The following is a 113,523-nucleotide window of genomic DNA, read 5'->3' as shown; positions in this document are numbered from 1 at the left end:
CGTGATGCGCATCTGCTGGTAGCCGACAAGCCGCACTTTCTCGCCGTGACACCGGGCGGCCGGCACCTGCACGAGACGCTGCTGGCCCGCCTGCGGCGGGACACCGGCCTGGCCGAGCTGCAGCCGCTGCACCGCATCGACCGCGAGACGGGCGGGGTGGTGCTGTTCAGCCTACGGCGCGAGGACCGCGATGCCTACCACGCGCTGTTCCGCGAGCGGGTGGTCGACAAGGAGTACGAGGCCATCGCCCCGCTGCGGGACGGGCTGGCGTTGCCGCTCGTGCGCGAGAGCCGCATCGTGCAGGGCACGCCCTTCTTCCGGCAGTGCGAGGCACAGGGAGAGCCCAATGCCAGCACGCGGCTGGCGCTGGTGGAAACGGCCGGGCCCTGGGGCCGCTACCGGCTCGCGCCCCGCACGGGCCAGCGCCACCAACTGCGCGTGCACATGGCGGCGCTGGGCATCCCGATCCGCGGCGACGCGTTCTACCCGGACGTGAAGCGCGGACCCGACGAGGACGACGACCACGGCCAGCCGCTGCAGTTGCTGGCGCGCGCCATTGCATTCACCGATCCGGTGACCGGGCAGCAGCGGCGGTTCGAGAGCCTGCGCACGCTGGGCCCAGTGGAGCAGGCGCCGGCCTGAGGCCGGCGCCACCACTCACGGCGTGCAGTACTGCGTCGCTGGCGCGGTCGGGGCTGACAGCCCTGCATCGCTGTAGGTCTGCACCGGGCGCACGGTGATCGTGCAATTGGCGCTGACGTCGAACTCGAACAGGTTCCAGTAGTCGGTCCCCTCGGTCTCGCCTGTCGCAGGCGGCGTGATCAGTTCCACCGCGCGGCCCGGGATGTTGAGCTCGACCCGAGCACCGGACTGGGTGAACGTGCCATTGCTGGAGTAGCGGTTGACCGAGTACTTGTAGGTGCCCACCATGAGCCGGGTGATCGTCACCACTTCGGGGCCGTAACTCGAGGTGTCGTCCACATCCAGGTTGGCGAACGGTGCAGCCACCAGCGAACCGTCGTTGCTGAAATACACCTCTTCACCGCTCGGCGTCATGAGGCGCGAATCCAGGTCGGTCGGCAGCGCGCCCCAGGTCAGCTTCATCGTGATGCCCGCACCGGCCTGGCTCAGCGTCAGGCAGTCGGTCCAGGCGATGTCGGCCGCGCTGGCCTCGTTGCGCACGGTGTTGGTCAGGCGCCCACCGGCCACAGCCGTGATGGCAGCCTGGCTGCTCACGCGCACCGGCAGGCTGAAGTTGCCGCTGGCGTCGGTGTAGGCGTAGCTGGTGCCCACGTAGTCGATGCCATCGCTGCCCACGTAGGCGTTGGCCACCACGCCGCCAACGGCGTCCCTCACGCAACCGCGCACGAACACGGTGTTGTAGACCTGGTCGGCGTTCCAGGTCGAGAAGTGGCTGACCGTGCCTTCGTAGTAAGCGCTGCTGCCCGCGCCAACCAGCGTGGCATTGCCCTCTTCCTGCCACAGGCCGGTGGCGGTGTTGTAGTAGTACAGCGGGATCGTCACGGGCGGATCGGCGCGGCGTGACACCGCCGGGATGCGGATGGTGGCGGTCTGGCCGCTACGCAGGTTCAGGGCTGCACCGGCGCTGTCGGTCAGCGTCACGTTGAGCGCGCCGAAGCTCTCGATCGGCAAGGTGTTGCCCCCAGCGGTCCCGGTACGGAAGTCGCCGGGCATCAGCTGCGGGTCCAGTGCCGAATTGATCGGCGTGAGCTGCACCGTGATGTTGCCAGTGGGCAGCGAGCCGTCGGCACGCTGCACGCCATTGGCCGGCAGCACGACCCGGGCCGTGCCCGAATCCACCGCGCCGCCCGTGGCCACGGCCACGCTGCCCGTCGTGGCGACCGGCAGCAGCCGCGCCTGCACATCGGTGCTCGCATCGCCCACGAGGTCGGCGATGCGGCCGTTCTCGGCATAGCCGGTGGCGGCGAACACCACCGCGGCGCGCGCGGCCGGCGCCAGGCCTGCCAGCGTGAAACTGCCATCGGCGGCCGTGGTTGCCGAGGCCGTGCCCACGCGCACCGTGGCACCGGCGACGGGCAGGCCCGTCGTTCCGTCCACGGCCTTGCCAGTGATGGTGGCCGTCGGGCCGGTCGGCACGCCAGGGTTGGTCGGTTCGGTGGGAGTGGTCGGCTCGGTCGGAGGCGTGGCGGGGTCGTCGCCGCCGCCGCCGCAAGCCGCCAGGCACAGCGAGACCATCAGTCCCACTCCCCATGCTCTGAGTTGTTTTTTGGAGTAGCGCATTGGAACCTTTCGAGATCAGAGAGACAGGATCCGGCGCGGGGGGCCTCCCGCCGCCGGCCATGTCGCTGGTGGAATCAGCCGCGGGGCATGTCTGCCGGCCACGGCCCGTTCTGCACTCCGGCCCGACACGGCCTTGCCTGATCCGACATGTTCTTGTGTGGCGCGGACGGTGATCGGAGCGCTACGAGTTTAAGAGCACAGAATGCGCCAAGCACCCTGCGCGGTGCGCCATGGAGCCGCTGCCACGCCGTTTTTCAGCCCAACTGATGACGCGCCCGTCACGCCGCGTTGCAGCGCTCACGCTTTGTCGCTGGTGGTTTCCCGGGACGAAATCTGGTACCTGAAGTCGTCCGGCGCATAGGGGTCGAAGCGCCCCTGTGCGTTCTCGGCCATCGGGTACATGAAGAAGCCGAGCGGCTCGCCGCGCGAGCCCGGCAGCGTCAGGTCGTGCGCGGTGTTGTAGGCCATCCAGTTGCCTTCCCAGCCGCCGAACAGCGCCTTGTCCACCGGTGCCACGACCGGGTTCTGCACGGTCTTGATCCACTCGGGCGTCTCCAGGCGCATGACCTTGGCGACGTCGGCCGGGTCCATCGCCACCCAGCCGTATCCGGCGAGGTAGACCTCGGCACGGCAGTGCTGCGCGCCCTTGAGGCTGGCCGGGTTGCCGCCCAGCTCCTTGTAGCCGAAGGCAGAGGGCGCCAGCCGCAGGCCGTAGACGTCGCGCGCGGGCACGCCGACGGCCCGGCACAGGCCCACGAAGAGCGCATTGAGGTCGGCGCACTTGCCCCCCAGGTCGCCGGTCTCCAGCAGGGTGGCGATGTCGCCTTCGCCGCAGCCACGCACCTTGGGCTCGCGGTAGGTGTTGGCCACGACCCAGTCGTAGATGGCGCGGGCCTTCTGCACATCGGTCCGGGCGCCCTGCGTGGCCTGCAGCGCCGTCTCGCGCACGATGCCGTCGGTGGGCAGCAGCGCCGTGGCGCGCGTGTAGAAGCGCAGCGTGTCTGCCGATTCGGTGGCGCCCGTGCGGCGCGACCAGTCGGTGGCGCGGTTCTGCGTGGCGACGCCACTGGTCACCTCGACGAAGGGCTGGGCCTGGCCGGGCGCGAACTCCACCGCCAGCATGCGGGCGCCTTCGCGGCCATCCTCGGCGACGCGGGCCACGCCGTTGCTGGCGAAGCTGTGGGTCAGCGTGCGCTGCCAGCCGGTGTCCAGCGAGGGCAGCGGGATCCAAACCTTGGTCGCGCCCTGCAGCGGCGTGAGGTCCACGCGCGTGGTGACGTCGAAGCGGCGCCAACCCTGGGGCTGCGGGTCGAAGCGGCGGCTTGCGTTCGGCGCTGCCTGGGCCCGTGCGATGGCGGGGACGGCGCTGGCGGCTGACAGCGCTGCACCATGGGCAAGGAACTGGCGGCGGCTGGATGGCATCGGTGGACTCTCCTGGGAAACGGGGGCGCGCATTATCGGGTGGGCGGCGCGAACAGGGCCTGTACCAGCCGTTCGGCCTCGGCGCCGGTCCAGTCGAGTTCGCCGCGCAGCCGCTGGCGCGCGCGGCCATCGGGTGCGATCAGCAGCGTGGAGGGAAACACCTTGACGGCGCAGGCCCGCGCGATCGCGCCGTCGCGGTCCAGCAGCACAGGCAGGCGCAGGCCCGTGCGCTGCACGAAACGTGCGACGGTGGCGGGCGCCTCCTTGAAGTTGAGCGCCAGCACCGCCAGCTGCTCCGCCCCGTACAGGTCGGCCAGCACCTGCAGCGTGGGCATCTCGGCGCGGCAGGGCTCGCACCAGCTGGCCCAGAAGTTCAGCAGCACGGCACGGCCGCGCAGATCGGCCAGCCGCCATGGCCGGCCCTGCAGGTCTGGCGCCTCGATGGCGGGCAGCGCCTGGCCCGCGGGCCAGTCCGTGACGGCGTGCTGGGCGTGGGAAGTGCCGGCCGCCAGCCACCCCACCGGTGCCAGCGACCGCAGCAGGGTGCGTCGGTCCATGGGACGGGATTGTCGGCCATGTCGCACTGCAGCATGGGGCGACGGCGCACAGGCAGCCGTGCGGATCGCTGGCGGGATCTTCGGGCAATTCGACCGCATTTCGCGCCATCCGCCACGGAAAATCCGGCGGTGCCGCACGAACAACGCAACTCGACCGCCGACCGCCTCCTGCCATGGCGCCGTACCACCCTGGCCCTGCTGGGCCTGGCATTGGCCGCCTGTTCCGGCACGGCGCCGCGCCTGGACGCGGACGGCCAGGCAGCGGCCTCCGCGGTCGCCATGGTGGCGGGCGCACCGATCACCTTCATGCACCAGGCGGCTCCGCAGTCCCAGGGGCCGGTCGTGGTGTTCCAAAGCGGCCTGGGCGATGACCACGCCAGCTGGGCGGCGGTGCTACGCCAGCTGCCGGCAGAACACGAGGCCGTGGTGCCGGACCGGCCGGGCTATGGCGCCAGCCCCGGGCGTGCCGGGGAGCGCAGCGCCTGCCGCATCGCCGAAGAGCAACACGCCCTGCTGCGCCAGGCCGGGCTGCGGCCGCCCTATGTGCTGGTCGGGCACTCGCTGGGCGGCCTGTACCAGTACGTCTATGCCCGCATGTACCCGCAGGATGTGGCCGGCCTGGTGCTGCTGGACCCCACGCATCCGCGTCTGCAGGCCACGCTGGAGCACGAGCAGCCCGCCGCCGCAGCGCTGCTGCAGCTGGCCCGCCAGACCGTGTTCAGCCCCGCCATGGCCCAGGAGTTCGACGCGCAGGCAGACTGCCTGCAGCAGGTGGAACTGCAGCCGCGGCTGAAGGCGCCCACGGTGCTGCTGGCCTCGACCGAAACGCCGCTCTACATGGGCGATGGCCTGCGCGGCATGCTGGAAGACCTGCGCCAGGACTGGCTGCGCCGCAGCGGCGCCACGCTGGCCCGCGTGCCGGGCAGCGGGCACCAGATCCAGCAGGACGCCCCGCAGGCCGTGGTGACCGCCATCGAGGCCGTGGCCGCATCCGCCCTCTGAGGCAGCGGGCGGCCTACCGGGGCCAGGCTCAGAGCCGTTCGGCCACCCAGCCCTGCACCGAAGCCAGCGCCTTGGCCAAGCCGCTGGCATCGGTGCCGCCGGCCATGGCCAGGTCGGGCTTGCCGCCGCCCTTGCCGCCGACCTGCTGGGCCACGAAGTTCACAAGCTCGCCGGCCTTGACCTTGCCCACACTGTCGGCCGTCACGCCGGCGGCCAGCTGCACCTTGGCGCCGTCAACCACGGCCAGCACGATGGCGCCGGTCTTGAGCTTGTCCTTGAGCTTGTCCATGGTGTCGCGCAAGGTCTTCACGTCGGCACCGTCCAGCCGCGCGGCCAGCACCTTGAGGCCCTTGACGTCGACGGCCTGGCCGACCAGCTCGTCGCCCTGGCTGGACGCCAGCTTGCCCTTGAGGGCGGAGACTTCCTTGTCGAGCGCGCGGATCTGCTCCAGCGTCTGGGCGATGCGGGTCTGCAGCTCGGCGACCGGCACCTTGAGGCTGGCGGCGGCCTGGTGCACGCTGGATTCGAGCTGCTGCAGGTAGGCCAGCGCGTTCTCGCCCGTGATGGCCTCGATGCGGCGGATGCCGGCCGCGACACCGCTCTCGGACACGATCTTGAACAGACCGATGTCGCCCGTGCGGCCCACGTGGGTGCCGCCGCACAGCTCGCGGCTGGTGCCGATGTCCAGCACGCGCACGCTGTCGCCGTACTTCTCGCCGAACAGCATCATGGCGCCCGTGGCCTTGGCGGCCTCGATGTCCATCACGCGGGCCAGCGTCTCGGCATTGGCCAGGATTTCGGCGTTCACGCGCTTCTCGATCTCGGTGACCTGGGCGTCGCTGATGGGCGCGTTGTGCGTGAAGTCGAAGCGCGTCTTGTCGGCATCGACCAGCGAGCCCTTCTGCTGCACATGGTCGCCCAGCACCTCGCGCAGCGCCTTGTGCATCAGGTGCGTGACGCTGTGGTTGCGCATGGTGGCCTGGCGGCGCGCCACGTCGACCTGGGCGCTGACCGCATCGCCGACCTTGAGCACGCCCTGCGTCAGCACGCCATGGTGGCCGAACACATCGGACTTGATCTTCTGCGTGTCCTCCACGCCGAACTGCACGCCTTCGGCCGCGAGGATGCCGCAATCGCCGACCTGGCCACCGCTTTCCGCATAGAAGGGCGTGGTGTCCAGCACCACGATGCCGCTCTGCCCTTCGGCCAGCTGCTGCACGGAGGTGCCCTCGTGGTACAGCGCGACCACCTTGGCCGGCGCGGCCAATTGCTCGTAGCCCGTGAACAGGTTGCCTTCGCCGCCGTATTCCAGCGCGCGGTCCATCTTGAACTTGCCTGCCGCGCGGCCCGCGGCCTTCTGCTTGTCCATCGCGGCCTGGAAGCCGGCCTCGTCCACCGTCACGCCACGCTCGCGCGCCACGTCGTTCGACAAATCCAGCGGGAAGCCGAAGGTGTCGTGCAGCTTGAAGGCCACCTCGCCGGGCAGCACCTTGGCGTCGCCGGCCAGGGCCGCATCGAGGATCTCCATGCCGTTTTCCAGCGTCTCGAAGAAGCGCTCTTCCTCGGCCTTGAGCACGTCGACGATGCGCTGCTCCGAGGCCTTGAGGTTGGGGTAGGCATCGCCCATCAGCGCCACGAGTTCGGGCACCAGCTTGTGGAAGAACGGCGTCTTCTTGCCGAGCTTGTAGCCGTGGCGGATGGCGCGGCGGATGATGCGGCGCTGCACGTAGCCGCGGCCTTCGTTGCTCGGAATCACGCCGTCGCTGACCAGGAAGGACGTGGCGCGCACGTGGTCGGCGATGACCTTGAGCGAGGGGTTGGCCAGGTCGTCGCAACCCGTGGCCTGGGCCGCGGCCTTGATCAGCCGGTCGAAGATGTCGATCTCGTAGTTGCTGTGCACGTGCTGCAGGATGGCGGCCAGGCGCTCCAGGCCCATGCCGGTGTCCACGCAGGGCGCCGGCAGCTTCACCAGGCTGCCGTCTTCCTGCATGTCGAATTGCATGAACACGTGGTTCCAGATCTCGATGAAGCGGTCGCCGTCTTCATCGGGGCTGCCCGGGGGGCCGCCGGGGATGTGCGCACCGTGGTCGTAGAAGATCTCCGAGCAGGGGCCGCAGGGGCCGGTGTCGGCCATCATCCAGAAGTTGTCGCTCTTGTACTTGCCGCCCTTGTTGTCGCCGATGCGCACGATGCGCTCTGCCGGCAGGCCGATCTCCTTGTGCCAGATGTCGTAGGCCTCGTCGTCGTCGATGTAGACGGTGGCCAGCAGCTTCTCGGGCGGCAGCTTGTAGACCTGCGTCAGCAGCTCCCAGCCCCACTTGAGCGAATCGCGCTTGAAGTAGTCGCCGAAGCTCCAGTTGCCCAGCATCTCGAAGAAGGTGTGGTGGCGCGCCGTGTAGCCCACGTTCTCCAGGTCGTTGTGCTTGCCGCCGGCACGCAGGCAGGCCTGCACCGAGGCCGCGCGCACGTAGTTGCGCTTGTCGCTGCCCAGGAACACGTCCTTGAACTGCACCATGCCGGAGTTGGTGAACATCAGCGTGGGATCGTTGCCCGGCACCAGCGGGCTGGACGCGACGACGGTGTGGCCCTTGGAGGCGAAGAAGTCCAGGAAGGACTTGCGGATGTCGGCGACCGACATGAGGGTGGAGGTACTTGTCATGGTTCTGGTGGATCAGCTCAGCAATTGGTAGCGCACGCCGGTGAAGCGGGCGAAGTCTCGGTCGAAAGTCAGCACCTCGGCCTGGTGTTCGATGGCCAGCGCGGCAATGTGGGCGTCGGTCGTCAGGTTGCCGGCGGTTCCGGCCGACAGCAGCAGCCGCCCGAAGATGCCGGCATGCCGCACGCCTGGCTGCAGCACGCGCGCGCGCGGATGGGCCAGCCAGTCGTCCACGACGCTCAGCGCGTCGGCGATGCCCAGCGGCGAAGGCAGGATGCCGCGCTTGGTCGACAGGCGCACGAAGCCGATCAGCACCACCCACGCAAGCGCCAGCCCGCGCGCATCGTCCAGCATCGTTTCCAGCGCCTGGCGTGCGCGCGCGTGGTGCAGGCTGTCCGCGTGCACAGCGTAGAGCAGCAGGTTGGTGTCAGGAAGGAGCATGCGGATCCTGGTGCCGGGCTTCGATGCGGCGCATCTTCGCCATCAGCTCTTCGTCTTCCAGCTCGGCCGCCAGCTGGTTGGCGCGCGTGAGGTCGACCAGCGGCACGCCAGTGCTGTAGGTGCGCTGCACGAACGGGGCGATCTCTTGCGCCGCAGGCAACTCGGCCGCCAGCGGGACGATCTTCGCCACCGGCTTGTTGTGCCGCGTGATGATGACCTCTTCGCCGGCCTCGGCGCGCGCCACGTATTCGCTCAGATGGGTCTTGGCTTCGAACAGTCCGATGGCAGCCATGAACGTCCTAGGTGGGATTTGGTTGAATCAACCAGATTTTAGCCGCGCGGGTCGGCTGCATCTCGTCCTCCTGCAGAGCCCATCAGAAGCTCTCCGTTTGCTCCTCTTGCACCTTGTCACCGCCACACCAGCCGCATGCACACCATGGAGCAGACGCTGGGCCACACATTCCGAGCCCGCCAATGTGAGGCTTGCAAAGGTTTCATTGAACAAAACTGGAGAAAACCCTAGATTCCTTTGAATCGACGAAAGCCTAGGATGCGCACCGCTCCTAGGCTTTCGTTCAATGAAATCTGAATCGGCCGTCCTGGCCCCATCCGAATCCCTCGAGGCGCCCTCCTCGGTCGCCAAGGCCTGCCGCATCCTGCGTGCGCTGGCCACGGGCGGCGCACTGCGCCTGACCGACATCGCCCAGGCCACGGGCCTGGACAAGGCCACCGTGCTGCGCCTGGCGGAGATGCTGGCGCGCGAAGGCTTCGTGCGGCGCGACGACGCCAGCAAGCTCTACCGTGGCGGCCCCGAATTGCAACGCGCCGGCGCTGCCGCGCTCGCCCAGTTCGACCCGCGCGCCATGGCCCGGCCGAGCTTGCTGCGCCTGGCCGGCGCGTTCGAGGACACGGCCATCCTCTCGGTGCCCAGCGGCACCGAATCGCTGTGCATCGACCTGGAACTGGGCCGCTACCCGATCCGCGCCAATTACCTGGAGGTCGGCAGCCGCCGCCTGCTCGGCGTGGGCGCCGGCAGCCTGGCGTTGCTGGCCTGGCTGCCGCCGCGCGAGCAGGAGGCCGCGCTCGACGTGGTCGCCGCCCAGCTGGCCCGCGACCGCCGCTACCCACGCATCACCCGCGCCCTGCTCGCCGAGCGCTGCGCCGAGGCCCGCGCACGCGGCTATGCCGTGCTGTTGGACGTGGTGGTCGAGCGCATGGGCGGCATCGCCGCGCCCATCCTCGGCGCCGACGGCCGGCCCGTGGCCGCGCTCAGCATCGCCGCGCTCAACGAACGCATCGGCGAGCGCGAGGCCGAACTCGCCGCCGGCCTGCAGCGCGAAGCCGCGCTGTGCCAAACCCTTCTCCAAGCCAAGACATGAACACTGCCCCCCTCGCCCACATCGCCGGCGTCGGCAACACCGCCTTCGGCCGCCTGGAGGGCCAGGGCCCGATCGAGCTCATGGCCCAGGCCGCCACCCAGGCCCTGGCCGACGCCCAGCTGCAACGCAGCGACATCGACGGCCTGCTGTGCGGCTACGCCACCACGCTGCCGCACCTGATGCTGTCCACGCTGTTTGCCGAGCGCTTCGGCCTCTCGGTGCAGTACGGCCACGGCATGGCGCTGGGTGGCGCCACGGGCGCGGCCATGCTCATGCTGGCGCGCGACCTGGTGCGCGTGGGCCGCTGCAAGCGCGTGCTGGTCGTGGCGGGCGAGAACCGGCTCACGGGCCAGGCGCGCGACAGCGCCATCCAGACCCTGGCCCAGGTGGGCGATGCCGAGATGGAGGTGCCCAACGGCGCTTCCGTGCCGGCCTACTACGCGTTGCTGGCCTCGCGCTACATGCATGCCACGGGCACCACGCAGGAGGACCTGGCCGAGTTCGCCGTGCTGATGCGTGCCAACGCGGCGCGCCACCCCGATGCGCACCTGCGTGCGCCCATCACGGCGGCCGACGTGGCCGCGTCCAAGCCCATCGCCACACCGCTGCGCCTCCTGGACTGCTGCCCGATCTCGGACGGCGCGATGGCGCTGGTGGTGTCCGCCGAGCCCGGCCCGGGCAGGCCCGTGGCCATCGTCGGCGCGGGCCAGGCCCACCAGCACCAGCACCTCTCGGCGATCGACGACGTGCTGGCCACCGGCGCTTCGGCCGCCGCCGGCCGCGCTTTCGCCGAGGCCGGCCTGTCGCATGCCGCCATCGACTGGCTGGGCATCTACGACTCCTTCACGATCACGCTGGCCATGCTGCTGGAGGAAACCGGCTTTGCGCCGCGTGGCCAGGCCGCGGCCCGCGTGCGCGACGGCACGTTCGCGCCCGGCGGCGCGCTGCCGCTCAACACGCACGGCGGCCTGCTCTCGTTCGGCCACTGCGGCGTGGCCGGCGGCATGGGCCACGCGGTCGAAGCCGTGCGCCAGATGCGCGGCCAGGCCGGCGCGCGCCAGCTCGCCAAGCCGCCCTCCCGCGCCTTCGTGCATGCCGATGGCGGCGTGCTGTCCTCGCACGTGAGCCTGATCCTCTCGGAGACATGAAATGAACAACCACCCCTTCACCGAAGGCCTGGCGCAGGGCCAGCTGCGCTACCAGTACTGCGAGGATTGCGGCGCGCCGCAGACCCTGTCGCGCCTGGCCTGCAGCGCCTGCGGCAGCGAACGGCTGGCCTGGCGCGATGCCAGCGGCCGCGGCACCGTGGTGGCCGCCAGCGTGGTCAGTCGCGCGCCGTCCGATGCGTTCCGCCCGCTGGTGCCCTACACGCTGGTGCTGGTCGAACTGGCCGAGGGCCCGCGCGTGGTCGGCCATGCGCTGCCCGGCACCGGCATCGGCGACCAGGTGCGCGCCGGCACCTTCGCGCACGAACGGCGCAGCCTGCTGCGCTTCGCGCCGGCCGCCTGACCGATCCGACAAAAGAGGAGACAAGCATGCAGAAGATCCGACGCCGCCTCGCCATGGCGCTGTGCGCGCTGGCCGGCTGCCTGGTGGGCGGCAGCGCCCTGCCACAGGCGGCCTACCCCGCCAAGCCCGTGAAGCTGGTCGTGCCCTACCCGCCCGGCGGGCCGACCGACATCGTCGCGCGCGTGATCGCCCAGCGCCTGCAGACGCAGACCGGCCAGCCCTTCGTGATCGAGAACCTGCCAGGGGCGGGCGGCAACACCGGCGCTGCCGCCGTGGCGCGCGCCGCGCCCGACGGCTACACGCTGCTGGTGGCCACCACCGCGCATGCGATCAACCCCTCGCTGTTCAAGAACCTGAGCTACCAGTTCGGCCGCGACTTTGCGCCGATCTCGCAGCTCACGAGCGGGCCGCTGGTGGTCGTCGTCAACCCTGCGCTGCCTGCAAAGAACATGGCCGAGCTGATCGCGCTGGCCAAGTCCAAGCCCGGCGAGCTCAACTTCGCCTCATCCGGCAACGGCCAGTCCACGCACCTGGCGGGCGAGCTGTTCAACGCCACCGCCGGCACGAAGATCCGCCATGTGCCCTACAAGGGCAGCGCGCCGGCCCTCACCGACACCATGGGCGGCCAAACCCAGCTGATGTTCGACACCATGCTGTCGGCCATGCCGCACGTGAAGGGCGGCAAGCTGCGCGCGCTGGCCGTCACCAGCGCCCAGCGCTCGCCGGCCGCGCCCGATCTGCCCACCGTGGCCGAGACCGTGCCCGGCTTCGAGGCCATCGCCTGGAACGGCCTGCTGGCGCCCGCCAACACGCCGCGCGAGATCATCGCCAAGCTCAGCGCCGAGCTGCGCACCGCCATGGAACAGCCCGAAGTGCGCGAGCGCTTCGAAGCCCAGGGTTTCGCCGCCGCCTGGAACACGCCCGACGCCTTCGCGGGCTTCATCCAGGCCGAGATCGACAAGTGGGCCAAGGTGGTCCAGGTGTCGGGTGCCACCATCGAATGAAACCCGCACGCCGCGGCCGAGCGCAGCGACGGCCTGAACCCGGGGCCGAGCGCAGCGATGGCCCGGAACGGCATTTCCCCTGTGCCCCTGCCGAGGAGCGCAGTGCCATGGGCTGCGCGGGGAACCTCGCGCTTCAACATCTGACTCATTGCGCTTGTTCGAGCGTAGTGAACGCAGTGAACGGTGCGAGTTGCGCAATGCAGCCCATGGCGCGAGCACCGCAGGTTGCCCGGAGCGCCAGCGCAGGGACAGGGGCACCGGGGTCGCCTTCTTTTGCTTACTTTTCTTGGCGAAGCAAGAAAAGTAAGTCCGGGTGTGAGGTGGATAGCCCCACCTCCGAACGCCGATCAGCAAGAGGTATCCATAGAACACACCACTTCAAATCAAGCACCAGGGACCGGGATATGCCCCCGGCAGTGCAGTCACTTTCTCTTGCTATCGCCCAAGAGAAAGTAACCAAAGAGAAGGCGACCCCGGCGCCCCCGTCCCTCCGCTGGCGCTCCGGGCAACCTGCGGTGCTCGCGGCCTGGGCGCATTGCACAACTCGCACCACTCACTGCGTTCGTTCAGCTCGGACAAGTGCAATGAGTCAGTTCACAAAGCGCGAGGTTCCCCGCGCCGCCCAGGCCACTGCGCTCCTCGGCGGGGGCACAGGGGTGGGAGCGGGGTCACACGCGGGCCATCGCTTCGCTCGGCCCAGGCAACTTGCTCACTTCCATCACCGCCATGATTGACTACGACACCCTCAAAAACTGGGTCTTCCCGCCCATCGAACACCGCTACACCGCCGACGACAGCATGCGCTACGCGCTCGCGCTGGGCCTGGGCGACGACCCGATGGACCCGCTGCAGCTGCAGTTCGTCAACGACACCAACCCCGGCCTGCCGCTCGCGCTGCCCACCATGGCCGTGGTGCTCGGCTTCCCCGGCTCCTGGATGCAGGACCCGGCCACCGGCATCGACTTCACCAAGATCGTGCACGGCGAGGAAGAGATCACGCTGCACGCACTGCTGCCGGCCGCCGGCGCCGTGCGCGCCGAGCACCGCGTCGTGTCCATCGTCGACAAGGGCGAAGGCCGCGGCGCCACCGTGACCTACGACAAGGCCCTTTACGACGCCGCCACCGGCCAATTGCTCGCCACCGTGCGCCACACCACCTTCGCGCGCGGCAACGGCGGCTTCTCGGCCAGCGACGGCAAGACCGACAGCGCCCCGCCCGCGCCGCCCAAGCCGCCCACCGGCACGCCCGACCAGGTGCTCGAGATCCGCACGCTGCCGCAGCAGGCCCTGCTGTACCGGCTCTGCGCCGACCGCAACCCGCTGCACTCGGACCCGGCCACGGCCCAGGCCGCCGGTTTTGCGCGGCCCATCCTGCATGGCCTGTGCACCTACGGCATCGCCGGCCGGACCCTGCTGACGGCCTGGGGCGGCGGCCGGCCCGAGACGCTCAAGACGCTGTTCGCGCGCTTCTCCTCGCCCGTGATGCCGGGCGAGACACTGCGCTTCGAGATGTACCGCGGCGCCGCTGCGGGCGAGGTCGCGTTCCGCACCATCGCCGTGGAACGCGGCGTGACCGTGCTCGACTGCGGCCGCGCCGTGCTGGCCAGCTGACACCACCACCAGGAGGAGATCCCCCATGTCCCACATCAACCGCCGCCAGCTCGTGCTGGCCACTGCCGCGCTCGGCACGCTGCCGGCCTTCGCACAGTCCGGCTACCCGAACCGCCCCGTCAAGTTCACCGTGCCCTTCCCGGCCGGCGGGCCGGTCGACGTGACGGCCCGCGCCATGGCGCAAAAGTTGGGCGAACTCTGGGGCCAACCGGGCGTTGTCGACAACCGCGCCGGTGCCGGTGGCATCGTGGGCGCGGAGATCGCCGCCAAGCAGCCGGCCGACGGCTACAACCTCTTCGTCTGCGCGATCCACCACTCGGTGCTGCCCGCGCTCAAGCCCGGCCTCAGCTACGACATCGAGAAGGACTTCGTGCCCGTGAGCTTCGGCGCGATGTTCCCCATCATCCTGGTCGCCCATCCCTCGCTGCCGGCCAAGAACGTCGCCGAACTCGTGGCCCTGGCCAAGAAGGAACCCGGAAAGATCGCCTTCAGTTCCTCGGGCAACGGCGGCGGCACGCACCTGGCTGGCGAGCTGTTCAACATGCAGGCCGGCGTGCAGCTGCAGCACATCCCCTACAAGGGCAGCGCGCCGGCCATGACCGACCTGCTGGGCGGCCAGGTGCAGCTCATGTTCGCCGACGCGCCGACCGCGCTGCCGCAGATCCGCGCGGGCAAGGTGCGCGCGCTGGGCGTGGCCAGCGCCCAGCGCTCGGCCCTACTGCCCGAACTGCCGACCATTGCGGAAGCCGGCGTGCCGGGCTACGAGGCGTACTCGTGGGCCGCGCTGGTCGCGCCCAAGGGCACGCCGCCCGACATCGTGGCCAAGATCAGCGCCGACCTGCAGAAGGTCATGACCCAGCCCGACGTGAAGCAACGCCTGTTCGACGCGGGTGCCGAGGCCATGCCCACCACGCCGGAGAAGCTCGCGCAGATGCTGCGCAGCGAGATCCAGAAGTGGGGCAAGGTCGTGAAGACCGCCAACATCAAGATGGACTGACATGAAGCCCCCACGCTTCCCCGCTTCGCGCGGTCCGCTGCCCCCCGAGGGGGCGCGTCAGAGGCTTCGGGCGGCCGGGCGCCACTGACATGGCGGCGCAACTGCTCCATGAGCGCCGCGGCCGCGTGCTGCTGCTGACCATCAGCCAGCCCGCGCTGCGCAACGCGCTGCACCCCAGCCTGTACCCCGAGGCCGCGCAGCACTTCCGCGATGCGGCCAAGGACGAGAGCCTGGGCGCCATCGTGCTGTGCGGCGACGGTGCGCACTTCTGCGGCGGCGGCGACCTGCGCCGCCTGCAGCAGCAGCGCACGCAAGCCGAGGCCGGCCAGCTGCAGATCCTCGACGCGCTGCATGACTGGGTGGAGGCGATGCGCGCCTGCCCCGTGCCCGTGATCGCTGCGGTCGAGGGCGCGGCCGCCGGCGGCGGCTTCTCCGTGGCGCTGGGCTGCGACCTCATCGTCGCGGCCGAGGATGCCCGCTTCGTGATGTCGTATGTGCGCATCGGCCTGTCGCCCGACGGCGGCGGCTCCGATGCGCTGGCCCGCGCGTTGCCGCCCCAGGCCGCGCTGGAGCTGCTGCTCGATGGCGACGTGGCGACGGCGCAGCGCCTGCACGCGCTGGGCCTGGTCAACCGCATCGCGCCGCCGGGCCAGGCCGTCGCCACAGCGCTGGCCTGGGCCGAGCGCTTGGCTGCCGGCCCGCGCGCGGCGCAGCAGCGCATCAAGCAACTCGTGCACGCCGCGCGCGGGCGTGGCCACCGCGCCCAGCTCGATGCCGAGCGCGACGCCTTCGTCGCCAGCCTGTACGGCCCCGAAGCCGGCGAGGGCATCGCGGCCTTTCTCGACAAACGCAAGCCGACCTACCACGCCCCATGACCGACTTCCTGACCGCCGCCCTCGCCCCGCAGTCCATCGCCGTCATCGGCGCGTCCGAGAACCCGCACAAGATCGGCGGCCGGCCCATCGCCTACATGCAGCGCATGGGCTACCGCGGCAAGCTCTACCCGATCAACCCCAGCCGGCGCGAGCTGCAGGGCCTGGCCTGCTATCCGTCGCTGGCCGATCTGCCCGAAGTGCCCGAGATGGCCATCGTCATCGTCGCCGGCGACCAGGCCATCGCGGCGGTGGAAGACTGCGCGGCGCGCGGCGTGCGCTGCGCCGTCGTGATCGCCTCGGGCTTCGGCGAGACCGGCCCCGCCGGCAAGGCGCAGCAGGACCACATGCGCGACGTGGCGCGCGCGGCCGGCATGCGCCTGGTGGGCCCCAACACGCAGGGCCTGGCCAACTTCGGCACGGGCGCCATCGCGAGTTTCTCCACGCTGTTCACCGAGATGCCGCCGGCCGACGGCCCCGTGGCCGTCGTCAGCCAGAGCGGCGGCATGGCGGCCATGGCCTACGGCCTGCTGCGCGAACGTGGCCTGGGTGTGCGCCATGTGCACGCCACCGGCAACGAGGCCGACGTGGGCGTGGCCGACCTGGCCTGGGCCGTGGCGCAGGATCCCGAGGTCAAGCTGCTGCTGCTGTACCTGGAGCACATCGCCAACCCGGCGCTGCTGGCCGCCACCGCAGCCCATGCGCGCGCACGCGGCCTGCCCATCGTGGCCGTGAAGGCCGGACGCACGGCGGGCGGCGCGCTGGCGGCGTCGTCGCACACCGGATCGCTGGCCAACGAAGACCGCGTGGTCGACGCCTTCCTGCGCCGCCATGGCATCTGGCGGGTGCGCGACCCGCATGCGCTGGCGCTCGCCGCACCCGGCTACCTGCAAGGCTGGCAGCCCGCTGGCCGCCGCCTGGTCATTGTCAGCAACTCGGGTGCCAGCTGCGTGATGGGGGCCGACGCGGCCGAGCAGCACGGCCTGCAGATCGCCACGCTGTCAGAGGCCACGCGGCGCGAACTCGCGGCGCGGCTGCCGGGCTTCGCGACCACCACCAACCCCATCGACATCACGGCGGCGCTGCTGTCCAACAGCGGCCTGTTCAGCGAGGTGCTGCCCGTTCTCGCGCAGGACGATGCGGCCGACATGGTGTTCATCCACATCCCGGTCTCTGGCGCGGGCTACGACGTGGAGCGCTTCGCGCGCGACACGGCCACGTTCGCGAAGGCCAGCGGCAAGCCGGTGGCCGTGGCGGCCTGGCAGGAGAGCGTGGCGGCCGTCTTCCGCGCCGCGGGCGTGGCGACCTATGCCAATGAACACGACGCGCTGGGCGCGCTGGCGCAGATCGCCGACCACATGGCGATGCTGCGCGAGCCACTGCCGCAGGCCGAGGCGCTGCCCATGCCCGCGCTGCCCGGCGCCAGCGGCCTGCTCAACGAAGCCGACAGCCTGGCGCTGCTGGCCGCCCAAGGCCTGCCCGTGGTGCAGCACCGCCTGTGCCGCACGGCCGATGCAGCGCGCGCAGCCTTTGCCGAACTCGGCGGCCCGGTCGCCGTGAAGGCGTGCTCGCGCGACGTGCCGCACAAGTCCGAACACGGCCTGGTCGCGCTGAACCTGAACGATGCCGACGCCGTGGCCACCACCTTCACGCAGCAATGGAACCAACTCGCCGCCATGGGCGCCGCGCAGGACGGCGTATTGGTCGCCACCATGCGCCGGGGCCGGCACGAGGCCATGGTCGGTGCGCACATCGACCCGCAATTCGGCCCGGTCGTGGCGGTGGGCGACGGCGGCAAGTACGTCGAGGCCATGCGCGACGTGGCACTGCTGGTGCCGCCGTTCGACCAGGCCGAGGTGGTGGCTGCGCTCGGCAAGCTGCGCATCGCGCCGCTGCTGGCCGGCACGCGCGGCGACCCGCCGCTGGACGTGCAGGCGCTGGCCGATGTCGCAGTGCAGGTGGGCCGGCTGATCGTCGCGGCGCAGGGCCGCATCGCCTCCATCGACCTCAACCCGGTGTTGCTCAGCGCCGCCGGCGAAGGCGCCACCATCGTCGACGCTCTCGTCGAATTGAAGGATTCCGAATGACCAAGACCATCCGCATCGGTTCCGGCTCGGCCTGGTGGGGCGACCGTGTCGAACCCGCGCAACTGAACGCCGAGCAGGGCCGGCTCGACTACCTGTGCTTCGAGACCATGGCCGAGGCCACGATCTCGGCCGCCCAGGTGCGTGCGCGCCGCGACCCGTCGTTCCCCGGCTACGACACCTACCTGGACGACCGCATGCGCGCCGTGCTGCCGGCCTGCATCGCGCAGGGCGTGCGCATCGTCTCCAACCAGGGCTGGATCAACCCGCGCGGCGCAGCGGCGCGCATCGCCGAACTGCTGCGCGGCATGGGCCACAAGGGCGTGAAGATCGCGGCCGTGGACGGCAGCCTCGTGACCGAGCGCATCGGCCAGCTGGCCGACACCGTGATGGAGACCGGCGTGCCGCTGTCCACGCTGGCCGACAGCATCATTTCGGCCGAGGTCTACCAGGGCGCCGAGCCCATCGCCGAGGCCCTGCGCGCCGGCGCGCAGATCGTGGTCACGGGCCGCGTGGCCGACCCCTCGGTGTTCATGGCGCCGATGATGGCCGAGTTCGGCTGGGACGCGCTCGACCACGCGCGCCTCGGTGCCGGCAACGGCATCGGGCATCTGCTCGAATGCGGCGCCCAGGTCACCGGCGGCTACTTCAGCGACCCCGGCTTCAAGGACGTGCCCGAGCCCTGGAACTTCGGCTTCCCGATCGCCGAGGTCTCGGCCGACGGCAGCGCCGTGATCGAGAAGGTGGCCGGCACGGGCGGCGCCATCGACCTGCGCACGGTCAAGGAGCAGCTGCTGTACGAGGTGCACGACCCGGCCAACTACATCACGCCCGATGTGGTGGTGGACTTCACCACCGCCCGGCTGGAGCAGATCGGCCCCGACCGCGTGCGCGTGAGTGGCATCGGCGGCAAGCCGCGCACGCCGACGCTCAAGGCCTCGGTCGGCTGCACCGAGGGCTTTATCGGCGAGGACATGTTCTTCTACGCCGGCCCCGGCGCGCTGCGCCGCGCGCAGCTGGCCAAGCGCATCCTGGAAGAGCGCTTTCGCATCGTCGGCCTGCAAGCCGAAGACCTGCGCATCGACTTCCTGGGCATGAACGCCGTGCACGGCAAGGCCACGCCCGCCGACTGGCCCGAGCCGTATGAGATCGCCGTGCGCGTGGCGGCCCGTACGCGCACGAAAGAGGAAGCGCTCAAGGTCGGCCGCGAGGTCGACGGCATGGCCGTCTCGGGCATCGCCCACACCGGCAAGCGCGTGCCGCACCAGGACCGCACACGCGAGGTGATCGGCGTGTGGTCCACGCTGGTGCCGCGCGAGGCGATCCAGCCCAGCATCCACTACCTGGAGAGTTGAGGTGAAAGCCCCCACCACGCCCAGCGGCCGAGCGAAGCGAAGGCCCGAGCCCCAGGCCGAGCGCAGCGATGGCCCGTGTGGGACTTCCCCCTGTGCCCCTGCCGAGGAGCGCAGTGCCATGGGCTGCGCGGGGAACCTCGCGCTTCGTGAACTGACTCATTGCGCTTGTCCGAGCGTAGTGAGCGGAGCGAACGGTGCGAGTTGCGCAATGCAGCCCATGGCGCGAGCACCGCAGGTTGCCCGGAGCGCCAGCGCAGGGACAGGGGCACCGGGGTCGCCTTCTCTTTGGTTACTTTCTCTTGGCGAAGCAAGAGAAAGTGACTGCGCTGCCGGGCGCACATCCCGGCTCCAGGTGCTTGCGCGAAAGCAGTCTGTTCTATGCACACCATCTGCCGATCAGAGTGAGGAGGCGGGGTATTCGCCCCCGCACGGCGACTCCCTTTTCTTGCTCCGCCAAGAAAAGGAAGCAAAAGAAGGCGGCCCCGGTGCCCACGTCCCTCCGCTAGCGCTCCGGGCAACCTGCGGTGCTCGCGGCCTGGGCGCATTGCACAACTCGCACCACTCACTGCGTTCGTTCAGCTCGGACAAGTGCAATGAGTCAGTTCACGAAGCGCGAGGTTCCCCGCGCCGCCCAGGCCACTGCGCTCCTCGGCGTGGGCACAGGGGTGGGAGCGGGGTCACATACGGGCCATCGCTTCGCTCGGCCGCGCCACCGTTTGCGCTGCGCGCAATACAACACCACGGGACCTCAACATGCAAGTGATGCTCCAACACCTCGCCCACTGCCGCTCCGGCGACAAGGGCAACACCGTCAACATCGCCGTGTTCGCCTACGAACCCGCGCTGTACCCGCTGCTCGTCGAGCAACTGACCGCCGACAAGCTCAAGGCCTTCTACCAGGGCGCCATCACCGGCGAGGTGCTGCGCTACCCGGTCGACGGCCTGCACGCCATCAACTTCGTGGCACATGGCGCGCTGGGCGGCGGCGTCTCGCGCAGCCTGGCGCTGGACCAGTACGGCAAGGCCATGTCGGCCGCGCTGCTGCGCTTTCCGATCGACGTGCCCGAGGCGCTGATGGACCAACTGCGCAACCACCCCGAGAGGAAGGCCGCATGAAGCGCCGCACCGCACTGCAAGGGCTGGCCGCCACGGCCGCCGTCACAGCACTGCCCGCCCTCGCCCAGGCCGGCTATCCCGACAAGCCCGTGCGCCTCGTCGTGCCCTACCCACCCGGTGGCACGACCGACCTGCTGGCCCGCCTGGTGGCCGCCGGCCTGGGCGAAAAACTGGGCCAGAACTTCACGGTCGACAACCGGGCCGGGGCCAGCGGCGCCATCGGCTCGCTGGCCGTGGCCAAGGCACCGGCGGATGGCTACACACTGGTGATGGCCACGATCAGTTCGCACGGCATCAACAGCGCGCTGAACAAGGCCCTGCCCTACGACCCGGTGGCCGATTTCGCGCCCATCACCTGCGTGGCCAGCACGCCCAACGTCATCACCGTCAACGCGGCCCTGCCCGTCAGGACGCTGTCGGAGCTGTTGGCCATGGCGCGGGCGCAGCCCGGCAAGCTGAGCTTCGGCTCCACCAGCGCGGGCGGATCGCCGCACATGGCGGTGGAGCTGCTCAAGGTGATGGCCGGCGTGGACATGGTGCACATCCCGTACAAGGGCGGCGGCCCGATGCTGACCGACCTGATCGGCGGCCAGATCCCGGTGGGGGTGGACAACCTGCCCTCGTCGATGGCGCACATCCAGTCCGGCCGCATCCGCGCGCTGGCCGTCACCACGGCGCAGCGCTGGCCCGGCACGCCCGATATTCCGACCGTGGCCGAAACCGTGCCTGGCTACGAGGCCAGCGCATGGTTCGGCATGCTGGCGCCGGCCGGCACGCCGCGGCCGATTGTCGAGCAGTTGCAGCAGGCCGTGGCTGAGCTGCTGCGTCGGCCCGCCTCGGTGCAGCGGCTGGCCGACATGGGCGCCGCGCCGGTGGCCAACAGCCCCGACGCGTTCGGCCGCCAGATCGCCGACGAGGAGGCGAAGTGGAAGAAGGTCGTCGCGGCCACCGGCCTGAAGGTTGAGTGATGCTGGAACCCGATGCCTACGCGGGCTTGCGCGTGCTCGACATGAGCCAGGGCGTGGCCGGCCCCTACTGCGCCGCGCTGCTGGGCCTGCAGGGGGCCGACGTGGTCAAGGTCGAGCCGCCCGGCGGCGACTGGATCCGCGTGATGGGCGGCGGCCAGGCCGGCATGACGCCGCTGGCCGTGGCCAGCAACCTGGGCAAGCGCTCGCTGTGCATCGACGCGCGCAAGCCGCAGGGCCGCGAAGCCATCGAACGCCTGGCTGCACAGGCCGATGTGCTGGTCGAGAACTTCCGCCCCAGCGTGATGGCGCGGCTGGGGCTGGACGCCGCCGCGCTGTGCGCGCGGCACCCGGCGCTGGTCTACCTGTCGATCTCGGGCTTCGGCGCCAGCGGACCCTGGGTCGACAAGCCCGGCACCGATTCCGTGCTGCAGGCCTACACCGGCCTGGCCATGCTGAACCGCGAGGCCGACGGCCGGCCGCGCCGCATCGGCATGCTGGTGCCCGACACGGTGTCGGCGCTGTACGCCACGCAGGCGGTGGGCGCGGCACTGTACGCGCGCAGCCGCAGCGGGCGCGGCAGGCACGTGCAGGTCTCGCTGGCCGAGTGCTGCGCCGCCTTCCAGGCCGCCCCGATCTACGAGAGCGCGCTGTTCGCGGGCCGCCAGGCGCCGCCCACGGCCGTGCCCTCGGGCGTGTTCCGCACGCTGGATGGCTTCATCACGCTGCTGGTGCTGCGCCAGGACATGTGGGAGCGGCTGTGCGCTGCGCTCGGCCGTGCCGAGTGGCGCACGGCGGGCGACTACATCGACAACAGTGCGCGCGGTCGCAATGCGGCTGCGCTGAACGCCGCCACCGCCGAGCAGCTGGCAGGCCAATCCAGCGCGCACTGGATCGCCACGCTGGAGGCCGCCGACGTGCTCTGTGCCGAGGTGCAGGACTACGCCCAGTTCCGCGACCACCCGCAGATGCAGCACCTGGGCGCGTTCGGCCAACTCGCGCAGCCGCCCTACCAGCCGCTGCCGATGCCCTATGTGCCCGGCACGCCGCGCGGCGGCCCGATCCCGCCCGCACCCGCCACGGGCCAGCACACGCGCGCGGTGCTGGCCGAGATCGGCTATGCGCCCGGCGAGGTGGCTGCGCTGGAGCGCGACGGCATCGCCGTGCAAGGCTGAACACACGACCATCAGGAGACAACACATGATCAAACTGAACCGCCGCGTACTCACGGCGTTGTTGCTGGCCACAGCCAGCGGCTTGGCCTTCGCCCAGGCCTGGCCCGCCAAGCCCATCCGCATGGTCATCCCGTACCCGCCCGGCGGGCCGACCGACATCCTGGGCCGCATCGTCGCGCAGCAACTCGAAGCCCGTCTCGGCCAGCCCGTGGTGGTCGACAACAAGCCGGGCGCCAGCGGCATGATCGGCGCCGACATCGTGGCCAAGGCGCCGCCCGACGGCACCACGCTGCTCGTCAACGCGTCGATCCACGTGATCAACCCCAGCCTGTACAAGAAGCCTCCGCACGACGCGATCCGCGACTTCGCGCCCGTGAGCCTGATCGCCGACGTGCCGCTGGTGCTGGTGGCCGCGCCATCGCAGGGCTTCAACACCGTGCAGGACGTGATCGCGGCGGCCAAGGCCGACCCAAAGCGGCTCAACTTCGCGTCGTCGGGCAACGCCGCCGCGCCGCACTTGGCCGGCGAGGCCTTCAAGATCGCCACGGGCGTGCAGATGCAGCACGTGCCGTACAAGGGCAGCGGCCCGGCGCTGGCCGATGTGATCGGCGGGCAGACACAGCTGATGTTCGACTCCATGCCGTCCAGCATCGGCCAGATCCGCGCCGGCAAGCTGCGCGCCATCGCCGTGACCACCGCCAAGCGGGCCAGCGCGCTGCCCGACGTGCCGACCATCGCCGAATCCGGCGTGCCGGGGTACGACATCAGCACCTGGTACGGCGTGTGGGCACCGCCCGGCACGCCAGCCGAGATCGTCGACCGCGTCTCGCAGGAGATCGCGCAGATCGTGCGCCAGCCGGCCGTGCGCGAGCGCCTGGCCGCCCTGGGCGCCGAACCGGTGGGCAACACGCCGCAGGAGTTCGCCGCCTACACGCGCAGCGAACTGGCCAAGTGGGAACGCATCGTCAAGGCTTCCGGCGCCACGGTGGACTGAGCACGTTCAGAGTGCGAAACGTCCGGACAAATGCTGCGAAGACCGCAGCATTTCGGACGGTCAATGGCCTTCTTCGGTGGATTGGATGTGGGATATTCACGTATTCCCGGCCTGATAGGCGCCGACATCTGCAACAATTTGCATTGCCTTGGCACGCTTGCGCGCCTACCCGCCCCCAACAAGCAGGGAGACGCAATGCAGTCCATGAACTCCCAACGCGACAAGCTGAGCCGTCCGCAGAAGCTGGAATCGAGCATCCCGGCCGTACGTGCGACGCCGGCACAGCTGCTGGCAGGCGCCGCGCTGGTCGCGGCCATCATGGCGGCGGTCTGCCTGTTCGGCGTCTGGACCCGGCTGGCCGGCCAGCTGGCCGTGTTCTGGCCCGCCAACGCATTGCTGCTGGGCCTGTTCATCCGTTTTCCGCGCCTGGACACGGCGGCCGGCTGGGTCGGTGCCTGCGTCGGCCATTTGCTGGCCGGCTACATCGTCGGCGACCCGCTGCCGATCTCCGTGCTGCTGACGCTGACCAACTTCGCCAGCGTGGTCACCGGCTACCTGCTGCTGGCACAGCCCTTCGCTTCCGACGCGCGCAAGCTGCTCGGCGCGGCCGGTGTGCTGCAGCTCCTGGCGATCGCGGCCCTGGCCTCGGTCGCGGGCGGCCTGGCCGGCGGCGTCGTCGGGCCGGTGGCTTTCGGCGGCACGGCACTGGAGTCCTGCCTGGCCTGGTTCGCCAGCGAACTGCTCAACTACTTCACCATCCTGCCGGCCGTGCTGAGCATCCCTACCGCGCAGCACCGCGAGGTGGCGCGCCAGTGGCGCAAGAGCATGCCGCCGCTGCGGCGTGCCACCCCGCTGCTGGCCCTGCTCGCCTCGATGGCGGCGGCCGTGCTGGTCGGCGGGCCGGGCGCCGTGGCATTCCCGGTGCCGGCCCTGCTGTGGTGCGGCATGCGCTACGGCGTCTTTCCTGCCGCGGTGCTGTCTCTGCTGACCACCGCCTGGACGCTGGTGGCGATCTCCAAGGGCGTCCTCAACACCGCGGTGGAGATCGAATCGCCGGCCATGCTGATGTCGGTGCGTCTGGGCGTGGCGCTGATCGCGATCTCCCCACTGGCCGTGGCCAGCGCCATGGCCGCCAACCGCATCCTGATGGCGCAGCTGCGGCACATGGCCGAGCACGACCCCATGACAGGCACCATGAACCGCCGCGCCTTCGCCGAACAGGCGGGCAAGGCGCTGCGCGCCGCCCGCGCGGCACGCCGCAGCGTGGGCCTGCTGGTGCTGGACATCGACCGCTTCAAGAACGTGAACGACACCTACGGCCATGCCGTCGGCGACCAGGTCATCGTCCTGGTGGCCAACCTCGTGGCCGACCACCTGCCTGAAGGGCCGTTGCTGCTCGGGCGCCTGGGGGGCGAGGAGTTCGCCGTGCTGCTGCCCGATGCCGACCACGCACGCACGCGCGACGTCGCCGAGCGCGTGCGCCAAGCCTGCGCCGATGCGGCCGTGGACCTTGGCCAGGACCGCACCACCGGCTGCACGGTCAGCATCGGCGCCAGCGTGAGTCCGCAGGCCGAGGCCAGCCTGGACCGGCTGCTGCAGGCGGCCGACCGCGCGCTCTACGAGGCCAAGCACGGCGGGCGCAACCGCGTGGTGCTGACCGACGCGGTGTGACCGGCATCTTTACCAGCGCCCCTCTCAATTGCGAGTAGTTTTCATTTAACATCGCCCGCTTCCGGGGAAACCTGTTCCCCGCCAGCCCGCCGTGCCGGGCCCAGCCGGTCCGACCGAGGCCGAAGGAAGACGAGGGATGTCGAAGGAAAAGATCGGCGCGCGCTACCGCCTTGCGGTGGCCTCGCGCGCCCTGGCCGCCATCGGCGGCGGCTATGCGCTGTCGGCCCTGGCCGCCACGGCGATGGCGCTGTACCTGCCGCTGCACCGCGCCGAGGCGGTGATCACGGGCACGCTGGCGTCGTTCGTCGTCTACACCTGCGCGGTGATGTGGGCCTTCGCGGCCCGCAATGCCTGGCGCGCCTGGGGCGGGCTGGTCCTGCCTTGCGCGGTGCTGGCCTGCAGCCTGTGGCTGGCGCAAACCGCGGGAGCTGCGGCATGAAGGAAGGTTTCCGCCAGTCCATGGCCTGGCTGCACACCTGGTCGGGCCTGTTGGTCGGCTGGGTGCTGTTCATGGTGTTCGCGGGCGGCACCTCGGCCTACTTCCGCGACGAGATCAGCCTGTGGATGAAACCCGAGCTGCACGCGGCCACGGCGGCACCGCCGGCGGTGCCGGCGCAGGCCGTGGCACTGGCGCTGCGCCATCTGCAGGACAAGGCGGCCGGCAGCCCGCGCTGGAGCATCGAGCTGCCCAGCGAACGCGAGCCGCTGCTGCGCACCGGCTGGACCGTGCCGCAAGCGGCCGCCTCCGCGCCGCGGACGGGCGAGCGCCCGCGCCGGGCCCGCTTCGCCTCGGCCACGCTGGACCCGGCCACGGGCCAGCCCGTGGCGGCCCCGCGCGAGACGCGCGGCGGCGATTTCTTCTACCGCCTGCACTTCGACCTGCACTACATGTCGGCGATCTGGGGCCGCTGGATCGTGGGCTTTTGCGCCATGTTCATGCTGGTGGCCATCGTCAGCGGCATCGTCACGCACAAGCGCATCTTCAAGGACTTCTTCACCTTCCGGCCGAAGAAGGGCCAGCGCTCCTGGCTGGACGCGCACAACGCCACGGCCGTGCTGGCCCTGCCCTACCACCTCATGATCACCTACACCGGGCTGGTCACGCTGATGTTCCTGTACATGCCCTGGGGCCAGGAGGCCGTCTACCAAGACGACCGCACGACCTTCATCGCCGAGGTCTTCCCCTCGTCCGCGGGTTTCAGCAACCAGAAGGCCGCCGGCGTGCCGGCGCCGCTGGTGCCCGTGGAGCCGCTCATGCGCGAGGCCAGCACGGCCTGGCATGGCGCGGCCGTGAGCCGCGTCGTCGTCAACAACCCCGGCGACGCCACGGCCCGCGTGACGCTGTACCGGCACGAGGGGGGCAAGCTCTCCGCCAACCAGAGCTCCATGACCTTCGACGGCGCCAGCGGCCGGCTGCTGGGCCGAGCCGGCGAGGACATCGCGCCGGCCTCCGACACGCGCGGCGTGCTCTACGGCCTGCACCTCGGCCGCTTCGCGCACCCGCTGCTGCGCTGGCTGTTCTTCGCCTCGGGCGTCGCGGGCTGCGTGATGGTGGCCACGGGCCTGCTGCTGTGGTCCGTCAAGGAGCGCCAGAAGTACGCCAAGGCGCTCGCCAGGGGCGGCCGCGTGGGCTGGGGCCTGCGCCTCGTCGATGGCCTCAACGTGGGGGCCATCGCCGGCCTGCCGCTGGCCATGGCCGTGTTCTTCTGGGCCAACCGCTGCGTGCCCGTGGGCATCGCCGAACGCCCCGCCACCGAGATCGCCTGCTTCTTCTGGGCCTGGGGCCTGGCGGCTGTGGCCGGCCTCGCCTGGCCGGCCAGGCGCATGTGGCAGGTCCAGCTGGCGCTGGGCGGCCTGCTGTTCGCGCTGCTGCCGGTGCTGAACCCTTTGAGCGGCGGCATGGGCCTGCTCGCCAGCCTGCCGGCCGGTGAGTGGCGCATCGCCGGCTTCGACCTCACCGCGATCGCTCTCGGCGCCGGCCTGCTCGCGGCGGCGTGGTACGTGGGCAAGCGCAAGCCGACCGCCAAGGCGCGCGCGGCCGCTGCCCACGCCAAGGCCGAGGCCGAGGCGAAGCTTCTGGCTGCCGAACCGCGGCTCGAACCTGCGGGAGTTGGCCGGTGAAAGCCTTGCTCGCCTTCTCGGCCGCACTGACGGGCTTCTCCGCACTGAGCCTGGCGATGGACCGCCACTACGAGGACTACAAGGGCCGTGGCCATGCACCGACCGCCGCGTTGCGGCGCTGGATGCAGCTGGGCGGCGCACTGGGCCTGGCGCTGTCGCTGTGGGCCGCCATCGCGGGCTACGGCAGCGCCCAGGGCTGGGTCTTCTGGTTCGGCGTGATGACGGTGGCGGCGCTGGCCGTGGCGCTCACGTTGACGTATGCGCCGCAGCGCATCGTGCGGCTGCTGCTGAGTGGTGGCGCGCTGCTGGGCGTGAGTGCGTTGGGCAGCCTGGCGTCGCGCGTCTAAGCATAGAAGCAAAAATTCGTTGGTTCCAGCGGGCGCGCTCCGAATACTCGGGCCGTCCACCATCCTTTCGGAACCTTCCATGGCCACCCTCCGACTCGGCGACACCGCCCCCGATTTCTCGCAGCAATCCAGCCTCGGCACCATCGACTTCCACGCCTGGGCCGGAGACGACTGGGTCGTGCTGTTCTCGCACCCGGCCGATTTCACGCCGGTGTGCACCACCGAACTCGGCAAGACGGCGGCGCTGTCGGGCGCGTTCGCCCAACGCGGCGTCAAGCCCATCGCCATCAGCGTCGACCCGGTCGACAAGCACCGGCAGTGGATCGCCGACATCGACGAAACGCAGAACACCTCGGTGCAGTTTCCGATCCTGGCCGATGCCGACCGCAAGGTGTCCACGCTGTACGACCTGATCCACCCCAATGCCTCGGCCACGGCCACGGTGCGCAGCGTGTTCATCATCGACCCGAAGAAGGTGGTGCGCGCCACCATCACCTACCCGGCCAGCACCGGCCGCAACTTCGACGAGATCCTGCGCGTGATCGACTCGCTGCAGCTGACCGACAGCCACAAGGTGGCCACGCCGGCCAACTGGCAGGACGGCGACGACGTGGTGATCCTGCCCAGCCTGCAGGACCGCAAGGAACTGGCCGAGCGCTTCCCCAAGGGCTACACCGCCGTGCGGCCCTACCTGCGCATCACGCCGCAGCCGAACCGCTGAGGCGCGCGCCATGGCCAACGACCGCCTGATCCTGCTGCAGCCCGGCTTCAGCAGATCGGCAAGCTTCCGCGAGCGCCAGTCCGGTGCCCGCCGTGTGTGCGGCACGACGGGCCGCCTGGCAGCCGCCCGGCCGGAATGACTGCAGCTCAGGCGCCCGAAGGCAGCGGTGCATCGGCATGCACCAGCGCGGCATCCCGCAGTTCACGCCAGAACGCGGCCGGCACGGGCTGCTGCAGTGCGGCGCGGTCCTCGGCGATGCGCCCCGGGCGGCTCGCGCCGGGAATCACGGCGGCCACGGCGGGATGGGCCAGCGCGAACTGCAGGCCGGCCGCCTTCATGGACACGCCATGGCGGTCGGCGATCGCCTTGATCGCGGCCACCTTGGCCAGCGCGGCCGGCGTGGCCGGCGCGTACTCGAAGTTCGGGCCACCGACCAGCGCGCCCGAGCTGTAGGGCCCGCCGACGACGATGGACAGGCCGCGCTCGGCCACCTTGGGCATCACGCGCTGCAGCGCGCGGCCATGGTCCAGCAGCGTGTAGCGCCCGGCGAGCAGGAACCCGTCCGGCCGTGGGCCCTGCAGGTCCAGCAGCAGTTCGATCGGCTCGACCCGGTTCACGCCCAGGCCCCAGGCCTGGATCACGCCCTCGTCGCGCAGCCGGTCCAGGGCCTTGAAGGCGCCCTTGCGTGCAGTCTCGAACACGCTGAGCCATTCGTCGCCGTAGAAGTCCTGCGCCACGTCGTGCACCCAGGCGATCTCGATGCGGTCGGTCTTGAGGCGCTTCAGGCTGTCCTCGATGGAGCGCAGCGTGGCGTCCTCCGAGTAGTCGTTGACGACCCGGTTGGGGCGGCCATGCAGGAACACGCCACCCTTCTCGCCCTGGTCGCGCGCGGCCACATCCTCCACTTCATCGAGCACGAGGCGGCCGACCTTGGTGCTGATGACGTAGTCGCCGCGCGGCCGGCCGGCCAGCGCCTCGCCCATGCGGATCTCCGCCAGGCCGGCGCCGTAGAACGGTGCGTTGTCGAAGTAGCGGATGCCGTCGTTCCAGGCGGCGTCCACGGTGGCCCGCGCCTCGGCCTCGGGGATGTCGCGGAACATGTTGCCCAGCGGCGCGGTGCCGAAGCCCAGCGGGCCGGGCAGGAGGTCCTTGAGTGCCATGGTGGTGTTCTCCAGAGGGTGGGCGTCGGTTCAGGCGGCCTGGGCGACGCTGAATTCGGTGTAGCCCTCGGCGCCACCGCCGAAGTATCCGGCGGCGGGGGCGTTGAACAGCGGCAGGCCGTGCTGCAGCCGTTCGGCCAGGTCCGGGTTGCCGATGAAGTCGCGGCCGAAGGCCACCATGTCGGCATGGCCCGAGGCCGTGGCGGCGATGGCGCGCTGGCGGTCGTAGCCGTTGTTGGCGATGTAGGCGCCGCCGAAGGCCTGGCGCAAGGCCTGGTTGTCGAACAGGCGGCCGGTGCCGTCTTCGGCATGCATCTGGCCTTCCACCACATGCAGGTAGGCCAGGCCGAGCGCGCCGAGGCGGCTGGCCAGAGCGGCATGGGTCTCCTGCGGCGTGCTGTCCAGCGGCGTGTCGCCGATGGCCGTGGACAGCGGCGACAGCCGCACGCCCACGCGGTCTGCGCCCCAGACGCCGGCAACCGCCTGCACGACCTCCATCGTGAGCCGCGCGCGGTTCTCGATGGAGCCGCCGTAGCCGTCGGTGCGCCGGTTGGTGCTGTCGCGCAGGAACTGCTCGAGCAGGTAGCCGTTGGCGGCATGCACCTCGACACCGTCGAAGCCCGCGGCCTGGGCGCGCAACGCGGCCTGGCGGTAATCCTCGACGATGGCGGCGATCTCGTGGAGTTCGAGCGCACGCGGCATCGAAGGCGTCTCGAAGCCGGTCTCGGTGAACACCTTGCCGCCGGCCTGCAAGGCCGAGGGCGCAACGGGCGCGGCGCCGCCCTCCTGCAGGCTGGTGTGCGACATGCGGCCCACGTGCCACAGCTGCACCACGATGCGGCCGCCGGCCGCGTGCACGGCGTCGGTCACCTGCTTCCAGCCGGCCACCTGGGCGTCGGTGTACAGGCCGGGTGTCCAGGCGTAGCCGCGCGCCTGCCGCGAGATGTTGGTGGCCTCGGCGATCAGCAGGCCGGCCGAGGCGCGCTCGGCGTAGTAGCGCGCGGCCAGCGGCGAGGGCACGCCGTCCATGCCGGCGCGCGAGCGCGTCAGCGGGGCCATGGCGATGCGGTTCTTCACGGCGATAGCGCCCAGGCGGCTCGGGGTGAACAGGGTTTCGGTGGTCATGGTGCGGTGTCCTTGGTGGATTCGGTGGTGGTGGATGGGTCCCGGGTGAAGCGAAGTTTGGGCCGTCCTCTTCCATTCATCCAATTTATTCGTTGAATTTCAGATATTCATCAAGCAAGATATCTGGATGCGCTACGACCTGAACCTGCTGCCTGTTTTCCTGGCCCTCATGGAGGAGCGCAGCGTGACGCGCGCGGCCGAGCGCCTGGGCATCACGCAGCCGGCGCTGTCGAACGCGCTGACGCGGCTCCGTGCGCTGCTGCAGGACCCTTTGTTCATCCGCGAGCGCTACGGCATGCAGCCCACGCCGAAGGCCGAGGAACTGGCCCCGGCCATCGCCGAAGCGCTCGCAACGCTGGACGGCCTGGTGCGCGGCCAGCAGGCCTTCGACCCGGCCAGCGCGCAGGGCCTGGTCACCATCGCGCCGAACAGCTACGTGGAGTACGTGCTGGTGCCTGCGCTGGTGGCGCGGCTACGCGCGCTGGCGCCCGGTATCCGGTTGCGGCTCACGCCCTACGGCGCCGATCTGGCCGAGACCGGCGTGGTCTCGGGCGCCACCGCCATGGTGTTCGGCCGCATCACGGACCCGCCCGCCAACCTGGTCGTGCAGCACCTCATGGACGACGGCCTGGCCTGCGTGGTGCGGGCCGACCATCCGGAGGTCGGCGCGCGCATCACGCGCCGGCAGTACGAGCGGCTCAAGCACGTGAACATGCTGCCGCCGGGCCGGCTGCGCGCGGGGCTGTTTCAGAAGCTGGAGCGCGTGCAGCTCAAGCGCGAGGTGGCGGTCTCGGTCACGCACTTCCTGGCCATTCCCGAACTCGTGGCCGTGACGGACTACTGCGCCACGCTGCCGCGCCAGATCTGCCGCCGGCTGGCCAACGATGCACGGCTCAAGGTGCTGCCCGCCCCCGTGGACCTGGGCAGCTTTCCCGTGCAGATGGCCTGGCACGTGCGCTACCGGGACGATCCCGCGCACCGCTGGCTGCGCGAACTGGTGGCGGAAGTGGCGAAGGAACTGGCACAGGGCGCGGCGGGCTGAAGGCGGCCCTTGCCAGCGCACCGGCGGCCGCCCGGGCCTGCATCCGGAACGCCTGGCCCGCAGGGGCAGTCAGGCCCGGTGCACGGCCGCGTGCCGGCGCGTACCGGCGTTCACCGGCGCGCTGCTGTGCTGGCCTAGACCAGTGCGGTGGCGATGCGCACCTCGCCCGTCAGCACCTTGTGGATCGGGCAGGCATTGGCCACTGCCAGCAGGCGCTCACGCTGGGCGGCGTCGAGCGGGCCCTGCAGCGTGATGCTGCGCGCGATGTCGGTGCCGACCGCGCCCGGCGCGGCGGCACGCAGGGTCAGGGCCACCTCGATGCCCTCCAGCGGCCACTGCTTGCGCGCGGCGAACATCTTCAGCGTGATGGCGGTGCAGGCACCCAGGCTGGACAGCAGCAGCGCATGCGGTGTCGGCCCGGTGTCGCCGCCGCCCTGCGCCGCGGGCTCGTCACCGCTCCAGCGGTGGCCGGCCTCGTCGCGGAACTCGACAGCGTAGGGCGTGGCGCCCAGGGTGGCTTGCAGGGTGACATCGGCGGACATGGTGCTCCTTCGGCAGGTGGACGGGCGCCGATGGTGCCACGGCCACCCGGCCGGCACGCAGTGTCAGGCTTCGCTGCCGCGCACCACCATCACCGGCACGCGCGCGTTCTGCAACACGCGCTGCGTGACGCTGCCCAGCAGCAGCTTCTCGATGCCGCGCCGGCCGTGCGAGCCCATCACGATGAGATGGGCACCGCAGGTGCCGGCCGCCTGCAGGATGCCGTCTTCGGCCGCATGGCCCTCGACGGTGGCGGATTCGCAGGGCACGCCGGCCGCCTCGACCATGGCCACCGCCGCGCGCAACGCACCCTCCGCATTGGCGTTGGCGGCAGACAGGTATTCGGCCTGGCCCACGGCGGTGTCCGTGCCGACGCCCATGAAAGGGTAGATGTCGATCACGTGGACGACGAACAGATCGGACTGGAAAGCGCGCGCCAGTTCCACGGCATGGTGCAGGGCGGCCAGGGCGGCCTGCGAGCCATCCACGGGAACCAGGATCTGCTTGTACATGCGGGTCTCCTTGGAGGGTAGAAGGCCCCAAGTCTAGGCGCGCGGCAGCGCCCGCCGCCCGCTACGCCAGCATGCCTTCGGCCACCTGCGGCGTCACCACGGGCACCACCAGCTCGAACTCGCGTGCCACGCACTGCTCGATGCGCGCGAACACCGCGGGGATGCGGCAGCTGCCCACGTCGCTGGCATCGCGCAGATGGCCCCCGATCTTGCCGTCGGGGTAAATGCGGAAGGCCATGCCCTCGGAGAACTCCGGATCGGCCCACAGCCGCTGGTTCAGTTCGGCCAGGTACTGCACATGGTTCAGGGGCTTGCGCTGCATGGTCAGAAGCGCTCCAGGTCGGCCAGTTCCAGGCAGTCGGTGGGCTGGTTGTCCAGGGCCAGAGAGCGGTCGCCGCCCTCGCCCTGCACGACCTTCAGGCGAGGGCCCAGCGACACGCGCTCGCCATCGCGCAGCAGGGCATGGACGGCGTCGCCCGCGTCGATGCGGGCGACCACCTGGTCGACCTCGACCGCATGCGGCTCCTGCTGCCAGGCGCCGCTGCCATCGCCGTGCCCGAGCTGCACGGCCGTGAGTTGCTGGTTCTGGTAGCGCACGGCGGTCACGCAGTATTGGTTGTTCGTGGTCATGGCAAGACCTCCTTTCGGCCACCATGGTGCTGCCGTGGGGGCGCCGCAGCTGTCGGCCGGCGTCCCGCGGCGCTGTCGGTCCCTGTCGAGGCACATGTCCGAAAACGGCGAGTCGCCTGGTTGCCCGACACCTATCATCCCCGCCATGGACCCGTCCACCCTCTCCCCCGGCGACCCGCTCGACGCAGCCCGTTACCGCGCGCTGGCCGCCCGCGATGCGCGCTTCGACGGCCGCTTCTTCACCGGCGTGACCAGCACCGGCATCTACTGCCGCCCGGTGTGCAGCGTGAAGACGCCGCGGCGGGAGAACTGCCGCTTCTTCGAGCACGCGGCCCAGGCCGAGCGCGCCGGTTTCCGGCCCTGCCTGCGCTGCCGGCCCGAGCTGGCGCCCCAGGCCTTCCCCTGGTCGACGCAGGACGCGTCGAGCATCCTCGCCCAGCAGGCCGCGCGGCTGCTCGACGCGCCCGATGCCTGGCCCGAGGCCGGCCCCACGGTGCAGGCGCTGGCCGAACGGCTGGGCGTCTCCGACCGGCATGTGCGCCGCATCTTCGAGGCGCAGTTCGGCGTCTCGCCGCTGCAGTACCTGCAGACGCGCCGCTTGCTGGCCGCCAAGCAGCTGCTGGCCGACACCGACCTGGCGATCGCCCAGGTGGCCCAGGCCAGCGGCTTCCACAGCCTGCGCCGCTTCAATGCCGCCTTCGTCGCGCACTACGGCCTCAACCCCGCAGCGCTGCGCCGCGCTGGCGGCCAGCGCGAAGGCCAGGGCGCCCAGGTGCGGCTGGGCTACCGCCCGCCGTACTACTGGCAGGCCATGCTGGCCTTCTTCGGGGCGCGGCAGGTCCCCGGCATGGAGACGGTGGCCGGCCCCGACGCCGCGGCACCCGGCATCGCGCGCACGCTGGCGCTGCAGGCAGGTGGGCAGCGGCACGAGGGCTGGCTGCACATGGCCTTCGCGCCCGAACGCCACCAGCTGCTGCTGCGCGTGTCCGACAGCCTGCGCGCCGTGCTGCCGCTGGTGATCCGGCGCGTGCGCGTGCTGCTCGACCTGGATGCCGACCCCGAGGCCATCCACGCGGTGCTGGGCGCGCGCTTTCCCGAGGGCGCGGGCCTGCGCGTGCCGGGCTGCATGGACGGCTACGAGCTGGCCGTGCGCGCCGTGCTGGGCCAGCAGATCACGGTGGCGGCCGCGCGCACGCTGGCCAGCCGCCTGGTCACGCGCTTCGGCCAGCCCATCGCCACCGCCGAGCCGGGCCTCACCCATCTGTTCCCCGCGCCACAGGCGCTGGCCGAGCTGGGCGATGCCGCCGGCGACGCCCTCGGCGGCCTGGGCATCGTGCGCCAGCGCCAGGCGGCCATCGTGGCGCTGTCGCGTGCGGCGGCCGCAGGGCTGAACCTGCAGCCCGGCGGCGACGTGCCGGCCACCATCGCCGCGCTGAAGGCCCTGCCCGGCATCGGCGACTGGACAGCGCAGTACATCGCCATGCGCGCGCTGCGCTGGCCCGACGCCTTCCCGGCCGGCGACGTGGCGCTGCACAACGCGCTGGGCGTGCGCGATGCGCCGCATCCCGGGCGTGCGGCAGAGGCCGCGTCCGAACCCTGGAAGCCCTGGCGCAGCTACGCCGTGCTGCGCGCCTGGGCGACCCTGCCAGCGCGCCCTGCCAAGAAGACCACAACGAAGGAATGAACATGCTGTTCCACCCGTCTACCGTCCACACCCGCATCGACACGCCACTCGGTGCCATGGTGCTGTCTGCCTCCGAGGCGGGCCTCAACGGCGCCTGGTTCGACGGCCAGCGCCACCAGCCCACCTCCGACGCCTGGCCCCAGGCCACACGGCATCCGGTGCTGCTCGCTGCGCAGGAGCAGCTGCTGGCCTACTTCGCCGGCGCGCGCGAGCACTTCGCGCTGCCGCTGGACCTGTCCGGCGGCACCGCCTTCCAGCGCGCGGTCTGGCAGGCCCTGCTGGCGATCGCGCCGGGCGCCACCTGCAGCTATGGCGCGCTCGCGCACCAGCTCGCGCGGCCGGCGGCCGTGCGCGCGGTGGGCGCCGCCGTGGGCCGCAACCCGATCAGCGTGATCGTGCCGTGCCACCGCGTGCTCGGCCACGCCGGTGGGCTGACGGGCTACGCGGGCGGGCTGCCGCGCAAGAGCGCGCTGCTCCAGCGCGAAAGCGCACTGCCGGAGCTTGCTGCTTGGGCACCGCCGGGCCGCCCCAAGGTGCCCGGCACCGCAGCGCGCAGCGCGGAGGTACTCCAGTGAGCGCGGTCCGGCCGCCCGGAGCTGCCCCAGTGGCCCAGCCGCGCAGCGCCTGGCTCGGCGACTTCCTCCTGCTGTCGGCGCTGTGGGGTGCCTCCTTCCTGTTCATGCGCAATGCCGCGATGGAGCTGGGCCCCTTGCCGACGGCCGCCGCGCGCGTGGGCATCGCGGCGCTGTGCCTGATGCCGCTGCTGTGGCGGCGCGGCCTGCTGCCCGAGCTCGTGCGCCACCACCGGCCGGTGCTGTTCGTGGGCCTGCTCAACTCGGGCATCCCGTTCGCGCTGTACTCGTACGCGGTACTGTCGATCTCCACCGGCCTGTCGGCCATCCTCAACGCGACCGTGCCGCTGTTCGGCGCCGTCGTGGCCTGGGCCTGGCTGCGCGAGCGGCCGGGCGCCTCGCGCAGCCTGGGCCTGGCGCTGGGCTTCGTGGGCGTGGCGCTGCTGGCCTGGAACAAGGCCAGCTTCACCCCCAAGGCCGGCGGCGCCGCGACGGGCTGGGCGGTGCTGGCCTGCCTCTTGGCCTGCATCTGCTATGCCCTGGCCGCCACGTTCACCAAGCGCTACCTCGGCGACGTCAAGCCGCTGGTGCTGGCCGCCGGCAGCCAGCTGGGCGCCACGCTGGGCCTGGCGCTACCGGCGCTGTGGCTGTGGCCAGGCCGCGCGCCCAGCCTCACGGCCTTGGGCAGCCTGCTCGCGGTCGGCGTGCTGTGCACGGCGCTCGCGTACATCCTCTTCTTCCGGCTGATCGCCAATGTGGGGCCTGCGCGCACCTTGACGGTGACCTTTGTGGTGCCGGTGTTCGGCGTGCTGTACGGCACGCTGCTGCTGGGCGAGGCGCTCACGCCGGCGATGCTGGGCTGCGGTGTGGTGATCCTGTGCGGGACGGCGCTGGCGACGGGTGTGGTCCGGCTGCCCTCGAAGCGGTGACGACGCCGTCAGGTAACACTTGGCAACAACTTGCTGGTTAGCCGCAATGGCCGCGAGGGCGCAAGCGCTGGCACAGTAGCTGCTTCCCCTGTCGCCCTGTGCCCGCTCCTGGTGCGCAGATTTCCCGTCCCGAGGCTTTCCCTACCAATGAAATACAACACACGCACCCCTCTCTGGATTGCCACGCCCATTGCAGTCGCCCTGGCCGTTGTCGCCTGTGGCGGCGACGGTGGCGACGACCTGATCGTCGACACCAAGGCAGACAGCTGCGCCATCCTGGCCAGCAACGGCTCCACGGTGGTCGTCGGCTCCGGTGTGGCCGGCGATCCGGCCGCGCCCGAAGCCGCGTCTGGCTACCGCCTGGGCTACAAGGCCAAGCATTCCAGCAGCTACATGGTGGTGGCCAACACGCCGCTGGCCAGCAAGGCCGGTTGTGAGGTGCTCAAGGCCGGCGGCACGGCTGCCGATGCGGCCGTCGCCGTGCAGGCGGTGTTGGGCCTGGTCGAGCCGCAATCGAGCACCATCGCCGGCAGCGCGTTCATGATGTATTACGACGCGGCCAGCAAGAAGATCACTGCCTACGACGGCCGCGAGGCCGCGCCCGCCGGCGCCACCGGCTACTACCTGGTGCGCCAGGACCAGGCGGACGCCGCTTCGCCCGCACCCCTGCCCAGCGCACGCCGCAGCGGCCGCTCGATCGGCGTGCCCGGCGTGATGCGCATGATGGAGATGGCCCAGAAGGAGCACGGCAAGCTCAAGTGGAACCAGCTCTTCGACGAAGGCGTCGATCTCGCCACCAACGGCTATGTGATCCCGGCGCGCCTGGGTGCCGCCATCAACAGCAACCGCGCCAGCCTGGCGCTGGACGCCAATGCGGTGGCCGCGTACTTCAAGGCCGACGGCAGCCCCAAGCTGAGCGGCGAGACCACCACCAACCTGCCCTACGCGCAGACGCTGCAGGCGCTCGCCGCGCAGGGCGCGGACGCGCTGCACACCGGCCCCATCGCCCAGGCCATCGTGGCCAAGGTCGCACAGGCTGTCGGCGACGATGCAGCCCGCACGCCGATCACCCCCGGCCTGATGACCATGGCCGACCTGGCAGGCTACAAGGCGAAGAAGCGCGATCCGGCCTGCACGACCTACCGCGCCACCTACTACGTCTGCGCCATGGCGCCGCCGTCTTCCGGTGGCATCGCGATCACGCAGGCGCTGGGCATCCTGGAGAACTTCCCGCTGTCGGCCTACCCGCCAATCAACCCCGACGTGGAAGGTGGCGTGCCCAGCGTGATGGGCGTGCACCTGGTGTCGGAGGCGTCGCGCCTGGCCTATGCCGACCGCGACAAGTACGTGGCCGACACGGACTACATCCCGCTGCCCGGCAACGGCTTGTCCACCATGCTCGACAAGAACTACCTGAAGAGCCGTGCAGCGCTGATCGACATGACGCGCAGCATGGGCACGGCAGCGGCCGGCAACCTGGGCGATGTGCCACTGGGCCGCGACACCTCGATCGAAGCCGGCACCACGCACTTCTCCATCGTCGACTCCTACGGCAACGTGGCCTCGGTCACGTCCACGGTGGAGTCCAGCATGGGCTCCTTCCACATGACCAACGGCTTCCTGCTGACCAACCAGCTGACCGACTTCTCCGGCCAGCCGGTGGACCTGACGACCGGTGCGCCGATCGCCAACCGCGTTGCACCGGGCAAGCGCCCGCGCAGCACGATGGCGCCTACGCTGGTGTTCCGCGGTTCCGAGCCGGGTGACTTCATGCTGGCCACCGGCTCGCCTGGCGGCGGCACGATCATCCAGTACGTGCTGAAGACCGTGGTCGGCGCGCTGGACTGGGGCATGGATGCGCAGATGGCCACCTCGATGGTGGACTTCGGCGCGGCCAACAGCCCGACCACCAACGTCGACGGCGCCAACACGGCGCTGGACACCTCGGCGCTCGTGGCCGGCCTGCGCGCCATGGGCCACACCGTGAACACCGGAGCACAGTCCAGCGGCATCTCCACCATCATGCGGATCCAGAAGGACGGCAAGTGGATGCTGCAAGGCGGCGTGGATCCGCGCCGCGAAGGCATCGTGCTGGGCGACGGCGCGCTGTAGCGCCCGGGGGGCCCGCAACGCCCCTCCCCACCGCGCAAGGCCCGGCAACGGGCCTTGCGCTTTTTTGCGCGGCACCTCAGCGCGCCGGCATCTCCAGCAGGGCCTGCAGCGTCAACTCCGTCGGCCCGTCGTCCAGCCTCACCCGGTGCGCAATGCCCAGCGCCCGCGACAACGCAGGCCGCAGCGGCCGCATGCTGATGCGCTGGTCCGGCAGCGGCGCGCCGGCTTCGTGCGGCAGCAGCGCGGCCCCGTAGCCCGCGGCCACCAGGCTCTTCATCGCGTCGTTGTAGTTCAGGGCGATGCGCGCCTGCGGCCGCTCCCCCGCCGCCGCGAACCACTCGGCGGTCTGGCGCGAGAGCCGGGTGCCGCTGTCGTTGGCGATCAGCGGCCGGGCGGCCAGCCAGGCGGGCGTCACCTGCCGCGGCGGCTTCCAGTCCGCGGGCACGAAGGCCAGCACCGGGTCTTGCCGCCAGGCCCGCACGCGCAGGCCACGCAGTGCCGGCTGCGGCAGCGCGACGATGCCGATGTCCAGGTTGCCGGCCGCCAGGCGTGCGAGCGCTTCCACGCTGGTCATCACCGCGACCTGCACGTCGATCTCCGGATGCTGGGCGGCCAGGGCCTGCAGCGCCTGCGGCAGCAGGTGCGCCAGCGCGCCCGTGGAGGCCCCCAGGCGCACACGGCCGCCGCGTGCGGCGATCTGGGCCTGCACGGCCTGCAGCAGCTCGTCGGCTTCGGCGAGCAGCCGCCGAGCCTTGTCGATCAAGAGGCTGCCGGCGGATGTGGCCGTCACGCCCGATGGCGCGCGGTGCAGCAGGCGCGTGCCCAGGCGGGCTTCGAGCTGCGCCACATGCAGCGTCACCGTGGGCGGGGCCAGGTGCAAGGCCTTGGCTGCCGCGGCGAACGAGCCGAGGTCGGCCACCATGAGCAAGGTCCGCAGGCGGTCGAGATTGAGTTCACGCATGGTCCATGCCTCCCCGGGTCGTCATTCATGGTTTCTGAATCCGCAGTTTGTCAGATTCAACTGGCCTGCATGCGCGCAGCGCGGCACCATGCGTTCCGAACCCTGTCGGAGCACTCCCATGACCCCTCTCGTTTTCATCGATGGCGACCAAGGCACCACCGGCCTGCAGGTGCGGCAATGGCTGGCCGGCCGGACCGACCTGCGCGTGCTGCAGCTGCCCGCAGAACAGCGCAAGAGCGCGGCCCACCGCGCCGAGGCGCTGAACGACTGCGACATCGCCCTGCTGTGCCTGCCGGACGAGGCCGCGCGGGAGGCCGTGGCGCTGGTGCGCCGCCCCGGCGTGCGCGTGATCGATGCCAGCTCTGCGCACCGCACGGCACCCGGTTGGGTCTATGGGCTGCCGGAGCTGGCGGCGGCGCAGGCCGACCGCATCGCCCATGCCGCGCGGGTCAGCAACCCTGGCTGCTACCCGACCGGCGCGCTGGCCTTGCTCAGGCCCCTGGTCGACGCCGGACTGCTGCCGGCCGACTACCCGCTGGCGATCCACGCGGTGTCGGGCTACTCCGGGCGGGGCCGGGCCGGGCTCGAGGACCACGAAGGCGCGAACGCGGCCGAGGCGGCACCCCTGCAGGTCTATGGCCTGGGCCTGCAGCACAAGCATGTGCCCGAGATCCAGCAGCATGCCGGGCTGGCGCATGCGCCGGTGTTCGTGCCGGCCTATGGCCACTACCGGCAGGGCATCGTGCTGACCATCGCGCTGCACCTGCGCCTGCTGCCCGCCGGCGTGACGCCCGGACACCTGCACGCCGCGCTGCAGGCGCGCTACGCGGGGCAGGCCTGCATCGACTTGCAGCCCCTGGGCGGCGACGCAGATGCCCAGCGCCTCGATCCGCGGGCGCTCAACGGCAGCAACCGCCTGCGACTCTCGGTGTTCGGGCAGCAGCGCAGCGGCCAGGTGCTGCTGGCCGCGGTGTTCGACAACCTGGGCAAGGGCGCCGCGGGTGCCGCGGTGCAGAACCTCGACCTGATGCTGGGCCTGGCGGCACGGCCGCAGCGGCAAGCGGGGCAGCCGCTGGCCGCATGACGTGGGCTATTTGCGCAGGGCCTGCCGGTCAAGCCGCCTGCAGCCACGGCTCGCTCTGCGCAGCGCCCTGGGTGCGGAACACCGCCACGCCGTCGACCAGTTCGCCCGCCTGGCTGCGCAGGCTGCTCGCGGCGGCGGCCATCTGCTCCACCAGCGCGGCGTTCTGCTGGGTCGTCTGGTCCATCTGCGTGACGGCCTCGCCGACCTGCGCCACGCCCTGAGATTGTTCCTGGCTGGCGGCGCTGATCTCTCCCATCAGGTCGGACACGCGGCGCACGGCGGCCAGCAGCTCCTGCATGGTCGTGCCGGCCCGGCCGGCCAGCGCATTGCCGGCATCCACGCCCTGCACGCTGTCGGTGATGAGGGCCTTGATCTCCCTGGCCGCCTCGGCGCTGCGCTTGGCCAGGACGCGCACCTCGCTGGCAACGACAGCGAAGCCGCGGCCATGCTCGCCGGCACGCGCCGCCTCGACCGCGGCGTTGAGCGCGAGGATGTTGGTCTGGAATGCGATGGCGTCGATCACGCCGATGATGTCGGCGATCCGGCCCGAGGCGGCGTGGATGCCCTGCATGGTCTGCACCATCTGCGCAACCACCGTGCCGCCCTGCTCGGCCACGCCGCTGGCGCTGGCGGCCAACCGACTGGCTTGGCGCGCCGTATCGGCGTTCTGGCGCACGGTGGCCGTCATCTGCTCCATCGAGGCGGCCGTCTGCTGCAGCGCGCTGGCCTGGCTCTCGGTGCGCGCCGACAGGTCGTTGTTGCCCTGCGCGATCTCGGCGCTGGCCGTGGCCACGCCATCGGCATTGCCGCGCACGCGCACCACCACCTCGGTGAGCTGCGCGCGCATGGCCAGCAGCGCGGCGATCAGGCGGCCGACCTCGTCCGTGCCATGCGGGATGCCCGGGCCTGCCAGGTCGCCCTGCGCCACGGCCCCCGCCAACGCGACGGCCTGCCCCAGCGGCCGGGTGATGGAGCGCACGAACACGGCCATCAGCCCACCGGCGAGCAGCAGGGCCATCCCCAGCGCCATGCCGGTCCACAGCAGCGCGCTGCGCTGGTCCACGATGCGCTGCTGCAGCGCCGCATCCAGGCTGGCCATGGCCAGCGCGTTGAGCCCGTACAGGCCGTCGATGGTCCGCGTGAAGTCGTCGAAGTAGGCTTGGCCCGGCAGCGTCAGCGCGGCGGCCTGCAGCAGTTCGCGCTCGGCCAGCTGCAGCGTGGCGGCGATGCGCTCGCTCTGCTGGCGCGCGGGCGCCTCCAGCGCCTGGCGCAGCGCCGGGTCGGCCGCGCTGGCACGCGCGAAGTTGCGGAAGGCCTCGCCCTGCAGTTCCAGCACGCGCTCGCGCAGCGACTGCAGCAGCGCCCGGCCCGGGGGCGGCAGTTCGCCAAGCGCGAGGAAGGCGGACCCCTGGGCGCGCATCACGCCCAGCTTTTCGCCCAGCATGGGCGCTTGCACCAGCGCGGCCTGGATCAGCGCCTGCAGCGCCGGCTCGGGCTCGACGGTGAGCCGGAAGCTCTGCAGCAGTTCCTCGCCAATGCGCATCGTGGAGCCGATCAAAGCGGTGTGCCGGGCGGTGCTCTGCGGCGCCTGCAGGCTGCGCGCCGCCACCTCGGACTCCAGCTGCTGCCAGGTCTGGCGCAACTGCCCCCAGGCCTGGCGCTGCGTTGCAGGCACCTCGGCTTCGGCGAAGCGTGCGTCCGCGGCCTCCAGTGCCTTGGCCACCGCATCGCGCGCGGCCGGACGGCGCGCCGCCAGCACCTCGTTGCCGCTCAGCATGCTGGCCGACAGGCCGCGGTGCACCTGCATGCCCTGCACGGCCTGGTGGAGCGCGGCCAGCGGTGCGGCGCCACGGGCTTCGAGGCGGGCCTGCGCCAGCGTCTGCAGTGCACCGCGGGTGTAGAGCCACGCCGGCAGCAGGCACATGAGCACGCCGATCAGCGCAAGGATGGCGAATTTGTGGAACAGGGACAGGCGTTGGAGCATGCAGGGTCTCGGCAGTGGCGGGAACAGGGCGCGGTGTGCGGCAGGCCGTGCCCGGCCCGCCCGCACACGGTCTCGTCGGCCAGGTTTTGCAAGTTCCGCACCATGCACCTTCCGCACGGGGGCGTTCGGGAACCGGCTGTCGGCCGGCCCGCCTGCGCGTCTGCGCTGCACAAAAGTCGAGCCGCTCTTTCCATCGCCGTGCCGGGCTTGCCTGCCTGGACAGGAGCGGCGCTGCCGGTCACCATCCACGGCCGCCCAGATGTGTGCGGGAGACACCTTGCATCTTCTTTCGTCCAGCGAAACATCCACCCTGAACGCACGCTTCTCCAGGCTGCTGCAGTGGGGCCTGCTGAGCACGGCCGTGGCATGCCTGGCATGGGGCGCGCTGTCCATCGCGGCCGACCGCCGCGAGGTGCAGGCGCAGGTCGAGCGCAACAACATCGAACTGGCGGCCTCGCTGCGCATCCACGTCGACCAGGTGCTGGACCAGACCGCCTTCAGCCTGCGCGGCATCCGCGACGACTTGCAAGAACAGCGCAGCGTGGTGCCCGCGTCTGCGCAAGCGGCCCCAGATGCCGTGCTGGCGGCGATGCGCAACGCCATGCGCTACGACCCGGTGTCGGCCGTGTTGTTCGTGCGCGAGCCGGGTGGCCAGGTCTACACCGTGGGGCGGGAAGGCCGCGCCGCGCCGGAACTCGCGGCGCAGATCCTGCAGCTCACCCTGCCCGCCGGGAACGCAGAGCCCGCCCTGCTGGCGCCGGTGCAGCGCCAGCGCGGCGAGCACGATCTGCCCATGGTGCTGCCCGTTGGCGATGCCACCGGCCGCGTGGTCGGCGCCCTGATTCCCCTGGGTGCCCTGCATGGCCAGCACGCAGCGAGCGCCGCAGGGGCCCACAGCGGCAGCGGCCTCTACCTGAAGGACGGCACCGGGCTCACCCGCTCGGCCCACGCGGATCGGGTGCGTGGCAAGCGCGTCCCCGAGGCGATCCGGCTGTCCGAGCACGCTGCCGCACAGCCGCAGGGCGCTTTCGACGTGCCGGGCTTCGGAGGGCACATGCTGTCGGTCGGCTACCAGCGCTCCGAGCGCTACCCGTTCATCGCCGCCAGTGGCGTGCGACATGCGGTGTACCTGGCACCGTGGCAGCAGCGCAGCGCCGGCAAGGTGGCCATGCTCACGCTGGGCCTGGCGGCGCTGGCATGGTTCGCGCGCAGCCTGCTCCGGCTCAATGCGGCGCTGGTTTCCAGCGGGGCCACCTACCGCCGGCTGTTCCAGGACATCTCCGACGCCGTGTTGCTGACGACGGAGAGCGGCACGGTGGCGGGCCTGAACGACGCGGCGACAGCCCTGCTCGGCGTGCCGGACAAGGCCCAGGCCATCGGCCACGACCTGCGCGCCTTCTACCGCGTGCTGCATGCCGACCAGGAGCTCGCACGCCCCTTTGCCCGCGTACGGGCCGGCGAGCACCTGCGCTTCGGGCTGACGGTGCAGGCACTGCGCAACCGGCAGCAGATCGACATCGACGTGCGCCTGGGCCGCATCGACGCCGGCGGGCGCCGCCTGCTGATGTACACCATCCGGGACGTGTCGGCGGAACGGCGCCATGTGCGCCAGCAGGAGTACCTGGCCAGCCACGACGTGCTGACCGGCCTGCCCAACCGGCACCTGTTGCTGCGCACGCTGGACCGGCGCATCGAAGAGCAGCCGGGCGAACAGGTGCACCTCGTGGTGATCAACCTGCTGCGCTTTCGCGAAGTCAACGAGAGCTTCGGCCCGCGCCAGGGCGACACCGTCCTGGAGGTCTGCGCGCAGCGGCTGGCCAAGGCGCTGGCCCCGCTGCACTGGACCCTGTTCCGCGCGAGCGGCTGCGATTTCGCGGCGCTGGGCACCGGGGTGCATGGCCTGCCGGCCCTGGAGGGCTTGTGCAGCCGCATCTTCACCGTGCTGCGCGAGCCGATCACCGTGGCCGACGCATCCGTGGAACTGCAGGCGCGCATCGGCTCGGCACTGTTCCCCGAGGACGCGCTGGACGCCAGCGAGCTGCTGCGCTGCGCGGCCATCGCCGTGCTGCAGTCACCGCCATCGGTCAACCGATGGACGCCCTACTCCCGCGTGCTGGACCAGGCGCCCGGCCGCAACCTGAAACTGCGGGCCGAGCTGGGCACCGCGATCCGCACCGGGCAGCTGCAGCTGTTCTACCAGCCCAAGCTGGGCCTGGAGGACCGCAGCGTCGTCGGCGCCGAGGCCCTGCTGCGCTGGCACCACGCCGAACGCGGCTGGATCTCGCCCGGGGAGTTCATCCCGCTGGCCGAGAGCACCGAACTGATCCACCCGCTCACGCGCTGGGTGCTGGCCGAGGCCATCGAGCAGATCCATGCGTGGTCCGCGGCCGGATCGCCGCTGGCAGTGGCCGTCAACGTGAGCGCGAACAACCTGCGCGACCCCGACTTCACCGGTCATGTGAAGGCCCTGCTCTCGCGCCGCGGCATTGCGCCCGGCCTGCTGGAATTGGAGGTGACGGAAGGTGCGTTGGCGCACAACCCGGAGATCGTGCTGCGGCGCCTGCAGGAGCTGCGCGACTTCGGGATCGGCCTGTCGCTGGACGACTTCGGCACCGGCTTTTCCAGCCTGGCCTATGTGCGCCAGTTCCCGTTCACCTCGATCAAGATCGACCGCAGCTTCGTCGACGCGATGCTCGACAGTCCGCGGGACTGGCAGGTGACCAAGAGCACCATCACGCTGGGCCGCGAGCTGGGTCTGACGACCGTCGCCGAAGGGGTGGAGAACGACCAGACGGCGATCGAACTGCTGGCGCTGGAGTGCGACATCGGCCAGGGCTACCTGTTCGGCCGGCCCATGCCGGCGGCCGACTTCGACGGCTGGCGGCGCGGGCATGCCGAGCGACACGCCCACGCAGGTGCTCTCGCACGCGGCGCCGTCGCCGGCTGAGCGCTACCCACCGGACGGCACGGCGTGTTGCCGCGCCGCAGCCTGGCGCGGCAAGCGGCCGGCCCAGTTGGCGTCCTGCCGGCAAGGTGCATAGGCGTCCTGGGCGATGCGGTAGATGTGCGTGGAGACATCCATGAGCCCCAGCACCGAATGGAAGTAGTCGTCGTGCGACACCCGCGCGTCGGCGCGGCCGCGCAGGCAGCTGTCCGACAGGGCCGCGGCCTGCGCAAAGCCCGGCGACAGCCAGGTGATCCAGGGCACGTGCTTTTGCACATCGGGCGCGATCGCGTAGGGCATGCCGTGCAGGTACAGGTTGTTCTCGCCCAGCGATTCGCCGTGGTCGGACACGTACATCAGCGCGTTGTCCGTGCCCGTGGGGTTGCGCCGCAGCCAGGCGATGGCCTCGCCCAGGAACTGGTCGGTGTAGGCGATGGAGTTGTCATAGGCGTTGCGCAGCTGCTCGGGGTCGCAATCCTGCAGCGCATTGCTGGTGCACTCGGGCAGGAAGCGCTTGGCCGAGGCCGGCGAGCGGTGCGCGTAAGCCGGGCCGTGGCTGCCCATCTGGTGCAGCACCACCACGGTGCCGCGCGCGCGGCGTGCCGGGTCCAGCGCGGCCAGGCGCGCGTCCAGCTGCTCCAGCATGGCGCCGTCCAGGCATTCGCCGCCGCTGCACAGCTTGCTGGCGGCGGTGGTGTCGGTGGCGCCGTTCGGCACACGGTCGCACACGCCCTTGCAGCCGGACTGGTTGTCCAGCCACAGCACGGCCAGGCCGGCGCGCTGCAACACGTCCAGCAGGGTTTCGTAGTTGCCGTTGCGGCGGAGGTACTCCTCGCGCGGCAGGTGCGAGAACATGCACGGCAGCGATTCGGCCGTGCTGGTGCCGCAGGACCAGGCGTTGCGGAAACTCAGCACCTGCTCGCGCTCCAGCGCCGGCGTGGTGGGCCGCGCGTAGCCGTTCAGGCCGAAGTGGTCGCTGCGCGCCGTCTCGCCCAGCACCAGCAGCAAGAGGCGCGGCCGCGCGGCACTGCCGGTGGGCGATGCCAGGGCCAGTTGGGCGTCCTCGCCCAGCGGCTGCAGCGGGCCGGCCTCGTGCTGGAACGGCCGCGCCGCGAGCCGCGCGACCGACACCACGCTGGACACCGGGTTGACGAGATAGCGCAAGTCCTTGTTGTTGCGGCTGGCCGAGGCCAGCGGCTGGAACATGGCCAGCACCAGCGCGGCCAAGGCCAGCAGTGCCGCCAGCGAGAACGCGGGGTTGCGCCAGAGCTGGCGCTGCAGGCCGCCATAGGCCACGGGCTGGCGCCAGATGAGCCAGGCCGGCAGCGCGGCCAGCACCAGCACGCCGGCCAGCAGCTGCCAGTTCAGCAGCGCGCCGGCCTCGCGCCAGTCGGTCTGCATGGCGTTGACCAGCATGCCGGGGTCGATCAGCGTGCCGTAGCTGGCCATGAAATGCCGCGCCAGCGCCGTGCTGAACAGCAGCAGCACGAGCGTGGGCTTGAGCGTGGGGCGCCAGGCGAAGAGGCCCAGCAGCGCGGCCAGCAGCGCCCAGATCGCCAGCCACAGCGCGGCGCCGAAGGCCAGGCCGCGGCTGCCCGCGAGCAGGTTCAATTCCGTGAGGCGCTGCCACAGCGCGCCGTTGCCCACCAGGGTCATCCAGAGGCTGGCGGCCAGCACCAGCCACAGTGCAGAAATCGGACGGCGTGTCATGCGGCGGCTCCTTGCAGGTTCTTGCGCGCATGCGCGAAAGCGAGATCGACACCCCAGCCGACTGCGGCGCAGATCCACGCCGTCCACAGCGTGTGGCTCATGAAATGGGCGCCGCGCAGCTGCTGCGCCAGGCCCAGCACCAGGCCTGCGGCGATGGCCAGGACCAGCCAGGCGGCCGCCAGGCGCGGCAGGTCGCGCCGCAGCGCGAACCAGCCGGCGACGAAGGCAAAGCCGGCGCTGGCATGGCCGGCCGGAAAGCAGCGGCCCGCGCCGCCATCGCTGTGCTGCCAACCGAGCCAGTGCGACTGGTAGCGGGCCACGCCGCCAAAGGCCGCCAGGTCCCAAGGGCAGCTGGTGTGGCTGCCCGACTTGACCAGCGCCACCATGCCCGTGGCCAGCAGGCCCGACAGCGCCAGCTGCAGCCGCCGTGCGAATGGCAGCCGGCGCAGCGGCCCGACCGGCCAGGCCACGCCCAGGCACAGCAGCAGGCCCAGCGCCCAGGCCAGCTGGCGGGCGCCGTCGTGCAGCACGTGGGTCAGCCACCAGTTGCCTTTCAGCGCGAAGCCGGCGGGGCCTCCCATGTGTTCGGCCAGTGCCATGTCCCAGCCGCCCGCATCCCACAGGAGCGGCAGCGCGAGCAGGGCCAGCACCACGGTGCCTGGTCCTCGGAGTCCTTGTCGATCGTGCATGCCGCCAGCATTCCGCCGGTCACTTAAGGAACCCTTAAGAGCCGTCGGCACAATGGCGGCCATGCGTGTTCTTGTGGTGGAAGACGATCCGGGCATCGCCCAGGGCCTGCGCCTGACGCTGGGCCAGCACGGCTGGGCCGTCGATTGCGTGGGCGGCCTGGAGGCCGCCTGGTCGGCGCTGCGCGTGGAGGCCTTCGACGCGGTGCTGCTCGACCTGGGCCTGCCCGACGGCGACGGCGCCACGCTGCTGCAGCGGCTGCGCCAGGCTGCGCCGGGCCGCCAACCCGACCCCGCCACGCCCGTCCTCATCATGACGGCGCGCGACCAGGTGGCCTCGCGCATCACCGGCCTGGACATGGGCGCCGACGACTACCTGAGCAAGCCCTTCGACGCGCACGAACTCGCAGCGCGCCTGCGCGCCGTGTGCCGCCGCGCCGCCGGCCGGCCGCAGCCGCTGCTGCGCCACGGCACGCTGGAAGTGGACCCGGCGGCGCGCCAGGTGCGCCAGGACGGCCGCGGGGTGGAGCTGTCCACGCGCGAGTTCGGCGTGCTGCTCACGCTGCTGCAGGCCAGCCCGCGGGTGCTCTCGCGCCAGCAGATCGAGGCCAGCCTGTACACCTTCGACCAGGCGCTGGAGAGCAACGCCATCGAGGTCCATGTGCACCACCTGCGCAAAAAGCTCGGCGATGGCCTGATCCAGACCATGCGCGGCGTCGGTTACTTCGTGCCCGAGGAAACACGCCCGTGACGGGCCGGCCCTCGCTGCAGCGCCAGCTGCTGGCCTGGACGCTGGGGGCGCTGGTCGCGGTCTGGTCGGTGTTCATGCTGGTGGGCTACCACACGGGCGTGGAGGAGTCGGACGAACTGACCGACGGCCACCTGGCCAGCGTGGCCTCGCTGCTGCTGTCGCAGTCCGGCACGGCGTTCGAGGAGCAACGCCCCGATGCCGCCGCCCTGGGTGTGGCGCCGAACCTGAAGGCGCACGACTACCAGCAATCGCTGAGCGTGGCGATCTGGGACGAGCGTGGCAAGCTGCTCAGCCGCACCGGCCCGGCGCCCTTGCTCGCCTTCGAGACACCCGAGGGATTCGCCACGCTGCAGCTCGGTGAGCCGGCGCAGGCCTGGCGCGTCTTCGTGCGTGGGGACAACCTGGGCCAGGTGCGCAAGGTCGCCGTGCTGCTCAGCGTGCAGGAGCGCGACGATCTGGCCGACGACATCGCCGAGCAGGTCGCCACGCCGGGACTGTGGCTGCTGCCCATCGTCACGCTGGTGCTCACGCTGGCCGTGCGGCGCGGCCTGCGGCCCCTGCTGGACCTGAGTGCGCGCGTGCGGGCGATGGACATCCACCAGGCCGGCCGGCTGCAGGCGCCGCCGCATGCGGAGTTCCAGGCCATGGTGGCGGCCATCGAGACGCTGGGCAGCCGCTACCAGACCGCACTGGCGCACGAGCGCGAACTGGCCGACACCTTCGCGCACGAGCTGCGCACGCCGCTGGCCTCGCTGCGCCTGCACGCCACCTCGCTGCGCGGCACGCTGACGCCCGGGCAGCGCCAGGCCGCGCTGGCGCAGATCGAGACCGATGCCGCGCGCACCGCAGCCATCATGGACGACCTGCTGGCCCTGGCCCGGGCCGGCCGCGCCCAGCTGGCCGAGGCCGCGCAGCCGCTGGACCTGGCCGCGCTGGCGCGCCGCATCGCCGCCGAGCAGGCGCAGGATGCGTTCGAGGGCGCACACGAGCTGGCGGTCGAGGCGCCGGCCGAATGCATGGTGCACGGCCACCCGGTGCTGCTGGAGATCGCGCTGCGCAACCTGGTCGCCAATGCGCTGGGCCACACGCCGCCAGGCACCGCCGTGGAAATCCGGGTGCTGGCCGCCCCAGCCACGCTGCAGGTGCGCGACAACGCCGCCAGCCTGCTGCACCCGAGCGACCACCGCCGCAGCGGCTCCGTGCTGGGCCTGGGGCTGGGCCACCAGGTCGTGCGGCGCGTGGCCGCCGTGCATGGCGGCAGCTTCGGCACCACCGGGCCAGACGCCGACGGCTGGCGCTGCGACACACTCACGCTGGGCAATGCGTCCGGCCACAACATCCTCCCACCGTGACCCCAGACCGCCCCACCCAGTCCGATCCCACTTTCGACAACCCGCACAAGCGGCGCCACGGCCTGGTGCGCCTGTGGCATGCGCTGCGCCATTCGTTCGATGGCCTGCGCGCGGGCTGGGCCGAGAAGGCATTCCGGCTCGAAGCCCAGCTCTCGCTGGTGCTGCTGCCGCTGGCCTTCTGGCTGGGCCGCAGCTGGGTCGAGGTGGCGCTGCTGGTGGGCAGCGTGGTCGCGGTGCTGGTGGTGGAACTGCTCAACACGGCCGTCGAATCGGCCATCGACCGGGTCGGTCCGCAATGGCACGCGCTGTCCAAGCGCGCCAAGGATCTGGGCAGCGCAGCCGTGCTGCTGGCCCTGCTGCTGTGCGGCGGGGTCTGGGTGGCGGCGCTGGTGGCGCGCTTCGGCTAGCGCAGGCGCGCGCCGTCGCGCACTGATTCGATCGCGCCGTTGTACAGGCGCACGATGCCCAGGAAGTTGCCGGGGCCGCGGTCGTAGGTCCACTCCTCCATCGGCACGCACTGGTTGGCCAGCACGGCGCCGGGGCCGTCGCTGCGGTAGGGCAGCACGATCCAGCCCAGCTGCAGCATCGGCACGCAGACCGGCTGGCGGTACACCGGCTCGCCGCACTTGTGCAGCAGCGCCACGGGGGAGTCGCCCTTGCCCACCAGCTGGCCATCGCAGCGCAGCGACTGCGACGCCTCGGCGTCCGGTGCGGCGAGCGTCGCGGCGGCGAGGCAGCACCAGGCCACCGCCAGGCGGACCGGGCGCGGAATGTGCAGGCGCGCGATGTGCAGGCGCGGGGTGTGCGGGCACGGCATGGCCACGAGCATACCGCTCGCGATCAGCGCCGCGCGCGCCAGCCCAGCAGCTCGTTGCCGACCAGGGCGAGGATCACCAGCGCGCCGCCCACCAGCACCGAAGGGCCGGGCTGCTCGCCCGCGCCCAACCAGGCCAGCGCGATGCCGAAGATCACCTCCAGCAGCGCCAGCAGCGAGACCTCGGGCGCGGCCAGCACGCGCGCGCAGCGCACCGCCAGCACGCAGGGAATGGCCAGCTGCACCACGCCCAACAGCGCCAGCAGGCCGATGTCGTGCGGCGTGGCGGTGAGCGGCAGCGCCGCCGGCAGCGTGCTCAGCGAGGACAGCAGCGCGCCCACCAGCACGGCGGGCACCAGGTCGAGGTCGCGGCCGGCCGCATGGCTGCGCTGCACCACGGTCCAGTTCACGGCGGCGGCCACGGGCACGCACAGCGCAACCAGCGTGCCGGTCAGCACGCCGGCACCGCCTGCGCCCAGCTGCGTGCCATACATCCAGGCGATGCCGATGCCGGCCAGCACGATGGCCCCCCAGGTGCGCGGCGCCAGCCGGTGGCCCAGGGCGAAGCGCGCCACCAGCGCTGTGAACAGCGGCCCCAGCGCCATGGTCACCAGCACGTTGGCCACGCTGGTCAGCGTCAGCGCGAGCATGAAGGCGGTGAACATCACGCTCCAGCACAGGCCCGAGATCCACAGCGCCCAGCCCGCGGCGCGCATGCGCGCCAGCAGCGTGCGGCCCTGCAGCAGCGGCAGCAGCACGGCCAGCGCCACGAGCGTGAAGAAGCTGCGCCAGAAGGTGACCTCGAAGCCCTCGGCCGCCTGCAGCTGGCGTGTGACGACGCCGGCGATCGACCACATCAGCGTGACCAGGACCATCAGGAACAGCGCGCGCGTGTGTGTGAGATGCATGTGTGGTGCTTGTCTTGTCTCCGGGGCCGGCCATTGTGCGGGTTGCCGCGGGGCCGGCGCGGCGGCGGACCTTCGCCGCACGACCACCGCAGCGCTGCGCACGGCACGCGCCGGATGGCGCCGCCACGGTATCGCTGGCCACGGCCCGGGCAGCCGGCCCTCAGGCTGCCAGCGGCGCCAGCGCCTCGCGCATGGTGCGCGCCACGAGCTGCTGGCGCTCGCGCGGCATGCGCGCCAGCGTGCTGGCCAGGCTGATGGCGGCCACCGGCTCGCCGCGCGCGTCGCGCACGGCCATGCCCACGGCCAGCACGTTGCGCGTGGCGTGGTTGCCGATCACGGACCAGCCGCGCTCGCGCGTGGCGCGCACGAGCAGGTGCAGGCGCTCGGCCGTCATGCCACCATAGGCGCCCAGCTGAGGCGCGTTGGCCGCGACGATCTGCTGCACCTGGGCGTCCGGCAATGCCGCCAGCAGCGCCAGCCCGGCCGCACCCACGCCCAGCGGCTGGCGCGTGCCGACCTGGATGACGAGCACCTGCACCGGATGCGCGCCGACCTCGCGCGCGATGCAGTGCGAATGCGGGCCGTCGCGCACGATGGCGAAGGCGGCGTCGCCGAAGGCCGCACTGACGCGGGCCAGCACCGGCTGCAGCCGCACCGCCATGTTGGGCTGGCCGGGCGCCGCCGCCGCCGCCCCGCCGAGCCGCGGCCCGGGCACATAGCGGAAGCGGCCCGCTGCGGCCACGTAGCCGGCTGCCTGCAGCGTGGCCAGCAGCCGGTGCACGGTGGCGCGCTCCAGCGCGCAGGCCCGGCACAGGTCGACCACGCGCAGGCCGTCGGGGCCGGCATCGAGCACCGCATCGAGCAGTTGCAGGCCGCGCCGCAGCGCGCGTGCGCCGCCGGCGTCGGCGGACACAACGTCCGCAGAGTGGACGTTCTGGTTCGTGCTGGGGCGGGCCATGGCGAAGAATTCGGGCGGTCGGGAGCGATGCCGCGCAGTGTGCCCCAGCGCCGGCACGGCGCCCCGCCGATCACCCACCAGGAGACAACATGACCGACCGCAGCCCGTCCTGCCACCCTTCACGCCGCCGCCTGCTGGCCCTTGCCGCCGGCCTGGCTTGCGCTGGCGCCCTTCCCGCCCACGCGGAGACCTGGCCTGCCAAGCCCGTGCGCCTCGTGGTCGGCTATGCCGCGGGCGGCGCCACCGACGTGGTCGCCCGACTGGTGGGCCAGAAGATGGGCGAGCAGCTCGGCCAGCCCATGCTCGTGGACAACCGCACCGGTGCCAACAGCAATGTCGGCGCCGAACTCGTGGCGCGCGCACCGGCCGACGGCTACACGCTCTACGTCTACACCATCGCCAACACCATCAACGCCTCGCTGTACGGCAAGCTGGGCTACGACCCGCGCAAGGACTTCGAACCCATCGGCCTGATGGCCAAGATCCCCAACATCCTGGTCGTGCACCCGGCCCTGCCGGTGAAGACGGTGGACGACTACCAACGCTTCGCGAAATCCTCCAAGGGCGGCATCACCTTCGCCTCCTCGGGCAGCGGCTCGTCCATCCACCTGTCGGGCGAGATGTTCAAGATGCAGACCGGCCTGAACATGCTGCACGTGCCCTACCGCGGCAGCGCGCCGGCCGTGACCGACCTGCTGGGCGGCCAGGTGCAGTCCATGTTCGACAACGCACCCTCGGCCCTGCCCCATGTGCAGGCCGGCAAGCTGCGCGCCGTCGCTGTGACCAGCGCGCAGCGCCTGCCCATGCTACCCGATGTGCCGACGCTGGCCGAGTCCGGCTTTCCGGGCCTGGACGTCCAGTCCTGGTTCGGCCTGGCCGCGCCGGCCGGCACCCCGGCCCCCGTCATCGCCCGCCTCAACACCGCGCTCAACCAGGCGCTGGAGGCGCCCGAGGTGAAGAAGCGGCTGCAGGACCTGGCGGCCACGCCGGCGCCCGGCACGCCAGCGCAGATGCGCGCCTTCGCCGAGGCCGAGATCACGCGCTGGCAGGCCGTCGTCAAGGCCTCGGGCGCCTCGGTCGAATGAACCCGTCCACCCCGCACTGAACCACGCCATGTACCCGATCGACTTCTTCTGGCGCGCCGCCACCCGCTGGCCAACGCGCACCGCCATCGACGCGCCCGAGGGCACTGTCAGCTACGCCGAACTGGCCGCTCACGTGCGCGCGCTGGCAGCCGGGCTCCACGCCATCGACCCCAGCCCGCAGAGTCGGGTGGGCATCTGCGCGCACAACAGCGTGGCCCACATCGCCGCGCTGCTGGCCGTGCTGGCCAGCGGCAAGGTCTGGGTGCCGCTGAACCCCAAGAGCACGCAGCCGGAACTGCGCCGCCTGGTCGACGCGACCGAGCCCAGCATCCTGGTGCTGGATGCCGACTGCGCCGGCCTGCTCGCAGGCGCGCCCGGCCAGCGGCTGTGGACCGGCAGCGCGCCGGCCGGCGAGGACAACGTGGCCGCGCTGCTCGCCCGCCATGCCGGCGCGCCGCAGCCGGTGATCGACCTGCCGGGCGATGCCACCCAGGCCATCAAGTTCACGGGCGGCACCACGGGTGCGCCCAAGGGGGTGATGCAGCCCTACCGCGCGTGGATGGCCAACATCGCCAACCAGATCCACTGCTGGGGCTTCGACCAGGACACGCGCTATGTGGTGGCCGCTCCCGTCACGCACGGCACCTCCACCTACCTGCTGCCCATCCTGGCCCAGGGCGGCTGCCATGTGCTGCTGGACGGCAGCGGCGCGGAGGCCGTGCGCCAGGCCTTCCGCACGCGCGGCGGCACGGTGGCCTTCATGCCGCCCACGCTGGTCTACATGCTGATGGCGCTGCCGGGCGCCAGCCGCGCCGACTTCCCGCGGCTGCGCCGGCTGATCTACGGTGGCGCGCCGATGCCGCCCGAGAAGATCCGCGAGGTGCGCGCATTCTTCGGCCCGGTGCTGGCCACCACCTACGGCCAGACCGAGGCGCCGCAGATCCTGACCGTGCTGCAGCCGGAGGACTTCGCCGACGAGCGCAACTGGGCCTCGGTGGGCCGCACGGCCTGGTTCAGCGACGTGGCCATCATGGCGCCGGACGGCCGGCTGCTGCCCAGCGGAGAAGTGGGCGAGGTGGTCGCGCGCGGCGACCTGCTGATGACCGGCTACTGGCGCCTGCCCGAGAAGACCGCCGAGACGCTGGTGGACGGCTGGCTGCACACGGGCGACCGCGGACTCATCGACGAACGCGGCATGCTCTACCTCAAGGACCGCCTCAAGGACATGGTCATCACGGGCGGTTTCAACGTCTACCCGATCGAGGTGGAGAACGCGCTGGGCCAGCACCCGGCCGTGCACGAGTGCGCGGTGTTCGGCGTGCCCGACGACAAGTGGGGCGAGGCCGTGCAGGCCGCCGTGCAACTGCGCCCGGAGCGGCAGGCGAGCGAGGCCGAACTCACGGCCTTCGTGCGCGAACGGCTGGGCCCGGTGGCCACGCCCAAGCGCATCCATTTCCACACCAGCCTGCCGCGCTCGCCGGTCGGCAAGGTGCTCAAGAACGCCGTGCGCGACCTCGCACTGGCGGCCGGTTGATTCCCAAGGAGACCCCCATGAAGACCAGCAAGACCCCCGAAACCCGGTTGTGCACGCACACGCTGACCAGCCTGCACTACGGCGACGCCAACCTCGTCGAAGACCTGATGGGCCAACGCAGCTTCACCGAGGTGATGCTGATGCAGATCCTGCAGCGCCCGCCGCGCCCGGTGGACATGCGCATCTGCGACGTGGTGCTGATCGTGCTCATGGAGCACGGCCTCACGCCCAGCGCCATCGCCACGCGCCTGGTCTACATGAGCGCGCCGGAGAACCTGCAGGGCGCCGTCGCCGCGGGCCTGCTGGCCGTGGGCAGCTCCTTCGTCGGCACCATGGAGAACTGCGCGCCGCTGCTCGAGCGCATCGCCGCCGCGGCCGACCCGGATGCCGAGGCGCTGCAGATCGCCAAGCACCACAAGCAGACCGGCAGCGCCGTGCCGGGCTTCGGCCACCACCTGCACAAGCCGGTGGACCCGCGCGCCTACAAGCTGCTGGAACTGGGCCGCGCCGAGCCGGAACTCAAGGGCGACCGCATCCGTGCGCTGCAGACCCTCTCCAAGGCGGTGGACGAGGTCGCCGGCCGGCCCATCACCATCAACGCGACCGGTGCCGTGGCCGCGCTGCTGGGCGAGATCGGCGTGCCGACCAACGTGATGCGCGGCTTCGCCGTGATCTCGCGCGCGGCCGGCCTGGTGGCCCACATCGTCGAGGAGCAGCAAAGCCCTTCGGGCCGCTTCATCTGGGACACGGTGGAGCACGCCATCCCCTTCGTGGGCAAGGCGCCGGAAAGCGCGGCATGACAGCCGGCGAGCGCCCTGCCGCGGCCCTGCCCCTGGACCTGGGCGGGCGCGTGGTGTTCGTCGCCGGCGGCGGCTCGGCCGGACCGGGCTGGAGCATCGGCCGCGCCTCCTGCCTGACCTACGCGCGGCTGGGCGCGCGGGTCTGCGTGGCCGACCGCGACGCCGATTCGGCAGCCGAGACCACGGCGCTGATCCGCGCCGAGGGCGGAGAGGCCGAGACGCTGGTGGGCGACGTGGCGGTGGAGGCCGACGTGGTGCGCCTGTTCGCGCAGGCCCGCGCGCGCTTCGGCCCCATCGACGCGCTGCACCACAACGTGGGCATCGGCAAGACCGGCGGCCCGATGGAGACCAGCGCCGAGGATTTCGACCGCATCCACGCCGTCAACGTGCGCAGCCTGCTGCTGTGCGCGCAGCAGGTGCTGCCGGCCATGGCCGAGCGCGGGCGCGGGGCGCTGGTGGCGATTTCCTCGGTGGCCGGCATGCGCTACGTGGGCTACCCGCACCTGGGCTACAGCGTGACGAAGGCGGCCGTCACGCAGTTCACGCGCATGGTGGCGCAGCAGTACGCGGGCCAGGGCATCCGCGCCAATACCGTGGTGCCGGGGCTGATCGACACGCCGCGCATCGCCGGCACGGTGGCGAAGATGTTCAGCGACAGCAGCCTGGACGAGGCGCGCGCCGCCCGCGCGCGCCAGGTGCCCATGCAGCGCATGGGTACGGCCTGGGACGTGGCCCATGCCTGCGCCTTCCTGCTGTCGGACGCGGCGGCCTACGTGACCGGCACGGAGCTGGTCGTAGACGGTGGCCTGACCGGCAAGTACAGCTGAACGCCGTGACCGGCCAAGGCGGCAGCTGTGCTATCGCCCGCGCGGCTGCCGCTGGCCTCCTGGCCGGGGCGCGGCTGAGTCGCGGCTGCGGCGGCGCTGGCCGCGCCTTGGCGATGGCATGCGCGCACTGGCACGTGGCATCTTTCACACATTCAGCAATTGTCAAGAAGCGGCTACAGAAACCGTATACATTCAGTGCGAGCTAGGGAGGAAAAACATTGACAACTCGTGCCCATCGACGGTTCTACAAGGCTGCGCGCCTGATGACGCTGTCAGCTTTCGTATGCGGCTCCGCGACCCTTTTGGGGGGTTGTTTGGCAATATCGGACGCCATTGCGCCGAAGGTGACCTTCAAACAGCCTGCGAGGAGCGCAGAGGCCAGCGCCTTGCGCTCGGTCATCATCCTTGCCGATAGCGCTGAAGTCTCCCAGCAGATGAGCATGGGCCTGGAGTCGGAGATGAGCAAGTTGCGCGTCGACGAGCGCCCCTACTACACGACGGCCAAGCTAGGGCAACGCATCACCGCGCAGCCATCCGATGCGCAACTCAGTGCCATGGCGCGCAGCGCAGGGGTTGACGCTGTGGTGGTGGTGACCGGCGGTGGGAGCTCCGTCACTGCCACGCAGAGCACGGAAGACCGCTACTCATGCGCTGTGAATGTCAAGCTGTTCAAATCCTGCCCCAAGGACCAGTCCAGGACGACCAAGATGGCCTGCACGACCACGCTGGGCTCTGCGGCGGCGAGGGTCCGGATCGTCCGCGCCGTGGATGCGCGCTCGGTCTTTGTCGATGTCGTCAACGGCCAGGCCAAGCACTACCGCTGCAATGACCAGGACATCCCCCAGGCCGACCGGCGACAGATCGCCTACGACGCCGTTGTCAGCGCCACCACCGCGACGATGCAAATCCTCGCGCCGTCCTATGTCCAGGGTCCGCTGGACCTCATGAAGGCCGATGCTGGCTTGCCGGCCGAAGTCCTCAAGCGTTTCGACGCCGCCAGCGAATTCGCGAAGGCCAAACGGCTTGACGAGGCGTGCAGCCGGTTCGAGGAACTGTATACCGACTACAAGGAGTCCACGGCACTGACCTTCAATGTCGCGTTCTGCCATGAGGTGCGCGGCGACATGCTGCGGGCCAACCAGGCCTACAAGCGGGCGTCCGAGCTGGCCAATGCACCGGATGCCCAGATCGATCGTCGCCTGACGCTCACCGAGAAGGCCTTGCGCGAGAACCCCGCGGTGTTCATGCCCGCCAATCCGAACGCCGCGGCGACGCAGGCCCCTGCTGGCAAGGTGGCAGCCTCAGGCAACGGCCGTCGCGTGGCGCTGGTGATCGGCAATGCGCGCTACCAACGCAGCGCGCTGGTCAACCCCGTGAACGACGCCCGCCTGGTCGGTGAGCGCCTCAAGCGCATCGGTTTCGATGTCGTGACGCTGGAGAACCTTGATTCGGCAAGGTTCGGTGCGGCCACCCGCGACTTCGGTGCCCGCGCCAAGGGCGCCGAGATCGCCCTGTTCTACTACGCCGGCCATGCGCTGCAGGCGGATGGCGAGAACTTCCTGATGCCGGTCGACAACGCCAAGATGCGCACCATGGAGGATGTGCGGGACGGCGGCGGAGTGCAACTGGCGGCAGTCGTTGCACAACTCGACGTGGCCGCGCCGGCGGTCAAGCTGCTGGTGGTCGACGCTTGCAGAGACAACCCGCTTCCCTCGGCCAACCGCAGCCTTGCCGGTGGCGGACTGGCCCCTGTGAAGCAGCCGCCGGAAGGCGGCCTGATCGCCTTCGCGACAGCTCCAGGCCGGACCGCCGAAGATGGCACCGGCAAGAACAGCGTGTTCAGCAAGCACTTCGCCGACCAGCTGATGGTGGCCAACCAGACCGTCGAGCAACTGTTCAAGCGTGTCCGAGCCGCGGTCAAGAGCGAAACCAAGAACCGGCAGGAGCCGACAGAAATCAGCTCGCTCGTGGGTGACGTGGTGCTGGCGACCTCCAAATGAGCGGGTCGCCGCGCGCGCACCCCGCGCAAGCCGGCAAGCCCTGGACTGGTCGCGGCTTCGCCGTCCTGCACCATGCGCTGGCGGCCGGTGTGATGGCGTCGGCCATGCTCGGGATGGAGCACTTCCACGCGCTGGATTGGCTCGACGCCGTGATGCTGCAGGTCGTGACGCCACGCAGTGCACAGCCGGCCAGTGCCAGGCCGGCGAATCTGCCGCAGCTGCTGCTGATCGATGAGCCGACCTATGCGGACACCTTCGACCTGCAGTCGCCACTGAAGCGCGACAAGCTCGCGCAAGTCGTCGGCGACGCGCTGGCGGCCAAACCAGCGGTGCTGCTGATCGACTTGCAGCTGGAGCCCTCCGTGGGTGAGCCAGCCGAGCGTCCGCTGGACGATCTGCTGCGCAATGCGAAGGCTGCCGGCACGCGCGTGGTGCTGCCCCTGCCCGAGGCGCGCACGCCCGAGCTGGACCGCCAAGCCATCGCATGGATGCGAGGCCTGTGCAAAGCCCAGGTGCACTTCGGACTGGCCCAGGTGCGCTCGCATTTCGGCACCGTCGTGCGCTTCGATGCCGACCCCGCCACGATGGCCCGGCTCGGCACCGGCGACGGGGCAGCCAACCCCCTGTGCGAGGCGGCGGCACTGACGCAGGACCTGCCCGCAGTCTGGCAGATGTTCGCCAGCCCATCGCGTTCCATGGGCACCAGCGCGCCCCTCCATCCCGACGCGGTCCGCGCGGTGGTGCAACAGGCCATCCCGTGGAGGGCGCAGTCGGCCCGCCTGCAGCTGCAACAGCTGCGGCCCACCGTCATCGTGCTGGGCGGCGCCTACGACAACCGCGACAGCTTCCTGACGTCAGCCATGGACCGCGCCGTTCCCGGTGCGGCGATCCACGCGTCGACGATCGCCAGCGAGGGCGCGGTCACCAGCTCTCATGCCGCCGGCTGGTTGCTGGACCTGGGGCTCGGTACCTTGCTGGGCTTTCTGTTCGAGGCCCTGTGGAAACTGGTACGCCGGATCCGGACGTGCAGCGACAGGCTGACCCTGCGCTTTGTGCTGCTCGCCTGGCTACGGGTCGCGGCGGCCAGCGGCATCTGGTTGCTGGCAATCGGCGTCGCGCTGGGACTGATGGCGACGATGGGCCGACTGGTCGAGTGCGGCATGTGGCTCAACCCAGGGCCTGTCGTGCTGGGCATGTTGCTGCATGCCCTGTTGCTTAAGGATTCCACCGCCACACACGATCCCGTCTCCTGGCGCGAATACACGCACCACAGTCCATCCTGGCCCTTGCAGGCCGCCTGCGTCGCAGCAGCGCTGGCCTATTTGATGTCCCACTGACCGCCATCGGAGAGTTCCGCGCCATGCACTTTGTTCCGCTCTTTCGCCCTGCAGCCCTGCTTGCGCTGCTCGTCGCGCCGACGCTGGCCACGGCGACGGCATGCATCTACCGCGGCAGCGACGCTTCCGCGCGTGTCATCAACCGGTCCGGGGAGATCTCGACGCCTTTCCCGGACGCGCTTTCGGCGGCCGATTGCCGACGCCTGCGGGTGGCGTCGGGTTCGGTCGTGGTCCATGTCCTCAGCGCAGACCGCAGCGCGATCACGTCGCGCGTGGTTGGCGCGGACGGCGGCAGCCTGGCTGCGGCATCGTCCGCCGGCTCCGGCGTGAACCCGGGCGAGTCGGCCGGCCTGTTCCGCCAGGTCGCCGTGGTGCTGGAAGGCTTGCAGCGCGTCAAGACCGGCTCGTCGCGCAGTGGCGAAGGTGATTTCCTGCTGGCCGCGCTGCCTAGCCACAAGCTGGCGGCACCGGCCGACGATCTGCGCATCGTGCTCGGCCCGGCGCCGGACGCGAACCTGGCAAGCTTCGAGTTGCTGGTCGATGGCAAGTTGGTCCATCGCCAGCGGGGCGCCAGCCAGGAGATCCGCCTGCCCGCGGCCAGCCTCAAGCCGGGCGCACAGGCCAGTTGGCGGCTGAGCTACGCGGGCCAGCAGCACGAGGGGCGGTTCAGCATCGAGCCGCCCGGCGCGCTCGCAGACCTGCAGACACGCCTGGCCCAGGAGTCCGCGGCCGGTGCAGACGCGATGACGACGCGCCTTCAGCTTGCAGCCGGCCTGCAGCAGGAGGGCTTCGAATGGGATGCGCGTGAACTGCTCAAGGCGAGTTTGACCAACAGGGATTGAGACTGCCTCGCGCGTCGCCGACACCGCCTGCATGGCCCGAACAGTCGTTTGACCGGCAGGGCTGTCAACGCACTGCTACTCGCCGGCCCGGTAGGTCGCCGCGTCCAGGCGCAGCCGCTTGAGCTTGTCGTACAGCGTCTGCTTGGCGATGCCCAGTCCGAGTGCCGTGGCGCCCACGTCGCCGTGCGCGCGACGCAGACCCTCGGACACCAGCACGCGCTCGATCTGCTCGAGCTGCTCGGGCAGGCTGCTGGCCGGCGCGCTCTCGCCCAGCAGCCGCGCCTGCTCCTCGCCCATGAGGCCCAGCACGTAGCGGTCGGCCACGTTGCGCAGCTCGCGCACATTGCCGGGCCAGGTATGGGCCATCAGCACCGTGAGGATCTCGGACGTGACCAGCGCGGCCGGCAGCTCGTAGCGGCGCGCGGCCTGCAGCACGAAGTGCTCGAACAGCAGCGGGATGTCCTCGCGCCGCTCGCGCAGCGGCGGCAGCGCGATGAAGGCCACGCCGAGCCGGTAGTACAGGTCGCTGCGAAAGCGCCCCTGCTCGGAGGCCAGGCGCAGGTCTTCCTTGCTGGCGGCGATCACGCGGCAGTCCACCGGCACGGGCTGGTTGGAGCCCAGGCGCTCGATGCTGCGGTCCTGCAGCGCGCGCAGCAGCTTGGCCTGCACGGTCAGCGGCATGCCCTCGATCTCGTCCAGGAACAGGGTGCCGCCGTGCGCGTACTCGAACTTGCCGATGCGCCGGCGCGTGGCGCCCGTGAAGGCACCGGCCTCGTGGCCGAAGATCTCGCTGTCCACCAGCGACTCGGGCAGGCCGGCGCAGTTGACAGGCACGAAGTGGGCTTGGCGGCGCGCGCTGTGCTCGTGCAGGCAGCGCGCCACGAGGTCCTTGCCGGTGCCGGTCTCGCCGTAGAGCACCACGTCGGCCGGGGCGGCGGCCAGCGTGCGCACCAGCGCGCGCACGCGCTGCATCGCGGCCGAGCGGCCCAGCAGCGCGGCCTGGATGCCGGGCCAGCTTTCCAGCTGGCGCTTGAGCGAGGCCACCTCCAGCGCCAGCTGGCGCTTGTCGGCCGCGCGGCGCACCACGGCGGCGAGCTGCTCGGAGCTGCAGGGCTTCTCGATGAAGTCGTAGGCGCCCTCGCGCATGGCCTGCACGGCCATGGCGATGTCGCCGTGGCCGGTGATCAGCACCACCGGCAGCTCGGCATCGAGCCGGCGCAGTTCGGCCTGCCATTCCACGCCGCTGGTGCCGGGCAGGCGCACGTCGCTGACCACCACGGCCGGCATGCCGGCCGCGACGAAGGGCCGCGCAGCCTCGACCGACTCGAATCCCTGCACGGCGAAGCCCGCCAGTTCCAGCGCCTGGGCGCTGCCGGCGCGCACGTCTTCGTCGTCCTCGACGAAGACCACGCGGATCGGATGCGGTTCAGCCGTCATGGCGCATCGGCACGCCGCAGCGGCAGGTCGATGACGAACTCGGCGCCGGTGGGTGCCAGGTTGTGCGCGCTGAGCGTGCCGCCGAACTCCCGCACGAGGTGGGCGGAGACCATGAGGCCCAGGCCCATGCCCTTGCCGGCGGGCTTGGTGGTGATGAAGGGCTGGAACATGCGGGCGAGGATCGTGTCCGGAATCAGGGGCCCATTGTTGCGGATCGCGACGCGCGCGCGGCCGCCTGCCACCGTGGCCGCCACGTCGATGCGGCGCGCCCCGGGCCAGCCCTGCAGTGCGTCGATGGCATTGCCCAGCAGGTTGGCCAGCACCTGTTCCATGCGGCTTTCGTCGCCGGCCACGGCCAGCGTGGCGGGCAGGCCCTCCAGCGAGAGCACGATCCCGCCTTCCTGGAGGCGCGGCGCGAGCTGCTGCTGCAGCTCCTGCACCAGGCGCAGCAGTTCGACGCTGCCGACGATGTCGGCCGGCTTGCTCGCGAACAGCCGCAGCTGCGAGGACAGGCGCTTGAGCCGGCCCACGAGCCGGCCGATGCGGGCGAGGTTGTCGCGCGCCTCGTCGAGCCGGTTGCGCTGGATCAGCTGGTCGGCGTTGTCAGAGACGGTCTGCAGCGCGGCCAGCGGCTGGTTGAGTTCGTGCACCAGCCCGGCCGACAGCTGGCCCAGTACCGCCAGTTTGCCGGCGTGCACGAGTTCGTCCTGCGCGGCCTGCAGGGCCGCCGTGCGCTCTGCCACCTTGCGTTCCAGTGCATCGTGGGCGCGCTGCAGCGCGGCGCGGCTGGCCAGGTGCTGGCGGACTGCGCGGCGGCGCGCACCGAGCAAGGCGCCTGCGGCCAGCAGCAAGGCCATCGCCAGTGCCGCGCTGAAGGCCCAGTTGCGCGCGCTGGCGCGCACGGCCGCCTCGTCGTCGAGCAGGATCAGCTGCCAGCGACCCTGGTGCACCTGGCGCGTGCTGGCCAGCCAGGGCCTGCCATCGACCCGCACGCGGCGGGCTTGCCCGTCGCTGTGCGTTCCGCGGGCTTGCCCGTCGCTCTGCGCTCCGGAGGCTTGCCCCTCGCTCTGCGTCCGGCGGGCCTGGCCATCGCCCTCCGCGCGGTCGCGCCAGCCCAGGGGCTCCAGCGAGCTTGGCCCGTAGCGGCGGGCGGCGGCGGCCTCGGCGCGGGCCTCCTCCGTCAGCGCCACCAGCGGGCGCCAGCGCCAGTCGTCGCGACTCGAAAGGATGGCGACCTGGTGCTCGTCCACCACGAGCACGGGCCCGGGCAGCTGGCGCCATTCCTGCTCCATGCCGGCGAGGTCGACCTTGACGGTGGCCAGGCCCAGGGCGGTGCCCTGCGAGGGCAGCGCGTACGACAGGTAGTAGCCGGCACGCGCCGTCGTCACGCCCAGCCCGTAGAAGTGGCCGCGGCCGGAGGCCAGCGCGTCGCGCACATAGGGCCGGTACGACAAGTCGCGCCCGTATGGCGTGCCCGGCAGCGCGAAGTCGGCCGCGGCGATGGCGGTGCCTCCGCGGTCGACGAGGTACAGGTTGTCGGAACCGGCGATGGCGTTGAGCGACTGCAGGTACAGGTTGACGCCGTAGGCGCGCTGGCCGTCTGCGGGATGCGCGAAGAACTGCATGACCTCGGGAGAGGTCTCCAGCAACGAGGGCAGGAAGTCGAAGCGTGCGAGTTGCGCATCGAGCCGCGCGGCCGCCACCTCGAGCCGCTGAGCCGCCACCTGCTCCAGCGCCGCCAGGCCCTGGTGCATGGCGAGCCAGCTGCCGGCCCAAGCGGCCAGGCCGATCAGCAGCGCGGCGGTGGCGCTGCGGGCGGCCAGGCGCGCGGTCAGGCGCTGTGCGCGCTCTGGCTGGGCCGGACTGTCCGCCATCGCGCTCCCGTCAGCGGCTCTTGCGCGCTGGCGGCGGCTTGGCCGCGCTGGCCGGTGCCGCGCCCATGGCTTCGGACATGCCGATCAGCACGCCGCTGACCAGCGTGGCGTAGTGGTCCATGAACGCCTGGGCCGCACGCTGGTTGAAGGCACGGCCTTCGCGCGCTGCCGCCTGGGCCTTGGCCAGCAGTTGCTCCACGGCTTCGCTCGCGGCCTGGCCGGTGGCGCTGTCGCCCTGGCCGAACAGCATCAGGGCCTGGGCCCAGGCGCCCTGCATCGGCGCCAGCGCGGTGTTGCTGGTGGCCTTGCGCATGGTCTGGAACACCATGTCTTCCATCTTCTCGATGTCGTCCATGGCCTTCTTGACCTGCTTCTCGCGCACGTCCAGGCCCTGGTCCAGCAGCTGCTGCAAGGCGCGCTGGCTGGCATGGACGGCCTGGCGCACCGCATCGTCGACACCGGCCACGGTCTGCGCGAGCATCGCATCGATGTCCACGCCATGGGTGTTGCGCGCCGCGCCCTGGGCCGCGGCCTCGGTCACGGACTTGACCACGTCCTTGATCGCCTTGAGCGTGAGCTCGCGCTGCTGCAGCGCCTTGAGCGTGGTGTCGTGCACGGCCTGGCGCAGGGCCTGCGCCTGCTGGTTGGTGGCCTGCTCGTACTGGGCGATCAAGGCTTCGGTGTCGATGCCGGTCTTGCTGCTTGCCATGGCTTGTCTCCTGGTGCAAAGGACGGATGCGGACGCCGGCCCCGGCGCCCTGCCCCCATCTTGCACCAAGTCGTGCGCAGTTCTGGCGATCAGGCCCGCGCGTTGCCCGCGGATTGCGCCGAGGCCGGCATGTGGTGTTCCACGGCATCGAGCACGGCTTCGGGGCTGTCCGACTCGGCCGGCGTCTCGTTGTTCAGCACCGCCTGCATGCGCGCGGTGTCCAGGTCGCCGGTCCACTTGCCCACCACCACGGTGGCCACGCCGTTGCCGATCAGGTTGGTCAGCGCGCGTGCCTCGGACATGAAGCGGTCGATGCCCAGGATCAGCGCCAGGCCGGCCACCGGCACATGGCCCACGGCCGACAGCGTGGCCGCCAGCACGATGAAGCCCGAGCCGGTGACGCCGGCGGCGCCCTTGCTCGTGAGCAGCAGCACCAGCAGCAGCGTGATCTGGTGCGTGATGTCCAGCGGCGTGTTGGTGGCCTGGGCGATGAACACGGCGGCCATGGTCAGGTAGATCGAGGTGCCGTCCAGGTTGAACGAGTAGCCGGTCGGCACGACCAGGCCCACCGTGGACTTGCGCACGCCCAGGTTCTCCAGCTTGGCCATGATGCGCGGCAGCACCGACTCGCTGGACGAGGTGCCCAGCACGATCAGCAGTTCTTCCTTGATGTACTTGATGAACTTCCAGACCGAGAAGCCGTGCGCCTTGGCAATGGTGCCGAGCACCACGAAGATGAAGAACAGGCAGGTGGCATAGAACGTGGCCATCAGCTGGCCCAGCTGCACCAGCGAGCCCAGGCCGTACTTGCCGATGGTGAACGCCATGGCACCGAAGGCGCCGATGGGCGCGACCTTCATGATGTAGCCGACGATCACGAACAGCACGTGCGAGAACTTCTCGATGAAGTCGAACACCAGCGTGCCGCGGCCACCGAAGCGGTGCAGCGCGAAGCCGAACATCACCGAGAACAGCAGCACCTGCAGGATCTCGCCCTTGGCGAAGGCGTCGACCACCGTGTTGGGGATCACGTGCAGCAGGAAGTCCACCGTGCCCTGCATCTGGCCGGGCTGGGTGTAGGCCGCGATGGCCTTGGTGTCGAGCTGGCTCACATCCACGTTCATGCCCGCCCCGGGCTTGACGAGGTTGATGATGACCAGACCGACGATGAGCGCGATGGAGCTGACGATCTCAAAGTACAGCAGCGCATAGCCACCGGTCTTGCCGACGCGCTTCATGTCCTCCATGCCGGCGATGCCGACCACCACCGTGCAGAAGATGATGGGCGCGATGACCATCTTGATCAGCTTGATGAAGCCGTCGCCCAGCGGCTTCATGGCGGCGCCCGTGTCCGGGTAGAAGTGCCCGAGCAGCACGCCGACCACGATGGCCGTGATGACCTGGAAGTACAGGGAGCGGTAGAACGGACGGGGCTTGGCGACTGGATCCATGGCTTGTCTCTTTGGGTGGAGAAAGAAGCCACTTCGCAATGCGCGTGCCACCTTGCGCCGTGCGGCAAGCCGTTGATTCACAAGGAAATCCGATCACGCCTGCGCGCCGGCGCTCCGGCCTTCCAGACGCGCAAGCAAAACGGCCTCTGGAGATCCAGAGGCCGTTTCAAGGGTTAACCCTGTACGTCGAAACCGCGATCAGGCGTCGCGGCTGGCGCGCTTGCGCTCGTGTTCCTTGAGGTAGCGCTTGCGCAGGCGCACGCTCTTGGGCGTGATCTCGACCAGTTCGTCGTCCTCGATGAACTCCACGCCGTATTCCAGCGTGAGGTCGATCGGCGGCGTGATCTTGATCGCGTCTTCCTTGCCGGACACGCGGAAGTTGGTCAGCTGCTTGGTGCGCGTGGCGTTGACCACCAGGTCGTTGTCGCGGCTGTGGATGCCGACGATCATGCCTTCGTACACCGGGTCGTTGGCGCGCACGAACATGCGGCCGCGGTCGTCCAGCTTGCCGAGGGCGTAGGTGAAGATTTCACCGTCGTCCATGGAGATCAGCACGCCGTTCTTGCGGCCGCCGATCTCGCCCTTGTGGGGCTCGTAGCTGTCGAAGATGTTGCTGATGAGGCCGGAGCCGCGCGTCAGGTTCAGAAACTCATTGGTGAAGCCGATCAGGCCACGCGCCGGGATGCGGTACTCCAGGCGCACGCGGCCACGGCCGTCCGGCTCCATGTTGACGAGTTCGCCCTTGCGCTCGCCCAGCGCCTGCATCACGCCGCCCTGGTGCTGGTCTTCGATGTCGGCCGTCACGAGTTCGATCGGCTCGTGCTTCTCGCCGTCGACAGTGCGAAACACCACGCGCGGCTTGGAGACGGCCAGCTCGTAGCCTTCGCGGCGCATGTTTTCCAAGAGGATGGTCAGGTGCAGTTCGCCACGGCCCATGACCTCGAAGATGCCTTCTTCGTCGGTCTCGGCGACACGCAGCGCGACGTTGTGCTGCAGTTCTTTTTGCAGGCGGTCCCAGATCTGGCGGCTGGTGATGTACTTGCCTTCGCGGCCGGCCAGCGGGCTGGTGTTGACGCAGAAGTTCATCGTCAGCGTGGGCTCGTCGACCTTGAGCATGGGCAGCGGTGCCGGGCTGGTCGGGTCGGTGATGGTCACGCCGATGCCGATGTCGCCCAGCCCATTGATCAGCACGATCTCGCCGGGGCCGGCTTCGGTGGCCTGCACGCGGTCCAGGCCCTGGAAGGTCAGCACCTGGTTGACGCGGCCTTTGTAGGTCTTGCCGTCCGGACCTTCCATGACGACCACATCCATCATCGGCTTGATCGTGCCCTGGCTGATGCGGCCCACGCCAATGCGGCCGACGAAGGTGGAGAAGTCGAGAGCGGAGATCTGCAGCTGCAGCGGTGCGGCCGCATCACCCGAGTTCGCGGGAACGTGGCTCAGGATGGTGTCGAACAGGGCCGACATGTCGGTGCCCCACTGTTCGCCCGGTGCGCCTTCTTCGAGCGAGGACCAGCCGTTGATGCCGGAGGCGTAGACCACGGGGAAGTCGAGTTGTTCGTCGGTCGCGCCGAGCTTGTCGAACAGGTCGAACGCGGCGTTGACCACGTGCTGCGGGCGCGCGCCCGGCTTGTCGACCTTGTTCACCACCAGGATGGGCTTGAGTCCCAGGGCCAGCGCCTTCTTGGTCACGAAGCGCGTCTGCGGCATCGGGCCTTCCTGCGCGTCGATCAGCAGCACCACGCTGTCGACCATGGACAGCGCACGTTCCACCTCGCCGCCGAAGTCCGCGTGGCCCGGGGTGTCGACGATGTTGATGTGCGTGCCCTTCCAGGTCACGGCGCAGTTCTTCGCCAGGATCGTGATGCCGCGTTCCTTTTCGATGGCGTTGTTGTCCATCACGGTGTCGACGACCTTCTCGTGCTCGGCGAAGGTGCCGCTCTGGCGCAGCAGCTGGTCGACCATGGTGGTCTTGCCATGGTCGACGTGGGCGATGATGGCGATGTTGCGGATCTGTTTGCTCATGGTTGGGTTTCCAGGATCTGTTGAATTTCGATGGGACTCAGCAGCCGGGAGGGAATCAGCTCCCCGGCCTTGACATGGGCGGTGCCCAAGAGGGCATGCGGTTGGTCGCCGAAGACCGCGGCGGCATCGGCGTCGGGCCAGGCACCACGCCTGCGCATGCCCGACAGAAAGCGCCCTGCATCCTGCTCGGACAAGGTGACGCGCGTGTGTTGTGGCAGCAGTGCCTCGCAGAGCAGCACCCGTGCCAGGCGCTGGTCTTCGGGCAGGGCTTCGAGCTCGGCGAGCGTGATGCACTGCGCGGCCTCGAACGGGCCGGTGGCCACGCGGCGCAGGGCCACGAGGTGGCCGCCGCAGCCGAGCGCATCGCCGATGTCTTCGCCCAGCGTGCGGATGTAGGTGCCCTTGGAGCACTGCACGCGCAGACGCAAATGCGGTGCATCGCCCTGCAGTTGTGCATCCAGCAGTTCCAGCTCGTGGATGACCACGTGGCGCGGCTGGCGCTCCACGGTCACGCCGGCGCGTGCGTACTCGTACAGCGCCTTGCCGTCCTTCTTGAGCGCGCTGTGCATCGGCGGCAGCTGGGCGATGGGGCCCATGAAGCGGTCGAGCACCTCGACCACCTGGCCGAGGCTGCAGGCGACGGGCCGCTGCTGGACGATCTCGCCCTCGGCATCGGCCGTGGTCGTGGTGACGCCCAGGCGCACGGTGGTCTCGTAGGTCTTGTCGGCGTCCAGGTGCAGCTGGCTGAACTTGGTGGCCGCGCCGAAGCACAGCGGCAGCACGCCGGTGGCCAGCGGGTCCAATGTGCCGGTGTGCCCGCCTTTTTCGGCGCGCAGCAGCCACTTCGCCTTTTGCAAGGCGTCGTTGCTGGAGAACCCCAGCGGCTTGTCGAGCAGCAACACCCCATGCACAGGGCGCCGCTGCACCCTGGTGCGTGGCGCGTTCATGGGCTAGTCGTCTTTGGAGCGCGAAGCGACGGCACGCGCGATCAGCGCGTTCATGTCGGCCGCACGCTCGGTGGTGCGGTCGAACTGGAAGTGCAGCGTCGGCACCGTGTGGATGTGCAGGCGCTTGAACAGATGGTTGCGCAGGAAACCGGCGGCCTGGTTCAGTGCGTCCTGCGTCTCGTCAGGCTGGCCCACCAGCACGGTGAAGAACACCTTGGCGTGGGCGTAGTCCGGCGTGACCTCGACGGCCTGCACGGTGACCATGCCCACGCGCGGATCCTTGAGCTCGCGCGCGATGATCTCCGTCAGATCGCGCTGGATCTGGTCGGCCACCTTCAGGCTGCGGTTGGGTGCTGCGGATTTCTTCGCGGGCATGGCTTACTCCCTCCGGACCCCTTACAGGGTACGGGCGATCTCCTTGATTTCGAACAGTTCCAACTGGTCGCCTTCGCGGATGTCGTTGTAGTTGCGCAGCTTGATACCGCACTCGAAGCCTTCGCGCACTTCCTTGACGTCGTCCTTCATGCGGCGCACCGACTCGACTTCGCCCGTGTAGATGACCACGTTGTCGCGCAGCAGGCGGAAGTGGGCATTGCGCTGCACCACGCCATCGAGCACGTAGGAACCGGCGATCGTGCCGATCTTGGTCGCCACGAACACGGTGCGGATCTCGGCATGACCGATGATCTCTTCGCGCTTCTCGGGCGCCAGCATGCCGGACATCGCGGTCTTCAGCTCGTCCACGGCGTCGTAGATGATGCTGTAGTACTTGAGGTCGACACCGTTGCCTTCGGCCAGCTTGCGCGCACCGACATCGGCCCGCACGTTGAAGCCGATGACCACGGCCTTCGAGGCGATGGCCAGGTTGATGTCGGACTCGCTGATGCCGCCCACACCGGTGTAGACCATCTGCACCTTGACCTCGTCGGTCGAGAGCTTGAGCAGCGACTGCGCCAGCGCTTCCTGCGAACCCTGCACATCGGCCTTGAGGATGATGGGCAGGATCTTGACTTCGCCAGCCGACAGGTCGGAGAACATGTTCTCCAGCTTGGCGGCCTGCATCTTGGCCAGCTTGGTGTTGCGGAACTTGCCAGCACGGTAGGTGGCGATCTCGCGGGCACGGCGCTCGTCGGCCATGACCATGAACTCGTCGCCGGCCTGCGGCACTTCGGTCAGGCCCTGGATCTCGACCGGGATCGACGGGCCGGCTTCCTTGGAGGGGCGGCCGTCTTCGTCGATCATGGCGCGCACGCGGCCCGAGGTCGAGCCAGCCAGCACCACGTCGCCGATCTTCAGCGTACCGGACTGCACCAGCACCGTCGCGACCGGGCCGCGGCCCTTGTCCAGCTTGGCTTCGATGACCAGGCCCTTGGCGGCCACGGTCACCGGAGCCTTCAACTCCAGCACTTCGGCCTGCAGCAGCACCTGCTCGAGCAGCGCGTCGATGTTCTTGCCGGTCTTGGCCGAGACTTCCACGAACGGCGAATCGCCGCCGAACTCTTCGGGCACGACCTGCTCACCGACCAACTCGCTGCGCACACGCTCGCTGTTGGCGTCGGGCTTGTCGATCTTGTTGATCGCAACCACGATGGGCACACCGGCTGCCTTGGCGTGCTTGATGGCTTCCTTGGTCTGCGGCATGACGCCGTCGTCCGCCGCGACCACCAGGATCACGATGTCGGTGGCCTGGGCGCCACGGGCACGCATGGCCGTGAAGGCCTCGTGGCCCGGGGTGTCCAGGAAGGTCACCATGCCGCGCGGCGTATCGACGTGGTAGGCGCCGATATGCTGCGTGATGCCGCCGGCTTCGCCCGCGGCCACCTTGGCGGTGCGGATGCGGTCCAGCAGCGAGGTCTTGCCGTGGTCCACGTGGCCCATGACAGTGACCACCGGTGCGCGCGGCAGCGCTTCGGCCTGTTGGCCCTGCGCTTCGTCTTCGGTGAAGGCTTCCGGATCGTCCAGCGCCGCCACCACGGCCTTGTGGCCCATTTCCTCGACCACGATCATGGCCGTGTCCTGGTCCAGCGGCTGGTTCATGGTGGCCATCTGGCCCAGCTTCATGAGGTGCTTGATGACCTCGGAAGCCTTGATCGACATCTTGTGCGCCAGCTCGGCGACCGTGATGGTCTCGGGCACGTGCACTTCGATGATGCGGGCTTCGGTCGGTGCCGACTGGCCATGGTCGTCGCGCTGGTCGCGGCCGTCGCCACGGCGGCCACGCGGGCCGCTGCGCCAGTTGCCACGTCCCACGCCGCCGCTGGAGTCGCCGCGGGTCGGGATGGCCTTCTTCTTGGCCGGATCGCCGGCCCAGGCGGAAGACGTCTTGGCCGACTTGATTTCCTTGCCGGCACCGCCGGGTGCCGCCGGTGCAGGAGCACCCGGGCGCGTACCCACGGCCGGACGCACACCGCCTGGCGTGGCAGGCTTGTGCAGCGTGCCCTTGACGCCGGGCTTCGCGGCCTCGGCCGGTTTGGCGACAGGCTTGGGCTCTTCCTTCTTGGCGATCAGCACCTTCTTGGGTGCGGCCATCATGGAACGGATGGCGGCCGCCTCGGCTTCAGCCTTGCGACGGCGCTCGGCCAGTTCCTTGGAACGGGCGGCCTCCTCCTCGGCACGGGCCTTGGAAGCGGCTGCTGCGGCGGCGGCCTTGTCGGCCTGGGCTACGGCCGCGGGCGTGGGGGCTGCAGCGGCAACGGGAGCGGCGGCAGGTGCCGGCGCGGACGCGGGCGCAGCAGCAGCAGCAGGTGCGGCAACCTTGGCCTCGGCCGCGCGGGCGGCGTCAGCCTGGGCCTGGGCCTGCTCGGCGCTCTTGCGTGCGGCTTCGGCCGCAGCAGCGGCTTCGCGTTCGGCCTTTTCGGCGGCTTCACGCTCGCGGCGTTCCTGCTCATCGCGCAGGCGGCGCTGCTCGGCCAGTTCTTCTTCCTGGCGGCGCAGGGCTTCGGCGTGCTCGCGGGCTTCTTCCTCGCGGCGGGCAAGTTCGGCCTCTTCGCGCTCGGCGGCGCGTTCGGCTTCCTCGTTGCCTTCGGTCTGGACTTCGCCTTCCGTGTCGTCACGCTTGATGAAGGTGCGCTTCTTGCGCACCTCGACCTGGATCGTGCGGGCACGGCCGGAGGCGTCGGCCTGCTTGATCTCGGTGGTCGACTTCTTGACCAGCGTGATCTTCTTGCGGTCGGCGCTCTGCGTGCCATGGCTGGCCTGCAGGTAGCTCAACAGCTTTTGCTTGTCGGTTTCGGACAGGGTATCGGCCGAGGAGGACTTGGAGACGCCAGCTCCCTTGAGCTGTTCCAGCAGGGTCTCTGCGGGCTTCTTCAGTTCGGAGGCGAATTCAGCGACGGTGGTGGTGGACATGTACTGCGCAACCTTTCATAGCCATTACTCATGCGAAGCGGCGTCGCTGGCGAACCAGTGCTCGCGCGCCTTCATGATCAGGGCCGTGGCCTCGTCCGTGGACTGGCCTGTGATATCTGTGAGTTCGTCGACGGCCAGGTCGGCCAGATCGTCGCGGGTGTTCACCCCGTTCGCTTGGAGCTTGTCGATCATCTCGGCCGACAGGCCTTCGAGGTCGCGCAGGTTCTGCGACACCCCTTCCACGCCTTCTTCCTTCGCGATTTCCATGGTCAGCAGCGCATCCTTGGCACGGGAACGCAGCTCGGTGACCGTCTCTTCGTCGAAGCTTTCGATCTCCAACATTTCCTGCAGCGGCACATAGGCCACTTCTTCGAGGCTGGTAAAGCCTTCGGAGATCAGGATGTCGGCGATCTCTTCGTCCACATCGAGCTTTTCCATGAACAGCTTGCGGCTGGAGTCGGTCTCCTCGGCCTGCTTCTGCGCCGATTCGGCGGCGTCCATGATGTTGATCTTCCAGCCGGTCAACTCGGCTGCCAGGCGCACGTTCTGGCCGCCGCGGCCGATGGCGATGGCGAGGTTCTCCTCGTCGACCACCACATCCATGGCATGGCGCTCCTCGTCCACGACGATGGAGGACACGTTGGCCGGAGCGAGTGCACCGATCACGAACTGCGCCGGGTCTTCGCTCCACAGCACGATGTCCACGCGCTCGCCGGCCAGCTCGTTGGTGACCGCGTTGACACGCGTGCCGCGCACGCCGACACAGGTGCCGATCGGGTCGACGCGCTTGTCGTGCGAGACCACGGCGATCTTGGCGCGCGAACCGGCATCACGGGCGCATGACTTGATCTCCAGCAGGCCTTGCTCGATCTCGGGCACTTCCTGACGGAACAGCTCGACCATGTAGGCCGGCGAAGAGCGCGACAGGATGATGGGCGCGCCGCGCAGCGTGAGGTCGACCTCCATGATCATGGCCCGCACACGGTCGCCCGTGCGCAAGTTTTCCTTGGGGATCATCTCGCTGCGGCGCAGCCGGCCTTCGACACGGCCGCTCTCCACGATGATGTCGCCCTTGTCCATGCGCTTGACGGTGCCAACGAAGATCTTGTCGCCACGGCTCATGAAGTCGTTGAGCAGCATCTCGCGCTCGGCGTCGCGGATCTTCTGCAGGATGACCTGCTTGGCGGCCATTGCACCGATGCGGCCGATCGGCACGGACTCGACCGGCTTCTCGATGTAGTCGCCTTCTTCAATGTCGGCGATGTCTTCCTTGACGTCGGAGTACAGCTCCTCGGCCTCGGGATTCTGCAGACCGGCGGAATCGGGCACGACCAGCCAGCGGCGGAAGGTCTCGTAGACGCCGTTGTCGCGGTCCACCGCCACGCGGATGTCCACTTCGCCCTGGTACAGCTTCTTGGTGGCCTGGGCCAGGGCGGCCTCGACCGCGCCGAACACGACATCGCGCTCCACGTTCTTCTCGCGCGAGATCGCGTCGACCAACATCAGCATTTCGCGGTTCATGTCATGCTTCTCCTGCAGTCTTCATTCGTTGCGGGGACATCCGGGGGCGTCCCTTCATTCTTCGGCGGCCGCACTGTTGCCGCGGCCCTTGAAATTCACCACCGGCGCCAGGCGGGCGTCGCGCAGTTCGTCCAGCGTGAAGCCCAGCACGTGCACCGGCAACTCGGTCTTCTTGCGGGACGGCTTCTGTCCGGGCTTGGGTGCGGGCGGCTCCTCGCTCCACAGCAGTTGCCACTGCGCCGGTGCGGCGGCCTGCGCGTCGGCCGGTGTGTCGGCGTTCACGGCCTCGACGCGCTCGAGCCGGCCGCGGAACTTCTTGCGTGTCGGCGCCACCTGGCCCGCGGCCGCGGCGCCCAGCGGGGCCTTGAGCGTCAGGTCGACCAGTTCGCCGGCAAAGCGCTGGAAATCGGCTTCCTTGCGCAACGGGCGGTCGATCCCGGGCGAGGACACCTCCAGCCGGCGGTACTCGACGCCCTCCACTTCCAGGCCGAACTGCAGCTGGCGCGTGACCTTCTCGCAGTCTTCCACCGTGATGAACAACTCAGTGCCCTTGGCGGTGCCCGGCACCCAGGGATGGTCGATCGTGATGCGCAGCAAGCCTCCGGCAGAGCGCTCGATCTCCACCAAGTCGTATCCCAGACCTTCGACGGTCTTGGTCACCAGCTCCTGCAACGCCACGGCTCTCCTTTTGCCCAACAACACACCAACAACACGATTGACGCAAACCGGCCGCAAACACAACGCATGTGCCAAGGCAAAGTCGCCAGGCGCCCTTGCTTGCGTCAATCCTCAAAATCAAGCGACCAAAAAAAATGGGCCGGTAGCTACCCGCCCATTTGGTCGTGAAGCGCGCATTCTAGCCCAAATTTGGCGGGCTGTGTACACCCACAGGTGCAGCGGCAGCCACCAGGCTGCGCGTATAGGGGTGATGCGGTGTGTCCAACATGGTGGCCGCCGGGCCGAATTCAACGATCTCCCCGTCTTTCATCACGATCACGTCGTGCGCCATGGCCCGTACCACATCCACGTCGTGGGTGATCAGCAGGTAGGCCAGGCCGCGGGAGCGCTGCAGTTTTTGCAGCAACTCGAGCACCTGTTTCTGGATCGTCACGTCCAGCGCGCTGGTGGGTTCGTCCAGCACCAAGAGCGTCGGCTCGACGATCAGCGCGCGCGCGATCGCGATGCGCTGGCGCTGGCCGCCGGAGAACTCGTGCGGATAGCGCTGCAGCAGTGCCGGGAAGCGCTCGGCCGTCATGCCCACGTCGGCCAATGCGGCCTGCACGCGGGGACGCCGCTGCTCGGGCGTGAGTTCGGGCGCGTGCACGCGCAGGCCCTCGCCGACGATCTCCTCGATCGTCATGCGTGGCGAGAGCGAGGAAAACGGGTCCTGGAACACCACCTGCACGGCGCGGCGCAGCGCAAGTTCGGCACGGCGCCCGCCGCCCCAGGTGCCGCCGGCCACCTCCAGCCGCCCCTGCGACGGCAGCAGGCCCAGGGCTGCGAGCGCCAGCGTGGACTTGCCCGAACCGGATTCGCCGATCACGCCCAGTGTGCGGCCGGGCGGCACCGCGAAGTCCGCGCCCTTGACGGCCTCGAAGCGGCCCTTGCGGAACCAGCCCGCGATGCCGGGCAGCGTGACCGTATAGCTCACGCGCATGCCATCGGCGCGCAGCACCGGCACCCCCTCGGCAGGGGTTTCCAGCACATCGCGCTGCGGCCGGCTGTCGATGAGCCGGCGCGTGTAGGGGTGCCTGGGCTGGGCGAAGACCTGCTCGACCGGGCCCTGCTCCACGATGTGACCGGCCTCCATCACGGCCACGCGGTCGGCGAAGCGGCGCACCAGGTTCAGGTCGTGCGTGATCAGCAGCACGGCCATGCCGTTGCGGCGCTGCAGGTCGGACAGCAGGTCCAGGATCTGGCCGCGCAGCGTCACGTCCAGTGCCGTCGTCGGCTCGTCGGCCAGCAGCAGCGCCGGCTTGCAAGCCAGAGCCATCGCGATCATCGCGCGTTGGCGCTGCCCGCCCGACAGCTGGTGCGGGTAGGCACCGGCGCGGCGTTCGGGCTCGGGGATGCCGGTGTCGCCCAGCAGGCGCACGGCCTCGCGCCAGGCCTCGCCGCGCAGCAGCGCCTGCTTGAGCTGCAGCACCTCGGCGATCTGCTCGCCCACGGTGTAAAGCGGGTTCAGTGCCGTCATCGGCTCCTGGAAGATCATCGCGATCTCCTGGCCGCGGATGGCACGCACCTCGCGCTCGGGCAGGCTCACGAGGTCGGTCCAGCCTGCACGGCCCTGGAAGAGCGCCTGGCCCGTGACCTGCGCGTCGGGCACCAGGCGCAGCAGGCTCAGCGCCGTGACGGTCTTGCCCGAGCCGGATTCGCCGACCAGCGCGAGCTTCTCGCCGGGTGCCAGGGTGAAATCGACACCGTGCACCACGGTGTGGCCGCCGAAGGACACCTGCAGCTGTTTGGCGTTCAACAACAGGGGCTGCGTCATTTCTCAGCCTTTCGCGGGTCGAGCGCATCGCGCAGCGCGTCGCCCATGAAGGTCAGCAGCAGCAAGGTCAGCACCAGCACGCCGAAGGTGGACATGGAGATCCACCAGGCATCGATGTTGGCCTTGCCCTGGCTCAGCAGCTCGCCCAGCGAAGGCGTGCCGGGTGGCACGCCCAGGCCCAGGAAGTCCAGCGAGGTCAGGGCCAGGATGGCCGCGCTCATGCGGAACGGCAGGAAGGTCACCACCGGCACCATGGAATTGGGCAGGATGTGGCGCCACATGATCTGCACGCTGGACACGCCCAACGCGCGCGCGGAGCGCACGTAGTCCATCTGCCGGTTGCGCAGGAACTCGGCCCGCACGTAGTCCGACAGCCCCATCCAGCCGAACAGCGAGAGCAGCACCAGCAGCAGCGACACGCTGGGCGCGAAGATGGCGCTGAAGATGATGAGCAGGTACAGCTCGGGCATGGAGCCCCAGATCTCGATGAAGCGCTGGAATGCAAGGTCGGTCTTGCCGCCGAAGTAGCCCTGGATGGCGCCCGTCACGATGCCCAGCACCACGCCGATCGCCGTCAGCGCCAGCGCGAACAGCACGCTGACGCGGAAACCGTAGACCAGCTGGGCCAGCAGGTCGCGGCCGCGGTCGTCGGTGCCGAAGAAGTTCTCGGTCGAGGGCGCAGCCGGGTTGGGCTGGCTTGCGAAGTAGTTCAGCGTGCGCGGGCCGTAAGGGTTGGGCGCATAGACGGCCCAGTTCTCGCCACGGGTGATGCGCTGGCGGATGAAGGGGTCCAGGTAGTCGGCCGGTGTCTCGAAGTCGCCACCGAAGACCTTCTCGGAATAGTCGCGCAGCACCGGGTAATAGGTCTGGCCTTCGTAATGCACGACGAGCGGCTTGTCGGTGGACAGGACCTCGGCGAACAGGCTCAGCACCACCAGCGTGCAGAACAGCACCAGGCTGTAGAAGCCAAGCTTGTTGCGGCGAAAGCGCTGCCAGGCACGACGGCCGGGCGAGAGGTGCAACGGCTCCGGCGCCGGTGCCGGCGCAGCAGCCGTGGGCGGCATGGTGCTGCTAGTCAAATTTCACCCGTGGATCAACCAGCACATAGGACAGGTCGCTGATCAGCTTGGTCACGAGCCCGATCAGCGTGAAGAAGAACAAGGTGCCCAGCACCACCGGGTAGTCGCGCCGGATGACGCTCTCATAGCTCAGCAGGCCCAGGCCGTCGAGCGAGAACAGCGTCTCGATCAGCAGCGAGCCCGTGAAGAAGGCGCCGATGAAGGCCGCGGGAAAGCCCGTGATGATGGGGATCAGCGCATTGCGGAACACGTGCTTCCAGAGCACGCGGCGCTCGCTCAGTCCCTTGGCGCGCGCCGTCAGCACGTATTGCTTGCGGATCTCCTCAAGGAAGGCGTTCTTGGTCAGCATGGCCGTCACCGCGAAGCTGCCCAGCACCATGGCCGTGACCGGCAGCGTGATGTGCCAGAGGTAGTCGGCAATGCGCGCGCCGACGGACAACTGCTCCCAGTTCGACGAGACCAGCCCGCGCAGCGGGAACCACTGCAGCTGCCCGCCGAAGACCACGAGCAGCGCCACGCCCAGCACGAAGCCCGGAATGGCATAGCCGACCAGCACGATGAGCGTGGTCACGAAGTCGAAGCGCGAGCCCGCACGCACGGCCTTGGCCACGCCCAGCGGCACGGCGATCAGGTAGCTGATGAAGAAGGTCCACAGGCCCAGGCTGACGGAGACGGGGAGCTTTTCCTTGATGAGCTCCCACACCCCCTTGCGCTGGTAGAAGCTCTGGCCCAGGTCGAACTGCGCGAAGGACTTCAGCATCTGCCAGAAGCGCTCGGGCGCCGGCTTGTCGAAGCCGTAGAGCACCTTGATCTCCTCGACCTGCTGCGGGCTCAGCCCCTGGCGGCCACGGTAGCCGGCAGAGCTGGCCGAGGGGCCTTCCCCGCCGCCATCGCGCCCCTGCAGCTGCGCCACCATCTGCTCGACCGGACCGCCCGGCACGAACTGGATGACCACGAAGGTCAGCAACAGCACGCCCAGCAGCGTGGGAAACATCAGCAACAGGCGTTTGACGATATAGGCGGCCATGGATCAGGGATTCTTGGGCACAGCCCACCAGGTGACGGCTGCCCAGCTGTCGGGCTCATAGTAGGGTGGCACGACAGGCGGCAACCCGAAACCTTCCGGCCGATAGCCGACCAGGAAGTTGCGGCTGGTCCATTGGGGGATGGCATAGTAACCAAGTCGCAGCACGCGATCGAGGGCCCGCAGGGCGCTGTCGAGCTGCTCCCGCGTCGTAGCCGCCGTGGCGTGGCGGATCAAGGCATCGACCGCAGGGTCCTCGATGCCCCAGTAGTTGGCCGAACCAGGGGTCTTGGCGGCCTTGGACCCGAAGCGCTCGAACAGCTCGCTGCCGGGCGTCAACGTGGCCGGAATCCGCAGGCTCGCCAACTCGAAGTTGAAGTCGTCCATGCGCTGCTGGTACAGCGCCCCGTCGACGGTGCGCACCGTGAGCGCGATGCCCAGCTTGGCCATCGCCGCCTGCATGGGCAGCACCAGGCGCACGCCCGAGGGCTGGGCCGTGAGGTACTCGAGCACGAACGCTTCGCCCTTGGCGTTGCGCAGCGCACCGTCGCGGTAGGTCCAGCCCGCATCGGCCAGCAGCGCGCGCGCATGGCGCAGGTTCTCGCGCAGGCTGGACGGCGGCGCCGTGCTGGGCGACAGCGGCACTTCGCCGAACACCTCTGGCCGCAACTGCGCCCGCAGCGGCTCCAGCAGTGCCAGCTCATCGGCCTTGGGCGCGCCCACCGCCTGGAAGTCGCTGCCAGGAAACCAGCCCTGCACCCGCGCGTACAGGCCATAGAACATCTGGCGGTTCAGCCACTCGAAGTCCATGGTCAGCGCCAGCGCCTGGCGCACGCGGATGTCCTTCAGCTTGGGACTGCGCAGGTTGAAGATGTAGCCCTGGAAATCGCCGGGATAGCGGTGCTCGAACACGCGCTTGCGCACCTCGCCGGCGTCGAACGCGCGGCCCCGGTACTGGCGCGCCCAGTTGCGCGAAATGAACTCGCGCTTCAGGTCGTACTCGCCGGCCTTGAGCCCCTCGAAGCGGGCCGCATCGTCCAGGTACAGCTTGTAGGTGATGCGGTCGAAGTTGTACATGCCGCGGCGCACGGGCAACTCCCAGCCCCAGTAGTCCGCGCGGCGCACATAGGTGATGTCGCGGCCCAGCCGTGCGCTGCTGGGCTGGTAGGGCCCCGAGCCGATCGGCAGGTCGGTCGTGACCTGGTCGAAGGGCTTGCCCGCGCCCCACGCGCGGCTGAACACCGGGATGCCGCCCACCATCAGGGGCAACTCGCGGTTGTCGCTCGAGAAGTCGAAGCGCACCACGCGTTCGCCGAGCGCGACGACACGCGCGACATCGGCCAGCAGGGTCCGGTACTGCGGCGCCGCGCGCGGGCTCATCAAGGTCTCGAAGGAGTGCACGACATCGGCCGCCAGCACCGGCAGGCCATTGCTGAAGCGCGCCTGTGGCCGCAGGCGGAACGTGGCCGAGCGACCGTCCGGCGCCACCTGGACATCCTCGGCCAGCAGGCCGTAGCCCGTGGCCGGCTCCTGCAGGTTGCCCGTCAGCAGGGACTCGAACACCAGCTCGGTCAGGCCCGCGGGCGGCGTGCCCTTGAGCGTGAACGGGTTGAACTTGTCGAACTGCGTCACCGCGATCGGCGGCACCAGGCGGATCTCGCCACCCTTGGGGGCGTCGGGGTTCACATAGTCGAAGTGCGTGAAGCCGGGCCCGTAGCGGATATCGCCGAACTGGGCATAGGCATGCGCCCCCCAGGCAGGAACGGCCATCAGCCAGGCCATGCAAAGAAACCAGATCCTCATGCAGCCATTCTGCGGTATGCCCCGCGCCACCGGCCCGGCCTCATCGCGGACCCGCCCACCACATGGTCAGCAGCCAGGAGCGTGCCAGCAGGCGCTGCGGCAGCGCTGCCGCCGGGCGCTGCAGCCAGGCCTTGCGTGCCACGTAGTAGCGGCTGTCGTAGTACATCGGCACGCCGTAGTGCTGGTGCAGCAGGAAGCGGTCCAGCAGCCGCGCCGCGGCGGCCAGCGTGGCGCGGTCATGGCTGCCGACGATCACCTCGATCAGCTCGTCGATCACAGGGTCGCTGATGCCGGCCAGATTGCGGCTGCCCTTCTGCGCGGCCGCCGCCGATCCCAGCTCGTCGTGGAGTTCGTTGCCCGGGCTCGACGAGCCTGCCAGCAGGTCGACCGCCATGTCGAACTCGAAGGCGTCCTGCCGCGCCTTGATCAGGCTGGCGTCGCGCAGCCGCAGCTGCAGCGCGATGCCGAGCTTGGCGAGGTTGCGGGCATAGCCGGCCAGCACGGCTTCGGAGGCGCGGCTGGCGATGTCGATCTCGACCACGAAGGGCTGGGAGCGCGCATCGCGCAACGCGCCATCGCGGTAGTGCCAGCCTGCTTCGTTGAGCAGACGCTGGGCCTGCAGCAACTGGCGGCGCAGGTTGTCCGCGACGTTGCCTGTGGCGACCGGCCGGGGCAGTTCGCCGTGCGTCATGTCGGCATAGCGCTGGCGCAGCCGCAAGCCCTGCAGCACGGCCTGCTCCGGCCCATCCAAGGCCGGCTGGGCCATCAGGTCGTCGCTGTTCTGGAAGTAGCTCTGGGTCCGCACCCGGCGGCCGTAGAACAGGCGCTGGTTCATCCAGTCGAAATCGAAAGCCAGCGCCAGCGCCTGGCGCACGCGCACGTCTGCAAAGCGCGGTTGGCGCAGGTTGAACACCAGCGCCTGCATGCCGGTGAAGCGGCGGTGCGCGATCTCATCCTTCAGCAACTCGCCAGTGGCGAAACGGTCGCCACGGTAGCGGCGCACCCAGGCATTGATCGAGCCTTCCTCCAGTGCGTCGAGCGCGCCCACCTTGAGCGACTCCTCCTCGCCCAGGCGGTCCTTGAAGTACTCGTAGTGCACGCGGTCGAAGTTGAACATGCCGCGCCGCACCGGCAACTGCGCCGCCCAGTAGTCGTCGCGACGGCGGTAGCTGATGCCTCGGCCGAACTCGGCCTTCTCCACCACATAAGGCCCGCTGGCCAGCGGCGCCTCGCTCAGGATCTGGTCCAGCGGCTTGCCCTGGCCCCAGGCGCGCGAGAACACCGGCAACTGCCCGAGGATCATGTGCAGTTCGGCATTGCGCTGCTTGAAGTGGAACCGGATGCTGCGCTCGCCCGTCACCACGGCCTGCTGCACGCCGGACCAGTAGGCACGGAAGGTCGGGCTCGCCTGCGCGCTCGTCAAGGTGTCGAAGGAGTGCTTCACATCCGCCGCAAGCACCGGGCTGCCATCGGAGAAGCGGGCCTTGGGATGGAGGCGGAACACCACGCTCAGGCCGTCGGCCGCCAGCACCACGTCTTCCGCCAGCAGGCCATAGGTGGAGAACGGCTCGTCCTCGCTCGGCGTGGTCAGCGAATCGAACACCAGGCCGTACTCGGCGAACACGAAGCCGTTTGAAAAACCCATGCCGGCCGGTGGCGTGCCACGCAGCGTGAAGGGGTTGAGCTTGTCGAAACCGCCCGCCGCCGACAAGACCAGCGCACCGCCTTTGGGGGCGTCCGGGTTCACGTAGTCGAAATGGGTGAATGTGGCCGGGTACTTGGGCGTGTAGCCCATGCCCTGGGCCGCGGCGGCCGCCGCGGGCGGCGCCAGAAGTGCCGCCACCGACAGCATGGCCAGCCCCAGGAGCGCGCGGTATCGCATGCGACAATTCTGCACTAATCGCCCTGCCGCCTCGGATAATCCCTGAACAGGTGCCGCCGGCAGGCTTCATCGCAACGAACGAGAAGAACCACATGGGATTCCTGACTGGCAAGAAGCTGCTGATCACCGGCGTACTGTCCAACCGCTCCATCGCCTACGGCATCGCCAAGGCCTGTCACGCGCAAGGCGCAGAGCTGGCGTTCAGTTATGTGGGCGAGCGCTTCAAGGACCGCATCACCGAGTTCGCGGCCGATTTCGATTCCAAGCTGATCTTCGACTGCGACGTGGGCGATGACGCACAGATCGCCAAGCTGTTCGAAGACCTGGCCCAGACCTGGCCCAAGTTCGACGGCTTCGTGCACAGCATCGGCTTCGCACCGCGCGAGGCGATCGCCGGTGACTTCCTGGAAGGCCTGTCGCGCGAGGCGTTCAAGATCGCGCACGACATCAGCGCCTACAGTTTCCCGGCCATGGCCAAGGCTGCCCTGCCCTACCTCAACACCAGTTCGGCCCTGCTCACGCTCACCTACCTGGGCGCCGTGCGCACCGTGCCCAACTACAACACCATGGGCCTGGCCAAGGCCTCGCTCGAAGCCTCCGTGCGCTACCTGGCCGGCTCGCTGGGCCCCAAGGGCATCCGTGTCAACGGTGTCAGCGCGGGCCCGATCAAGACCTTGGCCGCGAGCGGCATCAAGGGCTTCGGCAAGCTGCTGCCAGCCGTGGCCGCGGTCTCGCCGATCCGCCGCAACGTGACCATCGAGGACGTGGGCAACGTCGCCGCCTTCCTGCTGTCCGACCTGGCCGGCGGCGTGACCGCCGAGATCACCTATGTGGACGGCGGCTTCAGCCAGGTCGTCGGCGGCATCGACGGCGAATAAGCCCCGCCGCGCGCTGCTCTTCGCAGCGCTGGGCAGCGCCTTGCTGCCCGCCGCCTCCGCCTGGGCGGCCCCGCCCAGGCTCATGCTGGCCAACGTCTACCGCCGCGGCATGCCGCTGGCAGGCTACTGGGTCAGCGAAAAATACGATGGCCTGCGCGGTTACTGGGACGGCCGGCAACTCTGGACTCGCGGTGGCGAACGCGTGGGCGCCCCCGCCTGGTTCACGGCCCCGCTGCCCGCGATGCCGCTGGACGGCGAACTGTGGGCTGGCCGCGGGCGCTTCGAACACGCGCTGTCCACAGTGCGCAGCCAGCAGCCCGCCGATGCAGCGTGGCGGGCCATGCGCTTCATGGTGTTCGACCTGCCGGCCGCGCCGGGCGATTTCGACGCCCGCCTCGCACGGCTGCACCAGTTGCTGCCGATCGCGGCTGCGCCCTGGATCGTCGCCGTGCCGCAGCAGCGCGCGCACACGCACGCAGCCTTGCAGGCGCAACTGGACCGCGTGGTCCAGGGCGGCGGCGAAGGCCTCATGCTGCACCTGGGCAGCGCACCCTACCGCAGCGAGCGCAGCGACGACCTGCTCAAGTTCAAGCCGTACGACGATGCCGAGGCCCGCGTCGTCGCGCACCTGCCCGGCCAGGGCCGGCATGCCGGCCGCCTCGGCGCGCTGCTCGTGGAGACCGGCGAGGGGCTGCGCTTCAAGCTCGGCGGTGGCTTCACGGACGCGCAACGCACGGCACCGCCCGCCGTCGGCGCACTCGTCACCTACCGCTACAACGGCCTGAACGCCAGCGGCCTGCCGCGCCACGCACGCTTCCTGCGCGTGCGCAGCGACGCCTGATTCAGATCGTGCGGCTGTAAGGCCCGTCGTTGCCCACCTGGACCATGTCCTCGGTGCGCGTGACCTTCTCGGCCTCGCTCATGGGCTCGCCCTCGGCCACGCAGTCGGCGAAGTAGCTCACGTTGCCGTTGTCGTCCTCGACCTCGACGAGCCCGTGGATGTCGGTCTCGAAGCCCGGGCACAGGAGGTTGAACTCGCGCGAGAACTTCAGGTAGTCGACGATCTTCTTGTTGAAGACCTCGCCCGGGATCAGGAGCGGAATGCCGGGCGGGTACGGCGTCACCAGGCTGGTGGTGATGCGGCCTTCGAGCGCGTCGATCGGCACGCGCTGTGTCTTACGGTGCGCGATGTGGGCGTAGGCATCGCTGGGCTTCATCGCGGGCGTCAGGTCCGACAGGTACATCTCGGTCGTGAGACGGGCGATGTCGTACTTGGCGTACAGCGTGTGGATGTGCTGGCACAGGTCGCGCAGGCCCATGCGCTCGTAGCGCTTGTGCTGCTGGCAGAACTCCGGAAGGATGCGCCACATCGGCTGGTTCTTGGCGTAGTCGTCCTTGAACTGCTGCAGCGCCGCCAGCATGGTGTTCCACCGGCCCTTGGTGATGCCGATCGTGAACATGATGAAGAAGCTGTACAGCCCCGTCTTCTCCACGATGATGCCGTGCTCGGCCAGGTACTTGGTGACGATGCTGGCGGGGATGCCCTGCTCGGCGAACTTGCCGTCCAGGTCCAGCCCCGGCGTGACGATGGTGGACTTGATCGGGTCCAGCATGTTGAAGCCGTCGGCCAGGTCGCCGAAGCCATGCCACTTGGCGGCCGCTGCGTCCTTGATGATCCAGTCGTCCGCCGTGCCCACGCCTTCGTCGACCAGCGCGTCCGGGCCCCAGACCTTGAACCACCATTCGTCCTTGCCGAACTCCTGTTCGACCTGGCGCATGGCGCGTCGGAAGTCCAGTGCCTCGAGGATGCTTTCCTCCACCAGCGCGGTGCCGCCGGGCGGCTCCATCATCGCGGCCGCCACGTCGCAGCTGGCGATGATGGCGTACTGCGGGCTGGTCGAGGTGTGCATCAGGAACGCCTCGTTGAACAGGTGGCGGTCCAGCTTGCGGTCCTGCGAATCCTGCACCAGCACATGGCTGGCCTGGCTGATGCCGGCCAACAGCTTGTGCGTGGACTGCGTGGCGAACACCAGCGCGTCCTTGGGCCGCGCACGGCGCTTGCCCATCGCGTGGTAGGAGCCATAGAACGGGTGGAACGCCGCGTGCGGCAGCCAGGCCTCGTCGAAGTGCAGCGTGTCCACGTAGCCGTCGAGCTTGCGCTTGATCGTCTCGGTGTTGTAGAGCACGCCGTCGTAGGTCGATTGGGTGACCGTCATCACGCGCGGCTTGACGGTGTCGGCATCGACACCGGCCAGCAGCGGATTGGCACGGATCTTGGCCTTGATGACCTCGGGCTCGAATTCGCTCTGCGGGATCGGGCCGATGATGCCGAAGTGGTTGCGCGTGGGCTTCATGAACACCGGGATCGAGCCGGTCATGATGATCGCGTGCAGGATGGACTTGTGGCAGTTGCGGTCGACCACCACCACGTCGCCCGGCGCCACGGTGTGGTGCCAGACCATCTTGTTCGACGTGCTCGTGCCGTTGGTCACGAAGAAGCAGTGGTCGGCATTGAAGATGCGCGCAGCATTGCGCTCGCTCTCGGCCACCGGGCCGGTGTGGTCCAGCAGCTGGCCCAGTTCCTCGACCGCGTTGCAGACGTCGGCGCGCAGCATGTTCTCGCCGAAGAACTGGTGGAACATCTGGCCGACCGGGCTCTTCAAGAACGCCACGCCGCCCGAGTGGCCCGGGCAGTGCCAGGAGTAGGAGCCGTCCTCGGCGTAGTCCAGCAGCGCCTTGAAGAACGGCGGCTGCACGCTCTCCAGGTAGCTCTTGGCCTCGCGGATGATGTGGCGTGCCACGAACTCCGGCGTGTCCTCGAACATGTGGATGAAGCCGTGCAGCTCGCGCAGGATGTCGTTGGGCATGTGCCGCGAGGTCTTGGTCTCGCCGTACACGTAGATCGGCACTTCCAAGTTCTTGCGGCGCACTTCCTCGATGAACTTGCGCAGGCTCAGCACCGCGGGGTCGAGGTCCGGGCCGGGCGTGAACTCCTCGTCGTCGATGGACAGGATGAAGGCACTGGCCCGGCTTTGCTGCTGGGCGAACTGCGACAGGTCGCCGTAGCTGGTCACGCCCAGCACCTCGAAGCCCTCGCTCTCGATCGCCTGGGCGAGCGCACGGATGCCGAGGCCGGAGGTGTTCTCCGAACGGTAGTCCTCGTCGATGATGACGATGGGAAAGCGAAACTTCATGGGCAGCTCCGGGCCGGGCCGAATTGGAAAGGCGCGAAGTGTACGAACAATGCATGACGGCAGAAGACCGGCGCGGCTTTTGACCCACAATGCGCGGGTTTCAAAGGAGGGCACCCACCCATGGGCATTGCAGATTCGACCTTCTGGTGGCTGCTGGCAGGCGCCTGCATCGTGCTGGAACTCGTCACCGGCACCTTCTACCTTTTGATGTTGGCGCTGGGCTTCGTCGCCGCGGCGCTGGCCGCCTACCTGGGCCTGGCGCTGGCCGGCCAGGTGGCCACGGCCGCCATCGCCGGCGGTGGCGCCGTCGCCATCTGGTATGCCGTGCGCAGCGCGCGCGGCCGCCAGGCTGCCGCATCGGCCAACCCCGACATGAACCTGGACATCGGCGAAACCCTGTCGGTGGACAGCTGGAATGCCGACGGCACGGCCTCCGTACACTACCGCGGCGCGCGCTGGACCGTGGTGCAGCGCGCCGCACAGCCGCCCGAAGCCGGCATCTACCGCGTGGTCGGTGTGGTCGGCAACCGGCTGATGGTCGACAAGGCCTGAACGCTCATCTCATACAACGCGCTTGGAGGTTCCCGGATGGAAGTCGCACTCGTCCTCTTGGTCATTGCCGCGGTGTTCGTCTCGCAGTCGATCAAGGTCGTGCCGCAGCAAAACGCCTGGGTCGTCGAGCGCCTGGGCAAGTACCACAGCACACTGACGCCGGGCCTCAATTTCCTGCTGCCCTTCGTCGACAAGGTCGCCTACAAGCACAGCCTGAAGGAAATCCCGCTCGACGTGCCCAGCCAGGTCTGCATCACGCGCGACAACACGCAGCTGCAGGTCGACGGCATCCTGTACTTCCAGGTGACCGACCCGATGCGCGCCAGCTACGGTTCGTCCAACTACATCGTCGCCGTCACGCAGCTGGCGCAGACCTCGCTGCGCAGCGTGATCGGCAAGCTCGAGCTCGACAAGACCTTCGAGGAGCGCGACATCATCAACGCGCAGGTCGTCGCCGCCATCGACGAGGCCGCGCTGAACTGGGGCGTGAAGGTGCTGCGCTACGAGATCAAGGACCTCACGCCGCCGGCCGAGATCCTGCGCTCCATGCAGGCGCAGATCACGGCCGAGCGCGAAAAGCGTGCGCTGATCGCCGCCTCCGAAGGCCGGCGCCAGGAGCAGATCAACATCGCCACCGGCGAGCGCGAGGCCTTCATCGCGCGCTCCGAAGGCGAGAAGCAGGCCGCCATCAACCAGGCCCAGGGCGAGGCCTCGGCCATCACCGCGGTGGCCGATGCCACGGCCCAGGCCATCGAGCGCGTGGCCGCCGCGATCCGCCAGCCCGGCGGCAACGAGGCCGTGCAGCTCAAGGTGGCGGAGGCCGCCGTCCACGCCTACAGCAAGGTGGCGGCCGACGCCACCACCACGCTGATCGTGCCGAGCAACATGGCGGACACCGCGGCACTGATCAGCTCGGCCATGAACATGGTCCGGCTGCAACCGCCTCGGCCATGAGCGCTGCCGTCCAGCACAACGTCCTCGGCTCCGAACTGGTGCCCTGCTCCTATGCGCCGCTGACGGGCTATTTCCGCGACGGCTGCTGCAACACCGACGACAGCGACACCGGCGCGCACGTCATCTGTGCGCGCGTCACGGCCGCCTTCCTGGCGTTCTCCAAACTGCGCGGCAACGATCTGTCCACCCGGCGGCCCGAACACCGCTTCGCCGGCCTGCAGCCCGGCGACCGCTGGTGCCTGTGTGCAGCGCGCTGGAAGGAGGCCCACGAGGCCGGCTGCGCGCCGCACGTGGTGCTGGAGTCCACGCACATCAGCGCGCTGGAATTCATCCTGCTGGAAGATTTGCAACGCCATGCCTGGCCCCAGCGAAATGCCGCAAATTGACTGCTAGAATCGCGGGCTTGCCACGGAGCGGTGGATGAGTGGTTTAAGTCGCACGCCTGGAAAGCGTGTGTGGGTTAATAGCCCACCGCGGGTTCGAATCCCGCCTGCTCCGCCAAATGACCATTCCTGAGCGTCTCATCGAGGCTCAGGAAGACCTAGAAAAACCCTGCAAGAACGTTGTTCTTGCAGGGTTTTTTTCTTTGTCGGCCCCGGATCCTATAGGGCGCGGCTGCAGGAAGTGGTGCCAGTCGCGTGGTGCGTGGGACGCCTGCTGGAGTTCCGGCCAAAAGCCCCGGCGGCCCACCTGACCCAATGCGAAGGTCGAGGGCTACCGCCGGCCGGGGGCCGCTCGCGCGACGCCTGGCCATCTCGGTCAACGGACCGCTTCCCCAATCTCCGGCGTCATGTCCGGCGTCAGCTCTGCAGTCCTCGGCGGCAACGTCACGGACCCGCGCGCACCGTTGTTCTCGATGTCGTCCACGAGCAGATTCATTTCGGCGATCTCCTTGACTTGTGCGCGGATGATCCCGTCGGCCAGCTTGCGCACGCGGGGATCGCGGATGTCGGCCTTGCGCGCGTTGTTGATGGCGATCGAGTGATGCGGAATCATCGACTTCATGAAGTCGACATCGCCGATCAGCGTCTGCTGACGGTTGATGGCGAGGATCAAGACGCCGAGCACGATGGCGCCGATCAGGATGGCGAGCTTCGTCCGTGGACCGGCATACATCCTCCACATGAAGGCCAGCATGACGGCCGCCATCACGCAGCCCATCACGACAGACGACACCAGCCGCGTCAGGCTGAAGGTGGCGTGATCGGCGCTGTAGACCAACTGGTACATCAGCGGAAACATCACGATCGTCGACGTCGCGATCATCGCGAAGAAGCGGCCCCAGCTCATCCTCATCATCGCGTGAGTGCTTTGCCTATCGGAGTTCATGGAGGCCATCCTTTGCTTGTCGAGGGCGGCGGCGAGTCGTCTTCAGGCCGAAGGCAGGCCCGCGCGTCTTCCAAACCCGGGCAAACGGCGCTCCCTGAACACCGAGATGGACGAGGTTTCGCCTTGAACTTCTGCTTCCGCTTCATTCCCCTACCGACCCGAATGGGCGCAACGGGTCGTTGCCGCAGTGGCGCCGCAGCAGGCCGTCAACGAGGCTTCCCTGAACGACCATGGCCTTCCACCTGGCCAGGGCCTTGTCCCTGATCCAGCCCGCCGTGGTCGGCAGCCCTCGCATCCGAGCCCAACGTGCGTCCCTCCCGGTCCATCTGGGTCGCAGTGGCTCCGGCAGTCTGGACCGTGTCGACGTCGGTCATGTTGGGCAGGTTCTCGCCTTGCCCACCCTGCGCACTTGCCGGATTCATGGCGCTGGGCAGCGACTGTTCCGGCTGGCCTTCCAGGTCCACATCCTCTTGGTTCCGCGTCATGTCTTGCCTCCTTTGCTGAGAGCTGCTGGCTCGTGACACCGTAGGAGTGCCCGAATGACGGCGGCGTCAACGGAACTGCTCGCTGCGAGTAGGACGGATGCCAGGTTCCACACCAGTGCGGCGGGCGTCTCGCGTTCTGAGGCGGAGTCTTGCCATGCATTCGCGGCCGCAGTTTGTATTGCGCCTCAGGCCTGTGACTCGAAGATGCTCGCCACACGCTGGACGATTCATTCATTCATATCGGCGCTCGACTTCACACAGTCCTCCGTCAACCGCAGTGGTCGAATTCAAGATATTAATCCTGCACCGAATAAACAATTGTTCTTGTTCTTCCTTTGGCAACACTTCAGTTGGTGCTTGCAAATAATCCAATGTCAGACACAGCCGTGTTTTGGTGTCGGCACGCATGTTTCCAGGAAGTTGCCATTTGCAGGCATTTAAAGTCCACGCTTTCGCACACACGAAAAATGAAGAGATAGATGCGCCCCAACCCAGTGAAACTTCATTCTGGCCGGCGATGACCAGTGCGATTGGCATTGGCGCGGTTGCGCCAACCATGGTGCGGCAAGACAACACCTGTTGCGAGGCCTCTGTATGAACCTGACGCGACGCCCTGTCGTCTTGATTGCATTGACGGCCCTTCTGACCGTCGCGGCAACGCTGGTGGGGCTCAACTTCACAAGCGGCGAAAGAAAGCTGGAGGAGCGAATCACCCGGCAATACGCTCTCGACGATCCGCAGTACCAGCGCGCACTCGGTGTTCTTCTCGGACCTCCGATCCTGCAGGGGAATCGGTTTGCTGCATTTCACAACGGCGACCAAATCTTCCCGCCAATGCTGGCGGCCATTCGCGCAGCGCGCCACAGCATCACATTCGAGACGTACATCTATTGGTCCGGCGACATCGGCCGCGCATTCGCCGACGCGTTGGCGGAGCGGGCCAAGGCCGGTGTGCCGGTGCATGTCCTGCTGGATTGGGTTGGCAGCGCAAAGATCGATGAGCGCTTCCTTGAAGAGATGGAAGCCGCGGGCGTGCAGATCCGCAAGTTCCACAAACCGGTCTGGTACGACCTGGCGCGGCTGAACAACCGCACCCACCGAAAGCTGCTGGTGGTGGATGGGCGCATCGGCTTCACCGGCGGCGTGGGCATCGCGCCCGAATGGACAGGCAATGCGCAAGACGCCCAGCACTGGCGCGATTCCCACTTCCGCGTGGAAGGCCCCGTCGTCGCCCAGATGCAAGCCGTCTTCATGGACAACTGGATCAAGGCTTCGGGCGAGGTGCTGCACGGCGAAATCTACTTTCCCGCACTCTCCGCAGTGGGAGAAGGCCGAGCGCAGGTCTTCAGCAGTTCACCTTCAGGGGGCAGCGAGAGCATGCACCTGATGTACTTGCTGTCGATCGCGGCCGCGACGCGAACCATCGATTTGTCCAGCGCGTATTTCGTGCCGGACAAGTTGACAGTCACGGCGCTTGTCGATGCCATGCGGCGCGGGGTGCGCGTGCGGATCATCACACCGGGGCCCATCATCGATGCCCAGTCCGTCCGCGCTGCGTCACGGGCGAGTTGGGGGCCGCTGCTCGAAGCGGGAGCACAAATCAGCGAATACCAGCCGACGATGTTCCACTGCAAGGTCTTCGTGGTGGACGGCCTGTTGGTGTCGGTCGGATCGACGAACTTCGACAACCGCTCGTTCCGCCTCAACGACGAGGCGAACCTGAACATCTACGATGCCAAGTTCGCCGAGGAGCAGACGCTGCAGTTCGAGGCCGATCTCAAAGTCGCCAAACCGATCACGCTGCAGGACTGGCGCGACAGACCTCTGCACGAGCGGGCCAGGGAGAAACTGGCATCGCTGCTGTCGTCACAACTGTAGGTGTATGGGCCCCCGGATGGGCCACCCAGTCCGCGCTCGACTCTTCCACGCCCTTCTGGCTCTGCTTCGTCTGAGGGTGCCGTGCACCCGCTGCGCGGATGGACTGGACGCGGCGGTTTCAAGCCAGGCGCGAGCTCTCGCGCACGATGAGTTCGCACGGAACCAGATGCGTCGCAGGCGGCGCTTCGGGGTCGCGGCCCGCTTTCAGGCTCAGCACCACCTGGGCCGCCTTGAGGCCGATGTCGTAGGGCCGCGGACGCACCGTTGTCAACGCGGGATGCAGGCGTGCAGCGATCGGTGCATCGCCGAACCCGGCAATCGCGAAATCCTGCGGGAAGCGGATGCCCCTGCCGGGCGCCGCGAGGATGGCGCCGACCGCCATGTTGTCACTGGCAAAGATGACGGCCTGCGGCCGCTGGTCCGGCGGCTCGCGCGACAGGCGCTCCAGCATCTGCGCACCGGCATCCAGCTCGTCATCGCATGAGGAGGCCTGCACATCCGGCGTGAGGCCCGCCGCCACCATCGCCTGTGCGTAGCCCTGCGCGCGCTGCTGGGCGCGGAAGTCCTGTGGAGCCTGCCGCAGCGCGAAGCGGATGCGCCGGGCGCCTTGCGCCAGGAAATGCCGCGCCAACTCCTTGCCGACGTCCGCGTGCGGGAAGCCGACCTGGTGGAAAGGCCGCCCGGGCACCACGCCCCAGGTCTCGACGATGGGACAGCGCGCGGCGCGCAGCAGCGCTTCGGATTCGGGCGTGTGGTCATCGCGGGTCAGGATCAATGCGCTGGGATGCCAGCCCATGAAGGCACGCACGGCCCGCTCCTCGCGGTCTTGCAAATACTCGGTGTTGGCCAGCAACAGCTGCAGGCCCGACCCCTCGAAACCGTCGCCCATCCCCTTCACCAGGTCGGCGAAGGTCGAGCTGCCCGTGTTCTGCATCACGGCCCCGACGACCCGGCTCTCCGCCGAAGCCAGCCGCCCCGCCATCTGGCTCGGCACGTAGCCGGTCTCCAGGATGATCTGGCGCAGGCGGTCGCGGACCACAGGCGACACTTTTTCCGGCGCATTGAAGTAACGCGACACGGTGATCGAAGACACACCGGCCAGCGCCGCGACGTCGTGGATGGTCCGAATGCCCAGCTTGCGGCGCGGCGCACGCACCCGCCCCGCGTTGTCCATGGCGGCATCCCTGGCTGGAGCGCCAGACGCCTCATCAGGGTTTTCCCTTGTCTCGGGTGGAACGGGTTGACGCATCGCAGCGCGCGAATATACAGTCGCGCCGATGTTACCGGTGACAGTTACCGGTAACAAGCTCGCCAAAGCGGGCTGCACTTCAGGAGACAGCATGCACATCACCCACCGGCTGGCACTCGCGCTGGCCATCTGCGCCTCCGCATCCGCAGGCAATGCCGAGACACCTTACCCCGAGCGCGCACTGACCCTCGTCGTGCCCTATCCCGCAGGTGGGGTGGCCGACACCATCGCGCGCCCGCTCGCCCAGGAACTGGGCAAGCGCCTGGGCCAGCCGGTCGTCATCGACAACCGCGCCGGCGCCAACGGCAACATCGGTTCTGCCTTCGTCGCGAGGCAGCAGCCAGCCGACGGCTACACCATCCTGCTCGGCTCCACGAGCACGCTGGCCGTCAATCCGCACCTCTACAAGTCGATGGGCTATGACCCGGTCAAGGACTTGCAGCCACTGACGCTCACGCACCAGATGCCCAATGTGCTGGTGGTCGGCGCCGGCACGCCCTACAAGTCGGTGGCCGAGGTCGTCGCTGCCGCCAAGGCGCAGCCCGGGAGGCTCGTCTACGGGTCGGCCGGCAACGGCAACAGCATGCACCTGGCCGGCGTGGTGTTCCAGGAGAAGACCGGCACCCAGCTGCTGCACGTTCCCTACAAGGGCGGCCCGCCGGCCTTGAACGATGTGCTGGGTGGCCAGATCCCCATGATGTTCCACAACCTGCCGGCGGTGGTGTCGTTCCGTCAGGCCGGCAAGGTGCGCGTACTGGCCGTCGCGTACACCAAGCGATCGCCGGTGCTGCCAGATGTGCCGACCATGGCCGAGGCCGGCGCGCCCGGCGTCGTGTCCATCGTCTGGAATGGCCTGCTGGTGCGCCAGGGCACGCCGCCAGCCGTGGTGCAGCGCCTGAACACCGAGTTGCGCGCGATCCTGGAATCACCCAACTTCCGCAGGCCGCTCGAAGCCCAGGGCTACGAGGTGCTGTCCTCCACACCCGCTGAGTTCGAAACGCTGCTGCGCAAGGACCTGGCCGCCATGGCCACCACCGTGAAGCAGGCCGATATCCGGCTCGACTGAGACTGCACTCCCGATTCGCCATTGCCTTTGCACTTCTTTCCCATGACAACGCCTCCTCGCAAAAACCTGAAAGAACTCCGCAGCCAGCGCTGGTTCGCCAGTGACGACATCCGCGGCTTCGCCCACCGCCAGCGCATGCAGCAGCAAGGCCTGGTGCGCGAGGAGTTCATGGGCCGCCCCGTGATCGGGATCATCAACACCTGGAGCGAGCTCTCGCCCTGCCACGCCCATTTGCGCGAGCGCGCGACGGCCGTCAAGCGCGGCATCCTGCAGGCCGGCGGCTACCCCTTCGAGCTGCCCGCGATGAGCCTGGGCGAGGTCATGGTCAAGCCCACGACCATGGTCTACCGCAACTTCCTCGCGATGGAGACCGAGGAGCTGCTGCGCAGCCTGCCGCTGGACGGCGCCGTGCTGATGGGCGGCTGCGACAAGACCACGCCTGCGCTGGTCATGGGCGCACTGTCCATGGACATCCCGGCGATCTTCTGCCCGGCCGGCCCCATGCTCAACGACCGCTACAAGGGCCTCACGGTCGGCGCCGGCACGCACACCAAGAAGTACTGGGAGCAGTACGTGGTGGGCGACATCGACCAGCCCGAGTGGATCGCGCTGGAAGCGAAGATGACGCGCGCGCCGGGCACCTGCAACACCATGGGCACGGCCAGCACGATGACCTCCATCATCGAGGCCATGGGCCTGACCTTCCCGGGCGCCACCAGCGTACCTGCCATGGACGCCGGCCACACACGCCTGGCCTGGGCCTGCGGCAAGCGCGCCGTGGAAATGGTCTGGGAAGACCTGCGGCCCTCGCGGATCGTCACGCGCGCAGCGCTGCTCAACGGTGTGGCGGCCTACATGGCGCTGGGCGGCTCCACCAACGCCGCCGTGCATCTGCCGGCCATCGCGGGCCGCGTGGGCATCGCACTGGGCCTGGACGAGCTCGACGCCATTGCGCGCCGCGTTCCCGTGCTCGCCAACCTGTTCCCCTCGGGCAACCGGCTCATGGAAGACTTCTACTACGCCGGCGGCCTGCCGGCCCTGCTCAACAAGATCCGCGAGCAGCTCGACCTCGATACGCTGACGGTCACGGGGCGCACGCTGGGCGAAAACATCGAGGGGCGCGTCTGCACCGACGATGACGTGATCCGCGATCCGCAAGCCCCGCTGATCGCCGCGACCACCGACTGCCCCGAAGCCGGCATGGCGCTGGCCGTGGTGCGCGGCAACCTGTGCCCCGACGGCGCGGTGCTCAAGCCCTCGGCCGCATCGCCGCAGCTGCTGCGCCACACCGGCCCGGCCCTGGTGTTCGACTCCAACGCCGAGATGCTGGCTGCCGTCAACGACCCGGACCTGGACGTCGACGAGAACACCGTGCTCGTGCTGCGCAACGGCGGCCCGGTGGGCGCGCCCGGCATGCCCGAGTGGGGCAACCTGCCCATCCCCAAGAAGCTGCTGCAGCGCGGCGTGCGCGACATGCTGCGCATCTCCGATGCACGCATGAGCGGCACGCACTACGGCACCTGCGTGCTGCACGTGGCGCCCGAGTCGGCCGTCGGCGGCCCGCTGGCCCTGCTCAAGACCGGTGACCTGGTCGCGCTCGACATCGGCCTGCGTCGCCTGGACATGCTGGTGTCCGACGAAGAGCTCGCTGCCCGCCGCGCCGCCTGGACGCCGCCGCCGCAGACCTACAGCCGCGGCTACGTCCGCATCTACCAGCAGCAGGTGACGCAGGCCGACAAGGGCTGCGACTTCGAGGTGCTGACCGGCAACGCGCCCACCGCCGAACCGTCCATCTACTGACCCTTTGACCAATCCTTCCCCAAGCACCATGGCCCAGACCTCCGACCTCCTTTCCAACCCCTTCCGCGCGCGCCTGGCGCAAGCCGGCACCCCGCTCGGCACCTGGCTCATGTCGGGCACCTCCAGCACGGCCGAGGCCATGGGCCGCGCCGGCTTCGACTGGCTGCTGGTCGACCAGGAGCACGTGCCCATGGACGAGAAGGACACGCTGCACGTGCTGCAGGCCATTGCCGGCACGCGCGCCGCGCCCGTGGTGCGGCTGGCGGCCAACGAGATGGTGCTGTTCAAGCGCGCGCTGGACATGGGCGCGCAGACCGTGATGGTGCCCTTCGTCGATTCCGCCGAGGCAGCCCGGCGGGCCGTGTCCTTCGCCAAGTACCCGCCGCAGGGCCAGCGCGGCTTCGCGGCCGTGTTCCGCGCCAGCGGCTACGGCACCGCCAAGGACTACGGCAAGCGCGCCAACGACTCGGTCTTCACGATCATCCAGCTCGAGACGCCCACGGCGGTGGCCGCGCTGGAGGACATCGCCGCCGTCGAAGGCGTCGATGCGCTGTTCCTCGGCCCGGGCGACCTGTCCGCCAACATGGGCCACATCGGCAACATCCTGCACCCTGAGGTGCAGGCTGTCATCGCCGATGTCGCCGCGCGCTGCCGCAAGCTCGGCATCCCGTGCGGCATCGTCGGGCCCACGCCCGAGGTGGTCTCCAGCTTCGTGTCCATGGGCTACGCTTTCGTGGCGGTCGCCTCGGACATGGGAATGATGATGCGCCAGGCCACGGCCTTCATCGACGCCATCCGCCCCAGCCTCGCGCAGGGCTTCGAAAGCAACGTCTACTGACGTGCGCGCCGTTCTCGTCCACCACAACAATCCAGGAACCGAACCGATGTTTCCGCGACTCGCTGTTGCAGCCGCCAGCTGCGCCATCTGTGCCGCCATGCTGTCCCCGGCCGCACACGCCCAGCAGCCTTACCCCCACAAGCCCATCACGCTGATCGTGCCCTTCGGGCCAGGCGGCACGTCGGACATCATGGCGCGCTTCATGCAGCAGCCGCTCGGCGAGATCCTGGGCGTGCCGGTCGTGGTGGACAACAAGGCTGGCGCCGGCGGCGCGATCGGCATGACCGCGCTCAAGAACGCAGCCCCGGACGGCTACACCATCGGCCTGTCAGTCATCGGCCCGCAGATGCTGCAGCCCGCGCTGCGCAACACCGGCTACACCGCCGACGGCTTCGAGCCGATCTGCGGCACCTACGACGTACCGCTGATGCTGATGGTGAAGCCGGACTCCAAGTTCAAGCAGCTCAGCGATGTGATCGCCGCCGCCAAGGCGCAGCCGGGCCAGCTGACCTACGGCTCATCCGGCACGGGCACGGTGCTGCACCTGTCCATGGCCATGCTGCTGGACCAGGCGAAGACGGACGGTCTGCATGTGCCGTACAAGAGTTCGGGCGAGATGATCACCGGCCTGCTGGGCCAGCAGATCGCGCTGTTCGCCGAAACCCCGACCATCTCGACGCAGTACAAGCTGCGCGGCCTCGCGGTGCTGGCCAAGGAGCGCCTGCCCGCCTACCCCGACGTGCCGACGTCTGCGGAAGGCGGCTTGCCGCTGCAGGCCTCCGTGTGGGGCGGCTTCATCGCTCCCAAGGGCCTGCCCGCCGCCGTGCGCCAAAAGCTCGAGGCCGCCTGCGAGAAGGCTGCGCATTCCGCGGCCTACCAGCAAAAGGCCGAGCAGGTGAACACGCCGCTCGTGTACCGCAACAGCAAGGACTACGGCGCCTTCGTCCAGGCCGAGCAGGAGCGCTACACCCAGCTGATCAAGACCCTCGGCCTGGCCGAGAAGCAGTGAGGCCACCGGCTTGCGGCTTGACGCGGTGAACTGGCCGGAGAGCGGCGATGCCGCATCCGTGGCGGCCTTCGCCGCCTGCGTGGCGCTGGCCACATTCGCCCAGAACCTCACCGGCTTCGCCTTCGGCCTCATCCTGCTGGGGCTGACGGCCAGCCTGCACGTGGCATCGGTCGCCGACGCCGCCAACGCGGCCATGGTGCTCACACTGGTCAACGCCTGGGTGTCCTTCCGCAGCCAGCGCATCGCACCGCCCTGGCGTTTGATGCGGCCCACCCTCATGGGCAGCACCATCGGCGTAGTGGCCGGCGTCGCCTTGCTCGGCTGGCTCAGCGGCAGTGCCGTGGCCTGGCTGCGCGGGCTGCTGGGCCTGTCCATCACCGCCTGCGCAAGCCTGCTGTTGCTGCAGGCAGGCACGCGCCAGCGCCAGTCGACACCGGCGGCCTTCGCCTGCGTCGGAGTTCTGTCGGGCCTGCTCGGCGGCCTGTTCTCGAGCTCGGGGCCGCCGCTGGTGTACCAGATGTACCGCGAGCCCCTGGACCGGGACCTCGTGCGCCAGGCGCTGCTGCTGGTGTTCGCCTTCAACGCCCTGTTCCGGCTGTGCCTGGTCGTGCCGGCGGGTCAGTTCAGCGCGCACGCGCTGCTGTTGGCCGCCTGCGCGGTCCCGGTCGTCTATGTCGTGACGCGCCTGCAGATCCGCTACCCGACCACGCTGCGGCCGGCCGTGCTCAAGGTCATCGTGGCCGGCCTGCTGCTGGCGTCGGGCTCCAGCCTCCTGGTGTCTGCCTACCTGGCCATCGCGTGAGCCGGCCAATCGTCCGGCAGACCACACATTCCCGACCGACATCCACCGAAAACCCATGCACCATGCCGACCCCTCTCTCGCCTTCGAAGTGCAACGCCTCGATGTCTTCGTGTTCCGGGCGCCTGCAGATCCACCTGTCCAGACCTCCTTCGGCATCATGCGGGACCGCCCCGCCGTGCTGCTGCGCGTGCGCGATGCCGAGGGCGTGTCGGGCTGGGGCGAGATCTGGTGCAACTTTCCGATCGTGGGCGCCGAGCACCGGGCGCGCATGGCGGCCTATTACCTGCGCCCGCAGATCGAAGGCCGGCGCTGGGACAGCCCGCAGACCTGTTTCCGGGCGCTGAGCGAAGCCTTCGCCGTGCTGGCCATCCAATGCGGCGAACCCGGCACGCTGCACCAGATCGTCGCGGGGCTCGACGTGGCCCTGTGGGACCTGCTGGCGCGCCGCGCCGGCCAGCCGCTTTGGCGTTTCATCTCCGACCGCAAGGAAGCGGCCTGCGCGCCCATCCCGGTCTACGCGTCCGGACTCAACCCAACTTCGCCGGAGAAGCTGGCCGCCACGAAGCTGGCCGAAGGCTACCGCGCGTTCAAGCTCAAAGTCGGGTTCGGCGCGGCGCGGGACGACGCGAACCGGCACGCCATGCGCGAAGTCATCGGCCCCGACACACCTTTCATGGTCGACGCCAACCAGGCCTGGACGCTGGACGAAGCGCTGCAGGCCGGCCGCGCCATGCAGGACCATGGACTGGACTGGCTCGAGGAGCCCATGCGTGCGGATGCGCCGCTGCGCGATTGGGAGCGCCTGGCCCGCGAGCAGCCGCTTGCGCTGGCCGGTGGCGAGAACCTGGCCGGCGTGGACGCCTTCCACGCGTTCAGCGCCAGCCCGGCACTGTCGGTGCTGCAACCGGACCTGGGCAAGTGGGGCGGCATCACGGGCTGTCTGGCGGTCGGGCGGCTGGCCCTGGAACGCGGCAAGCTGTTCTGCCCGCATTGGCTCGGCGGCGGCATCGGCCTGACCGCATCCTTCCACCTGAAGGCCGCCGTGGGCGGGCCCGGCTATGTCGAAGTGGATGCGAACCCGAACCCGCTGCGCGAGCTGCTGGCCACGCCGCAGTTCGCGCTGCGCGATGGCGCCGTCCTGCTGAATGCAGCGCCGGGCCTGGGGGTCGAGCCGGACCTGCAGGCGACGCGCGATTTCGTCGTCGGCGCGGTCGAGATCTGAGGGCGATTCAACAAGCCGGCAGACCAGGCCGCTGTGGCAGCAGGAAAGCAAGGTGCCGACTGCGGTTTCACGCTCGCGAAAGAGCGCACCTTCCTCGCCTGAATCAGCACTGCGGTGGCGTCTCTGGGGGCGGCATGGTTGGCGGCACTGGCCATCTGGCCCTGCCGACTTCGGGGAGGACCGACGCCCCGCTGCGACAGTCAATCACGCTTGATTCACGGCTGCCAATCACCGTGATGACGGTGGCCTTCGCTGCGTCGGCGGTGGGGGCCTTGTGGTCCTGCAATGGCCGCTCATGGCAGCCTGGCGCGCATGCCCGGCCTGGAACCCAACGCAACGCGCTGGCCCACCGCCGCAGGACGACCGCGGCCACTGGAAGGAAACCAGCGCAACGCGGAAGTCATTGCGAGCGGCAGCGACCGCCTGAAGCAGATCCGGCCGCCGCCCGCCAGGGTGCCGGCCTCGTCCAAATATGCCCTGCGTCCGAGTGCGTGGGCAACCACGCCGGAAACGGGATGATCCTCCTGGCAGAACTGGCTGCGCCTCGATGACGCTGCACCAGTCGGCCGTCAGATCACTTGGCAGGGGCGCTGGGCTTCATCTCCCCAACGCCGCCTTTTTTGTCCGCCTTCTCGCCGTTGGCTTCGATAGAGGGCGTAGGAGCCGCTTTGCGCTCTCCTGCGGTCCCGCGACCTGACGAGTCCGAAGAACCGGTTGCTGGCTTGCGCTCAGCCGGCATACGTGCTTTCTCCCCGGTGGACTCGGTCGTAGGCGCAGGGGCCGTACCGCCAGCAGCGGCTGCCCCACTCCGCGCGCCCATGCCCGGTGATCCGGTTCCCGCAATTCCCGCCTTTGGACCCGCTGGTGCAGTGCCCTTTTCCCCGTTGGCCTGCGCGGAGGGCGTCGGCGCACTCTTCGATCCCCCCGCGTCGCTTTGGGCAAACACATGCATGCTTGCAGCTTGCGCAAGAACCAAGGCTGAGGCCAAAACTAGTTTCTTCATTTCACATCCTTATGAAGTGGTCCGCCGCACCGACGGTGGTGCTGTTAGGAACGAAGCCAGCCTAAGAATCTGCGCATGCCGAGCCAGTAGGACATGAGGCAATCGGCACGCAGGTGCTTTGCATCGGCGCGACGGTCAGTGGCACCGTGAGGCCAAACCGGGTGGCAGGCATAGCGCATGGCTTCGTTCTTGCGCGCGCTGTCAGCCAAGGACGCCAACGGCCTGAGCACCACGTGCGAATACTCCACCGGCAGCAAGAGGCCCGGCGGCAGCCCAAGGCTGCGCTGCCGCGGCCGGGACCGATACAGCGCCGGCTGTAGCAGTAGCCGCGAGGCTTCATTGGGCAGGCAGTGTTTCGCGGACCGCGGGTTTCGCACGCCGAACCGACGCGAGCAAGCCGCAGGACGCGCTATCGCTGCTTCAAATGCCGCCCACTGTGTCCAAGCGGGCCAGACGAGATTCCCAACTTCTTCCTGCGCGGTCCACAGCGGTGCCCCTGTTTCTGGCGACGTAGCCCGCCATGCTTGTGCAAAATTTCACGTCGAACAATCTGTCACACCGTTCCGATTCAGGCCGTGCTTCTTTCCGCAAGTTATTGATCTGAAGAGAAAAAGACTACATGGCACGTTGTCTGCATTGTTTCCAGAAGTTACAACCGTGGGCTTGAGACCAAGCCCAGACCACTGGACACATATGCTCTCCTTCGCTACCCGGTTCGGCCTCGCATCTGCAGTTGCCCTGACGTTTTCCTCTGCATTCGCCGCGCCCATCACCACCTGGAACTACTCAGTCACCAGCGTCTTCGTTCCGGCCGAAACCACTTTCAATGCGGCGACGGGCCAAGGCATCAACAACAGCACGAAGGCCGCCGGCACCTCGGAAATCAGCTGGGGCCGCAAGAATGGCAAGGTCGGGGTCGACCGCAGCGCCCTGCAAATCAAGAACAGCCCGAACATTGGTGATGGCAAGCTGGTCACCAACGGCGCCAGCAACGTTGCAAACACGTATACGCACGTCAACAACAACAACATCGGCACGGGCAGCATCTCGCTGCATTCGACGACCATCCTGGCGACGTTGAAGCTCACTGCAGACGGCTTCGATCTGCCTGCCCAGGTGGCGAAGTACGCGATCAACTTCTACGAGACTCCGAACAGCGGTGCCTGCCCGGAGTACAGCATCACCAAGTGCTCCGACATCTTCGTGCTGGATGGTCCTTTGAGCGCCCAGTTTGAGTACAAGGACTACCTGTACACGGTGACGTTCGCATCCAATCCCGACCTGATCGAACTGAAACCGTCGACCTGTGCCCTGACCGGTGCCGCCGCGGGATGCCTGGGCTTCATCACCCAAGAGGGCATGGCCACCGATGTGAACTTCAACCTGCGCATCGAAGCCCAGTACGTGCCGGAGCCGGCTTCGCTGGCATTGCTTGGCCTGGGCTTGGTCGGCTTGGCTGCTGTTCGGCGTCGCAAGCAAGCCTGATTGGCTTCACCCTTGCAAGGCAGCCCGGCTTCGGCCGGGTTTTTCGTTTTGGCCTTTGAGCGCGAGAAATCTTCGCGCCGGTCGCGCTGATTCCGATCGCACATCAGGCGCAGCCGAACCGCGGAGCTAGGAGTCCTGGCGAAGTTTGGCAGTCGCCTGACGCGCTTTGCTGATCTGGTCCAACCTGGAGCCGGCGGCCAATGCGCCACGCGCAAGGAATGCGATGAGGGTGAAGGCGGTCAATGCTGCAAGCGTCATGGAAACGTCCAACCGTGTGGTTCTGAGCCGGTAATGCGAGCAATCTTCGGCACGTCTGCCCAGTACATGAACCGGTGCAAACCCTGCTTCAACTGCAGTTGGCTACTGTCGCGGTCGCTTGGACAAAGGGGATCGCCCCCCGCCCAAGCTCAGCGCCTCCTTCTTTTGGCAATCACGGCCATGGCAACGACCGCCGCGCCGATCGCCCAGCCGTCGTCTGAAAACCAGCCGGCCTTCGTCAGCGCATCGACTTGCGACGTGGAAGGCAGATCGGACAGGGGTTCAAACCCTGCGACGGCGGACATGGACAGAGCACAGGCGACAGCGATGAGGACGCGCTTCATGGGTAAGGGCAGAGCCGTGCCTGGCAGGCCACGTCGGATGAGGCGACAGGAGCCAATAGGCGCGAGGAAGATGGACCAGCACAGAGTGCGGGGTGTGCCCAATGGTGCAGGAGAACGCCCGAGGAGCCGGCGACTTTCCGCACGGATGGCCATTGCATCGGACCCATCTGCGGTCCGAGGCACTGGGCATGGACCGTGACAGAAACTCTGGCTCCGGACTAGAACGACAAAGCCGCCCGAAGGCGGCTCGTCGAGGGTGCGGTGAGACTCAGAGCGTGTCGTCCCTTGCAGCAGCTAGGATGGCTGGCGCAGTGCCTCACTGTGATCGGTATGCAAACGCAGCGCCTCGCTCCAACAGACGGCCCTCATTTCGCCCCCCCCCATAAGGGTCTGGATTCTCACGGGTTGCGGGTTTGTGCGCCAACGCGGGCACCTCGCCTGTCTCGGCCAAGCTGTTGAAGCGACGCAGGACCAAGGCGCCGATGGCGTAGGGCGCACGCGTGAGGCGCGCGAAGAAGTCGCCCAACACGCCGTGACCGAACAGCAGCTCACCCTCATTGGGTAAGTCAGATCCATCCAGTGATCGCCAGGCGATGCGCCGGCCGAACTCCTCGGCCACGACGCGCGAATCCCATCTGACATTGCCCAGCCACTTGGCAAGTGCCTTCCAATGCCAAAGCCCGCCTGCAATGGGACACGTTGGCGATCTGCGCCATCAGCAAACGCTGACGTTGAAAGTCGAGCTAGAGGCAATCGAGTTCATGGAGCTTCCGGTCAATCGGCAGTGCGCAGCGCACTCCGTGCGCCTGGCCCGAAAGCGGGGGAAGATTGGGGTGCTCGACTGGTGGTCATCGCGATTGGCGCTCCTTGATGTTGATTCTTGCGCGTTCAGGCGTCGTCCCTGTCGCCTCTGACTTGACGCAGCGCCCCCAGCAATGACGAGGACTGCAGCCGACGGAACGCCGGCGCGGTGTCGCGGGCATGGCCAGTACCGACGCGTGCTGCACACGGCAAAGCCGAAGAGCTGGTCGAGCGCTGCGGCGTGTAGCAACCAGAACCCAGTACATGACGCTGCTCGGCGCTTGAGCGCCCCGCCCGTACCCCGGGCGAGAGACGAACGACCCTGTTGCTACTCCGGAGTGTCCCTGCGCAGCGTGGCAATCAACTCGTCCAAGGCCGCAGTCGCGCCGTCCGCATCGCGGTCCCGCAGGCAGCGCACGACCTCGCGGCGCAAGGGAAACACGTCGGGCCGAGGAATCGAAGGGGTCACATGCAAGAGGCGTTCGCGCAGCACGGCCGTCATGGTCTGCGCCATGAGCCGCAGCGCTTCGTTGTGCCCAGCCTGTGCGATGGACGAGAAAAAGCGCGCGAGCGCCTCGATGCGTTGCGGCGCGGCAAGCAGGCCCTGGTGCCGTTCGATCTCGTCGGTCGCGGCCTCGATCGCGTCCACCTCGGCCCCCGAGGCGCGTTCGCAGGCCAGGCGCAACAGCGTGCCATACAGCGCGCGGTAGGCCTCGTCGATGGCCGGCGTGTCCAGCCGGCCTTCGAGCACCTGCTTGCGCAGCGACTCGGCCAGCATCATGTAGGCGCCCTTGTAGAACACCAGCGCATGCTCGCTGGAGCCGGTGCCCATGTGCCGGACCTCGCCGATGAAGATGTCGTGGTCGCCGGCTTCATGGCGGGCATGCACGCGGCACTCGAAGCTGGCCAGGCAGTCGTCGATCAGCGGCGTGCCGAGAGGGCCCGGCGCCCAGTCCACGCCCTCGAACTTGTCGGCGATCTTGCTTGAGGCGAAGCGGCCGGACAGCGCGTCCTGGCTCTGCGACAGGATGTTGATGGCAAAGCGCTCGGCCGCCACGAAGCTGCCCAGCAGGCTGCTGGCCTTGCGCAGGCTGAACAGCACCAGCGGCGGCTCCAGCGAGACGGAGCTGAACGAATTGCAGGTCAGGCCCACGGGCTTGCCATCGGCGGTGGTCGTGGTGATGACCGCCACCCCGGTTGGGAAGCAGCCCAGCAGCTGGCGGAACAGCTTGGGGTCGATGGCCGCCGTGATGTCGGTCATGGTGCGGGTGCCCCCTGGCGCTTGAAGAGTTGAACGGTGTTGCCCTCGGGGTCGCGCAGCGAGAGCACGGCGCCATGCGCGCCCATGTCGCGCGTGCCCAGCACCTCGCCGCCCGCGGCGGCCACGCGCTCGGCGGTGGCCGTGAAGTCGTCCACCTCGAACACCATGACCACGCCGGAGGTGGCCGGTACCGCTTCTTCGCGGCAGGCCAGGGCCACGCTCGTGTTGCCGACGGCGTACTGGATCCATCGGTCGTGGTCGCGGAACTTCAGCTGCAGGCCGAGGGCCTGCGCGTAGAAAGCATGAAGTTCGGCGGGCCGCTCGGCCACGACGAAGACGTTCTGCAGGCGTTTGGGCGATTCCATGGCGTGTCTCATTGGTCGGGTTGGTAGAGGTTGCTCAGCGAGGCCTTGAGGAAGCCGCCGTCGACCACAAGGTCCTGCCCGTTGACGTAGGCAGACGCGTCGCTGGCCAGGAAGCACACGGCGCCCGCGATGTCGGCTGGCAGGCCCAGGCGCCGCGCGGGAATGCGCGCGGTGCGGCGCTTGAGCACGCCCTCGTCGCGGTAGTGCGGCTCCGACAGCGGCGTGCGCACCATGCCCGGGCTGACCGCGTTGGCACGCACGCCGCGCGGCCCCCACTCCACCGCCATCTGGCGCGTCAGCGCCTGCAACGCGGCCTTGGTCGCGCCGTAGGCGCCCACGCGCGAGGGCGACTGCGCGGCGATCGACGCCACGTTGACGATGCTGCCCGCCTCCTGCGCGAACATCATCGGCACCAGCGCCTGCGCGCACAGCAGGGCGCCGCGCAGGTTCACGCGGAAAACGCGGTCCCACAGCTCGACCGGCAGCTCTTCCAGGCCGACGGGCTGCCCCGTGATGGCCGCGTTGTTGACCAGCACGTCGCAGCGCCCGAAGCGCGCGCGCGTCAGCCCGGCCATCGCCGCGATGGACGCCGGGTCTGCGATGTCGCAGTGCACAGCCAGCGCGCCATCCGAGTCGGAAGGCGTGGCGGCGTAGCCGATGTCGGCCTGCACCACCTGCGCGCCCATCGCCCGCAGCTGTTGGCAGATCGCCAGGCCCAGCCCGCCGGCTGCGCCGGTGACCACGGCCACCCTGCCCCGCATGGCCTGGCTGTCGAAGCTTGGCGCGGTCATCTGCACCACACCGTTACGGCGTGCATCGCCGAGTTCTGGCTGACCTGCTGCGAGGTCTGGTGCCAGCCACGTTGCTGCGCGAGGATGAAGACGCCGAGTTCCATAGGTTGCTCCGTCGTTGATGAGTGCGGTCCGATGCAGCGAATTTTCTGGCTGCCCCCTGCGATCGGGAATATGGGAACGGCGTGGTTCAGTCCTGCAGAAAAGTGCAGGATCGAAGGCAATCGAGAGCCGCATGCACCAAAGACAACGGGGCCCAAGGCCCCGGTTCTTTGGCAAGTGCAAGCGATCGGCTTCTTACTTGTCTTTCAACTCCGTCACGCGTGCCAGGCCTTGCCAGATGGCCGCGTCTTTCCGGATCGACGCGGCGTATTCCTTGGCCGTGCGGGCCACCGGCACGATCATGTTCTGCCCCTCGATCTTCTGGCGCACCGCATCGGTCTTTTGCAGCCGGTTGATCTCCTCGTTGAGCCGGTCGACGATGGCCTGCGGCGTGCCGGCCGGCGCGAACACGCCGTACCAGCCATCGGCCTCGAACTTGTAGCCCTGCTCGGCCAAGGTGGGCAGATCCTGCGTGGCGGGCCAGCGTTGCGAGCCGGTCTGGCCCAGGCCCACGAGCTTGCCCGCCTTCATGTGGGGCAGCGGCGACTGGATGTCGGTGAAGCCCACGCTGATGTTGTTGCCGATCAGGTCGGTCACTTCCGTGACCAGTGTCTTGTAGGGGGCGTGCGGCATGTCCAGGCCGTAGTGCGCCTTGATGCCTTCCATGGCCAGGTGGCCCGACGAGCCCGTGCCCCAGGAGCCATAGGCCAGCTTGCCTGGGTTGGCCTTGGCGTAGGCCACCATGTCCGCGAGGTTCTTGAAGCCCGTGCCCGGATTGGCCACCAGCAGGATGCCGGCCGCACCCACCTGCGCCACGGGCGTGAGGTCCTTCTCGGTGTCGTACGGCATCTTGGCGTGGATCACCGGGTTGATCAGGATGGCCGACGACGGCGCGAACAGCAGCGTGTAGCCGTCGCCCTGCGCCTTGGCCACCGTGTCGCAAGCGATCAAGCCGTTCGCGCCCGCCTTGGGTTCCACCACGACAGGCTGCTTCAGTGCCCTGGACAGGGGCTCGGCGATCAGGCGCGCGAAGATGTCGCCGCCTGCGCCGGCCGAGCCGGCCACCACGATGCGGATCGGCCGCGCCGGCCATTCGCCCGTGTTGGCCAGGGCCGGGATGCCGCTGCCCAGCAGCAGGCTGCCGAGCAGCAGGGTTCGTCGGTGGATGGGTGTGTGGCTCATGGGGGTCTCCTTCATTTTTCGGTGCGCGGTGCTCAGGCCGCCACGGCGTGCGCAGCCGGGTTGCGCGCCAGTTCCTTCTGGATGGCGGGAATGATCCGTTCGCCCCACAACTCGATCTGCTTGAGCATGGTCTTCTGGTCGAAGTCGCCCAGCTGCGTCTGCAGGGCGATGTGCTTGGGCCGCAGGATGCTGATCTCTTCCAGCATCTTGTCGATCACCTGGTTGATCGGGCCCACGGGCAGGTTCTTGCGCAGCTGCTCCATCGTGGGGTCGGTGTCGGACGGCACTTCCTTGACCATGTAGCCGTCTTCGGATTGGGCCCGCCGGTACTTCAGGCTTTCGGAGATGCGCCTTTGGAAGCGCGCGCAATCCAGGTAGGCATCGATCTCGGCGTTGTTGTCGCTGGCGTAGGCGCAGCGCAGGAAGCCGAACTTCACATCGCGGTCCAGGTCCTTGCCGTTGTCGCTGGCGACCTTGTCCAGGCGTGCGCGCAGGCCGCCGATGGCCTCGTTGCCGTTCAGCAGCGCGGTGACGAACAGGTTGTGGTTCTCACGCACACCGCGGCCCAGCGCCACCGGGTTGCCCGAGGTGATCCACAGCGGCGGCATCGGCTCCTGCACGCAGCGCACGGCGATGGACGAGCGCGGCATCTTCAGGAACTTGCCCTCGTACTCGAAGATCTTCTGGGTCATGCCCAGGTGCAGGATGTCCAGGAACTCGTTGTAGATGGCGCTGGCGTCAGCGATCTTCACGCCGAAGCGCTCGAACTCGAACTCCTGGTAGCCCGAGCCCACGCCCAGGTCGAGCCGGCCGTTGGACACCGTGTCGGCAAAACCCACCTCGGCCAGGAAGCGCGCGGGTTGGTAGAGTGGCAGGATGCAGACCGCCGTGCCCAGGCGAATGCGTTGGGTCTTGGCGGCCATATGGGCCACCATCATCAACGGCGAAGGCGACAGCGAGTAATTGTTGAAATGGTGCTCGGCATACCAGGCATTATGAAAACCCGCCTGTTCCGCCGCGACGGTCTGCTCGATCGAGTTGTTGATGACCTGCCGGGATGTCTGGTGATAACCCCGTTGCTGGGCAAGAATGAAAACGCCGAATTCCATGAATATTCTCCGCAATAAGAGCCGCCGAATGAGCAGCCGAAAGGCTTGCCAAATTCTAGGGAGCCACGCCCATTCAGCTACCGCAGAAACTGCAGATGTGAACTGCAGAATCCGGGGGATTCATGGATAGGTTGCGCGCCATGGAGCTCTTCCTGTCGATCTCGCAGACGCGCAATTTCTCGGAGACGGCACGCCGCTTCGGCATCTCGGCGACGGGCGTGTCGCGCATGATCACGGACATCGAAGAGGAGCTGAAGGTCAAGCTGCTGCTGCGTTCCACGCGGCAGGTCACGCTGACCGAATCCGGCCAGGAGTACGCGCGCCAGCTCGAAGGCATCCTGTGGCGCATCAACGAGCTGCAGAGCAACATCACCGCCATCAGCACCGCACCGCAGGGCGTGCTGCGCGTGCATTCGCGCGTGATGTTCGGCCTGGGCGTGCTGCCGGCGCTGATCGCGGCCTTCCGCAAGCGCTACCCGGCCATCCACATCGAGCTGACGCTGACCGAGGCCGCCGTCGACCTGCGCCGCAACCAGTTCGACATCGACTTCCGCATCTCGCCGCCCGAAGAGGCGGGCGTCAAGCGGCGCAAGCTGTTCCAGAGCGACCGCCACCTGGTCGCCACTCCCGCCTACCTGGCCGCCAAGCCCGCCTTGCGCCAGCCACAGGACATCCTGGCGCACGACTGCCTGGCTTACCAGCTGCCGGGCGACCAGACCACCTGGCTGTTCAAGCAAAGCGAGGAGCACACCGAAATCGCATTCCAGCCGCGCCACCTCTGCAACAACGGCATCGCGCTGCTGGAACTGGCGCGCCTGGGTGAGGGCCTGGTATTGCTGGACGACTACACCGTGGCCAACGACATCCGCATGGGCTGGCTGGTACGGGTGCTGGAGGACTGGCGCATCAGCAACAAGGGCTTCGACGAGGGCATGTACGCGACCATCCTCGACACGCCCATCGTCCCCGCCAAGATCCGCCTCTTCCTGGATTTCGTGGCCGACCACGTGGCTGGGCCCGAGCTGCGCTTCGCCGCCCACGGCAAGGCCGCCGGGCTGCACGCGCCCACCGCCGACGCCTGAGCTGGATCTACAGCGCCAGCCGGCACACCGGCCGTGCCAGGCCAGCAAAGCCCAGGCCCGTCAGCTTCAGCACAGCGCCATCCAGCGGGCCGGTGGCCTGCAACCGCCCGCTGTCGCTGATGCTGGTGACGAACAGGTCGGCCAGGCCGGGGCCGCCGAAGCACAGCGCGCTCGGGTGCGTCACCGGCACATCGATCTTGTGCGTCAGCCGGCCCTGCAGGTCGAAACGGGCCAGCGCGCCCACGCGCACCAGCGCCATCCACAGCCCGCCCTCGGTGTCGAAGGCGCAGCCGTCAGGACCTGAACCGTATTCCTCGGTGCGCACGAAGACCTGCTTGTCGGCCAGGCGGCCGTCTGCCTCGATGCGGTACGAATAGACCACGCGCTCGCTGCTGTCGGCCACATGCAGGCGGCCCGTCAGCGGGTTCACGCAGGGGCCGTTGGTGATGCCCAGCCCCTCGTCGAGCCGGTGCAGGCGCAATTGGGGATCGAGCCGGTAGAGCCCGCCCAGCGGCGCCTCGCCGGGCACGCGCGGCACGTGCATGGTGCCCACCAGGAAGCTGCCGTCGGCCAGCGCCGTGCCGTCGTTCAGCCGCAGCTGCGGATGGCTGGCCTCGATCCGGGCCAGGGTGCGGAGTTGCCCGCTGTGCAAATCGAGCGTGGCGATCTCTTCCTTGAGGGCCAGCACGATGCAATCTGCGCCATCGCCGTGGAACGCGAACGCGCCCAGCGGTGCCGGCGCGGCGTGGCGCGCCACCACCGCGCCCGTGCCCGCATCCAGCGCCAGCACCAGCCCGGCGCGGCAGTCCAGCAGCCACAGCCGCCCGCCGTGCCACACCGGGCATTCTCCCAATGCGGTTTTCAAATCGCCGAGGCGCTGGATATTCATGGTCGACAAGGGAAACTCAGAAACTGCAAACTCATTGGCGTTGGCCGACATTCTCTTGTTCGCCATCCATCGAATATCGGCGCGCTGAATCGTACCCAGCCAGGCCGCGCCAGCAAACGGCGAATCCTTCGTTTTTTGCAGAACAGTACTCCGGATTCGACGAGAGTGAATCGGGGCCCGATTTCTACAATCCAGCCAGCGTATCGACACTGAGACAAACCAGCGCAGGCCACCCGGCTTGCGAAGCCAGGACAAGAACTTCCCGCGCAGAACGGGCTGTTTGTCACCGAGTGCGATGTCTCGTCAATCTTGCGAATCTTGCTGCGGCAAGCTGGCTTTCACAAAGGTGGTCTTATGAGCGAAGAATGGGTGCGTTTGGAAGTTTCCGAGGGTGTAGGCCTGGTCACGCTGGACCGCAAGCCGGTCAACGCGCTGAACCGCGACATGCGCCGCATGATCGTGGCCACCTTCGATGCCATCGCCGAGCGAGACGACATCCGCTGCGCGGTGCTGACCGGCACCGGCACCATGTTCTGCGCCGGCGCCGACCTCAAAGACCGGCCGAACGCAGAGGTCATGGGTGACTTCCTGGAGCACAACCGCATCACCCGCGAGACCGGCAACGCCATCCGCGAGTGCAGCAAGCCCGTCATCGCCGCCATCAACGGTGCGGCCCTCGGCGCGGGCTTCGGCCTGGCGGCTGCCTGCGACATCCTGTATGCCTCCGAGAACGCCACCGTGGGCATGCCCGAGATCAACGTCGGCCTGGCCGGTGGCGCGTCGATGCTAAAGACCCTGTTCGGCCGCTCCACGCTGCGCCGCATGTTCTTCACGGGCCAGCGCCTCACCGCGCACGACCTGCTCAAGCGCAACGTGATCGAGGACGTGGTGGCCGAGAAGGATCTGCTGCCGGTGACCATGGCCCTGGCGCGCGAGATCGCCGCCAAGGCGCCGCTGGCCATCGCGTATGCGAAGCGCGCCGCCAACATGGTGGATGTGATGCCGCAGCGCGACGCCTACCGCTTCGAGCAGGAGTTCACCGTCGCGCTCTCCAAGACCGAGGACGCACGCGAGGCCCGCATGGCCTTCCTGGAAAAGCGCGCACCGGTCTTCAAGGGGCGCTGAGCATGCTGACCCAGGTTCAAGCGGCGCCCGGCGTCGGGATGGATGCTTTCTTCACGGCCGCCAGCGTGGCCGTGGTGGGCGCCTCCGACGACATCACCAAGATCGGCGGCCGCCCGGTGCAGCTGCTGCGCAAATACGGCTACGCCGGCGCCATCTACCCCATCAACCCCAAGGGCGGCACGCTGCAGGGGCTGCAGGCGTACGCCTCTGTTCTGGACACGCCCACGGCGCCGGAACTGGCCATCCTTGCCGTACCGGCCGCTGCCACGCTGCAGGCCGTGCGCGACTGCGCCGAGCGCGGCGTGCGCGGCGCGATCGTGCTGTCCACCGGCTTCGCCGAGGCCGGCCCCGAGGGTGCTGCCGTGCAGGCCGAGCTGGTGCGCGTGGCGCGCACGCACGGCATGCGCCTCTTGGGCCCGAACTGCCTGGGCGCAGTCAACGTGGTGGACAAGCTGGTCGGCTCCTTCTCCGTCGCGCTGGAGCAGAGCCTGCCGCCCGCGGGGCAGGTCGGCATCGTCTCGCAGTCCGGCAACATCGGCAGCTTCACCATGCGCAACATGGCCGACCGCGGCCTGGGCGTGAGCCGCTTCATCGCCACCGGCAACGAGGCCGATGTCGACGTGGCCGACGGCATCGCCGCGCTGGCCGAGGACCCGGCCACCACCATCATCCTGTGCTGCATGGAGACCTGCCGCCACGCCGGCCGGCTGGCCCAGGCGCTGGACATGGCGCGCCGCCGGCACAAGCCGGTCATCGTGCTGAAGATCGGCGCCACGGCGCAGGGCCAGGCGGCCGCCGCCTCGCACACCGGCGCGCTGACCGGCTCCGACGCGGTGTTCGACGCCGTGTTCCGCCGCCATGGCGTGCTGCGCGTGCGCTCGTTCGAAGAGCTGCTGGATGTGGGCCACGCCGCCGTGCTGCTCGGTGCGCAGCGCCTCCCCACGACGGACGCGGTGACGCTGGTGGCGGCCTCGGGCGGCTTCGGCATCATGATGGCCGACGCCATGGTGCAGGCCGGCATGACGCTGCCCGCGCTGGGCGAGACCACCCAGGCCCTGATCCGCGAGGCCGTGCCGGCCGCCGGCACCAACAACCCGGTCGATGCATCGGCCCAGATGTCGGCCCGGCCCGACATCCTGCTGAAGATGCTGACGGCCTTGCAGAACGATGCGAACGGCAGCACGCTGGTGCTGCTGCTGGCCCTGTCGCTGTACAACCCGCGGCTGCGCTGCGTCTACCTGGAAGCGCTGGAGAAGATCCGCGCCAGCCACCCGCATCGGCTGCTGGTGCTGATCAGCCAGGGCCCGCCCGATGCGGTGGCCGAGATCCGCGCGCTGGGCATCCCGGTGTTCCCCAGCATCCCGGCGGCGGCCACCGGCCTGGCCGGCCTGGTGCGGCTCGGCCAGCTCACCACCCTGCCCACCGCCGCGGCCTACGACGGCCCGCGCGACGCGGTGGACCCCGCCGTGTTCCGCAACGAGTTCCATGCCAAGAAGGCACTCGCCGCGGCCGGCATCTCCGTGCCGCGCGAAGAGATCGTGGGCTCCGCCGACGATGCCGTGCGCAGCGCCCGCGCCACGGGCTACCCCGTGGTGCTGAAGATCGCCTCGGAAGACATCGCCCACAAGACCGAGATCGGCGGCGTGGCGTTGAACCTGCAAGACGACGCGGCCGTGCGCGACGCCTTCGCGCGGCTGATGGACAACGCACGCCAGCACGCCCCTACCGCGCGGCT

At 69.3% G+C, this 113,523-nt stretch carries 100 protein-coding genes and 1 tRNA gene (2 of these 101 only partly in view); 55 read left to right on the top strand and 46 right to left on the bottom strand.

Annotation, left to right across the window (positions count from 1 at the left end; all coding sequences use genetic code 11):
- Positions 1–642, top strand: partial view of a pseudouridine synthase gene (locus DES41_RS19955; RefSeq protein ID WP_114469393.1) — the 3' portion only. 285 nt of this gene lie to the left of the window's left edge; the window shows 642 of its 927 coding nt (coding positions 286–927); its start codon lies off the left edge, out of view; the stop codon is at positions 640–642.
- A 15-nt stretch (positions 643–657) separates the two neighbouring features.
- On the opposite strand, the gene DES41_RS19950 is transcribed toward DES41_RS19955, so the two are convergent.
- From DES41_RS19950 to DES41_RS19940, 3 genes are all read right to left on the bottom strand, one after another.
- A complete protein-coding gene (locus DES41_RS19950) occupies positions 658–2,217 on the bottom strand; it encodes a carboxypeptidase regulatory-like domain-containing protein (protein ID WP_170168235.1) in 1,560 nt (519 codons plus the stop codon).
- 342 nt (positions 2,218–2,559) lie between these two features.
- Entirely contained in the window at positions 2,560–3,684 is a 1,125-nt protein-coding gene (locus DES41_RS19945; RefSeq protein WP_114469391.1) for a transglutaminase-like domain-containing protein, read from the bottom strand.
- Positions 3,685–3,716: 32 nt separating this feature from the next.
- Positions 3,717–4,241, bottom strand: a complete 525-nt coding sequence (locus DES41_RS19940) for a TlpA family protein disulfide reductase (protein WP_114469390.1) — start codon at positions 4,239–4,241, stop codon at positions 3,717–3,719.
- A gap of 129 nt (positions 4,242–4,370) precedes the next feature.
- Here DES41_RS19940 and DES41_RS19935 point away from each other — a divergent pair, with 129 nt between their 5' ends.
- A complete protein-coding gene (locus DES41_RS19935) occupies positions 4,371–5,243 on the top strand; it encodes an alpha/beta fold hydrolase (protein WP_170168234.1) in 873 nt (290 codons plus the stop codon).
- Positions 5,244–5,271: 28 nt separating this feature from the next.
- Here the strand turns inward: DES41_RS19935 and alaS are convergent, their stop codons facing one another.
- From alaS to DES41_RS38780, 3 genes are read right to left on the bottom strand one after another with little or no spacing between them, the layout of a single operon-like run.
- Complete coding sequence (alaS, locus tag DES41_RS19930) at positions 5,272–7,902, bottom strand: alanine--tRNA ligase (RefSeq protein ID WP_245965786.1); 2,631 nt, start codon at positions 7,900–7,902, stop codon at positions 5,272–5,274.
- Positions 7,903–7,914: 12 nt separating this feature from the next.
- Positions 7,915–8,340 carry a type II toxin-antitoxin system VapC family toxin gene (locus DES41_RS19925; protein WP_114469387.1) on the bottom strand — a complete coding sequence of 142 codons (426 nt, stop codon included), beginning with the start codon at positions 8,338–8,340 and terminating at the stop codon, positions 7,915–7,917.
- Positions 8,327–8,632, bottom strand: a complete 306-nt coding sequence (locus tag DES41_RS38780; protein WP_114469386.1) for a type II toxin-antitoxin system Phd/YefM family antitoxin — start codon at positions 8,630–8,632, stop codon at positions 8,327–8,329. The genes DES41_RS19925 and DES41_RS38780 overlap by 14 nt, the downstream gene beginning before the upstream one ends.
- 286 nt (positions 8,633–8,918) lie before the next feature.
- Here DES41_RS38780 and DES41_RS19915 point away from each other — a divergent pair, with 286 nt between their 5' ends.
- From DES41_RS19915 to DES41_RS39585, 19 genes are all read left to right on the top strand, one after another.
- A complete protein-coding gene (locus tag DES41_RS19915; protein WP_114469385.1) occupies positions 8,919–9,719 on the top strand; it encodes an IclR family transcriptional regulator in 801 nt (266 codons plus the stop codon).
- Entirely contained in the window at positions 9,716–10,867 is a 1,152-nt protein-coding gene (locus DES41_RS19910) for a thiolase family protein (protein WP_114469384.1), read from the top strand. The genes DES41_RS19915 and DES41_RS19910 overlap by 4 nt, the downstream gene beginning before the upstream one ends.
- A gap of 1 nt (position 10,868) precedes the next feature.
- Positions 10,869–11,228 (top strand): Zn-ribbon domain-containing OB-fold protein, encoded by a 360-nt coding sequence (locus DES41_RS19905; protein WP_114469383.1) that lies wholly within the window; start codon positions 10,869–10,871, stop codon positions 11,226–11,228.
- 26 nt (positions 11,229–11,254) lie between these two features.
- Positions 11,255–12,232, top strand: coding sequence for a tripartite tricarboxylate transporter substrate binding protein (locus tag DES41_RS19900; protein WP_114469382.1), 978 nt, complete (start codon positions 11,255–11,257; stop codon positions 12,230–12,232).
- A gap of 726 nt (positions 12,233–12,958) precedes the next feature.
- Entirely contained in the window at positions 12,959–13,843 is an 885-nt protein-coding gene (locus DES41_RS19895) for a MaoC/PaaZ C-terminal domain-containing protein (protein ID WP_114469381.1), read from the top strand.
- Between the two features lie 25 nt (positions 13,844–13,868).
- The gene (locus DES41_RS19890) at positions 13,869–14,840 is read left to right on the top strand and encodes a tripartite tricarboxylate transporter substrate binding protein (RefSeq protein ID WP_114469380.1); all 972 of its coding nucleotides are present in this window, start codon (positions 13,869–13,871) and stop codon (positions 14,838–14,840) included.
- Positions 14,841–14,929: 89 nt separating this feature from the next.
- Positions 14,930–15,715 carry an oxepin-CoA hydrolase, alternative type gene (locus DES41_RS19885; RefSeq protein WP_114469379.1) on the top strand — a complete coding sequence of 262 codons (786 nt, stop codon included), beginning with the start codon at positions 14,930–14,932 and terminating at the stop codon, positions 15,713–15,715.
- Positions 15,712–17,799 carry an acetate--CoA ligase family protein gene (locus DES41_RS19880; RefSeq protein ID WP_114469378.1) on the top strand — a complete coding sequence of 696 codons (2,088 nt, stop codon included), beginning with the start codon at positions 15,712–15,714 and terminating at the stop codon, positions 17,797–17,799. Before DES41_RS19885 ends, DES41_RS19880 begins: the two co-directional genes overlap by 4 nt.
- On the top strand, positions 17,796–19,151 hold the full coding sequence (locus DES41_RS19875) for an acyclic terpene utilization AtuA family protein (RefSeq protein ID WP_114469377.1): 1,356 nt from the start codon (positions 17,796–17,798) through the stop codon (positions 19,149–19,151). The genes DES41_RS19880 and DES41_RS19875 overlap by 4 nt, the downstream gene beginning before the upstream one ends.
- Before the next feature lie 753 nt (positions 19,152–19,904).
- Entirely contained in the window at positions 19,905–20,267 is a 363-nt protein-coding gene (locus tag DES41_RS19870) for an AtuA-related protein (protein ID WP_114469376.1), read from the top strand.
- Positions 20,264–21,235, top strand: a complete 972-nt coding sequence (locus DES41_RS19865; protein ID WP_114469375.1) for a Bug family tripartite tricarboxylate transporter substrate binding protein — start codon at positions 20,264–20,266, stop codon at positions 21,233–21,235. The genes DES41_RS19870 and DES41_RS19865 overlap by 4 nt, the downstream gene beginning before the upstream one ends.
- Positions 21,235–22,407, top strand: coding sequence for a CaiB/BaiF CoA transferase family protein (locus tag DES41_RS19860; RefSeq protein ID WP_114469374.1), 1,173 nt, complete (start codon positions 21,235–21,237; stop codon positions 22,405–22,407). The genes DES41_RS19865 and DES41_RS19860 overlap by 1 nt, the downstream gene beginning before the upstream one ends.
- A 25-nt stretch (positions 22,408–22,432) precedes the next feature.
- Entirely contained in the window at positions 22,433–23,401 is a 969-nt protein-coding gene (locus DES41_RS19855) for a Bug family tripartite tricarboxylate transporter substrate binding protein (protein ID WP_114469373.1), read from the top strand.
- 195 nt (positions 23,402–23,596) lie between these two features.
- Positions 23,597–25,072: a GGDEF domain-containing protein gene (locus tag DES41_RS19850; RefSeq protein ID WP_114469372.1), complete on the top strand. Its 1,476-nt coding sequence runs from the start codon at positions 23,597–23,599 to the stop codon at positions 25,070–25,072.
- 136 nt (positions 25,073–25,208) lie between these two features.
- Positions 25,209–25,511 (top strand): DUF3649 domain-containing protein, encoded by a 303-nt coding sequence (locus DES41_RS19845; protein ID WP_114469371.1) that lies wholly within the window; start codon positions 25,209–25,211, stop codon positions 25,509–25,511.
- Positions 25,508–27,193: a PepSY-associated TM helix domain-containing protein gene (locus tag DES41_RS19840; protein ID WP_114469370.1), complete on the top strand. Its 1,686-nt coding sequence runs from the start codon at positions 25,508–25,510 to the stop codon at positions 27,191–27,193. The genes DES41_RS19845 and DES41_RS19840 overlap by 4 nt, the downstream gene beginning before the upstream one ends.
- On the top strand, positions 27,190–27,540 hold the full coding sequence (locus DES41_RS19835) for a DUF3325 domain-containing protein (RefSeq protein WP_114469369.1): 351 nt from the start codon (positions 27,190–27,192) through the stop codon (positions 27,538–27,540). The genes DES41_RS19840 and DES41_RS19835 overlap by 4 nt, the downstream gene beginning before the upstream one ends.
- Before the next feature lie 79 nt (positions 27,541–27,619).
- Positions 27,620–28,261, top strand: a complete 642-nt coding sequence (locus tag DES41_RS19830; protein ID WP_114469368.1) for a peroxiredoxin — start codon at positions 27,620–27,622, stop codon at positions 28,259–28,261.
- Between the two features lie 10 nt (positions 28,262–28,271).
- Positions 28,272–28,400 carry a hypothetical protein gene (locus DES41_RS39585; protein ID WP_281277219.1) on the top strand — a complete coding sequence of 43 codons (129 nt, stop codon included), beginning with the start codon at positions 28,272–28,274 and terminating at the stop codon, positions 28,398–28,400.
- 7 nt (positions 28,401–28,407) lie between these two features.
- Here the strand turns inward: DES41_RS39585 and DES41_RS19825 are convergent, their stop codons facing one another.
- Together DES41_RS19825 and DES41_RS19820 are read right to left on the bottom strand one after the other, a co-directional pair.
- Positions 28,408–29,421 carry an aldo/keto reductase gene (locus tag DES41_RS19825; RefSeq protein ID WP_114469367.1) on the bottom strand — a complete coding sequence of 338 codons (1,014 nt, stop codon included), beginning with the start codon at positions 29,419–29,421 and terminating at the stop codon, positions 28,408–28,410.
- Positions 29,422–29,451: 30 nt separating this feature from the next.
- Entirely contained in the window at positions 29,452–30,546 is a 1,095-nt protein-coding gene (locus tag DES41_RS19820; protein WP_114469366.1) for an alkene reductase, read from the bottom strand.
- A 127-nt stretch (positions 30,547–30,673) separates the two neighbouring features.
- Between DES41_RS19820 and DES41_RS19815 the strand changes: the two genes are divergently transcribed.
- Positions 30,674–31,588: a LysR family transcriptional regulator gene (locus tag DES41_RS19815; protein WP_114469365.1), complete on the top strand. Its 915-nt coding sequence runs from the start codon at positions 30,674–30,676 to the stop codon at positions 31,586–31,588.
- Between the two features lie 134 nt (positions 31,589–31,722).
- Here the strand turns inward: DES41_RS19815 and DES41_RS19810 are convergent, their stop codons facing one another.
- The 4 genes from DES41_RS19810 to DES41_RS19795 form a co-directional block, all read right to left on the bottom strand.
- On the bottom strand, positions 31,723–32,130 hold the full coding sequence (locus tag DES41_RS19810) for an OsmC family protein (protein WP_114469364.1): 408 nt from the start codon (positions 32,128–32,130) through the stop codon (positions 31,723–31,725).
- A 63-nt stretch (positions 32,131–32,193) separates the two neighbouring features.
- Positions 32,194–32,640 carry a universal stress protein gene (locus DES41_RS19805; protein ID WP_114469363.1) on the bottom strand — a complete coding sequence of 149 codons (447 nt, stop codon included), beginning with the start codon at positions 32,638–32,640 and terminating at the stop codon, positions 32,194–32,196.
- A 61-nt stretch (positions 32,641–32,701) separates the two neighbouring features.
- Entirely contained in the window at positions 32,702–32,962 is a 261-nt protein-coding gene (locus tag DES41_RS19800; protein ID WP_114469362.1) for a hypothetical protein, read from the bottom strand.
- A gap of 2 nt (positions 32,963–32,964) precedes the next feature.
- On the bottom strand, positions 32,965–33,270 hold the full coding sequence (locus DES41_RS19795; RefSeq protein WP_114469361.1) for a hypothetical protein: 306 nt from the start codon (positions 33,268–33,270) through the stop codon (positions 32,965–32,967).
- A 145-nt stretch (positions 33,271–33,415) separates the two neighbouring features.
- Between DES41_RS19795 and DES41_RS19790 the strand changes: the two genes are divergently transcribed.
- The 4 genes from DES41_RS19790 to DES41_RS19775 all read left to right on the top strand — a co-directional run bounded on the left by DES41_RS19790 (position 33,416) and on the right by DES41_RS19775 (position 38,567).
- The gene (locus DES41_RS19790) at positions 33,416–34,954 is read left to right on the top strand and encodes a DNA-3-methyladenine glycosylase 2 family protein (RefSeq protein WP_211333011.1); all 1,539 of its coding nucleotides are present in this window, start codon (positions 33,416–33,418) and stop codon (positions 34,952–34,954) included.
- 2 nt (positions 34,955–34,956) lie between these two features.
- Positions 34,957–35,529, top strand: coding sequence for a methylated-DNA--[protein]-cysteine S-methyltransferase (locus DES41_RS19785; protein ID WP_114469359.1), 573 nt, complete (start codon positions 34,957–34,959; stop codon positions 35,527–35,529).
- A 29-nt stretch (positions 35,530–35,558) separates the two neighbouring features.
- Positions 35,559–36,455 (top strand): DMT family transporter, encoded by an 897-nt coding sequence (locus tag DES41_RS19780; RefSeq protein ID WP_245965785.1) that lies wholly within the window; start codon positions 35,559–35,561, stop codon positions 36,453–36,455.
- A 147-nt stretch (positions 36,456–36,602) separates the two neighbouring features.
- Positions 36,603–38,567, top strand: a complete 1,965-nt coding sequence (locus DES41_RS19775) for a gamma-glutamyltransferase family protein (protein ID WP_114469357.1) — start codon at positions 36,603–36,605, stop codon at positions 38,565–38,567.
- Positions 38,568–38,643: 76 nt separating this feature from the next.
- Here DES41_RS19775 and DES41_RS19770 read toward each other — a convergent pair whose 3' ends face one another.
- The gene (locus DES41_RS19770; protein WP_114469356.1) at positions 38,644–39,528 is read right to left on the bottom strand and encodes a LysR family transcriptional regulator; all 885 of its coding nucleotides are present in this window, start codon (positions 39,526–39,528) and stop codon (positions 38,644–38,646) included.
- A gap of 118 nt (positions 39,529–39,646) precedes the next feature.
- Here DES41_RS19770 and argC point away from each other — a divergent pair, with 118 nt between their 5' ends.
- Positions 39,647–40,612: an N-acetyl-gamma-glutamyl-phosphate reductase gene (gene argC / locus DES41_RS19765; protein WP_114469355.1), complete on the top strand. Its 966-nt coding sequence runs from the start codon at positions 39,647–39,649 to the stop codon at positions 40,610–40,612.
- A gap of 28 nt (positions 40,613–40,640) precedes the next feature.
- Here the strand turns inward: argC and DES41_RS19760 are convergent, their stop codons facing one another.
- Positions 40,641–42,596 (bottom strand): methyl-accepting chemotaxis protein, encoded by a 1,956-nt coding sequence (locus DES41_RS19760; protein WP_114469354.1) that lies wholly within the window; start codon positions 42,594–42,596, stop codon positions 40,641–40,643.
- A 277-nt stretch (positions 42,597–42,873) separates the two neighbouring features.
- On the opposite strand from DES41_RS19760, the gene DES41_RS37850 reads away from it, so the two are divergent.
- Positions 42,874–45,543, top strand: coding sequence for a bifunctional diguanylate cyclase/phosphodiesterase (locus DES41_RS37850; protein ID WP_170168233.1), 2,670 nt, complete (start codon positions 42,874–42,876; stop codon positions 45,541–45,543).
- Positions 45,544–45,546: 3 nt separating this feature from the next.
- On the opposite strand, the gene DES41_RS19745 is transcribed toward DES41_RS37850, so the two are convergent.
- Both DES41_RS19745 and DES41_RS19740 read right to left on the bottom strand, forming a co-directional pair.
- Positions 45,547–47,250 (bottom strand): phosphoethanolamine transferase, encoded by a 1,704-nt coding sequence (locus DES41_RS19745; protein WP_114469353.1) that lies wholly within the window; start codon positions 47,248–47,250, stop codon positions 45,547–45,549.
- Positions 47,247–47,939 (bottom strand): phosphatase PAP2 family protein, encoded by a 693-nt coding sequence (locus tag DES41_RS19740; protein ID WP_114469352.1) that lies wholly within the window; start codon positions 47,937–47,939, stop codon positions 47,247–47,249. The genes DES41_RS19745 and DES41_RS19740 overlap by 4 nt, the downstream gene beginning before the upstream one ends.
- Before the next feature lie 61 nt (positions 47,940–48,000).
- On the opposite strand from DES41_RS19740, the gene DES41_RS19735 reads away from it, so the two are divergent.
- From DES41_RS19735 to DES41_RS39130, 3 genes are read left to right on the top strand one after another with little or no spacing between them, the layout of a single operon-like run.
- The gene (locus tag DES41_RS19735) at positions 48,001–48,687 is read left to right on the top strand and encodes a response regulator transcription factor (RefSeq protein WP_114469548.1); all 687 of its coding nucleotides are present in this window, start codon (positions 48,001–48,003) and stop codon (positions 48,685–48,687) included.
- Positions 48,684–50,039: a histidine kinase dimerization/phospho-acceptor domain-containing protein gene (locus DES41_RS39135; RefSeq protein ID WP_114469351.1), complete on the top strand. Its 1,356-nt coding sequence runs from the start codon at positions 48,684–48,686 to the stop codon at positions 50,037–50,039. Before DES41_RS19735 ends, DES41_RS39135 begins: the two co-directional genes overlap by 4 nt.
- Positions 50,036–50,446 (top strand): diacylglycerol kinase, encoded by a 411-nt coding sequence (locus DES41_RS39130; protein WP_245965784.1) that lies wholly within the window; start codon positions 50,036–50,038, stop codon positions 50,444–50,446. The genes DES41_RS39135 and DES41_RS39130 overlap by 4 nt, the downstream gene beginning before the upstream one ends.
- Here the strand turns inward: DES41_RS39130 and DES41_RS19720 are convergent.
- The 3 genes from DES41_RS19720 to DES41_RS19710 form a co-directional block, all read right to left on the bottom strand.
- On the bottom strand, positions 50,443–50,856 hold the full coding sequence (locus DES41_RS19720) for a DUF2845 domain-containing protein (RefSeq protein WP_114469547.1): 414 nt from the start codon (positions 50,854–50,856) through the stop codon (positions 50,443–50,445). The genes DES41_RS39130 and DES41_RS19720 overlap by 4 nt on opposite strands.
- A 23-nt stretch (positions 50,857–50,879) precedes the next feature.
- Positions 50,880–51,761, bottom strand: coding sequence for a DMT family transporter (locus DES41_RS19715; protein WP_114469349.1), 882 nt, complete (start codon positions 51,759–51,761; stop codon positions 50,880–50,882).
- Between the two features lie 160 nt (positions 51,762–51,921).
- Positions 51,922–52,719 carry an IclR family transcriptional regulator gene (locus DES41_RS19710; RefSeq protein WP_114469348.1) on the bottom strand — a complete coding sequence of 266 codons (798 nt, stop codon included), beginning with the start codon at positions 52,717–52,719 and terminating at the stop codon, positions 51,922–51,924.
- A gap of 89 nt (positions 52,720–52,808) precedes the next feature.
- Between DES41_RS19710 and DES41_RS19705 the strand changes: the two genes are divergently transcribed.
- The 7 genes from DES41_RS19705 (at position 52,809) to DES41_RS19675 (ending at position 61,144) form a co-directional block, all read left to right on the top strand.
- Positions 52,809–53,804 (top strand): tripartite tricarboxylate transporter substrate binding protein, encoded by a 996-nt coding sequence (locus DES41_RS19705; RefSeq protein ID WP_114469347.1) that lies wholly within the window; start codon positions 52,809–52,811, stop codon positions 53,802–53,804.
- A 28-nt stretch (positions 53,805–53,832) separates the two neighbouring features.
- Positions 53,833–55,338, top strand: coding sequence for a class I adenylate-forming enzyme family protein (locus tag DES41_RS19700; protein WP_114469346.1), 1,506 nt, complete (start codon positions 53,833–53,835; stop codon positions 55,336–55,338).
- A 17-nt stretch (positions 55,339–55,355) separates the two neighbouring features.
- On the top strand, positions 55,356–56,138 hold the full coding sequence (locus tag DES41_RS19695) for a citryl-CoA lyase (protein ID WP_114469345.1): 783 nt from the start codon (positions 55,356–55,358) through the stop codon (positions 56,136–56,138).
- Positions 56,135–56,965, top strand: a complete 831-nt coding sequence (locus DES41_RS19690) for an SDR family NAD(P)-dependent oxidoreductase (RefSeq protein WP_114469344.1) — start codon at positions 56,135–56,137, stop codon at positions 56,963–56,965. Before DES41_RS19695 ends, DES41_RS19690 begins: the two co-directional genes overlap by 4 nt.
- Before the next feature lie 218 nt (positions 56,966–57,183).
- Positions 57,184–58,965 (top strand): caspase family protein, encoded by a 1,782-nt coding sequence (locus DES41_RS19685; RefSeq protein WP_147282897.1) that lies wholly within the window; start codon positions 57,184–57,186, stop codon positions 58,963–58,965.
- Entirely contained in the window at positions 58,962–60,302 is a 1,341-nt protein-coding gene (locus tag DES41_RS19680) for a CHASE2 domain-containing protein (RefSeq protein WP_114469342.1), read from the top strand. Before DES41_RS19685 ends, DES41_RS19680 begins: the two co-directional genes overlap by 4 nt.
- Before the next feature lie 23 nt (positions 60,303–60,325).
- Positions 60,326–61,144 carry a hypothetical protein gene (locus DES41_RS19675; RefSeq protein ID WP_114469341.1) on the top strand — a complete coding sequence of 273 codons (819 nt, stop codon included), beginning with the start codon at positions 60,326–60,328 and terminating at the stop codon, positions 61,142–61,144.
- 75 nt (positions 61,145–61,219) lie between these two features.
- Here DES41_RS19675 and DES41_RS19670 read toward each other — a convergent pair whose 3' ends face one another.
- From DES41_RS19670 to DES41_RS19600, 15 genes are all read right to left on the bottom strand, one after another.
- Positions 61,220–62,581, bottom strand: a complete 1,362-nt coding sequence (locus tag DES41_RS19670; protein WP_114469340.1) for a sigma-54-dependent transcriptional regulator — start codon at positions 62,579–62,581, stop codon at positions 61,220–61,222.
- Complete coding sequence (locus DES41_RS19665) at positions 62,578–64,455, bottom strand: sensor histidine kinase (RefSeq protein WP_114469339.1); 1,878 nt, start codon at positions 64,453–64,455, stop codon at positions 62,578–62,580. The genes DES41_RS19670 and DES41_RS19665 overlap by 4 nt, the downstream gene beginning before the upstream one ends.
- A gap of 10 nt (positions 64,456–64,465) precedes the next feature.
- A complete protein-coding gene (locus DES41_RS19660; RefSeq protein ID WP_114469338.1) occupies positions 64,466–65,164 on the bottom strand; it encodes a DUF6781 family protein in 699 nt (232 codons plus the stop codon).
- Positions 65,165–65,253: 89 nt separating this feature from the next.
- Positions 65,254–66,615, bottom strand: coding sequence for a dicarboxylate/amino acid:cation symporter (locus DES41_RS19655; protein ID WP_114469337.1), 1,362 nt, complete (start codon positions 66,613–66,615; stop codon positions 65,254–65,256).
- Between the two features lie 198 nt (positions 66,616–66,813).
- On the bottom strand, positions 66,814–68,640 hold the full coding sequence (typA, locus tag DES41_RS19650) for a translational GTPase TypA (protein ID WP_114469336.1): 1,827 nt from the start codon (positions 68,638–68,640) through the stop codon (positions 66,814–66,816).
- Positions 68,637–69,587: a tRNA pseudouridine(55) synthase TruB gene (gene truB, locus DES41_RS19645; protein ID WP_114469335.1), complete on the bottom strand. Its 951-nt coding sequence runs from the start codon at positions 69,585–69,587 to the stop codon at positions 68,637–68,639. The genes typA and truB overlap by 4 nt, the downstream gene beginning before the upstream one ends.
- A gap of 3 nt (positions 69,588–69,590) precedes the next feature.
- The gene (rbfA, locus tag DES41_RS19640) at positions 69,591–69,962 is read right to left on the bottom strand and encodes a 30S ribosome-binding factor RbfA (protein ID WP_114469334.1); all 372 of its coding nucleotides are present in this window, start codon (positions 69,960–69,962) and stop codon (positions 69,591–69,593) included.
- Positions 69,963–69,983: 21 nt separating this feature from the next.
- On the bottom strand, positions 69,984–72,935 hold the full coding sequence (gene infB / locus DES41_RS19635) for a translation initiation factor IF-2 (RefSeq protein ID WP_114469333.1): 2,952 nt from the start codon (positions 72,933–72,935) through the stop codon (positions 69,984–69,986).
- 24 nt (positions 72,936–72,959) lie between these two features.
- Positions 72,960–74,456: a transcription termination factor NusA gene (gene nusA, locus DES41_RS19630; protein WP_114469332.1), complete on the bottom strand. Its 1,497-nt coding sequence runs from the start codon at positions 74,454–74,456 to the stop codon at positions 72,960–72,962.
- Positions 74,457–74,510: 54 nt separating this feature from the next.
- Positions 74,511–75,134, bottom strand: coding sequence for a ribosome maturation factor RimP (gene rimP, locus DES41_RS19625; protein ID WP_114469331.1), 624 nt, complete (start codon positions 75,132–75,134; stop codon positions 74,511–74,513).
- 178 nt (positions 75,135–75,312) lie between these two features.
- Positions 75,313–76,947 (bottom strand): ABC transporter ATP-binding protein, encoded by a 1,635-nt coding sequence (locus tag DES41_RS19620; RefSeq protein WP_114469330.1) that lies wholly within the window; start codon positions 76,945–76,947, stop codon positions 75,313–75,315.
- Complete coding sequence (locus DES41_RS19615) at positions 76,944–78,011, bottom strand: ABC transporter permease (RefSeq protein ID WP_114469329.1); 1,068 nt, start codon at positions 78,009–78,011, stop codon at positions 76,944–76,946. Before DES41_RS19615 ends, DES41_RS19620 begins: the two co-directional genes overlap by 4 nt.
- 7 nt (positions 78,012–78,018) lie before the next feature.
- Positions 78,019–79,053, bottom strand: coding sequence for a microcin C ABC transporter permease YejB (locus DES41_RS19610; RefSeq protein WP_114469328.1), 1,035 nt, complete (start codon positions 79,051–79,053; stop codon positions 78,019–78,021).
- 3 nt (positions 79,054–79,056) lie between these two features.
- Positions 79,057–80,853 carry an extracellular solute-binding protein gene (locus DES41_RS19605; protein WP_114469327.1) on the bottom strand — a complete coding sequence of 599 codons (1,797 nt, stop codon included), beginning with the start codon at positions 80,851–80,853 and terminating at the stop codon, positions 79,057–79,059.
- Between the two features lie 40 nt (positions 80,854–80,893).
- Positions 80,894–82,735: an extracellular solute-binding protein gene (locus tag DES41_RS19600; RefSeq protein WP_114469326.1), complete on the bottom strand. Its 1,842-nt coding sequence runs from the start codon at positions 82,733–82,735 to the stop codon at positions 80,894–80,896.
- Between the two features lie 92 nt (positions 82,736–82,827).
- On the opposite strand from DES41_RS19600, the gene fabI reads away from it, so the two are divergent.
- Together fabI and DES41_RS19590 are read left to right on the top strand one after the other, a co-directional pair.
- Entirely contained in the window at positions 82,828–83,613 is a 786-nt protein-coding gene (gene fabI / locus DES41_RS19595) for an enoyl-ACP reductase FabI (RefSeq protein ID WP_114469546.1), read from the top strand.
- Entirely contained in the window at positions 83,564–84,454 is an 891-nt protein-coding gene (locus DES41_RS19590) for a DNA ligase (protein ID WP_114469325.1), read from the top strand. The genes fabI and DES41_RS19590 overlap by 50 nt, the downstream gene beginning before the upstream one ends.
- 1 nt (position 84,455) lies before the next feature.
- Here the strand turns inward: DES41_RS19590 and DES41_RS19585 are convergent, their stop codons facing one another.
- Positions 84,456–86,807 carry an arginine/lysine/ornithine decarboxylase gene (locus tag DES41_RS19585; protein WP_114469324.1) on the bottom strand — a complete coding sequence of 784 codons (2,352 nt, stop codon included), beginning with the start codon at positions 86,805–86,807 and terminating at the stop codon, positions 84,456–84,458.
- A 120-nt stretch (positions 86,808–86,927) separates the two neighbouring features.
- Here DES41_RS19585 and DES41_RS19580 point away from each other — a divergent pair, with 120 nt between their 5' ends.
- The 4 genes from DES41_RS19580 (at position 86,928) to DES41_RS19565 (ending at position 88,814) form a co-directional block, all read left to right on the top strand.
- Positions 86,928–87,359, top strand: a complete 432-nt coding sequence (locus DES41_RS19580) for an NfeD family protein (protein WP_425466376.1) — start codon at positions 86,928–86,930, stop codon at positions 87,357–87,359.
- Positions 87,360–87,395: 36 nt separating this feature from the next.
- A complete protein-coding gene (locus DES41_RS19575; protein WP_114469323.1) occupies positions 87,396–88,313 on the top strand; it encodes an SPFH domain-containing protein in 918 nt (305 codons plus the stop codon).
- Positions 88,310–88,699 (top strand): DUF2237 family protein, encoded by a 390-nt coding sequence (locus DES41_RS19570; protein ID WP_114469322.1) that lies wholly within the window; start codon positions 88,310–88,312, stop codon positions 88,697–88,699. Before DES41_RS19575 ends, DES41_RS19570 begins: the two co-directional genes overlap by 4 nt.
- A 24-nt stretch (positions 88,700–88,723) precedes the next feature.
- A tRNA-Ser gene (locus tag DES41_RS19565) sits at positions 88,724–88,814 on the top strand.
- Between the two features lie 258 nt (positions 88,815–89,072).
- On the opposite strand, the gene DES41_RS19560 is transcribed toward DES41_RS19565, so the two are convergent.
- The 3 genes from DES41_RS19560 to DES41_RS37845 all read right to left on the bottom strand — a co-directional run bounded on the left by DES41_RS19560 (position 89,073) and on the right by DES41_RS37845 (position 90,664).
- Positions 89,073–89,642: a DUF305 domain-containing protein gene (locus tag DES41_RS19560; RefSeq protein WP_245965783.1), complete on the bottom strand. Its 570-nt coding sequence runs from the start codon at positions 89,640–89,642 to the stop codon at positions 89,073–89,075.
- A 206-nt stretch (positions 89,643–89,848) separates the two neighbouring features.
- Positions 89,849–90,127, bottom strand: coding sequence for a hypothetical protein (locus DES41_RS19555; protein ID WP_114469320.1), 279 nt, complete (start codon positions 90,125–90,127; stop codon positions 89,849–89,851).
- Positions 90,128–90,358: 231 nt separating this feature from the next.
- The gene (locus DES41_RS37845; RefSeq protein WP_147282896.1) at positions 90,359–90,664 is read right to left on the bottom strand and encodes a hypothetical protein; all 306 of its coding nucleotides are present in this window, start codon (positions 90,662–90,664) and stop codon (positions 90,359–90,361) included.
- 57 nt (positions 90,665–90,721) lie between these two features.
- Here DES41_RS37845 and DES41_RS19550 point away from each other — a divergent pair, with 57 nt between their 5' ends.
- Positions 90,722–92,005 carry a phospholipase D-like domain-containing protein gene (locus tag DES41_RS19550; protein ID WP_114469319.1) on the top strand — a complete coding sequence of 428 codons (1,284 nt, stop codon included), beginning with the start codon at positions 90,722–90,724 and terminating at the stop codon, positions 92,003–92,005.
- A gap of 118 nt (positions 92,006–92,123) precedes the next feature.
- On the opposite strand, the gene DES41_RS19545 is transcribed toward DES41_RS19550, so the two are convergent.
- The gene (locus DES41_RS19545; protein WP_170168231.1) at positions 92,124–93,179 is read right to left on the bottom strand and encodes a LacI family DNA-binding transcriptional regulator; all 1,056 of its coding nucleotides are present in this window, start codon (positions 93,177–93,179) and stop codon (positions 92,124–92,126) included.
- A 166-nt stretch (positions 93,180–93,345) separates the two neighbouring features.
- Here DES41_RS19545 and DES41_RS19535 point away from each other — a divergent pair, with 166 nt between their 5' ends.
- The 7 genes from DES41_RS19535 to DES41_RS38460 all read left to right on the top strand — a co-directional run bounded on the left by DES41_RS19535 (position 93,346) and on the right by DES41_RS38460 (position 102,479).
- Entirely contained in the window at positions 93,346–94,320 is a 975-nt protein-coding gene (locus tag DES41_RS19535; RefSeq protein ID WP_114469318.1) for a Bug family tripartite tricarboxylate transporter substrate binding protein, read from the top strand.
- A gap of 42 nt (positions 94,321–94,362) precedes the next feature.
- A complete protein-coding gene (gene araD, locus DES41_RS19530) occupies positions 94,363–96,120 on the top strand; it encodes an L-arabinonate dehydratase (RefSeq protein ID WP_114469543.1) in 1,758 nt (585 codons plus the stop codon).
- Positions 96,121–96,148: 28 nt separating this feature from the next.
- Entirely contained in the window at positions 96,149–96,958 is an 810-nt protein-coding gene (locus DES41_RS19525) for an HpcH/HpaI aldolase family protein (RefSeq protein WP_114469317.1), read from the top strand.
- A gap of 97 nt (positions 96,959–97,055) precedes the next feature.
- Positions 97,056–97,967 (top strand): Bug family tripartite tricarboxylate transporter substrate binding protein, encoded by a 912-nt coding sequence (locus tag DES41_RS19520; protein WP_211333010.1) that lies wholly within the window; start codon positions 97,056–97,058, stop codon positions 97,965–97,967.
- 10 nt (positions 97,968–97,977) lie between these two features.
- Positions 97,978–98,769, top strand: a complete 792-nt coding sequence (locus DES41_RS19515; protein WP_245965782.1) for a TSUP family transporter — start codon at positions 97,978–97,980, stop codon at positions 98,767–98,769.
- A gap of 55 nt (positions 98,770–98,824) precedes the next feature.
- Entirely contained in the window at positions 98,825–99,991 is a 1,167-nt protein-coding gene (locus tag DES41_RS19510) for a mandelate racemase/muconate lactonizing enzyme family protein (protein WP_114469315.1), read from the top strand.
- Positions 99,992–101,687: 1,696 nt separating this feature from the next.
- Entirely contained in the window at positions 101,688–102,479 is a 792-nt protein-coding gene (locus tag DES41_RS38460) for a THxN family PEP-CTERM protein (RefSeq protein WP_170168230.1), read from the top strand.
- Between the two features lie 407 nt (positions 102,480–102,886).
- Here DES41_RS38460 and DES41_RS19500 read toward each other — a convergent pair whose 3' ends face one another.
- The 6 genes from DES41_RS19500 to DES41_RS19475 all read right to left on the bottom strand — a co-directional run bounded on the left by DES41_RS19500 (position 102,887) and on the right by DES41_RS19475 (position 108,692).
- A complete protein-coding gene (locus DES41_RS19500) occupies positions 102,887–103,081 on the bottom strand; it encodes a hypothetical protein (RefSeq protein WP_114469313.1) in 195 nt (64 codons plus the stop codon).
- A gap of 1,129 nt (positions 103,082–104,210) precedes the next feature.
- Entirely contained in the window at positions 104,211–105,143 is a 933-nt protein-coding gene (locus DES41_RS19495) for a flavin reductase (protein ID WP_114469312.1), read from the bottom strand.
- Positions 105,140–105,508: a VOC family protein gene (locus tag DES41_RS19490; RefSeq protein WP_245965781.1), complete on the bottom strand. Its 369-nt coding sequence runs from the start codon at positions 105,506–105,508 to the stop codon at positions 105,140–105,142. Before DES41_RS19490 ends, DES41_RS19495 begins: the two co-directional genes overlap by 4 nt.
- A gap of 8 nt (positions 105,509–105,516) precedes the next feature.
- The gene (locus tag DES41_RS19485; RefSeq protein ID WP_245965780.1) at positions 105,517–106,299 is read right to left on the bottom strand and encodes an SDR family NAD(P)-dependent oxidoreductase; all 783 of its coding nucleotides are present in this window, start codon (positions 106,297–106,299) and stop codon (positions 105,517–105,519) included.
- A 297-nt stretch (positions 106,300–106,596) separates the two neighbouring features.
- The gene (locus DES41_RS19480) at positions 106,597–107,583 is read right to left on the bottom strand and encodes a Bug family tripartite tricarboxylate transporter substrate binding protein (RefSeq protein ID WP_114469310.1); all 987 of its coding nucleotides are present in this window, start codon (positions 107,581–107,583) and stop codon (positions 106,597–106,599) included.
- Positions 107,584–107,615: 32 nt separating this feature from the next.
- The gene (locus DES41_RS19475) at positions 107,616–108,692 is read right to left on the bottom strand and encodes an LLM class flavin-dependent oxidoreductase (protein ID WP_114469309.1); all 1,077 of its coding nucleotides are present in this window, start codon (positions 108,690–108,692) and stop codon (positions 107,616–107,618) included.
- Between the two features lie 140 nt (positions 108,693–108,832).
- Between DES41_RS19475 and DES41_RS19470 the strand changes: the two genes are divergently transcribed.
- Positions 108,833–109,774 (top strand): LysR family transcriptional regulator, encoded by a 942-nt coding sequence (locus DES41_RS19470; RefSeq protein ID WP_245965779.1) that lies wholly within the window; start codon positions 108,833–108,835, stop codon positions 109,772–109,774.
- A 7-nt stretch (positions 109,775–109,781) separates the two neighbouring features.
- On the opposite strand, the gene DES41_RS19465 is transcribed toward DES41_RS19470, so the two are convergent.
- Positions 109,782–110,663: an SMP-30/gluconolactonase/LRE family protein gene (locus DES41_RS19465; RefSeq protein WP_114469307.1), complete on the bottom strand. Its 882-nt coding sequence runs from the start codon at positions 110,661–110,663 to the stop codon at positions 109,782–109,784.
- 354 nt (positions 110,664–111,017) lie between these two features.
- Here DES41_RS19465 and DES41_RS19460 point away from each other — a divergent pair, with 354 nt between their 5' ends.
- Together DES41_RS19460 and DES41_RS19455 are read left to right on the top strand one after the other, a co-directional pair.
- Complete coding sequence (locus tag DES41_RS19460; protein ID WP_114469306.1) at positions 111,018–111,788, top strand: enoyl-CoA hydratase/isomerase family protein; 771 nt, start codon at positions 111,018–111,020, stop codon at positions 111,786–111,788.
- 2 nt (positions 111,789–111,790) lie between these two features.
- Positions 111,791–113,523, top strand: partial view of an acetate--CoA ligase family protein gene (locus tag DES41_RS19455; RefSeq protein ID WP_114469305.1) — the 5' portion only. Its footprint extends 409 nt past the window's final position; 1,733 of the gene's 2,142 nt are visible here — the first part of the coding sequence; the start codon lies at positions 111,791–111,793; its stop codon lies off the right edge, out of view.

It is taken from the genome of Pseudorhodoferax soli, assembly GCF_003337555.1.
Lineage (GTDB): Bacteria > Pseudomonadota > Gammaproteobacteria > Burkholderiales > Burkholderiaceae_C > Pseudorhodoferax > Pseudorhodoferax soli.
The sequence above is the reverse complement of the archived record's forward strand: the minus strand, read 5'-3'. Positions and strand labels throughout refer to the sequence as shown.

Excerpts from the sequence above, each read along its gene's own strand:
- DES41_RS19825 (WP_114469367.1), bottom strand. The coding sequence starts at position 29,421 with ATGGCACTCAAGGACCTCCTGCCCGGCCCGCTGGGCTTCGGCACCGCG.
- DES41_RS19570 (WP_114469322.1), top strand. The coding sequence starts at position 88,310 with ATGAGCGCTGCCGTCCAGCACAACGTCCTCGGCTCCGAACTGGTGCCC.
- DES41_RS19670 (WP_114469340.1), bottom strand. The coding sequence starts at position 62,581 with ATGACGGCTGAACCGCATCCGATCCGCGTGGTCTTCGTCGAGGACGAC.
- DES41_RS19850 (WP_114469372.1), top strand. The coding sequence starts at position 23,597 with ATGCAGTCCATGAACTCCCAACGCGACAAGCTGAGCCGTCCGCAGAAG.
- DES41_RS19475 (WP_114469309.1), bottom strand. The coding sequence starts at position 108,692 with ATGGAATTCGGCGTTTTCATTCTTGCCCAGCAACGGGGTTATCACCAG.
- rbfA (WP_114469334.1), bottom strand. The coding sequence starts at position 69,962 with ATGCCCGCGAAGAAATCCGCAGCACCCAACCGCAGCCTGAAGGTGGCC.
- DES41_RS19465 (WP_114469307.1), bottom strand. The coding sequence starts at position 110,663 with ATGAATATCCAGCGCCTCGGCGATTTGAAAACCGCATTGGGAGAATGC.
- DES41_RS19910 (WP_114469384.1), top strand. The coding sequence starts at position 9,716 with ATGAACACTGCCCCCCTCGCCCACATCGCCGGCGTCGGCAACACCGCC.
- DES41_RS19470 (WP_245965779.1), top strand. The coding sequence starts at position 108,833 with ATGGAGCTCTTCCTGTCGATCTCGCAGACGCGCAATTTCTCGGAGACG.
- DES41_RS19735 (WP_114469548.1), top strand. The coding sequence starts at position 48,001 with ATGCGTGTTCTTGTGGTGGAAGACGATCCGGGCATCGCCCAGGGCCTG.
- DES41_RS19675 (WP_114469341.1), top strand. The coding sequence starts at position 60,326 with ATGCACTTTGTTCCGCTCTTTCGCCCTGCAGCCCTGCTTGCGCTGCTC.
- DES41_RS19575 (WP_114469323.1), top strand. The coding sequence starts at position 87,396 with ATGGAAGTCGCACTCGTCCTCTTGGTCATTGCCGCGGTGTTCGTCTCG.
- DES41_RS19900 (WP_114469382.1), top strand. The coding sequence starts at position 11,255 with ATGCAGAAGATCCGACGCCGCCTCGCCATGGCGCTGTGCGCGCTGGCC.
- DES41_RS19805 (WP_114469363.1), bottom strand. The coding sequence starts at position 32,640 with ATGTACAAGCAGATCCTGGTTCCCGTGGATGGCTCGCAGGCCGCCCTG.
- alaS (WP_245965786.1), bottom strand. The coding sequence starts at position 7,902 with ATGACAAGTACCTCCACCCTCATGTCGGTCGCCGACATCCGCAAGTCC.
- DES41_RS19800 (WP_114469362.1), bottom strand. The coding sequence starts at position 32,962 with ATGCAGCGCAAGCCCCTGAACCATGTGCAGTACCTGGCCGAACTGAAC.
- DES41_RS19840 (WP_114469370.1), top strand. The coding sequence starts at position 25,508 with ATGAAGGAAGGTTTCCGCCAGTCCATGGCCTGGCTGCACACCTGGTCG.
- DES41_RS19485 (WP_245965780.1), bottom strand. The coding sequence starts at position 106,299 with ATGACCGCGCCAAGCTTCGACAGCCAGGCCATGCGGGGCAGGGTGGCC.
- DES41_RS39585 (WP_281277219.1), top strand. The coding sequence starts at position 28,272 with ATGGCCAACGACCGCCTGATCCTGCTGCAGCCCGGCTTCAGCAGATCG.
- DES41_RS19775 (WP_114469357.1), top strand. The coding sequence starts at position 36,603 with ATGAAATACAACACACGCACCCCTCTCTGGATTGCCACGCCCATTGCA.
- DES41_RS19820 (WP_114469366.1), bottom strand. The coding sequence starts at position 30,546 with ATGACCACCGAAACCCTGTTCACCCCGAGCCGCCTGGGCGCTATCGCC.
- DES41_RS19845 (WP_114469371.1), top strand. The coding sequence starts at position 25,209 with ATGTCGAAGGAAAAGATCGGCGCGCGCTACCGCCTTGCGGTGGCCTCG.
- DES41_RS19760 (WP_114469354.1), bottom strand. The coding sequence starts at position 42,596 with ATGCTCCAACGCCTGTCCCTGTTCCACAAATTCGCCATCCTTGCGCTG.
- DES41_RS19660 (WP_114469338.1), bottom strand. The coding sequence starts at position 65,164 with ATGGCAAGCAGCAAGACCGGCATCGACACCGAAGCCTTGATCGCCCAG.
- DES41_RS19715 (WP_114469349.1), bottom strand. The coding sequence starts at position 51,761 with ATGCATCTCACACACACGCGCGCGCTGTTCCTGATGGTCCTGGTCACG.
- DES41_RS19830 (WP_114469368.1), top strand. The coding sequence starts at position 27,620 with ATGGCCACCCTCCGACTCGGCGACACCGCCCCCGATTTCTCGCAGCAA.
- DES41_RS19710 (WP_114469348.1), bottom strand. The coding sequence starts at position 52,719 with ATGGCCCGCCCCAGCACGAACCAGAACGTCCACTCTGCGGACGTTGTG.
- DES41_RS19745 (WP_114469353.1), bottom strand. The coding sequence starts at position 47,250 with ATGACACGCCGTCCGATTTCTGCACTGTGGCTGGTGCTGGCCGCCAGC.
- DES41_RS19510 (WP_114469315.1), top strand. The coding sequence starts at position 98,825 with ATGCACCATGCCGACCCCTCTCTCGCCTTCGAAGTGCAACGCCTCGAT.
- DES41_RS19490 (WP_245965781.1), bottom strand. The coding sequence starts at position 105,508 with ATGGAATCGCCCAAACGCCTGCAGAACGTCTTCGTCGTGGCCGAGCGG.
- DES41_RS19555 (WP_114469320.1), bottom strand. The coding sequence starts at position 90,127 with ATGACGCGGAACCAAGAGGATGTGGACCTGGAAGGCCAGCCGGAACAG.
- DES41_RS19600 (WP_114469326.1), bottom strand. The coding sequence starts at position 82,735 with ATGCGATACCGCGCGCTCCTGGGGCTGGCCATGCTGTCGGTGGCGGCA.
- DES41_RS19525 (WP_114469317.1), top strand. The coding sequence starts at position 96,149 with ATGGCCCAGACCTCCGACCTCCTTTCCAACCCCTTCCGCGCGCGCCTG.
- truB (WP_114469335.1), bottom strand. The coding sequence starts at position 69,587 with ATGAACGCGCCACGCACCAGGGTGCAGCGGCGCCCTGTGCATGGGGTG.
- DES41_RS19925 (WP_114469387.1), bottom strand. The coding sequence starts at position 8,340 with ATGCTCCTTCCTGACACCAACCTGCTGCTCTACGCTGTGCACGCGGAC.
- DES41_RS19875 (WP_114469377.1), top strand. The coding sequence starts at position 17,796 with ATGACCAAGACCATCCGCATCGGTTCCGGCTCGGCCTGGTGGGGCGAC.
- DES41_RS19520 (WP_211333010.1), top strand. The coding sequence starts at position 97,056 with ATGCTGTCCCCGGCCGCACACGCCCAGCAGCCTTACCCCCACAAGCCC.
- DES41_RS37845 (WP_147282896.1), bottom strand. The coding sequence starts at position 90,664 with ATGCCAATCGCACTGGTCATCGCCGGCCAGAATGAAGTTTCACTGGGT.
- DES41_RS19810 (WP_114469364.1), bottom strand. The coding sequence starts at position 32,130 with ATGTCCGCCGATGTCACCCTGCAAGCCACCCTGGGCGCCACGCCCTAC.
- nusA (WP_114469332.1), bottom strand. The coding sequence starts at position 74,456 with ATGAACCGCGAAATGCTGATGTTGGTCGACGCGATCTCGCGCGAGAAG.
- DES41_RS19585 (WP_114469324.1), bottom strand. The coding sequence starts at position 86,807 with ATGAAGTTTCGCTTTCCCATCGTCATCATCGACGAGGACTACCGTTCG.
- DES41_RS19740 (WP_114469352.1), bottom strand. The coding sequence starts at position 47,939 with ATGCACGATCGACAAGGACTCCGAGGACCAGGCACCGTGGTGCTGGCC.
- DES41_RS19890 (WP_114469380.1), top strand. The coding sequence starts at position 13,869 with ATGTCCCACATCAACCGCCGCCAGCTCGTGCTGGCCACTGCCGCGCTC.
- DES41_RS19550 (WP_114469319.1), top strand. The coding sequence starts at position 90,722 with ATGAACCTGACGCGACGCCCTGTCGTCTTGATTGCATTGACGGCCCTT.
- DES41_RS19945 (WP_114469391.1), bottom strand. The coding sequence starts at position 3,684 with ATGCCATCCAGCCGCCGCCAGTTCCTTGCCCATGGTGCAGCGCTGTCA.
- infB (WP_114469333.1), bottom strand. The coding sequence starts at position 72,935 with ATGTCCACCACCACCGTCGCTGAATTCGCCTCCGAACTGAAGAAGCCC.
- DES41_RS19580 (WP_425466376.1), top strand. The coding sequence starts at position 86,928 with ATGGGCATTGCAGATTCGACCTTCTGGTGGCTGCTGGCAGGCGCCTGC.
- DES41_RS19500 (WP_114469313.1), bottom strand. The coding sequence starts at position 103,081 with ATGAAGCGCGTCCTCATCGCTGTCGCCTGTGCTCTGTCCATGTCCGCC.
- DES41_RS19795 (WP_114469361.1), bottom strand. The coding sequence starts at position 33,270 with ATGACCACGAACAACCAATACTGCGTGACCGCCGTGCGCTACCAGAAC.
- DES41_RS19480 (WP_114469310.1), bottom strand. The coding sequence starts at position 107,583 with ATGAGCCACACACCCATCCACCGACGAACCCTGCTGCTCGGCAGCCTG.
- DES41_RS19560 (WP_245965783.1), bottom strand. The coding sequence starts at position 89,642 with ATGAACTCCGATAGGCAAAGCACTCACGCGATGATGAGGATGAGCTGG.
- DES41_RS19705 (WP_114469347.1), top strand. The coding sequence starts at position 52,809 with ATGACCGACCGCAGCCCGTCCTGCCACCCTTCACGCCGCCGCCTGCTG.
- DES41_RS19700 (WP_114469346.1), top strand. The coding sequence starts at position 53,833 with ATGTACCCGATCGACTTCTTCTGGCGCGCCGCCACCCGCTGGCCAACG.
- DES41_RS19535 (WP_114469318.1), top strand. The coding sequence starts at position 93,346 with ATGCACATCACCCACCGGCTGGCACTCGCGCTGGCCATCTGCGCCTCC.
- DES41_RS19655 (WP_114469337.1), bottom strand. The coding sequence starts at position 66,615 with ATGGATCCAGTCGCCAAGCCCCGTCCGTTCTACCGCTCCCTGTACTTC.
- DES41_RS19680 (WP_114469342.1), top strand. The coding sequence starts at position 58,962 with ATGAGCGGGTCGCCGCGCGCGCACCCCGCGCAAGCCGGCAAGCCCTGG.
- DES41_RS19495 (WP_114469312.1), bottom strand. The coding sequence starts at position 105,143 with ATGACCGACATCACGGCGGCCATCGACCCCAAGCTGTTCCGCCAGCTG.
- DES41_RS19690 (WP_114469344.1), top strand. The coding sequence starts at position 56,135 with ATGACAGCCGGCGAGCGCCCTGCCGCGGCCCTGCCCCTGGACCTGGGC.
- DES41_RS19695 (WP_114469345.1), top strand. The coding sequence starts at position 55,356 with ATGAAGACCAGCAAGACCCCCGAAACCCGGTTGTGCACGCACACGCTG.
- DES41_RS19665 (WP_114469339.1), bottom strand. The coding sequence starts at position 64,455 with ATGGCGGACAGTCCGGCCCAGCCAGAGCGCGCACAGCGCCTGACCGCG.
- fabI (WP_114469546.1), top strand. The coding sequence starts at position 82,828 with ATGGGATTCCTGACTGGCAAGAAGCTGCTGATCACCGGCGTACTGTCC.
- DES41_RS19905 (WP_114469383.1), top strand. The coding sequence starts at position 10,869 with ATGAACAACCACCCCTTCACCGAAGGCCTGGCGCAGGGCCAGCTGCGC.
- DES41_RS19880 (WP_114469378.1), top strand. The coding sequence starts at position 15,712 with ATGACCGACTTCCTGACCGCCGCCCTCGCCCCGCAGTCCATCGCCGTC.
- DES41_RS19460 (WP_114469306.1), top strand. The coding sequence starts at position 111,018 with ATGAGCGAAGAATGGGTGCGTTTGGAAGTTTCCGAGGGTGTAGGCCTG.
- DES41_RS19590 (WP_114469325.1), top strand. The coding sequence starts at position 83,564 with ATGTGGACGGCGGCTTCAGCCAGGTCGTCGGCGGCATCGACGGCGAAT.
- DES41_RS38460 (WP_170168230.1), top strand. The coding sequence starts at position 101,688 with ATGCTCTCCTTCGCTACCCGGTTCGGCCTCGCATCTGCAGTTGCCCTG.
- DES41_RS19940 (WP_114469390.1), bottom strand. The coding sequence starts at position 4,241 with ATGGACCGACGCACCCTGCTGCGGTCGCTGGCACCGGTGGGGTGGCTG.
- DES41_RS19615 (WP_114469329.1), bottom strand. The coding sequence starts at position 78,011 with ATGCCGCCCACGGCTGCTGCGCCGGCACCGGCGCCGGAGCCGTTGCAC.
- DES41_RS19720 (WP_114469547.1), bottom strand. The coding sequence starts at position 50,856 with ATGCCGTGCCCGCACACCCCGCGCCTGCACATCGCGCGCCTGCACATT.
- DES41_RS19895 (WP_114469381.1), top strand. The coding sequence starts at position 12,959 with ATGATTGACTACGACACCCTCAAAAACTGGGTCTTCCCGCCCATCGAA.
- DES41_RS19610 (WP_114469328.1), bottom strand. The coding sequence starts at position 79,053 with ATGGCCGCCTATATCGTCAAACGCCTGTTGCTGATGTTTCCCACGCTG.
- typA (WP_114469336.1), bottom strand. The coding sequence starts at position 68,640 with ATGAGCAAACAGATCCGCAACATCGCCATCATCGCCCACGTCGACCAT.
- DES41_RS19790 (WP_211333011.1), top strand. The coding sequence starts at position 33,416 with ATGGACCCGTCCACCCTCTCCCCCGGCGACCCGCTCGACGCAGCCCGT.
- DES41_RS19860 (WP_114469374.1), top strand. The coding sequence starts at position 21,235 with ATGCTGGAACCCGATGCCTACGCGGGCTTGCGCGTGCTCGACATGAGC.
- araD (WP_114469543.1), top strand. The coding sequence starts at position 94,363 with ATGACAACGCCTCCTCGCAAAAACCTGAAAGAACTCCGCAGCCAGCGC.
- DES41_RS19605 (WP_114469327.1), bottom strand. The coding sequence starts at position 80,853 with ATGAGGATCTGGTTTCTTTGCATGGCCTGGCTGATGGCCGTTCCTGCC.
- DES41_RS19855 (WP_114469373.1), top strand. The coding sequence starts at position 22,433 with ATGATCAAACTGAACCGCCGCGTACTCACGGCGTTGTTGCTGGCCACA.
- DES41_RS19950 (WP_170168235.1), bottom strand. The coding sequence starts at position 2,217 with ATGGTCTCGCTGTGCCTGGCGGCTTGCGGCGGCGGCGGCGACGACCCC.
- DES41_RS19770 (WP_114469356.1), bottom strand. The coding sequence starts at position 39,528 with ATGCGTGAACTCAATCTCGACCGCCTGCGGACCTTGCTCATGGTGGCC.
- DES41_RS19815 (WP_114469365.1), top strand. The coding sequence starts at position 30,674 with ATGCGCTACGACCTGAACCTGCTGCCTGTTTTCCTGGCCCTCATGGAG.
- argC (WP_114469355.1), top strand. The coding sequence starts at position 39,647 with ATGACCCCTCTCGTTTTCATCGATGGCGACCAAGGCACCACCGGCCTG.
- DES41_RS19870 (WP_114469376.1), top strand. The coding sequence starts at position 19,905 with ATGCAAGTGATGCTCCAACACCTCGCCCACTGCCGCTCCGGCGACAAG.
- DES41_RS19545 (WP_170168231.1), bottom strand. The coding sequence starts at position 93,179 with ATGGACAACGCGGGGCGGGTGCGTGCGCCGCGCCGCAAGCTGGGCATT.
- DES41_RS38780 (WP_114469386.1), bottom strand. The coding sequence starts at position 8,632 with ATGGCTGCCATCGGACTGTTCGAAGCCAAGACCCATCTGAGCGAATAC.
- DES41_RS19915 (WP_114469385.1), top strand. The coding sequence starts at position 8,919 with ATGAAATCTGAATCGGCCGTCCTGGCCCCATCCGAATCCCTCGAGGCG.
- DES41_RS19885 (WP_114469379.1), top strand. The coding sequence starts at position 14,930 with ATGGCGGCGCAACTGCTCCATGAGCGCCGCGGCCGCGTGCTGCTGCTG.
- DES41_RS19785 (WP_114469359.1), top strand. The coding sequence starts at position 34,957 with ATGCTGTTCCACCCGTCTACCGTCCACACCCGCATCGACACGCCACTC.
- DES41_RS19620 (WP_114469330.1), bottom strand. The coding sequence starts at position 76,947 with ATGACGCAGCCCCTGTTGTTGAACGCCAAACAGCTGCAGGTGTCCTTC.
- DES41_RS19865 (WP_114469375.1), top strand. The coding sequence starts at position 20,264 with ATGAAGCGCCGCACCGCACTGCAAGGGCTGGCCGCCACGGCCGCCGTC.